This is a genomic window from Dyadobacter sp. CECT 9275 (genome assembly GCF_907164905.1).
GTDB lineage: Bacteria > Bacteroidota > Bacteroidia > Cytophagales > Spirosomataceae > Dyadobacter > Dyadobacter helix.
Window position 1 is genome coordinate 3,966,030 of record NZ_CAJRAF010000002.1, and the last position, 115,343, is coordinate 4,081,372.

The 115,343-nt window shown below is 44.7% G+C and carries 104 protein-coding genes and 2 tRNA genes (2 of these 106 cut by a window edge); 46 read left to right on the forward strand and 60 right to left on the reverse strand.

Going from position 1 to position 115,343, the window contains the following annotated elements:
* The 4 genes from KOE27_RS24305 to KOE27_RS24320 all read right to left on the reverse strand — a co-directional run.
* Positions 1-497 carry the start of a S41 family peptidase gene (locus KOE27_RS24305; protein WP_215241305.1) on the reverse strand. The gene continues 2,803 nt to the left of window position 1, outside the view, so 497 of the gene's 3,300 nt are visible here — the first part of the coding sequence; its start codon is at positions 495-497; its stop codon lies beyond the left edge, outside the window.
* A 167-nt stretch (positions 498-664) separates the two neighbouring features.
* Positions 665-1,651, reverse strand: coding sequence for a porphobilinogen synthase (gene hemB / locus KOE27_RS24310; protein WP_215241306.1), 987 nt, complete (start codon positions 1,649-1,651; stop codon positions 665-667).
* A 112-nt stretch (positions 1,652-1,763) separates the two neighbouring features.
* The gene (locus tag KOE27_RS24315; protein ID WP_229252923.1) at positions 1,764-2,279 is read right to left on the reverse strand and encodes a DUF1905 domain-containing protein; all 516 of its coding nucleotides are present in this window, start codon (positions 2,277-2,279) and stop codon (positions 1,764-1,766) included.
* A gap of 38 nt (positions 2,280-2,317) precedes the next feature.
* Complete coding sequence (locus KOE27_RS24320) at positions 2,318-3,004, reverse strand: response regulator transcription factor (protein WP_215241307.1); 687 nt, start codon at positions 3,002-3,004, stop codon at positions 2,318-2,320.
* A gap of 254 nt (positions 3,005-3,258) precedes the next feature.
* Between KOE27_RS24320 and KOE27_RS24325 the strand changes: the two genes are divergently transcribed.
* The 3 genes from KOE27_RS24325 (at position 3,259) to KOE27_RS24335 (ending at position 6,164) form a co-directional block, all read left to right on the forward strand.
* Positions 3,259-4,278 (forward strand): alpha/beta hydrolase, encoded by a 1,020-nt coding sequence (locus tag KOE27_RS24325; RefSeq protein ID WP_215241308.1) that lies wholly within the window; start codon positions 3,259-3,261, stop codon positions 4,276-4,278.
* Between the two features lie 111 nt (positions 4,279-4,389).
* Entirely contained in the window at positions 4,390-5,211 is an 822-nt protein-coding gene (locus KOE27_RS24330) for an enoyl-ACP reductase FabI (protein WP_215241309.1), read from the forward strand.
* A 170-nt stretch (positions 5,212-5,381) separates the two neighbouring features.
* Positions 5,382-6,164 carry a hypothetical protein gene (locus KOE27_RS24335; protein WP_215241310.1) on the forward strand — a complete coding sequence of 261 codons (783 nt, stop codon included), beginning with the start codon at positions 5,382-5,384 and terminating at the stop codon, positions 6,162-6,164.
* A 6-nt stretch (positions 6,165-6,170) separates the two neighbouring features.
* Here the strand turns inward: KOE27_RS24335 and KOE27_RS24340 are convergent, their stop codons facing one another.
* Together KOE27_RS24340 and KOE27_RS24345 are read right to left on the reverse strand one after the other, a co-directional pair.
* Positions 6,171-6,818: a Uma2 family endonuclease gene (locus tag KOE27_RS24340; RefSeq protein ID WP_215241311.1), complete on the reverse strand. Its 648-nt coding sequence runs from the start codon at positions 6,816-6,818 to the stop codon at positions 6,171-6,173.
* 69 nt (positions 6,819-6,887) lie between these two features.
* Positions 6,888-8,429: a YifB family Mg chelatase-like AAA ATPase gene (locus tag KOE27_RS24345; RefSeq protein WP_215241312.1), complete on the reverse strand. Its 1,542-nt coding sequence runs from the start codon at positions 8,427-8,429 to the stop codon at positions 6,888-6,890.
* Positions 8,430-8,625: 196 nt separating this feature from the next.
* Here KOE27_RS24345 and KOE27_RS24350 point away from each other — a divergent pair, with 196 nt between their 5' ends.
* The 3 genes from KOE27_RS24350 (at position 8,626) to KOE27_RS24360 (ending at position 12,765) form a co-directional block, all read left to right on the forward strand.
* Entirely contained in the window at positions 8,626-9,606 is a 981-nt protein-coding gene (locus KOE27_RS24350) for an N-acetylmuramoyl-L-alanine amidase (RefSeq protein ID WP_215241313.1), read from the forward strand.
* 139 nt (positions 9,607-9,745) lie between these two features.
* Positions 9,746-10,084, forward strand: coding sequence for a PadR family transcriptional regulator (locus KOE27_RS24355; RefSeq protein ID WP_215241314.1), 339 nt, complete (start codon positions 9,746-9,748; stop codon positions 10,082-10,084).
* Positions 10,081-12,765 carry an ABC transporter permease gene (locus KOE27_RS24360; RefSeq protein ID WP_229252924.1) on the forward strand — a complete coding sequence of 895 codons (2,685 nt, stop codon included), beginning with the start codon at positions 10,081-10,083 and terminating at the stop codon, positions 12,763-12,765. Before KOE27_RS24355 ends, KOE27_RS24360 begins: the two co-directional genes overlap by 4 nt.
* Before the next feature lie 107 nt (positions 12,766-12,872).
* Here the strand turns inward: KOE27_RS24360 and KOE27_RS24365 are convergent, their stop codons facing one another.
* From KOE27_RS24365 to KOE27_RS24375, 3 genes are read right to left on the reverse strand one after another with little or no spacing between them, the layout of a single operon-like run.
* Complete coding sequence (locus KOE27_RS24365) at positions 12,873-13,634, reverse strand: 3-keto-disaccharide hydrolase (RefSeq protein ID WP_215241315.1); 762 nt, start codon at positions 13,632-13,634, stop codon at positions 12,873-12,875.
* 57 nt (positions 13,635-13,691) lie between these two features.
* Entirely contained in the window at positions 13,692-14,540 is an 849-nt protein-coding gene (locus KOE27_RS24370) for a TIGR01459 family HAD-type hydrolase (RefSeq protein ID WP_215241316.1), read from the reverse strand.
* Positions 14,541-14,579: 39 nt separating this feature from the next.
* Complete coding sequence (locus KOE27_RS24375) at positions 14,580-15,620, reverse strand: hypothetical protein (RefSeq protein WP_215241317.1); 1,041 nt, start codon at positions 15,618-15,620, stop codon at positions 14,580-14,582.
* 266 nt (positions 15,621-15,886) lie between these two features.
* Here KOE27_RS24375 and KOE27_RS24380 point away from each other — a divergent pair, with 266 nt between their 5' ends.
* Complete coding sequence (locus KOE27_RS24380; protein WP_215241318.1) at positions 15,887-16,867, forward strand: 1-acyl-sn-glycerol-3-phosphate acyltransferase; 981 nt, start codon at positions 15,887-15,889, stop codon at positions 16,865-16,867.
* An 83-nt stretch (positions 16,868-16,950) separates the two neighbouring features.
* Here KOE27_RS24380 and KOE27_RS24385 read toward each other — a convergent pair whose 3' ends face one another.
* Positions 16,951-18,006, reverse strand: coding sequence for a VOC family protein (locus KOE27_RS24385; RefSeq protein WP_215241319.1), 1,056 nt, complete (start codon positions 18,004-18,006; stop codon positions 16,951-16,953).
* 577 nt (positions 18,007-18,583) lie between these two features.
* Between KOE27_RS24385 and aroB the strand changes: the two genes are divergently transcribed.
* A complete protein-coding gene (gene aroB, locus KOE27_RS24390; RefSeq protein ID WP_215241320.1) occupies positions 18,584-19,618 on the forward strand; it encodes a 3-dehydroquinate synthase in 1,035 nt (344 codons plus the stop codon).
* Positions 19,619-19,706: 88 nt separating this feature from the next.
* Entirely contained in the window at positions 19,707-20,276 is a 570-nt protein-coding gene (locus tag KOE27_RS24395; RefSeq protein ID WP_215241321.1) for a DUF4136 domain-containing protein, read from the forward strand.
* Positions 20,277-20,443: 167 nt separating this feature from the next.
* Here KOE27_RS24395 and mraY read toward each other — a convergent pair whose 3' ends face one another.
* The 9 genes from mraY to rsmH form a co-directional block, all read right to left on the reverse strand.
* Positions 20,444-21,658: a phospho-N-acetylmuramoyl-pentapeptide-transferase gene (mraY, locus tag KOE27_RS24400; RefSeq protein ID WP_215241322.1), complete on the reverse strand. Its 1,215-nt coding sequence runs from the start codon at positions 21,656-21,658 to the stop codon at positions 20,444-20,446.
* Between the two features lie 185 nt (positions 21,659-21,843).
* Complete coding sequence (locus KOE27_RS24405) at positions 21,844-23,439, reverse strand: RagB/SusD family nutrient uptake outer membrane protein (RefSeq protein ID WP_215241323.1); 1,596 nt, start codon at positions 23,437-23,439, stop codon at positions 21,844-21,846.
* A 33-nt stretch (positions 23,440-23,472) separates the two neighbouring features.
* Positions 23,473-26,949 carry a SusC/RagA family TonB-linked outer membrane protein gene (locus tag KOE27_RS24410; RefSeq protein ID WP_215241324.1) on the reverse strand — a complete coding sequence of 1,159 codons (3,477 nt, stop codon included), beginning with the start codon at positions 26,947-26,949 and terminating at the stop codon, positions 23,473-23,475.
* 138 nt (positions 26,950-27,087) lie between these two features.
* The gene (locus tag KOE27_RS24415) at positions 27,088-28,176 is read right to left on the reverse strand and encodes a FecR family protein (protein WP_215241325.1); all 1,089 of its coding nucleotides are present in this window, start codon (positions 28,174-28,176) and stop codon (positions 27,088-27,090) included.
* A 74-nt stretch (positions 28,177-28,250) separates the two neighbouring features.
* The gene (locus tag KOE27_RS24420; protein ID WP_215241326.1) at positions 28,251-28,811 is read right to left on the reverse strand and encodes an RNA polymerase sigma factor; all 561 of its coding nucleotides are present in this window, start codon (positions 28,809-28,811) and stop codon (positions 28,251-28,253) included.
* A gap of 110 nt (positions 28,812-28,921) precedes the next feature.
* Positions 28,922-30,391 (reverse strand): UDP-N-acetylmuramoyl-L-alanyl-D-glutamate--2,6-diaminopimelate ligase, encoded by a 1,470-nt coding sequence (locus tag KOE27_RS24425; RefSeq protein WP_215241327.1) that lies wholly within the window; start codon positions 30,389-30,391, stop codon positions 28,922-28,924.
* A gap of 9 nt (positions 30,392-30,400) precedes the next feature.
* Entirely contained in the window at positions 30,401-32,545 is a 2,145-nt protein-coding gene (locus KOE27_RS24430; RefSeq protein WP_215241328.1) for a penicillin-binding protein, read from the reverse strand.
* Positions 32,546-32,625: 80 nt separating this feature from the next.
* A complete protein-coding gene (locus tag KOE27_RS24435) occupies positions 32,626-33,039 on the reverse strand; it encodes an FtsL-like putative cell division protein (protein WP_215241329.1) in 414 nt (137 codons plus the stop codon).
* A gap of 88 nt (positions 33,040-33,127) precedes the next feature.
* The gene (gene rsmH / locus KOE27_RS24440) at positions 33,128-34,042 is read right to left on the reverse strand and encodes a 16S rRNA (cytosine(1402)-N(4))-methyltransferase RsmH (RefSeq protein WP_215241330.1); all 915 of its coding nucleotides are present in this window, start codon (positions 34,040-34,042) and stop codon (positions 33,128-33,130) included.
* Positions 34,043-34,182: 140 nt separating this feature from the next.
* On the opposite strand from rsmH, the gene KOE27_RS24445 reads away from it, so the two are divergent.
* The 3 genes from KOE27_RS24445 to KOE27_RS24455 all read left to right on the forward strand — a co-directional run bounded on the left by KOE27_RS24445 (position 34,183) and on the right by KOE27_RS24455 (position 38,466).
* Positions 34,183-35,427, forward strand: a complete 1,245-nt coding sequence (locus KOE27_RS24445) for a TlpA disulfide reductase family protein (protein ID WP_215241331.1) — start codon at positions 34,183-34,185, stop codon at positions 35,425-35,427.
* Between the two features lie 132 nt (positions 35,428-35,559).
* The gene (locus KOE27_RS24450; protein WP_215241750.1) at positions 35,560-36,024 is read left to right on the forward strand and encodes a MarR family winged helix-turn-helix transcriptional regulator; all 465 of its coding nucleotides are present in this window, start codon (positions 35,560-35,562) and stop codon (positions 36,022-36,024) included.
* 36 nt (positions 36,025-36,060) lie between these two features.
* The gene (locus KOE27_RS24455; protein WP_215241332.1) at positions 36,061-38,466 is read left to right on the forward strand and encodes a 3-hydroxyacyl-CoA dehydrogenase/enoyl-CoA hydratase family protein; all 2,406 of its coding nucleotides are present in this window, start codon (positions 36,061-36,063) and stop codon (positions 38,464-38,466) included.
* A gap of 26 nt (positions 38,467-38,492) precedes the next feature.
* Here KOE27_RS24455 and KOE27_RS24460 read toward each other — a convergent pair whose 3' ends face one another.
* Complete coding sequence (locus KOE27_RS24460) at positions 38,493-39,173, reverse strand: hypothetical protein (protein WP_215241333.1); 681 nt, start codon at positions 39,171-39,173, stop codon at positions 38,493-38,495.
* Between the two features lie 202 nt (positions 39,174-39,375).
* On the opposite strand from KOE27_RS24460, the gene KOE27_RS24465 reads away from it, so the two are divergent.
* Positions 39,376-39,819: an RrF2 family transcriptional regulator gene (locus KOE27_RS24465; RefSeq protein WP_215241334.1), complete on the forward strand. Its 444-nt coding sequence runs from the start codon at positions 39,376-39,378 to the stop codon at positions 39,817-39,819.
* Here KOE27_RS24465 and KOE27_RS24470 read toward each other — a convergent pair.
* From KOE27_RS24470 to prfB, 12 genes are all read right to left on the reverse strand, one after another.
* Positions 39,811-41,418 carry a hypothetical protein gene (locus tag KOE27_RS24470; protein WP_215241335.1) on the reverse strand — a complete coding sequence of 536 codons (1,608 nt, stop codon included), beginning with the start codon at positions 41,416-41,418 and terminating at the stop codon, positions 39,811-39,813. The two genes, KOE27_RS24465 and KOE27_RS24470, sit on opposite strands and share 9 nt — an antisense overlap.
* A complete protein-coding gene (locus KOE27_RS24475; protein ID WP_215241336.1) occupies positions 41,415-42,371 on the reverse strand; it encodes a glycosyltransferase in 957 nt (318 codons plus the stop codon). Before KOE27_RS24475 ends, KOE27_RS24470 begins: the two co-directional genes overlap by 4 nt.
* A gap of 66 nt (positions 42,372-42,437) precedes the next feature.
* Positions 42,438-43,514, reverse strand: a complete 1,077-nt coding sequence (locus KOE27_RS24480; RefSeq protein WP_215241337.1) for an NAD-dependent epimerase/dehydratase family protein — start codon at positions 43,512-43,514, stop codon at positions 42,438-42,440.
* A 271-nt stretch (positions 43,515-43,785) separates the two neighbouring features.
* Complete coding sequence (locus KOE27_RS24485; RefSeq protein WP_215241338.1) at positions 43,786-45,072, reverse strand: MFS transporter; 1,287 nt, start codon at positions 45,070-45,072, stop codon at positions 43,786-43,788.
* Positions 45,073-45,219: 147 nt separating this feature from the next.
* Positions 45,220-46,665, reverse strand: a complete 1,446-nt coding sequence (locus tag KOE27_RS24490) for a RagB/SusD family nutrient uptake outer membrane protein (protein WP_215241339.1) — start codon at positions 46,663-46,665, stop codon at positions 45,220-45,222.
* Positions 46,666-46,717: 52 nt separating this feature from the next.
* Positions 46,718-50,197: a TonB-dependent receptor gene (locus tag KOE27_RS24495; RefSeq protein ID WP_229252925.1), complete on the reverse strand. Its 3,480-nt coding sequence runs from the start codon at positions 50,195-50,197 to the stop codon at positions 46,718-46,720.
* A 169-nt stretch (positions 50,198-50,366) separates the two neighbouring features.
* Positions 50,367-51,395, reverse strand: a complete 1,029-nt coding sequence (locus KOE27_RS24500) for a FecR family protein (RefSeq protein WP_215241340.1) — start codon at positions 51,393-51,395, stop codon at positions 50,367-50,369.
* A gap of 20 nt (positions 51,396-51,415) precedes the next feature.
* Positions 51,416-51,970 carry an RNA polymerase sigma factor gene (locus KOE27_RS24505; RefSeq protein WP_215241341.1) on the reverse strand — a complete coding sequence of 185 codons (555 nt, stop codon included), beginning with the start codon at positions 51,968-51,970 and terminating at the stop codon, positions 51,416-51,418.
* Positions 51,971-52,103: 133 nt separating this feature from the next.
* Positions 52,104-52,904 (reverse strand): alpha/beta fold hydrolase, encoded by an 801-nt coding sequence (locus tag KOE27_RS24510; protein WP_229252926.1) that lies wholly within the window; start codon positions 52,902-52,904, stop codon positions 52,104-52,106.
* Positions 52,905-52,914: 10 nt separating this feature from the next.
* Entirely contained in the window at positions 52,915-53,178 is a 264-nt protein-coding gene (locus tag KOE27_RS24515; RefSeq protein WP_215241343.1) for a type II toxin-antitoxin system RelE family toxin, read from the reverse strand.
* Positions 53,162-53,362, reverse strand: coding sequence for a hypothetical protein (locus KOE27_RS24520; protein WP_215241344.1), 201 nt, complete (start codon positions 53,360-53,362; stop codon positions 53,162-53,164). Before KOE27_RS24520 ends, KOE27_RS24515 begins: the two co-directional genes overlap by 17 nt.
* Positions 53,363-53,444: 82 nt before the next feature.
* Positions 53,445-54,519 (reverse strand): peptide chain release factor 2 gene (gene prfB, locus KOE27_RS24525; RefSeq protein ID WP_215241345.1). Its coding sequence is split into 2 segments (ribosomal slippage): positions 53,445-54,458 and positions 54,460-54,519, totalling 1,074 coding nucleotides; the frame shifts between segments, so codons are not numbered across the junction.
* 303 nt (positions 54,520-54,822) lie between these two features.
* On the opposite strand from prfB, the gene lpdA reads away from it, so the two are divergent.
* The 6 genes from lpdA to KOE27_RS24555 all read left to right on the forward strand — a co-directional run bounded on the left by lpdA (position 54,823) and on the right by KOE27_RS24555 (position 63,331).
* Positions 54,823-56,220, forward strand: coding sequence for a dihydrolipoyl dehydrogenase (gene lpdA / locus KOE27_RS24530; RefSeq protein ID WP_215241346.1), 1,398 nt, complete (start codon positions 54,823-54,825; stop codon positions 56,218-56,220).
* A 137-nt stretch (positions 56,221-56,357) separates the two neighbouring features.
* Positions 56,358-58,145 (forward strand): response regulator, encoded by a 1,788-nt coding sequence (locus tag KOE27_RS24535; RefSeq protein ID WP_215241347.1) that lies wholly within the window; start codon positions 56,358-56,360, stop codon positions 58,143-58,145.
* 109 nt (positions 58,146-58,254) lie between these two features.
* The gene (locus KOE27_RS24540) at positions 58,255-59,391 is read left to right on the forward strand and encodes a GNAT family N-acetyltransferase (protein WP_215241348.1); all 1,137 of its coding nucleotides are present in this window, start codon (positions 58,255-58,257) and stop codon (positions 59,389-59,391) included.
* Positions 59,392-59,606: 215 nt separating this feature from the next.
* Complete coding sequence (locus KOE27_RS24545; RefSeq protein ID WP_215241349.1) at positions 59,607-60,752, forward strand: GNAT family N-acetyltransferase; 1,146 nt, start codon at positions 59,607-59,609, stop codon at positions 60,750-60,752.
* A gap of 33 nt (positions 60,753-60,785) precedes the next feature.
* Positions 60,786-62,144, forward strand: coding sequence for an ATP-binding protein (locus KOE27_RS24550; protein ID WP_215241350.1), 1,359 nt, complete (start codon positions 60,786-60,788; stop codon positions 62,142-62,144).
* Between the two features lie 203 nt (positions 62,145-62,347).
* Complete coding sequence (locus tag KOE27_RS24555; RefSeq protein WP_215241351.1) at positions 62,348-63,331, forward strand: hypothetical protein; 984 nt, start codon at positions 62,348-62,350, stop codon at positions 63,329-63,331.
* 4 nt (positions 63,332-63,335) lie between these two features.
* Here KOE27_RS24555 and KOE27_RS24560 read toward each other — a convergent pair whose 3' ends face one another.
* The 3 genes from KOE27_RS24560 to KOE27_RS24570 all read right to left on the reverse strand — a co-directional run bounded on the left by KOE27_RS24560 (position 63,336) and on the right by KOE27_RS24570 (position 66,064).
* Complete coding sequence (locus tag KOE27_RS24560) at positions 63,336-64,319, reverse strand: bifunctional heptose 7-phosphate kinase/heptose 1-phosphate adenyltransferase (protein WP_215241352.1); 984 nt, start codon at positions 64,317-64,319, stop codon at positions 63,336-63,338.
* A 69-nt stretch (positions 64,320-64,388) separates the two neighbouring features.
* Positions 64,389-64,817 (reverse strand): GNAT family N-acetyltransferase, encoded by a 429-nt coding sequence (locus KOE27_RS24565; protein ID WP_215241353.1) that lies wholly within the window; start codon positions 64,815-64,817, stop codon positions 64,389-64,391.
* A complete protein-coding gene (locus KOE27_RS24570; RefSeq protein ID WP_215241354.1) occupies positions 64,814-66,064 on the reverse strand; it encodes a bifunctional 3,4-dihydroxy-2-butanone-4-phosphate synthase/GTP cyclohydrolase II in 1,251 nt (416 codons plus the stop codon). Before KOE27_RS24570 ends, KOE27_RS24565 begins: the two co-directional genes overlap by 4 nt.
* 180 nt (positions 66,065-66,244) lie before the next feature.
* Here KOE27_RS24570 and KOE27_RS24575 point away from each other — a divergent pair, with 180 nt between their 5' ends.
* The 4 genes from KOE27_RS24575 (at position 66,245) to KOE27_RS24590 (ending at position 71,626) form a co-directional block, all read left to right on the forward strand.
* The gene (locus KOE27_RS24575) at positions 66,245-68,191 is read left to right on the forward strand and encodes a T9SS type B sorting domain-containing protein (protein ID WP_229252927.1); all 1,947 of its coding nucleotides are present in this window, start codon (positions 66,245-66,247) and stop codon (positions 68,189-68,191) included.
* Positions 68,192-68,315: 124 nt separating this feature from the next.
* Positions 68,316-70,202: a T9SS type B sorting domain-containing protein gene (locus tag KOE27_RS24580; RefSeq protein WP_215241355.1), complete on the forward strand. Its 1,887-nt coding sequence runs from the start codon at positions 68,316-68,318 to the stop codon at positions 70,200-70,202.
* A 37-nt stretch (positions 70,203-70,239) separates the two neighbouring features.
* Positions 70,240-70,587, forward strand: coding sequence for a YbaB/EbfC family nucleoid-associated protein (locus tag KOE27_RS24585; protein WP_215241356.1), 348 nt, complete (start codon positions 70,240-70,242; stop codon positions 70,585-70,587).
* A 10-nt stretch (positions 70,588-70,597) separates the two neighbouring features.
* Entirely contained in the window at positions 70,598-71,626 is a 1,029-nt protein-coding gene (locus KOE27_RS24590; protein ID WP_215241357.1) for a glycosyltransferase family 2 protein, read from the forward strand.
* Here the strand turns inward: KOE27_RS24590 and KOE27_RS24595 are convergent.
* Positions 71,607-71,828 carry a PspC domain-containing protein gene (locus KOE27_RS24595; RefSeq protein ID WP_215241358.1) on the reverse strand — a complete coding sequence of 74 codons (222 nt, stop codon included), beginning with the start codon at positions 71,826-71,828 and terminating at the stop codon, positions 71,607-71,609. The genes KOE27_RS24590 and KOE27_RS24595 overlap by 20 nt on opposite strands.
* 349 nt (positions 71,829-72,177) lie before the next feature.
* Here KOE27_RS24595 and KOE27_RS24600 point away from each other — a divergent pair, with 349 nt between their 5' ends.
* Positions 72,178-72,372: a cold-shock protein gene (locus KOE27_RS24600; protein ID WP_215241359.1), complete on the forward strand. Its 195-nt coding sequence runs from the start codon at positions 72,178-72,180 to the stop codon at positions 72,370-72,372.
* A gap of 77 nt (positions 72,373-72,449) precedes the next feature.
* Here the strand turns inward: KOE27_RS24600 and lysS are convergent, their stop codons facing one another.
* Complete coding sequence (lysS, locus tag KOE27_RS24605; RefSeq protein WP_215241360.1) at positions 72,450-74,165, reverse strand: lysine--tRNA ligase; 1,716 nt, start codon at positions 74,163-74,165, stop codon at positions 72,450-72,452.
* Between the two features lie 380 nt (positions 74,166-74,545).
* On the opposite strand from lysS, the gene KOE27_RS24610 reads away from it, so the two are divergent.
* Positions 74,546-77,014: an AsmA-like C-terminal region-containing protein gene (locus tag KOE27_RS24610; protein WP_215241361.1), complete on the forward strand. Its 2,469-nt coding sequence runs from the start codon at positions 74,546-74,548 to the stop codon at positions 77,012-77,014.
* On the opposite strand, the gene KOE27_RS24615 is transcribed toward KOE27_RS24610, so the two are convergent.
* Together KOE27_RS24615 and KOE27_RS24620 are read right to left on the reverse strand one after the other, a co-directional pair.
* Positions 77,015-77,731, reverse strand: a complete 717-nt coding sequence (locus tag KOE27_RS24615; RefSeq protein ID WP_215241362.1) for a response regulator transcription factor — start codon at positions 77,729-77,731, stop codon at positions 77,015-77,017. It abuts the gene before it with no gap.
* 86 nt (positions 77,732-77,817) lie between these two features.
* Positions 77,818-78,645 carry a hypothetical protein gene (locus KOE27_RS24620; protein ID WP_229252928.1) on the reverse strand — a complete coding sequence of 276 codons (828 nt, stop codon included), beginning with the start codon at positions 78,643-78,645 and terminating at the stop codon, positions 77,818-77,820.
* Positions 78,646-78,673: 28 nt separating this feature from the next.
* Here KOE27_RS24620 and KOE27_RS24625 point away from each other — a divergent pair, with 28 nt between their 5' ends.
* Complete coding sequence (locus tag KOE27_RS24625; protein WP_215241364.1) at positions 78,674-79,894, forward strand: AI-2E family transporter; 1,221 nt, start codon at positions 78,674-78,676, stop codon at positions 79,892-79,894.
* On the opposite strand, the gene KOE27_RS24630 is transcribed toward KOE27_RS24625, so the two are convergent.
* The 4 genes from KOE27_RS24630 to KOE27_RS24645 form a co-directional block, all read right to left on the reverse strand.
* On the reverse strand, positions 79,895-80,377 hold the full coding sequence (locus KOE27_RS24630; protein WP_215241365.1) for a gliding motility lipoprotein GldH: 483 nt from the start codon (positions 80,375-80,377) through the stop codon (positions 79,895-79,897).
* A gap of 54 nt (positions 80,378-80,431) precedes the next feature.
* A complete protein-coding gene (locus tag KOE27_RS24635) occupies positions 80,432-80,932 on the reverse strand; it encodes a hypothetical protein (RefSeq protein WP_215241366.1) in 501 nt (166 codons plus the stop codon).
* Positions 80,933-81,005: 73 nt separating this feature from the next.
* Positions 81,006-81,803, reverse strand: coding sequence for a (Fe-S)-binding protein (locus tag KOE27_RS24640; protein WP_215241367.1), 798 nt, complete (start codon positions 81,801-81,803; stop codon positions 81,006-81,008).
* Positions 81,804-81,834: 31 nt separating this feature from the next.
* Positions 81,835-83,160: a (Fe-S)-binding protein gene (locus KOE27_RS24645; protein WP_215241368.1), complete on the reverse strand. Its 1,326-nt coding sequence runs from the start codon at positions 83,158-83,160 to the stop codon at positions 81,835-81,837.
* A 250-nt stretch (positions 83,161-83,410) separates the two neighbouring features.
* Here KOE27_RS24645 and KOE27_RS24650 point away from each other — a divergent pair.
* The 5 genes from KOE27_RS24650 to KOE27_RS24670 all read left to right on the forward strand — a co-directional run bounded on the left by KOE27_RS24650 (position 83,411) and on the right by KOE27_RS24670 (position 86,475).
* Positions 83,411-83,483: transfer RNA gene (locus tag KOE27_RS24650), tRNA-Phe, on the forward strand.
* 158 nt (positions 83,484-83,641) lie between these two features.
* Complete coding sequence (locus tag KOE27_RS24655; RefSeq protein ID WP_215237885.1) at positions 83,642-84,004, forward strand: ISAon1 family transposase N-terminal region protein; 363 nt, start codon at positions 83,642-83,644, stop codon at positions 84,002-84,004.
* Between the two features lie 10 nt (positions 84,005-84,014).
* Complete coding sequence (locus KOE27_RS24660; RefSeq protein ID WP_215241697.1) at positions 84,015-84,968, forward strand: ISAon1 family transposase; 954 nt, start codon at positions 84,015-84,017, stop codon at positions 84,966-84,968.
* Between the two features lie 353 nt (positions 84,969-85,321).
* Complete coding sequence (locus KOE27_RS24665) at positions 85,322-85,600, forward strand: hypothetical protein (RefSeq protein ID WP_215241369.1); 279 nt, start codon at positions 85,322-85,324, stop codon at positions 85,598-85,600.
* On the forward strand, positions 85,579-86,475 hold the full coding sequence (locus tag KOE27_RS24670; protein WP_215241370.1) for an RNA polymerase sigma factor: 897 nt from the start codon (positions 85,579-85,581) through the stop codon (positions 86,473-86,475). Before KOE27_RS24665 ends, KOE27_RS24670 begins: the two co-directional genes overlap by 22 nt.
* A gap of 323 nt (positions 86,476-86,798) precedes the next feature.
* Here the strand turns inward: KOE27_RS24670 and KOE27_RS24675 are convergent, their stop codons facing one another.
* On the reverse strand, positions 86,799-88,010 hold the full coding sequence (locus KOE27_RS24675; RefSeq protein WP_215237083.1) for an IS256 family transposase: 1,212 nt from the start codon (positions 88,008-88,010) through the stop codon (positions 86,799-86,801).
* Between the two features lie 34 nt (positions 88,011-88,044).
* On the reverse strand, positions 88,045-88,485 hold the full coding sequence (locus tag KOE27_RS24680; protein WP_215241371.1) for a hypothetical protein: 441 nt from the start codon (positions 88,483-88,485) through the stop codon (positions 88,045-88,047).
* A 106-nt stretch (positions 88,486-88,591) separates the two neighbouring features.
* Here KOE27_RS24680 and KOE27_RS24685 point away from each other — a divergent pair, with 106 nt between their 5' ends.
* From KOE27_RS24685 to KOE27_RS24695, 3 genes are all read left to right on the forward strand, one after another.
* Positions 88,592-89,533 (forward strand): ABC transporter permease, encoded by a 942-nt coding sequence (locus KOE27_RS24685; RefSeq protein ID WP_229252936.1) that lies wholly within the window; start codon positions 88,592-88,594, stop codon positions 89,531-89,533.
* A 310-nt stretch (positions 89,534-89,843) separates the two neighbouring features.
* Entirely contained in the window at positions 89,844-90,113 is a 270-nt protein-coding gene (locus tag KOE27_RS24690) for a helix-turn-helix domain-containing protein (protein WP_215241372.1), read from the forward strand.
* 2 nt (positions 90,114-90,115) lie between these two features.
* Positions 90,116-90,388 carry a hypothetical protein gene (locus KOE27_RS24695; RefSeq protein ID WP_215241373.1) on the forward strand — a complete coding sequence of 91 codons (273 nt, stop codon included), beginning with the start codon at positions 90,116-90,118 and terminating at the stop codon, positions 90,386-90,388.
* Positions 90,389-90,396: 8 nt separating this feature from the next.
* Here KOE27_RS24695 and KOE27_RS24700 read toward each other — a convergent pair whose 3' ends face one another.
* Positions 90,397-90,924, reverse strand: a complete 528-nt coding sequence (locus KOE27_RS24700; RefSeq protein ID WP_215241374.1) for a hypothetical protein — start codon at positions 90,922-90,924, stop codon at positions 90,397-90,399.
* A 76-nt stretch (positions 90,925-91,000) separates the two neighbouring features.
* Here KOE27_RS24700 and KOE27_RS24705 point away from each other — a divergent pair, with 76 nt between their 5' ends.
* Positions 91,001-91,639, forward strand: a complete 639-nt coding sequence (locus tag KOE27_RS24705; protein WP_215241375.1) for a hypothetical protein — start codon at positions 91,001-91,003, stop codon at positions 91,637-91,639.
* A 10-nt stretch (positions 91,640-91,649) separates the two neighbouring features.
* Here KOE27_RS24705 and KOE27_RS24710 read toward each other — a convergent pair whose 3' ends face one another.
* Both KOE27_RS24710 and KOE27_RS24715 read right to left on the reverse strand, forming a co-directional pair.
* On the reverse strand, positions 91,650-92,420 hold the full coding sequence (locus KOE27_RS24710; protein ID WP_215241376.1) for a response regulator: 771 nt from the start codon (positions 92,418-92,420) through the stop codon (positions 91,650-91,652).
* A 41-nt stretch (positions 92,421-92,461) separates the two neighbouring features.
* Entirely contained in the window at positions 92,462-93,937 is a 1,476-nt protein-coding gene (locus KOE27_RS24715) for a sensor histidine kinase (protein WP_215241377.1), read from the reverse strand.
* Between KOE27_RS24715 and istA the strand changes: the two genes are divergently transcribed.
* Both istA and istB read left to right on the forward strand, forming a co-directional pair.
* Positions 93,915-95,465, forward strand: a complete 1,551-nt coding sequence (gene istA, locus KOE27_RS24720) for an IS21 family transposase (RefSeq protein ID WP_215236846.1) — start codon at positions 93,915-93,917, stop codon at positions 95,463-95,465. The genes KOE27_RS24715 and istA overlap by 23 nt on opposite strands.
* Before the next feature lie 21 nt (positions 95,466-95,486).
* Entirely contained in the window at positions 95,487-96,236 is a 750-nt protein-coding gene (istB, locus tag KOE27_RS24725; protein WP_215236847.1) for an IS21-like element helper ATPase IstB, read from the forward strand.
* Here the strand turns inward: istB and KOE27_RS24730 are convergent.
* The 7 genes from KOE27_RS24730 to ubiE form a co-directional block, all read right to left on the reverse strand.
* A complete protein-coding gene (locus tag KOE27_RS24730) occupies positions 96,227-97,783 on the reverse strand; it encodes an ATP-binding protein (RefSeq protein ID WP_215241378.1) in 1,557 nt (518 codons plus the stop codon). The two genes, istB and KOE27_RS24730, sit on opposite strands and share 10 nt — an antisense overlap.
* Before the next feature lie 74 nt (positions 97,784-97,857).
* On the reverse strand, positions 97,858-98,913 hold the full coding sequence (locus KOE27_RS24735) for a DNA cytosine methyltransferase (protein ID WP_215241379.1): 1,056 nt from the start codon (positions 98,911-98,913) through the stop codon (positions 97,858-97,860).
* Between the two features lie 82 nt (positions 98,914-98,995).
* Positions 98,996-99,985, reverse strand: a complete 990-nt coding sequence (locus KOE27_RS24740; RefSeq protein WP_456305215.1) for an ISAon1 family transposase — start codon at positions 99,983-99,985, stop codon at positions 98,996-98,998.
* Positions 99,960-100,322: an ISAon1 family transposase N-terminal region protein gene (locus KOE27_RS24745; protein WP_215237885.1), complete on the reverse strand. Its 363-nt coding sequence runs from the start codon at positions 100,320-100,322 to the stop codon at positions 99,960-99,962. The genes KOE27_RS24740 and KOE27_RS24745 overlap by 26 nt, the downstream gene beginning before the upstream one ends.
* Positions 100,323-100,537: 215 nt before the next feature.
* Positions 100,538-100,612: transfer RNA gene (locus tag KOE27_RS24750), tRNA-Val, on the reverse strand.
* A gap of 120 nt (positions 100,613-100,732) precedes the next feature.
* On the reverse strand, positions 100,733-101,473 hold the full coding sequence (gene porT, locus KOE27_RS24755) for a type IX secretion/gliding motility protein PorT/SprT (RefSeq protein WP_215241380.1): 741 nt from the start codon (positions 101,471-101,473) through the stop codon (positions 100,733-100,735).
* The gene (gene ubiE / locus KOE27_RS24760; RefSeq protein WP_215241381.1) at positions 101,422-102,144 is read right to left on the reverse strand and encodes a bifunctional demethylmenaquinone methyltransferase/2-methoxy-6-polyprenyl-1,4-benzoquinol methylase UbiE; all 723 of its coding nucleotides are present in this window, start codon (positions 102,142-102,144) and stop codon (positions 101,422-101,424) included. Before ubiE ends, porT begins: the two co-directional genes overlap by 52 nt.
* 244 nt (positions 102,145-102,388) lie before the next feature.
* On the opposite strand from ubiE, the gene KOE27_RS24765 reads away from it, so the two are divergent.
* Genes KOE27_RS24765 through KOE27_RS29985 form a run of 3 tightly spaced genes read left to right on the forward strand, consistent with a single transcriptional unit; the run spans position 102,389 to position 104,642 of the window.
* Positions 102,389-104,041: an OmpA family protein gene (locus KOE27_RS24765; protein WP_215241382.1), complete on the forward strand. Its 1,653-nt coding sequence runs from the start codon at positions 102,389-102,391 to the stop codon at positions 104,039-104,041.
* 22 nt (positions 104,042-104,063) lie between these two features.
* On the forward strand, positions 104,064-104,279 hold the full coding sequence (locus KOE27_RS29980; protein ID WP_310590072.1) for a hypothetical protein: 216 nt from the start codon (positions 104,064-104,066) through the stop codon (positions 104,277-104,279).
* Positions 104,280-104,297: 18 nt separating this feature from the next.
* Positions 104,298-104,642: a hypothetical protein gene (locus KOE27_RS29985; protein WP_310590073.1), complete on the forward strand. Its 345-nt coding sequence runs from the start codon at positions 104,298-104,300 to the stop codon at positions 104,640-104,642.
* Here KOE27_RS29985 and KOE27_RS24775 read toward each other — a convergent pair whose 3' ends face one another.
* Together KOE27_RS24775 and KOE27_RS24780 are read right to left on the reverse strand one after the other, a co-directional pair.
* A complete protein-coding gene (locus KOE27_RS24775) occupies positions 104,643-105,164 on the reverse strand; it encodes a DUF6265 family protein (RefSeq protein WP_229252937.1) in 522 nt (173 codons plus the stop codon).
* A gap of 144 nt (positions 105,165-105,308) precedes the next feature.
* Positions 105,309-107,201, reverse strand: a complete 1,893-nt coding sequence (locus KOE27_RS24780; RefSeq protein ID WP_215241383.1) for an amidophosphoribosyltransferase — start codon at positions 107,199-107,201, stop codon at positions 105,309-105,311.
* Positions 107,202-107,524: 323 nt separating this feature from the next.
* Here KOE27_RS24780 and recO point away from each other — a divergent pair, with 323 nt between their 5' ends.
* Together recO and KOE27_RS24790 are read left to right on the forward strand one after the other, a co-directional pair.
* A complete protein-coding gene (recO, locus tag KOE27_RS24785) occupies positions 107,525-108,220 on the forward strand; it encodes a DNA repair protein RecO (RefSeq protein WP_215241384.1) in 696 nt (231 codons plus the stop codon).
* A gap of 68 nt (positions 108,221-108,288) precedes the next feature.
* Complete coding sequence (locus KOE27_RS24790) at positions 108,289-108,990, forward strand: hypothetical protein (protein WP_215241385.1); 702 nt, start codon at positions 108,289-108,291, stop codon at positions 108,988-108,990.
* Between the two features lie 339 nt (positions 108,991-109,329).
* Here the strand turns inward: KOE27_RS24790 and lptB are convergent, their stop codons facing one another.
* Positions 109,330-110,061: an LPS export ABC transporter ATP-binding protein gene (lptB, locus tag KOE27_RS24795; protein ID WP_215241386.1), complete on the reverse strand. Its 732-nt coding sequence runs from the start codon at positions 110,059-110,061 to the stop codon at positions 109,330-109,332.
* A gap of 1 nt (position 110,062) precedes the next feature.
* Complete coding sequence (gene recJ / locus KOE27_RS24800) at positions 110,063-111,808, reverse strand: single-stranded-DNA-specific exonuclease RecJ (protein WP_215241387.1); 1,746 nt, start codon at positions 111,806-111,808, stop codon at positions 110,063-110,065.
* A 215-nt stretch (positions 111,809-112,023) separates the two neighbouring features.
* Between recJ and ruvX the strand changes: the two genes are divergently transcribed.
* From ruvX to KOE27_RS24815, 3 genes are read left to right on the forward strand one after another with little or no spacing between them, the layout of a single operon-like run.
* Positions 112,024-112,437 (forward strand): Holliday junction resolvase RuvX, encoded by a 414-nt coding sequence (gene ruvX / locus KOE27_RS24805; protein WP_215241388.1) that lies wholly within the window; start codon positions 112,024-112,026, stop codon positions 112,435-112,437.
* Positions 112,438-112,468: 31 nt separating this feature from the next.
* A complete protein-coding gene (gene def / locus KOE27_RS24810; protein ID WP_215241389.1) occupies positions 112,469-113,053 on the forward strand; it encodes a peptide deformylase in 585 nt (194 codons plus the stop codon).
* 7 nt (positions 113,054-113,060) lie between these two features.
* Positions 113,061-113,852 carry an amidohydrolase gene (locus tag KOE27_RS24815; protein ID WP_229252938.1) on the forward strand — a complete coding sequence of 264 codons (792 nt, stop codon included), beginning with the start codon at positions 113,061-113,063 and terminating at the stop codon, positions 113,850-113,852.
* A gap of 12 nt (positions 113,853-113,864) precedes the next feature.
* On the opposite strand, the gene gatC is transcribed toward KOE27_RS24815, so the two are convergent.
* Positions 113,865-114,152, reverse strand: coding sequence for an Asp-tRNA(Asn)/Glu-tRNA(Gln) amidotransferase subunit GatC (gatC, locus tag KOE27_RS24820; protein ID WP_215241390.1), 288 nt, complete (start codon positions 114,150-114,152; stop codon positions 113,865-113,867).
* A 612-nt stretch (positions 114,153-114,764) separates the two neighbouring features.
* Here gatC and KOE27_RS24825 point away from each other — a divergent pair.
* On the forward strand, positions 114,765-115,343 hold the 5' portion of the coding sequence (locus KOE27_RS24825; RefSeq protein WP_215241391.1) for a MotA/TolQ/ExbB proton channel family protein. It continues 261 nt past the right edge of the window; only the first 579 of its 840 coding nucleotides appear in the window; it begins with the start codon at positions 114,765-114,767; its stop codon lies beyond the right edge, outside the window.

Here is a 115,343-nt window from a genome sequence, read left to right on the forward strand (position 1 = left end):
GCAACTGTAAACGGAAGCTCTTCGCTCAGATCACCGGACAAGGGCGCTTTGTAGATCTTTCCCTTAAAAGGATTGAAAGAAGTTCCGCGGTTACGGTATAAAACGTGCTGATCATCCGGTGTCCAGCCCATCACTACGTTGTTGGGCCCCATGCGGTCGGCTATGTCGTCTCGTCCCAGGGTAGCAGTGTAGGTAATCCGCCGGGGTTCGCCGCCGGTGGAAGGGATTACAAAAACTTCGGTATTACCGTCGTATTGCCCTGTAAATGCAATTTGCTTCCCATCGTGGCTGAACCTGGGAAACATTTCATAACCGGGGTGACTGGTTATCCTGCGCGCCGTGCCACCTTCACGGGCAACGGTATAAAGGTCTCCGGCGTAAGAAAATACCACCTGATTCCTGTACACGGCAGGAAAACGAAGCAAACGGGTTTCCTGGGCCAGAAGGCCGATATGGAGTAGGTTAGACAGACAAAAAAAGAAGAATAGTTTTTTCATTTTGAGATGGTTATGGCTAATACTAAAACTACTTCGTGTTTGGATATCAGGTTTAAATTAACAGTACCAGTTCAAAGTTTCACTCACGGGCATGCTTTCAGGAATTTAAATAAAGCCAATGTGCCAAGCTGGATTTAGCTTAATACTGTAAGGCAGCATATCAAACGTTAATTTTTCCCGTTAAGGATAACAGCTGCCTCCTTGGCAAAATAGGTAAGGATACATTTTGCTCCGGCACGGCGGATACTCATCAGAATTTCCATCATGGCCCGCTGGCCGTCCAGCCAGCCATTTTGAGCAGCGGCTTTCACCATGGCATACTCTCCCGAAACATTATAAGCAGCAATGGGTATATCAAAGTTTTCATTCAACAGCCGGATAATGTCCAGATAGGAGAGTGCGGGTTTCACCATTAGCATATCGGCTCCTTCTTCAAAATCCAGCTGAGCTTCCAGCAAGGCCTCACGGGAGTTGGCGGGGTTCATCTGGTAACTTTTTTTATCTCCAAATTTCGGAGCAGACTCAAGGGCGTCGCGGAAAGGCCCGTAAAAAGCACTTGCGTATTTGGCTGAATAAGACATAATGCTAACGTCTGTGTATCCTTCGCTGTCCAGCAGGCTGCGCATATACCCTACACGGCCGTCCATCATATCACTAGGCCCGAGTATGTCGGCCCCAGCTTTGGATTGTGCCAGAGCCATTTTTCCCAGAATGTCCAGTGTGGCATCGTTGAGAATCCTGCCATCTTCAACAAGGCCGTCGTGGCCGTCGGAGCTGTAAGGGTCCATGGCGATGTCGGTCATAATGGCCAGGTCCGGAAATTGATCTTTGATCGCAGTGATGGCTTTCAGGTAAAAGGTATCCTCCTTGTAACTTTCTGACGCGATCCTGTCTTTTTTGCTTTCTGGATAATTCGGGAAAAGATCAATAGCCCTGATACCCAGGTCAGTCACTTCTTTTAATTCCTCCAGCAGATTATCCAGTGAAAAGCGGTAAATACCAGGCATGGATTTCACCTCCACTTTCTGGCTTATTCCTTCCTGGATAAACATGGGGAATATGAAATCAGAAACCTGAAGATTCGTTTCTTGTACCAGGTCGCGTATTGCGGAAGATTTTCGGTTACGCCGTGGGCGGCGGGATATGTTAATCATTTGTAGTTAAAGCTATTGGCCTTTATTTTTGACTTTGGCCTGTATGACTGTTTTTTTGTTGCTGTTTTTAACACCGGGAAGGCGGGAGCGGTTTCGTAAAATCAGATAACTGTTATTTCACTTTCATGAAATCAGCGAATTTCTCTTTGCCTTCGGTAAGTCTTTTAATGTTTTCGATAATTCTTACGGCGCGCTCAATCCTGAGCTGTCCGCTTTTGATATCGCTGATGTAAGTCATGATATAACGCTGCTTACCTGCTGCCATTTTGTGAAATCTGCGGTTGCCTTCATCGTCCTGATCCAGTACTTCCTGTAATTCTACTGGCATTTTGGCGCCATAGTCACTATGGTCATGCTGAAGTGAAACATGGACGGTATCACCTTCTTTTACCTTTAGCTTTTTCATTTTGGGAGAAGCAAAAGTAATGTACGCGCTTCCATTGCCCAGCGCCGCCAGGCCGCATTGCCAGCTGAGACTCTGATTGGCCGTGCAGATGAGCCGGTTGTTCAAACCGCCTAATTTCTGGACAATGTCGGACGGGATCTCCAGGTAAAAGCCTGCCAGATGTTCCAGTTTATGAATACGTGTTTCAAAATCAACAGCCATAGCCAGGGATATTTCTGTCAAATTTAAAAAGTTCCCGGCAGATTGTATGCGTTCCGGCCTTATCCGACCATCAGTTTGAAGCCTTCGCCGTGCAGGTTCATGATCTGGATGGCTGGATCTTCCTTAAGGTACTTCCTGAGCTTGGTGATATATACATCCATGCTACGGGCATTGAAATAGGAATCATCACCCCAGATGGTTTTTAGGGCAAAACTTCTGCTGATGGGCTGGTTGATGTTCTGGCAAAAAAGGCGCAGCAGTTCCGATTCCTTGCTGGTAAGACGGGAGGTTTTTCCTTCACTGCTGAGTTGCTGATGAGCATAATCAAAGGTCAGAGTACCTATTGTATAAATTTTATTTTCCTCCTTTTGGTCCGGCTGTTTGCGGTAGCGGCGAAGTATGGCCTCGATACGAAGCAAAAGTTCCTCTCTGTCGAATGGCTTGGTAACGTAGTCATCCGCGCCCACTCTGAAGCCCTGCATGGTATCCTCCTTCATGGACTTGGCCGTGAGGAAAATGATGGGGACGTCACGTCCGCTCATGCGAACTTCCTTGGCGAGCGAAAAGCCATCTTTTTTGGGCATCATTACGTCAAATATGCAAAGGTCATATTGTTTATCCACGAAACACTGCCATCCTTTCTGCCCGTCCGTAGCCAGATCGGTGGGATAACCTTTGTCTATAAGGTACTCCTGCAGCAAGGCCCCCAGATTAATATCGTCTTCAACAAGTAATAGATTGGCCATCTGGTATTTTGATATATGTACTGAATCTTTTCATGAATTTCCAAAGGTAAAGCTCAGCATTTACTTCATATTTTTTAAATTTAGTACCTCAGGAACATCGCGGGAATTTCTGTACAGCTTTCATTTCATTACGCCACTGAACGTCATTTCTACTCAAAAAAATACCGGTTGTTAAATACCTTTGGACAGATGAGGATTAAATCCCTAAAACTAGCGAACTTTCGATGCATTGAAACCTTCATTACTCTTAATATATGTTAAAAATCGTGTTGTGGCTTTTCGTTTTCTTTGCCGTTCTGATCGTGGTATATCTGACAGGCCCCAGAGTTCCTGAGGCTAAATTTGATCCGGCCCTGCCTTCCGTAACGCAGAATCTGGCACAACTGGAAGAAGAAATTAATGCTTCGGAAGAAGCGGTGAAGGGCCTGAAGCCCGATAACCAGGCCAGGATTATCTGGGCAGACAGTACCAAAAAAAGTAAGACACCCTACAGCATTGTGTACATTCACGGATTTGGGGCGAGCTGGGCTGAGGGTGATCCTATTCACCGCGACCTGGCCAAAAGGTATGGCGCTAATTTATACCTGGCCCGCCTGTATGACAGCGGTATCAATGACCCCAATGCTTTTGACGATCTTACACCCGAACTGTTTATGGAGGGTGCTAAAAGAGCGCTGGCGATCGGTAAGGTACTGGGAGATAGTGTGATCCTGATGGGTACTTCGGCCGGCGGTTTGCTCTCGGTATACCTTGCAGCGGAACATCCGGAGATGAAAGGACTTGTTCTGTATTCCCCCTGTATGCAGGTTGCCACACCGGCTCTGAAGCTTATAACCGGACCCTGGGGGAAAGAAATACTACACGGCATACTGGGGGAGCATCGGCTTACGGTAGACAGTATTCCCGAACTGGCCAATTACTGGCTTCAGAGTTACAATAGCAACGGACTGATTACGCTGCAGCAAACAATGGATGCTGTATCAAGGCCGGAGGTTTATAAAAAAATTACCATGCCGGTGTTTATGGGGTATTATTACAAAAATGAAAAGGAGCAGGACCAGACGGTATCCGTAGCCGAAATGAAAAAAATGTTCCCTTTGCTGGGCACTCCCGGCGACATGAAAGTGGAAAAAGCATTTCCTGAATCAGCAGATCATGTGATAGCATCACGCCTCAGATCAAAGGATATCCAGGGAGTGTATGAAGCGACGGATCGGTTTTTCAGGGAAAAACTTCATCTTCAACCAGTAGAAACTACTGCTGCACAACCTTGAATTACAGAATCTGAGGGTTATCAGCTGGCGAAATGATAGATTAAGCGGTCAAAATTGCTTTACTTTGCCGCCTTAAAAAGACAATATCCAAACAACCAATAATAGGGAACCATGGCTTACGGTTTATTAAAAGGAAAAAGGGGAATCATATCAGGGGCATTGGATGAAAACTCCATTGCCTGGAAAATAGCTTTAAAGGCAAAAGAAGAAGGGGCAACTTTTACGCTCACCAACGCGCCTATCGCGATGAGAATGGGGGCAATTAATGATCTTGCCAAAGCGTGTGACGCACAGATTATACCTGCAGATGCTACTTCGGTAGAGGATATTGAAAAACTTTTTTCACAGTCGACGGAGATATTGGGAGGAAAAATAGATTTTGTACTGCACTCAATAGGGATGTCTCTGAATGTGCGCAAAAGCAAGGCATATGGAGACCTTAACTATGAATGGATGCAAAAGGGCCTCGATATCTCTGCCATTTCCCTGCATAAATTTTTACAGGTTGCCGAAAAGCAGGATGCACTAAGCGAATGGGCGTCGGTGGTTGCACTTTCCTATATTGCAGCACAACGTACCTATTCCTTTTATGGAGACATGGCGGAAGCAAAGGCTATGCTGGAAAGCATCGCAAGGAGTTATGGTTACCGTTATGGAAAAGCCAAAAACGTGAGGGTCAACACCATTTCCCAGTCACCCACAAAAACAAAAGCGGGGTCAGGAATTGACGGGTTTGATGCGTTTTATGATTTTGCGGAGAAAATGAGCCCGTTGGGAAATGCTACTGCGGAAGATTGCGCAAATTATGCAATCACTTTATTCTCAGACCTTACAAGATATGTTACAATGCAAAATCTGTATCATGACGGAGGATATTCTTCAACTGGTATTTCGGAAGAATTGGTACAGATGATCCAGCAACAACAGCAGTAGCCAAGCAGCTATTCTTTATAAAGATCCCTTCAGGTCGTTGTGATTTGGAGGGATTTTTGTTTGAAGATAAAATATTTGCCCGAATTGCGCGTTCGGCGTGGTATGGTATTTATGAACTCAGTAGCTTAGTGCTTCATTTACATCGGTACCCTAACATAAAATCTGTTTCCATGAAATCACTGATCATTCAGAGACATACTCTTTTCATACTTCTTGCAACATTATTATTCGCGTGCGGGAGCGAAAAGGAAAAACCTCAGGCGGTCCCTGATGCGCCGGTTTACACCCTGGTTTTTTTAGATAAAACGCAGAGCGTCAATGTCAACAAAGTTTATGTAGGACAAAAATACCGGCAGGTGCTGACAGATATTGTGGAGAACAATATGAAGAACAAAGGGGACAAACTCGAAGTTTATTTCATTCATGAGAACACCTCCAAAGCGCGCGCCCTATCCCTCACCGTCAGAAGCGAAATGGATAACCTGGAGGGGGCCAACGCAACCGACAAGGAGGGAATAGAAACGGCTTTTCAGCTATCACTGCAAAAAGAAAAAAGTATATTCCTTCGCCAGGCAATGATCAAACTCAATCAGCAAAATACCGGAGCATCTAATCAGTCGACTGACATCTGGGCCAGTTTGCCGGTGATAGCCAAAGCAAATGAAAGCGGAGCGCAGGTGAAGGTTTATTATTTCAGTGATATGATTGAGAGCGTAAAGGGAGCCGACCGGCGGGATTTTCACATCAGTGCGCCGTCAAATGATGAGCAGGCGGAACAGGAAGCAAAGGCAGATTCTAAAAAGCTGGAACAATACGTCATTGGTTCACCTGAGGTTACCATCGTTTCCCCGTTCGAACCAACGGCATCTTCAAAGGAAAACAATCCACATGTAACCCATTACTGGCAGACCCTGTTTCAGGAATTGGGCGGGGTGAGTGTGGAAGAGTTGTAGTTTGGATTACAGTGTAAGTACAGTTTTCAAATTTTCCGTTTCGTCAAAAATGGCAGTTATAGGAATCTGGAAACCATCCACAACAAAACTTTTCACCATACCCTGGGCCGACTTTAAGAGGAGACTGTAAGTATCTCCTTTTAAATGATATTGTTCCAGTGTTTGGTTTTCGGGATCGATGATCCAGTATTCTTCAATTTTATGAGCCTGGTAATCTTTGAACTTAACGCCTCTGTCGCGTTCTTCGGTGGAATCCGATATGATTTCAATGACTAAATCCGGTGCCGGGAAAAGGATTTGATCTTCGGAAAACAATACAGATTTTTCTTTGCGAAAAAAACAGATATCCGGCTCATAATCATTCCTGGTGAGTGTAATCATTATTTTTTCAATACCAACATAACCCAGGTTGTATTTAGCAGAATAAATATTTAACATCTGAGCGAGTAGCAATGAGGCCTGGTTGTGCCTTTTCCTTACCGGGGAGTGAATAACGATCTCCCCGTTTATGAATTCCACTTTTTCCTGCTCGGTTATCTGATTGTAAAATTCCTGTCGTCTTTGTCTTTCTCTGTTAAGCATCGTATGGGCCTCCTGTAGCAGAAAGTATGCGTCGGGTTCGCTAAGTATCTCAGAAATAATGCGGTTGCTCATGGGAGTATAGTATGTTGTGTATTCAAAAATAATAAAAATTGACCAGTTAATCAGTATCAACCTGAATTATCATCCTGCCCAATTTTCCCGGTCCAGGCTCCTGTACTGGATGGCTTCTGCCAGATGTTCCACTTTAATATCTTCACTATCGGCAAGGTCGGCAATGGTGCGTGAAACTTTTAATATGCGGTCATAGGCCCGGGCCGAAAGTCCAAGCCTGTCCATTGCTGTACGGAGCAGCGCTTTGCCCGGATCCCCGATTACACATATTTCCTTCACGAGCTCCGGGGGCATCATGGCATTGGAATATATTTCCTTCTGATCCTTAAAACGGTCGGTCTGCCTGTCGCGGGCTTTAATGACACGCTCACGTATCTGCTCGCTGCTTTCCGATTTACGGGTCGAGGCGATCTGGTCAAAAGAAACCGGAGTTACCTCCACATGCAGATCAATACGGTCGAGCAGCGGGCCGCTTATTTTGTTAAGATATTTTTGAACAACACCCGGGCCACATACGCATTCCTTATCAGGGTGGTTGTAATAACCGCATGGGCAAGGGTTCATACTGGCAATGAGCATGAAATTGGCCGGAAATTCAACAGCCATCCTGGCCCTGGAAATACTTACCTTCCGTTCCTCTAAAGGCTGGCGCATCACTTCCAGAACCGATCTCTTGAATTCCGGGAGTTCATCCAGAAACAATACCCCGTTGTGAGCCAGCGAGATTTCTCCCGGTTGAGGAAAACTTCCGCCGCCTACCAGCGCGGCATCGCTGATGGAATGATGTGGTGAGCGAAACGGTCTTCGGGAAACCAGCGTGGCACGTTTTCCGAGCTTGCCTGCGACGGAATGGATCTTGGTAGTTTCCAAGGCTTCCGGTAAACTCAAAGGAGGCAGTATCCCCGGAATTCGTTTGGCAAGCATGGTTTTCCCCGAACCCGGAGGCCCGATCATGATGGCGTTGTGTCCACCCGCAGCAGCTATTTCCAGCGCCCGTTTAATATTCTCCTGTCCCTGGACGTGCTTGAAATCTGCGGCGTAGTCATTTTGTGAAGTAAAAAATAGATCCCGGGTATCAACCACAAGGGGTTCTATAGTGCTTTTACCCCGAAAAAAGGCAATGGCGTCTTCCAGCGTTTCGACAGGAATAATGTCTATGTTATTGACGATGGCGGCTTCGTGAGCATTTTCTGCAGGAAGTATAAATCCTTTGAAGCCTTGTTTGCGCGCCTGTATTGCAATGGGGAGTACCCCTTTGATAGGCCTGAGGATACCATCGAGAGACAATTCTCCCATGATTACATAATCTTTCAGGTCTTTTTCGGCCTCCAGTTGCTCAGAAGAATCCAGTATACACAATGCAATGGGTAAGTCGTAGGCGGAGCCCTCCTTACGAATGTCGGCAGGGGCCAGATTTACCACTACTTTCTGCCGGGGCATTTTGTAGTTGAAATATTTCAGAGAAGCCTCTACACGCTGCTGGCTTTCCTTTACGGCACTGTCGGCGAGGCCAACCATAAAAAAGCCAAGTCCCTGGCCTACCGTTACTTCGATGGTAATCATGGTGGCGTCTACACCATATACAGCACTTCCAAAAGTTTTGGCTAACATGTTGATGAATGAAGAATTATTAAATAAGTGTATGTAGGTAATCCTGTGATTCTCTTATTCCATGAATTTTTGTCAAAAATAACAGGAAATTTAGAAAAGGGTATTAGATGCACGTTATTACATCTTTTACCTGATGACGCCAGGTTATCTTTAATGAGAGTGCTAATCTGGCTATATCCCTTAATATCCGTTACATATGCGCCTGTTACTCGTTCTTATTTCGGTCATAGGTTTCCAGGCAGGGTACTGCCAGAGGGAAACCAATTCATTATCTGGCAAAATTATATGTGTAGATCCGGGCCATGGCGGAACCGCCGCTACGGATAGTTACCGGGTAGGCCCCTCCGGTGAAAGGGAAGAATGGGTTAACCTGCGAGTGGGTTTGCTTTTGCAAAAAATGCTGGAAGCAAAGGGGGTCAAGGTTGTGATGACCAGGACGGAGGACAAATTTATTCCCCTGCCCGACCGCGCCCGCCTGGCGCTCGAAAACAAAGCAGACCTGTTCGTTTCCATTCACCATAACGCTACTGCAGATTCTTCAGTTAATTTCCCTATCATTTACTTCCACGGAAATGCCTCTGAAAATGTGGCCAGCGTGGATTTCGGGAAACAACTCGCTTCAACCCTGTTGAAATATCTGCATAAGAGCAAAACACCCGTCAGTCTGGTATCAGATTTTACAGTTTTTGCTGAATCTGGGGCTTCTGTTTTAAGAAATACTTACGGAACACCTGCTGTGCTGGCGGAAGCGTCTTTTTTTACAAATCCTTCCGAAGAACAAAAACTGAAACAAGCAGTTCATAACGAGCAGGAAGCAAAAGCTTACACCGAAGCCATATCGGCTTTTTTGGGTAAGCCGGTTGCGGGAATTGCCCCTAAAAATTCAAAAGTTCCGGTTATCCCACCTTTTAAAGTTTTCCAGGAAGCTGAGCGTATGAATCCTGTTGCACGACGCTGGCGTCAGGATTTTGAAGAAGGCCGCGCGCTGATGGCAAAGAAAGATTCGGTATCCCTCAGCCAGGCATATATGCTATTTACGCGGTCGGCGATGTCATTTCCGGATTCGTATGTTGCAAGCCAATGCCACCGGAACAGGGCGGAAATTCTGGACAAACAAGGGAAAACAACAGAAGCGAAACAGGAGTTACAGCGGTTTAGGGAATATTATATGAATTGATAATAGTCTTGTAATGAATGGTTTTAGCTCCTGCGGGAGCTTTTTTTATTTATTTTTGTGAATATATAAGTAATTAATCTATGAAAGAATCTTTACTTTTAATTATTAAATTTACAAAAGTGAATTATATTGCTTTTATATGGGAAGATCTTATCTGGGAGAGTTTGAAGAGCTGGTATTATTAACGGTAGCTATTTTGGGGCAGCATGCCTATGGGGTTTCGGTATGTGAAGAATTGTTCAGCCAAACCGGACGTTCCGTAAATATCAGTGCTGCACATGCGGCGTTACATCGGCTGGAAGAAAAAGGGATGCTGTTTTCCAGGCTGGGAGATGCTACTGCCGAGCGTGGTGGAAAACGTAAAAGACTGTTCTTTGTAACGGCCCTTGGAAGTAAGATACTACACGATATCCGGGAAACAAGGAGCAAACTTTGGAATGCGATATCAGACGGAACTTTACCCGCTTTTAGTTTATGAAACAATCCGAACAACCGCCGCTATGGGCCATGTCCTTATTAAAATGGCTTTGCAGACCGCATTTGATGGAAGAAATTCAGGGAGATCTTCTGGAAACTTATCAGAACGATTTGTCAAGAAATGGAAAGAAGGCAGCCGACAGGCAATATGTCATTAATGTGATAACATTTGTGCGTTTGCGCTTTGGCTTCAAACGGGCGGGAGTGTCACTATTGGTTGTGAATAGTTTACAGAATAATTCTAAATCCCAGTTTATGGATATGTTTCGTAATTACTTCAAAATTTCGTTGAGAAACCTTTGGCGTAACCGCACGACCAGTATTGTCAGTGTATTTGGCTTGGCGGTTGGTATTGCCAGTGGATTGATCATTTTCCTGTTGGTCAGTTATCTTTTCAGTTTTAACAGTGATTATGCAAATGCGGACAGAACCTATATGATCGTGACGGATATCATGCAGGAAAATATTCAGCATACCGATGTGACGCCGCGTCCTCTTGGAGAGGTGCTCAGGCAAGAATATCCTTTTGTTGAAACGGCAGTCAGGCTCAATAACTTGTTCGGAAGTGTGGTTGGCGTACCGGATGGGAAAGGAGGTATGGTCAAGAAATTTGAGGAATCAAGAAATATCTGCTTTACAGAGCCCCAGTTTTTTGAAGTATTTGATACAAAATGGGCTTATGGAGATATGAAAACGGCGCTGGTAAACCCCAATACCGTTGTTCTTTCCAGAGAATATGCCAAAAAATATTTTGGAACAGAAAATGTCTTGGGAAAAACGCTCCGTTTTGAAAACAAGCTAGATCTTGCTGTAACAGGGGTAACGGAAAATCCGCCTTCTAATACGCAGCTACGCTATGATATCCTGATATCCTATGCTTCCATACCGGCATTTTACGGAGATCCGGGTATGATGAATGCGTGGAGAGAGCCGGCAACGATGTGTTGGGTAACACTAAAAAAGGGTACGGGAAGGACTGAGCTGGCGAACAGTCTGCGCGGGATTGGGAAAAAATATTACAGCGTCCGGGAAGCTAAGCAATATTCTTTTCAGGTTATTCCTCTGACAGAAATGTATCATCATCCCTATTACGGCGCCGCGCCTAGGCCGATTTTATATGCGCTGATCGCAGTGGGATTGTTTCTGGTAATTGCTTCCTGTGTCAATTTTATTAACCTCTCCACGGCTCAGGCTATTAAACGCTCCAGAGAAGTTGGGGTGAGGAAAACGATGGGGAGTACCAGGCGGCAGCTGATTGGCCAGTTTATGCTGGAAACTGCTGTGATGTGTATTGTGGCATTTGTAATTGCTATAGGGCTGGCTCAGCTCAATTTACCACTTTTGAACAGGGCACTGTGGATGTTAAGGGCGAACATATCTGTTCTGGATATTTTCAGTTCAAGGGGGTTGGTGTGGTTTGGAGCATTTATTGCTGGCGTTATCCTGCTGGCAGGATTATACCCATCCGTGATTTTGGCGAGGTTCAATCCTGTAACAGCTCTGAAAGGAAAACTTACCACCCAGAAACTGGGAAATCTGTCGGTCCGGAAAGGATTGGTGGTCTTTCAGTTTTTCATTACCCAAGTGTTCATCATTGGTGTTTTGGTAATGTCTGTGCAGGTACGTTATATGAAGAATTCAGATTTGGGATTTCAGAAGGAAAACCGGATATCGGTTATGCTGCCTTATGCAGATACCGGGAAACAAGAGATTTTCAAACAGCAACTGATGAGATTAAAACAGGTTGAACAAGTTACAATCTGCGATCTGCCACCAGCTTCCCAGAATAAAAATTTTTCGGAATTTACGTATGATAGGCGTTCTGAACCAGAAAAATTTGTGACCAATATTCGTGAAGGAGACCGGAACTATTTATCTGTTTTTGGATTGACATTACTGGCAGGGGAAAATTTCACAGAAGCAAACGGATATGCCGGAAACGATAGCGTGAGCTCTGGCTACGAAGTTATGGTCAATGAAAAGATGGTAAGGCAGCTTGGAATTGGTTCTTTGAATGAGGTGCTGGGAAGGCAACTGACGATCCTGGGCAAAAAGAAAACCATTGTTGGCGTTGTGAAGAACTTTGCCCTGGGTAGCATGAGAGATGATATTCAGCCAGTTACTATTCTTAACAATACCGGTGGAAATTACAGGAGTATCATAAAAATTACGCCGGGCAATGTATCAGGGACTGTCAAAGAAATTGATAAAATCTGGAATGAACTGTACCCTGATGGGATATTTAAAGCACAATTTGTGGATCAGTTGGTCGCCGAATTTTATACCACCGAAAATATTCTTCTTGGTTTAATTCAGGCCTTTTCCGTTATCGCGGTTCTCATTGGTTGTCTGGGATTGTACGGTCTCGTAACTTTTATTGCAGAATCCCGAAACAAGGAAATAGGAGTACGTAAAATATTGGGTGCCAGCGCGAAACAGGTACTCTGGATTTTTGGTCGGGAATTTGGTATGTTAATCGTATTGGGTTTCACATTTGCAGCTCCGGCAGGCTGGTTTCTGATGAATGGATGGCTGCAGGGATATGCACAGCGGATAACGCTGGATTGGTGGATTTTTGCATCGACTGGCGGGCTTGTTATTACAATCACCTTATTGACCATCTCATTTCAGTCCCTTAAAGCAGCTGCCATGAATCCGGTAACGAGCCTGAAAAACGAATGAGTACTAGGTATCAGATGAAATTACCTGAATATCTGCTTCAGATCCAACTCAATCTGAGTAAGGGGAGTTTCAATTTCAGTAATTTCAACAGCTTGTAAGTCCTAAAATCACTCAAGCTCCTTAATACGGATGTTACGAAACCATATTTTTTCTCGTGGATGATGGTTTTGCAATGCAATTTTCCCCCTGGCATGCGGGACAGCATAGGGCCAGTCGGCATACTTGCTTTTTTTTACCAATGTTTTCCAGTTGTCATCACCATATTGATAATCGACCACTTTTTTGCCGTTTATATAATGCTCAATATGATTTTTATTTACCACGATCCGGCCCTTATTCCATTCTCCGGGAGCTTTAACAGCTGTTAAGTCAGAAGGAGGATTCATATCATAATTAGCGCCGGTCAGCTGAACATCATGTAATTGTAAGGTTTCTCCGTTTGCATCCACTTTTATTTGCTCTCCTTTGCCATTCCGGAAAACATATCCCTTGTCATCAATGATCTGATATTCTGGAGCAGAAAAGACGGTACGTTTGATTTCCGGTTTTTCGATAACCTTATAAAGCACTCCGCTGTTACTGCCGGGCGGAATTTTAAAATCAAACTCCAGTTCAAAATCTCCGTACTCTTTATCGGTCACCAGGTCGCCTCCGGTACCGTCTGGTGTTAAGGTTCCATTTTCTATCAGCCACCCGGCAACGCCCTCCTTATTGTAATTATGCCAGCCTTTTATTGCTTTCCCGTCAAACAAGGTAACCCACTTGGGTTTTTTGGAAATGGTTTCGTCGCCTGCCAGTGAGACCGTTGCCGCATGGGCGCTAAAGAACAAGGCCGTAGCCAGGTATGCACAGGATTTAGGATATTTCATAGCTGAACAATCGGTGGAAATATATTTCTTATTTTAAAATTACACTTTTAAAGCCACTTATTCCACTACTGCGGAAACAGAGATATAAGTTGGAATGATACCAGCGCTTCTGATCCGAACCTCGGCGTCTTCGGCCTGGGTATTTCCTGTCAGTACCAGCGCCGTGTCGAGCCCGAATTTATTCCCTCCCAGGATGTCGGTGTGCAGGGTATCTCCTACCATCAGGATATCTCTCTTGCTAACATCCGGATAATTTTTGATATGCTGGTATGCGAAGATAAACATCTGAGGATCCGGTTTTCCGAAGCGGATAAACTGGCGGCCGATGGTATCTTCTATCATTTTGGCTAAAGCTCCCACCGCAATGGATAACCGGCTTTTGGAAGCAGGATATGTTTTGTCCGTGTTGGCCACGATCACAGGAATATTCCTTTTCCTCAGCAGGTTCAGTGTTTTTGTTAAATCGGTGTTCCAGTCAAAACCTTCGTCATCCAAGAAAACCAATGCATTCACGCCGGATACATCGTCCAGGTTGAGCGCTTTTATGGACAGGGTCTGTATGTCAGGTGTTTCAATGTATTTTGCAGAGTTTTCCGTTCCTACATAGGCTACAATTCCCTTTCTTACTTTCAGATCAAGGTATTCTCTTGCCAGCATACCCGAAGAAATGATGCGGTCGGGTGTGACGTCATTGATACCCAGCCTGACGTAGGATTCTGCCAGCTGTTCGGGTCCTCGTGAGGCATCGTTGGTGACCACATAAAAATCCTTGCCTGTTTCCCGCAGGTAGGCAAAGGTCTTATCAATCCCGGGAATGAGGCCGTTGTATGTTTTTAATACTCCGAACGCATCGAAGAAAATAACATCATATTTAGATAGAACGGATTTGAAATTGTCAAGTATCATAGTTGGTGTCTAAGGAGTGGGGCTGGCTGACGAGGTGTATTACAGATTGAGCGCTTTTAAAATTTTATCCGCATCAAAGCCGTCTATGGCCGGAAAATAGAGTTCATATGCTTCTTTTTGCAATTTCGTGCAATAGGATCTGTGAAAGAAGTATTTTCCATATTTGATTACATAATTCAGAATAAAAAAGCGGTATGCTTCCTTCATGAAGTATACCTCTTTCACAGTGAGAGGATAAACCTTGTGGTATTCCTGAAGAAATATCATGAAACGGTCTTCCATCAAAGGGCCCATGAGGTAGCTGAAAACGGTGCGGTCGCCAACATTGGAAACAACCCGGCTGAAAAAATAAAAGTCCATGATCCTGGACGATACCCTGAACCAGTCGTAGTCCCAGCGTGAAAAGAGCTTCAGGTCGTCGGTCACCGAAAAATTGCCAATATTCCAATCCACAAACACCGGCATCAGATCAAACGAACTTACATTAAGGCGCTGGATATTTTTCATGAAAATGTCACATTGCCTTTTCAAGATATGGATATGCCCGCGATGTTCAAACTTTCCGGTATCGGTTTCAAGGATATCCAGTAAATGCTGAATATCGGTCCTGAGATTTTTGGAGGATTTCGGAATAGACTTCCCGACCCTGAAGCAGGCTTGGTGAAATTTGGCCATTTCATAACCCAGTTTTCGGATATGCTGCTCATCGAGCCGGCGCGGCATGCGGTTCATAGCCCTGATCGGATTATAAAAAACAACCCAGGTATCAATAAAATCCTCCTGGTAACGGTAGGTATAAACCTGATTATTTTTTACGAGGGATTTGGCCAGAACGTTTTCAAAGGGATATAACAGATTGTTGGAAACCGCATGGATGATGCGGTGGTCTTCCTTAAAGTGCTCATATTTACCGAAATACGAAAGTTTGGCCACGACTTCATCGTCATTATCAAGCGTAACCCGGAAAACGTGATTGGTGGAAACGCGGGCACTGATATCCTCAACGGATTTTATTTTTATAGAATCGTCAAAACCTTGCCAGGCTTTACGAATAATGGCGGGATAATCTTTTAGACGCATTATTAATTTTCCAATGACTTCAATAAAGGGTCATTTCCGGCCAGTACCGGGTTAATTTTGGACAAAGGTAAGTAGTTTCGCTCAAGCGTTAATATCCTGTTAACTTCTGAAGCAGTTATTTGTTGTATTTTGTTGAATTGTTAGGACTATTTTCTTCATTTCTCAACCATGTTTCCCGGATCACAGGTTATTAAACTAATAATGCCGGGGCAATTTGAGAATGCTGTTTGAAGTTTTAATTTTGCCCCAAATTAAATGCGATTATTTTGTTTTATTATTTCTCCCGTTTTCTGGTCAGGCTGGCGCTTCCTATTTATCTCAAAAGGCTGTGTGTCATCAATTTGAAAGGATTGCCGCAGGGCACGCCTCTGTTACTGGCCTCCAACCATCCCGATTCATTTTTTGATGCGGTGGTAATTGGTTCCGTATTAGAACAACCGATCCATACTCTGACCCGTGGCGACGTTTTCAAAAAGCCGTCCATTGCGTTCTGGCTCAGGCAGATAAATCTCATTCCGGTTTTTAGAGGTTCGGAAGGAAGGCAATATCTTAAAAATCATGATATTACTGCACAAGAAAGCCACGACGCACTTAAGAAGGGAGATGCAGTGGTAGTGTTTTCGGAAGGGATATGCGTAAACGAATGGAGGCTGAGGCCCTTGGGCAAAGGGACTGCCAGGATGGCCTATCAGGTATGGTTTGGAGATGGCGCCCTGGCCGATATGCTGGTGATACCCACGGGAGTAAATTATGAACATTTTCGTGGCCCCGGGAAACGGGTTGCCCTGAGATTTGGCGCGGGGATTCATCATACTGAGATGAAAACAAGCCCACAGGATTATGAGAAATGGCTCCGGGAATTTAATGAGATACTGGACGAGCGCATGAACCGAGAAATCCTTACGTTGGAACCAGTGCTTACAAAGCAGGAGCATCAGGCTAAAATGAATAATTTCTTCGGAGATTGTACCCTGCCGAAAGGGGGTAACGTTTTGCAGAAGGCCGCCGGAGCAGCCGGGAGGCTGATCCACAAATCGCTGTACACATTTTTTGAAAAAAAAGCAGCGAAATTAACGGCCCGGTCAGTCTTTTACGATTCTGTTCTTTTCGGGTTGCTGCTGTATCTGTATCCGCTTATTGTACTGCTTTTGTCTGGTATCGTAGCTTTGATTTTCGGAGGACTTGCCGGACTCGCGGTATTTGCGGCCCTGCCACTTTTAGCCTGGGCGGGAGCACGTTATCGGTAACACGCGAAGCCGGTAAAACAGAAAGGGTGTAAATTTGATCCTCAGCATCAGATTTACACCCTCATTTATCTTAATCGACTGCGTTAATCTTTCACACGGTTTAAGCCCATCGTTTTAAGCATCCAGTCGGGCAACGGATTCTGATGTTTGCGCTTACGGATATCCAGGAACCAGCCTATCTTTTTCAGAATGGGTAACTTATGCGTTTCAACTAATTCTATAAGTGTACCGTCGGGATCTTCCAGATAGGCAAAGCGCCCGGCCGCAGATTCCATCCCAAATGAAGATTCACTGTCTATAGTAAAAGGGTATCCTTCGGACTGGAGCCGGGCTTTCAGTGTATCCATGTCCAGTGTATCAAAACACAGGTGGATATAACCGCAATCACCCCAGTAACGGTTTTCAAACAATTTTTTTGGCGTCCGGTCAAGCGCCTGGAGAAGTTCGATCTGTGTATTTCCCAATAATCTGGAAAAAGCGCCATAGGCCGTAAAATTCTTTCTGAGCAACACCCTGCGATACCGCTGGCCAGGTATTGCTGTTGGTAAATCTTCAAAAACGCCGGTTTTATCGTAAACCACTTCCAGCTTCCCTAAAAGGTTCTGATAAAAGCCTATAGATTTATCCATATCCGCAACCCCGACAAACACCCCGGCAACACCGCCGACTGGTTTTGCTGTTTTCTGAAACCAGGACGTATCACTCGTAATCTGAAATATATTGCCGTAAGGATCATTTCCCCAGAACCCTTCACCTTCGGGAAGCTGCACCACAGGACCTACCGCTTCTTTCGACGCCGCCTTTACCCATGCATGTGCCTGTCTGATGTCCCGCGCTTTGAAACGGATGGCATTAATTCCTAAATCACCCATTTCCAGTTTAAAGTTCAGGGGCTGAGACAGTCGGCTAGTGAACGACCAGATTTCCAGCCCGCCACCTCCCGCCATATTCAATACCAGTGCTGCCTGGCGCGAATGAACTTTGCCGCCGGTATAAGGCGTCATGAGGGGCGCCTCCGCTTTCTCATCAAAGACCGGCACATCAAAACCAAGTACGCGACGGTACCATGCCCATGCCTCGGGGACATTCTGAACACCAATACCAACTTGCTGTATACCGGAAATTAGTGGGTTACTCATTTATAAAAGGGTTTGTAGAAGATTATAAGTATTTACCATGAAGCGGCAATGTTACAAAAATAATGAGGAAAGTTGGTTAATGAGGAATGAGAATTGGCCCGGCATGTTATTATTCCGCCGGGCGATGGGGTAGTCTGCGGGAAGGGGTATTTCTTTTGCGCAGCAACCATAGCCCGGGTGACCGTCTCTGGAACGCCACTATTTCCTGGTAACAGGTACCTGATTGAGATTTAATTTTTACTGATACTTCGGCAGGGTTGGATATGATTGAAATGAAAGTGGAAAATTGGTTTTGATGGATTAAATTTGGGATACAGTTACTTGGATTGGCATAGACCTGCAACCCACATGATTACATTTGCGACGAGGTTTTATCGTGCAAAAAGTAAAAGTTCGGATCGTTAGTAAAAAAGAGGTTTATCTCGGTAATAATTTTACACAACAATACATCGGGTTGGGCCTAATAATTGTTATCTTTAAACTGGAATTTCAGAATAATATTTTAATTTTTTTTGGGACGCATCCAATTTGATGTTTTGCCCGTATATCTAGTGAGCCTGGTCTCAAATTTTATAGGATGAATCAAACAGTAGAAATTGCCCCCATTGCCGAGAGTATAAAAGCTTTTTTTAGTACCAGAAGTTATTCCAATGCCATCGTGATAGCCGATAACAATACCAAAAAGCATTGTTATCCATTGATTAAAGAAAGTTTACCAAAGCATAATCTGGTTGTAGTCAAGAGTGGTGAAGAACATAAAACATTGATTTCCTGTGAATTGATATGGGGAGAGATGACAAAAGCGGAACTGGACAGGCACGCAGTTGTTATCAACATAGGAGGTGGGGTAATTGGAGATATGGGTGGTTTTTGTGCCTCGGTGTATAAAAGGGGTATTGATTTTATACAAATTCCCACAACTCTCCTGTCTCAGGTAGACGCAAGCGTAGGAGGGAAGTTAGGTATTGATTTTCAGGGTTTTAAGAATCATCTGGGGGTATTTAAGTTACCTGAAAGTGTTTTGATAGATCCGGTGTTTTTAAAGTCATTGTCGGAACGGGAGCTGAGGTCGGGTTTTGCGGAAATTATCAAGCATTGCCTGATAGCAGACGGGGACAAGTGGGAGCAGCTGAGAACGATTGATTTTGAGAGGCAAAACTGGGCGGACCTGATCGCTCATTCTGTTAAAATTAAAAAATGGGTGGTTGACCAGGACCCGACCGAAAAAGGACTACGGAAGATCTTGAATTTCGGCCATACGCTCGGACATGCTGTTGAAACTCATTTTCTGAGCAAACCCGCAGGACAGAAACTGCTTCACGGCGAAGCCATTGCGGTGGGTATGATTATGGAAGGGTATATTTCCAGGAGCAGGAAAATGATTGATAATGAGTTGCTTGATCAAATGGAGGAATTTATTTTTGCAACTTACGGAAAAGTAAATATCAAACCAGACGATGTGGAGGCAATAATCCAGCATACGCGTCAGGACAAGAAGAATAAGGGTAAAGAAATTCGTTTTTCGTTGCTTAAAGGAGCAGGAGAATGTGCTTTTGATGTAGTGGTAACAGCGGCAGAAATGCGGAAAGCAATAGCGTATTACATGGCGTAGAAATTAGTTGTGAGGTGCGCTATTGAAGTTTTTTGGGAGTTTTCGGCTTTAATCTAACTATTTAATCTCACCTCATAATTCGTTTGATATGCGTAGATTTATTTTACCTTTTGCAGCTTTACTCGTAGTTATTGTCGTAGCAGGATGTTCAAGTGGACGTAAAGTTTTTGTAGAACACGACTATAGCTATGAAACCAATTTTAAAGATTATTCTTCATACACCTTTCTGGAATGTGAGCGGGATACCAATAATCTTTGTACAGAAATATATGAGGCCATCCGCCGGCAGATGCAGGTAAGAGGCTACAAACTTACCGCCGAAAAACCAACCCTGCTTGTTAATTATGGTATCTTTTACGACAATCTGAGATACCAGGGGTATATGCAGCCGGTAATCAAAAACTGGGTGGATACAGAAAACGATGGCTTCAGATACGAACCGATAAAATATGCGCTTGACAAAGGCACGTTGATTGTCTCTCTGATCGACGCAGAAAGTGATCAGGTGGTATGGAGAGGTTATGCCTCAGGAATTTTCAAAGGAAGTGAAAATTCCAATAACCACTACCGAAGTGTCGTCCGGAGGATTTTTGACCAGTACCCGCTCTTCGCCAAAGGCTACGACCCCCGCAGGTATAGCGAACAAGTAGGACGCTGAGGAAGTATGCAGTTTTGAGTAGGCAGTCGTCGGTACGTTTCCCATGGCTGCATACTGCCTACTGTGAACCGCCTACTAATTTAAGTAAGCAGTCTGCGGTACGTTTCACATAGATGGATGCGTACTGCCTACTTTGAACTGCAAACTCAAAACCTCCTACTCAAAAACTACCTGAGCTTAAGTGTAACCAGTGTGACAATTGCCAGTATAATGCCTACGATCCAGAAACGGGTGACGATTTTTGCTTCGTGAATGCCTTTCTTCTGGTAGTGGTGATGCAGGGGAGCCATTAACAGGATACGACGTCCTTCGCCATATTTCCTTTTAGTATATTTAAAATAACTGACCTGCATAATTACGGAGATGTTTTCCGCGATGAAGATACCGCACATACACGGTATGAGCCATTCTTTACGGATAGCCAACGCAACAACGGCAATTACGCCGCCGAGCATGAGGCTCCCTGTATCACCCATAAATACTTGAGCCGGATACGAATTGTACCACAAAAATCCGACGCATGCCCCAATAAAGGCAGCGCAGAAAATAACCAGTTCTCCTGAGTTGGGGATGTACATGATGTTAAGGTACTGCGAGAATTTTGTATTTCCGGACAGATACGCAAGTACTCCCAGCGTAAGCGCAATAATCCCCGAAACACCGGCAGCAAGCCCGTCGATACCGTCTGTAATATTGGCCCCGTTGGATATGGCTGTGATGATGATAATAGCTACAAGGGTGTAAATTACCCAGGTATACTCATCAGGAAGCCAGCCAAAAAGCAGCCATTTATAGTCAAATTCGTTATTCTTAAAAAATGGAAAGGTAGTGACCGTCGGGTGAATGATGTCCTTGTAGCGCTGTACTTCTCCCAGATTTGAACTGATCAACGGTTTTTCATACATCCGAATGCGCACATGGTCATTGAAAGAAAGGGTTAACCCCACAATTAATCCAAGACCAACCTGCCCTACAATTTTGAATCGGCCGTGCAGCCCGTCCTTGTTGTTCCTGAATTTTTTGAGGTAATCGTCCACAAAACCAATCATGCCGGTCCATATTGCCGTAATGATCAGCAGCACAATATACACGTTGCTTAGCTTGGCAAAGAGTAAAACAGGAATAAGTAATGAAGCAAGTATGATGAAACCACCCATAGTAGGAGTTCCTGCTTTTTCCATCTGCCCTGCCAGTCCCAGATCACGTATGGATTCTCCCATCTGCTTTCTTCGCAGGAGGTTTATAATCGATTTCCCGTAGGTTGCAGCAATTGCCAGAGACAATACCGTTGCGCCCAAAGCACGAAAGGATATGTACTGGAAAACCCCTGCTCCGGGAACGTTAAACTGTTTGTCCAGATAATCGAATAGATAATATAGCATGCAACAAGGTACAATTGGGATGACAATTGCAAAGTTGCTTCTTTTCACAGACTGTGCAAAAGGGAAAGGCTTATTTTGAAAACAAAAGCGGATAAATCAAGAGTTACCTGTTAATCTATCCGCTTTTGATGTACTTAAAACTGTTAATGCCGGTTATGGTATATCCGTGTAGGTCAGGTTCATCATCAGTTCCAGCTGTTGGCTATGTCTTTCGCTACATTAGGATTGTAATTTTTTTCCACATCGGGAATAGGGAACAGTACGTTTTTGTCCTGGAATGGCTGTCTGCCATCACCCGGCTCTGCTGCCCTTTGTGCATTGATGGTTTCCTTAGCGATTCCCCAACGGATAAGGTCAAAGTATCTGAGCTGCTCGCCGGTAAGTTCCAGCTGTCTTTCCCGTTTGAGCAGGCTCATAGCTTCGGCCTGAGAACCCAGAGTGGTGTAGGTAAAGGCCCCCGAACGCTGCCTTACCTTATTGATCAGATTCAGCGGTTCTGTTCCAGTATTTCCCTGCTGAATGTAGGCCTCCGCAAGCATCAGCAGCACATCGGCATACCGGATCACCTGGCCGTTAATTGAGCTTTGCGGTCCGCCATAGGACGCTACATCCTCGTAATACTGGTATTTTCTCCATACATAGTATCCCTGCGGATCACTCGTATTGAAGGGAAAGGAAATTTTGCCTTCTGCACATTTGTCACAGTAGGTAGTATCACCTCCGCTAGGCTTATTGCCATAAAATGTAAACTTGGCCCTTGGATCTACATAAGTAGTACCCGTTTGCGGATTGGAGTACTGGAAGGCTTTTACAACGGTGGTGGGGATATAAACGTTAAACCAGTCCTTAAAACCATATTCCTGTGCGCGGTCTGAGTGGGTGGCCTTACCACCCCAGGTTTCCTGTCCGCCGAAAACATAGTACTGATTACCTATACCCCAGTCGGTCCATTTGGCATTCATGATCTGGAATATGTTTTCAGGACTGCTTTGATTTTCAGAACTGAACAAATTGTCATATACCGGGTCAAGCGCATAGGTATAGGGCGCGGTGGTCAATTGGGCCAGGGTGCTTTGTGCAAGCGCCCATTTCTTTTGGTACAGATAGGACTTACCTAGTAGCGCAATGGCTGCTCCCTTAGTTGCCCTGCCAAGGCCTGTGGCGGCATCGTAGGTTACAGGAAGATCAGCGGCTGCCAGGGCAAGGTCACTTTCAATGAAAGACCATATTGCCTGTACTGATGAACGGCTTGCATAATTGTTAGCGACGGTACTGTCATAGGCGGTGATGAGCGGTGCTCTTCCCCAAAGGTTCACAATATTAAAATAGGCGTAGGACCGCAAGAACCGGGCTTCGGCTATATATTGTTTGGCCTTGGCTTCGTCTGCTGCGGTGGTAGGTTGCCATACATTGGCCCTGTCTATTACCACATTGGCCCGTAGAACCAGGCGATAGAGGCTGTTCCACAATTGGGCTATCTGTGCCTGGCTGGTACCAAATGAGTAGTCGGCAAGCTGCGCCATGTCACCTTGCAGGTTGGTCGTTTTCTTGGCTTCGTAGCCCAGCAGGTCAAAAATGAAGTAATATTCTCTGGACCATAAGCCGTTATGCAGCAAAGTGGCATAGGTGGCTACAACCGCCTGGTTAAGTCCGTCGGCGGAAGTAAAATAGGTTGAGAAATCGTAACTGCTCTGGCTGGTAAGGTCCAGTTTTGATTTGTCGCAGCCTGCAATATTTACAGCAGACATCAATAGCAGACAATAGAAAATAATTCTTTTCATATCAATATTTTTAATTAGTATCTAGCCTAAATATTAGAATCCAAGTTGTAAGCCGCATAGGAAAGTACGGGGCTGAGGAAGTTGCAGCCTGTCGTCGATACCGCGGGAGAAGATGTAACTGCCTCCGTTTTGAGTACTTACTTCAGGATCGTATCCTTTGTACTTGGTAACGGTTAACAAATTCTGCGCGGCCACATAAATCCTTATCTTGTTGAATATCTTACCGTTGCCAATGCCGCTGATTACCTGTTGAGGTAAAGTATAACCGAGCGTGACATTCCTCAGGCGCAGGTAATTACCGCTTTCGAGCCACCAGTCAGAGGGGCGCAGGTTACCATCTCCGGTTGCACTTTGTCCTGCTCTGGGCAGAGAGGCAACATCACCGGGTTTCTGCCATCTGTCCAGAATAGCCGTTGAGGCGTTGTGACCGGTCGATTCATTTTCTGTAACAAATTTGAATGCATTTAATAACTTAAGGCCTGCCACCCCGGATACGACCAGGTTGAGATCAAAACTCATGAAATTAACGCCTGCATTGAACCCGTATACATATTTAGGGATTGGATTCCCCAGTATCTTCTGGTCTGTTGAAGTTACCTTGCCGTCGCCGTCGATGTCCTTAAAAATGAAATCACCGGGCAACAAACCAGCCTGATAGACGGTAGCGGCATCACCGCTTTTTTCAGCAGCCATTTTATTGAGGGCATCAATTTCCGCCTGGTCTTTGGCAACATGGTCCACATTGTATCCATAAAATGAACCGATTGGAGATCCTGCCGCAGTGTAGGTAAATGTTGGTAAATTACTGAATGCCCCTGCCTGAATCGGTGCTGCAAATTCACTTCCCAGGGAATTAACAACATTTTTATTATAGGCCAGGTTGGCACTGACGTTGTAGGTAAGCCCTTTTTCGTTTCCGCCACGGTACCCAACAGTGAATTCAATGCCTTTGTTTTGAGCACTTGCCGCGTTGGCGTATTTACTGGGCTGGCCGCCGCTGTTTGAGGCTCCGGTACTTCCTGCAACGGGTACGCTTACGAGCAAGCCGCTACTTTTCCGGTTGTACCAGTCGATGGTTACGCTTAATTTATTGTTCAAAAAAGCAAGGTCAAGTCCTACGTCGGTTTGGTCTGTGGATTCCCACTTGATATTGGGGTTAGACAAAGTATTGATGGTGGTTCCCGGATAAAAACCTTCATTGGTTCCCAGGGAATAAACCAGGTTACCATTCGGACTGCCACTGAAGGTAAGTACCGAAGTAACGCCTGTTGTCGGGATTGTGTTGTTACCTGTGCGACCAAGTCCGACCCTCAGCTTACCATCACTAAGAAAGTTCAGACTGCTTTTCAGGAAATCTTCATCAATGAACCGCCATGCAACACCCAGTCCATAAAAATTACCAAACCGGTTGTTTGCACCGAAGTTGGAAGCACCGTCACGTCTGTAACTTCCTGATAATATGTATTTATCCTGGAAGGAGTAAACAGCACGGCCAAAATAGGAGATAATAGACGAGCGGGCATAACCATAGGATGTTCCGGTGACCGCCTGCGACTGGGCAACGCTGATATTCTGAATACTGTTGTTCGGGATGCTGGTACCTGTTGCGTTCAGTCCTGAGGAATGGCCGGGATCAAGGTAGCTGTTACCGATGGTTGCCGAAATATTGTGGTTACCAAAGGTGCGGTTGTAAGAGAAATAGTTCTCAATGGTATAAAAGGAATAGCTGTTGTAGCCAAGTGTTGCCTGTTGAGGCTGAGTAAGGTTGTTACCTCCTGCATAGGCATACTGGTAGCTATTGGTTTTTCCTCCGCCAATCTCGGCTGAAAGCTGGGTCCTAAACCGCAATCCGGCGAAAAGGTCTACCTCTGCGAACACCTGCGGAAAAAATACGAATCCGCTGGTCACCGGTTTGTTCAGGTTGATGGCCGCCAGTGGGTTGTTACCATTGCTGAAATCGTCTACGTTGGTCGTATTGGAATAACCTCCCAAAACGGAAGAATCAAAAATTGGCTTATAGGGCGCATAATAAACAGCGTCGGAAATGCTGGCCAGCTGACCTACATCTTTTACGTATCTGATATTCAAAGCTTGACCCAGATGGAAACGGCCCAGCGTTTCGTCCAGGCTGAACCGGGCATTTACCCGTTTGTCAGTATAGTTTTTTACAATAGCCTGTTGGTTTATATAACTCAGTGAAAAATTGTAGTTAACCTTTTCGCTGCCTCCGCTAATGTTGATGTCATTTTGAGATACCAACGCGGAACGGAAAATCTCGTTTTGCCAGTCGGCTCTGTCCTGCAATACTTCGGAGGTATTGAATTTCGCAGGTAAAACAGAATTGGTTGTAGCGGCGAAATCTTTTAACAAGTCCACATACTGGGATGCGTTAAGCAGATCCAGTTTTTTCCATGCCTTTGCAACGCCCCACTGAGAATTGAAATTGATCTTGGGCGTACCCGAGCGTCCTTTTCTGGTGGTGATAATGACAACGCCATTGGCTGCTGCCGAACCATATATCGCGGTGGAAGAGGCGTCTTTCAGGATGGTAATATTCTCGATATCCTGTGTTCCGAGGGTATTGAACATGGTTTTGCTTCCCTGGATACCATCAATTACATACAGCGGATCCACTCCGGTAAATGAGCCGGTTCCCCGGATGAGTATCTGGGCGTCGGAGCCTGGGGTACCATTGGATTGCAGCACTTGCACGCCGGCAGACTTTCCGATCAGAAGCTGGGAAGGGTTGGTAGCCGTTGTTGATCCGGCATCTTTTGCGTTCACCATATCCACGGAACCAACCAGTTCTTTTTTCCGGGAAGTACCGTAACCGATCACCACCACTTCGCTCAGTGCCTGATCACTAGGCTCCAGGCTCAGATTGAAGACGACCCGATCACCTACCGGAAGTTCCTGGGATTTGTAACCTAAAAAACTGAAGACAAGAATAGTGGCTTTGTCGGTCACCTCAAGTTCAAAATTGCCGTTTACATCTGTGATGGTACCTTGCTGAGTACCCTTTATGAGCACGCTAACTCCTGGTAAATCTTCACCTCTTTCATCTTTCACTTTCCCTTTGACGGTAAGCAGGTTAGGGTCGCGGTTTTCCGGTTGTTCCGTTTTTGGAAAAAGCCTGCTGGAGTTGAGAGGGTTTTTGTCGCTCAAAAGGATGTATTTGCCGGACACTTCATACTTGATATGCAACGGCGTAAGCAATTTGTCAAGAAGCGCTCCCAACCGCTCGTTCTCGTAATTAGCAGTTACTTTTTGGCCTGATTTGATTACCTGAGGGCTGAAAACGAATTTAATGCTCGACTGTTTTTCCAGCTTTTGAAGAGCGGCTGTTACTTCCTGGTTATCCACCCGCAGGCTGACCAGCTTGTCCAATACCTGGGCTTTGGTAGAGACGGCGTAGGTAATTCCTGTAAACATCACCATTACTATCGCCTGAATGATAGAGATTCGCATAACTTTTAGCCACAAGGCATTGTTTTGCAACGGTTTTCGCATAGTTTTACTTTGGTTTTAATAGTTAAAATTAAACTGGCAAGAGCCCCCGCTCTTGCGTCCTGATGTCCTCCCTTTTTGGGGAGATATTAGAAGATGGGGTAATGTTTGCAGCATTACCCCTCTTTTTGTTTTGGGTTCTTAGCTGCAGCCTTTGCTGGTTATGATGATCTGCGCATCAATAATTTCGTAAGAAGCACGTATGACCTTACAGATCAGATCGAGCTTTTCATAGAGGGATTCGTCTTCCAGAGGTGCCGTGATGTGGCATTTCCCAAGCAAATCACCGTCATAAACGATCGTCACCCCGTAACTTTTTTCCAGCAGATTGAATGCTTCTTCTACCGGAGTATTGTTGAAATTAAAGTTTGCGGGAACAGGAATGTTTTCCTGAAGTATGACCGGATTTTCTACCAGGGTTTTGGTAAGCCGTTCGAGTGGCCGGGTGTAAATTCCCATTTGGTTAGGTAAAAGTATGACAGCCTCGGGCTGCTCCTCTCCCAGTTCGCGGGTTTCCTTGTTTTTGGAGGTGACCGTTACCTTTCCGGTTAATACCTTTACAATCACGTTTTTATCGTTTTCGTAGGCCTTCACCGTGAAGCTCGTACCCAGTACCTTGGTTATAATTTCATTGGCATAAACGAAGAAGGGCTGGTGGGGTATCTTGGTTATTTCAAAAAAGCCTTCTCCGGATAAATACACTTCCCGCTTATCTGTTTTGAAAGACTGTGGATAACTGAGCTTGCTTTTCGGCTGAAGGGTTATCACGGACCCATCGAGCAGGCTTACTTTAATCGGGTGATTGGTATCATTTACCTTTTCGGTAAAGGGTGCGGTACGCGCCTCTGCCAGCATAGTTTCGTATACTGAAACTTTTTTATCCTCTTTTCTGAGCAGGTACCAGCCCAGGCTGAACAAAACAATGGCGGCAAAGGATGCTGCAATTTTTAATGAATAGCTCCATAAAGAAGGTGCCGGAGCATCGTCTGCATCGGTAAGCGCAAAAATGGACTGGGTTTTTTGGTATACATGTTGGTCACTTATGACAGCGTGCTTCATTTCAAGAGCACTGATCACGAACTTTGCCTGGCTGATGATTTCGGCTTTGTCGGGATGATCAGCTAGCCAGTTTTCCCAAAACGTGTCTTCCGGGGGGAGCTGCTGATTTACCCATTTTCGGAAATAGCCGTCCAGTACAAGATCTTCGGCGGTAAATTTGGTATAATCCATGATTAAATTGTCTTCTAATAGTAATAGAGACAATTCGAAACTTTGTACTGAAAGAATTTGGGAAAAAATTTAAATTAATTGATAAACCAGGCAGCCTTGATTTCCTTGATAGTAGTATGCACCAGATTACGGACCGATTGATAGTTGATCGACATGAGCTTGGCGATCTGTTCATAATCAATTTCCTGATAGAATTTCAGGTAGATAACTTCACGCTGGCGTCGGCTTAAACTGTTGAGAATGAGATGTAGTTTTTTGTGCTCTTCTTCATTCGTCTCTATTTCAATCATCTTTGTTTCGATCGAAAATTCGCCTATGAAGTCCAGGTCTTCGTTGCCGTCCAGCGATTCCTGCTGCCATTTGTCTCTGGTTTGGGTTTCAATATAAATTTTTCGCCTTAATGACTTGAGCAGGTAAAATTTGACGTTACCGGTATCACCCAGAAATTCTTTACGCCGCCACATATCCAGAAAAAGCTCCTGAATGCAATCATCTACCAAAGCGTGGTCTCTGGTCAGTTTCGTTCCATAATTGTGAAGTGTTTTATAATAAATAACCGTCAGGTTATTGAAGGCATCTTTGTCTCCCTTTTTAAAGGCAAGCCAAAGTTCTGCAACTTCTGTCTCGTTTGGCATATTATCTGCTTAACATTGCAATTACTTCATAAAGACCAGCATGGCATTTAATACCGGAATGGAGAGAATAAATTTAAGGGGATTTAGTAAACGAATAAAAGTAGTAGGGTTTAATGTTCCAGGGCTTCCCGCAAAACTTCTTTATCATCAAAATGATGTTTTATACCTTTAATTTCCTGGTAGTTTTCATGTCCTTTGCCGGCTATGAGAATGATATCCTCCGGTTTTGCTTCGGAGCAGGCTTTAAAGATAGCTTCACGGCGGTCGGGGATTACGGTGGTTTTCTTGTAATCAATAGGAGGAATACCCTTTTGCATCTGCTGAAGAATATCCAGCGGATCTTCGTAACGCGGATTGTCTGAGGTGAGAATCACCCGGTTGCTGTATTTACATGCAATTGCGGCCATTTTTGGCCGTTTCTCAGCATCTCTGTTTCCGCCGCAGCCTACTACCGTGATGACGGTTTCATTGCCATGCCGCAGGTGTGTGATGGTTTCCAGTACGTTTTCCAGCGCGTCGGGTGTGTGGGCATAGTCCACGATGGCAACGATATTTTCGGGGGAATGAAATTGCTCAAAACGCCCGGGAGGACTTTTAAGATTGGATAATTCCGTGAGAACAGCTTCCGGGTTTTCGCCCATTAGAACAGCCGCCCCATACACCGACAGCAGGTTATAGGCATTAAACTTCCCGATGACCCTGAACCAGACTTCCTGATTATTCACCTCCATGTGCATGCCAGCCAGTGTATCGGAGATGATTTTTCCTTTAAAGCTTGCCAGTGTCTGCAGGGAATAGGTTTCGATAGCTGCCCGGGTATTCTGCACCATAACAGCCCCCCGGCGGTCGTCGATGTTGACCAGTGCAAAAGCTGATTTGGGGAGCATATCAAAGAAACCTTTCTTTGCCTTAATATAATTGTCGAACGTTTTGTGAAAGTCAAGGTGATCATGCGTAATGTTGGTGAATATCCCGCCCGAGAAATGCAGGCCGGATATCCTGTGCTGCACAACGGCATGTGAGCTCACCTCCATAAAAGCATGTGAGCAACCTCTTTCAGCCATTTTAGCCAGAAGTGCGTTCAGCGCTATTGCATCCGGGGTGGTATGGGTTGCAGGGATGACCTCATCTTCGATCTGGTTCTGAACCGTGGACAGTAAGCCGCAGCGATATCCCAATGCTCTGAAAAGCTGAAAAAGAAATGTTGCGACGGAGGTCTTCCCATTTGTCCCGGTAATGCCTATCAGGCTCAGTTTTTGTGATGGGTGATCATAAAATGCGGACGCGATGTAACCCATCGCTTCGGCGGTGTCAGGTACCTGAATGTATACAACGGTTTCCTTTAGTTCCGCCGGAAGTTCCTCGCAAAGAATGGCAGAAGCGCCCAGTTCCGAGGCAAGGCCTATATACTGGTGGCCGTCTGTCTGAGTTCCTCTTAAAGCTACAAACAGACTGCCGGAGGTAACTCTTCTCGAGTCCATTGTGATGTTAAGGATATGAATATCTCCTGAACCCGTTATCGTCGGACTGGAAACGCCACTGAGCAAAGTGCTCAGCAATTTCCCCTGATTATTTTCCATAAATAAGTTTTACTGCAAAGTGAGAAGGATACTTTTGAGTCCCGTTTTATTGGCTCCCGGCGGCAGCGATTGCTCCACTACTTTGCCCGAACCTTTAAATGTTACCCGATATCCTTTATTTTCCAAAATAAACAATGCATCCCGCATGGTTAAGCCAGCCAGATCGGGAACCTCCCGGGAATCAATATTTCTGGATCGCCAGGTAGCTTTACCTTTCTTGATGATTGAGCCAGCGACATACTCGTTTTCTGAGGTAACAGGGGCCAGGTTGAGCTCATCACTCAATAGTTTCAGGTCGGCGGTACGTCCTGCAAGTCTCACATTTTTTGTTTCTTCGGGAACAGAGTCCTTCACGGGTTTCTGGATACTTACGTCATAGGCATAAATCCGATCAGCCACTTCCTTGAATACCGGTGCGGCTACGCTTCCTGCATACAGCATGTAATTGGCTTTGGCTCCCTTCGGAGTATCGATGATCACAATGCAGCTGTATTTGGGCTTGTCAGCTGGGAAATAACCGGCAAAAGAAGTGTAATACTTGCCGGGGGTATAAACTCCGTTTACGAGTTTTTGGGCCGTCCCAGTTTTTCCGGCAATTCTGTAAAGGCCTGACTTAATGTTTTTTGCTGTTCCGTTTTCAACCACACCCTCCATCATGGATTTCACTTTCCGGATGGTTTCGGGGGAGCAAATCGGTTTGTCTTCCACGTAAGGTTCTATTTTGTCCTCTAATTTTTCGGCACTCCTTATTTCACGTACCAGCATGGGGCGTACCCAGTACCCGTCGTTGGCCACGGCGTTGTAAAGGGCCAGGGTCTGAAGAGGGGTCATACCCATTTCGTATCCGTGCGACATCCAGAATAAAGAGTAATTACTCCACTGTCTGGATTTCCGGTCCTTGATATGCGGCGGGGTTTCGCCCTTCATGGCAATTCCAGTGGGCTCAGTCAAATGAAATTGTTTCAGGTACTTAAGGTAGGTGTCGGGTTTGGAAAAAAAGTACCGCTGCATGAGCAGCAATATCCCGATGTTGGACGAGTTTTCAAAAACCTGCGTAGCTGTAAGTGTCCCGTAACCGCCTCTTTTTGAGTCGTTAATGGTAGTTCCTCGAAAACGGTACGAACCGTCTCCTGTGTTGACAGTGATATGGTCGGGGTTCATTTTGGTTTCTTCCAGCAAAGCCATCATGGTAGGCAGCTTGAAGGTAGAACCCGGATCATTACTTCCGGCAATGGCATAATTAAAGACTTCCTGGTATTTGCCGTCCTCCCTTTTGGTAAGGTTGGCCATTGCCCGTATCTCCCCTGTTGCCACTTCCATTACAATTACGCAGCCATAGTCGGCATCGGTTTCAGTAAGTTTCCGGCGCAGCGCAGTTTCTGCCCGGTCCTGAAAATTCATATCCAGGGTTGTATAGATATCTTTGCCTGTTTCGGGCTGGACATTGAGTGCGTCTCCGACGGGAATTTTCAAGCCGCCTTCAACCATTTCTACCCAGGCAATGCCTGCTTTTCCTTCAAGCTTTTTTTCAAAACTGGCTTCAATACCTATATATCCGCGGCCGGTTTTGGGATCTGTGCCGCCAATGGTTCTGTCTGCCATGGGGCTGTATGGTTTGTAACGTTTGTAAATAGTCTCAAACTTCCCTCCGCCGCCTTTTTTATCCTTTGCAAAAAAGGGCCATTTTTTAATTTTTTCCCGTTCCAGGTGGCTTATTTCTTTTACTTTCAAGCGGAGATAGCGTTTTGTTTTACTGATGCGGTAACGCATGATCTTATTCCGGTATCCTTCCACAGTATTTTCTCCGAAATTTCGGGCCAGCAGATTGGCCAGGAGTTCAACATTGTTAGCAAAATAGGTGGAATCGGCCACTTTGGTATCAAGCCCTACATAATAATAAGGTAGTGAAGTGGCCAGCAGGCTGTTGTCACTGGAATAAATGTTACCGCGCCGGGCCGGGATGGTATCCAGTTTAAGATCGTTTTTGACGGAATATTCTGCCCAGGTCTTTCCCTTAAAGGTATCATAGTACTGTACTCTGATAAGTTTACCGAATACCAGTATGGCCAGCCCGAACAGAAGCCAGCCTACAAACCTGGCCCTGTTGATCAGGGCTTTCTTATTGTTGGGTCCGCTCTCGATGTCGCTTTTCATTCAGGTTAGAGAGGTTTTTTTTAAGATCAGACATTAAGTTTTAGCTTTTTCCAAAGCAAGTTAGCAGATCAGGACCGTTGTCAAAAATCTCCTTTTTTGACAACGATCTTCTGCGGTGGGGTCAGGTTTTCTTCCAGGCCGGTTCCTTTCACCCTTTCTAGCACCACAGACTGCTTCCCGCTTTTTTCATAGTCGGCATGTATGGAAGTATATTCTGCACGCAGGTCATCCACTTCTTTTTTTAACTTGATGCTGTTGCGTACGTATTGTTCAGACTGAAAACCTATCCACTCATATGCCACTAAAAGCGAAACTACCCAGGCCACGTAATAGAAGTACTTTACGGGAACGCGTTCCTCTTTGCCAGGCAGTTTTTCTCCAAAAATCTTGTCAAGGGGTAAAAAGCGGTTGAGCCAGTTAAACAGGCTGTACTCCCTCTTGGGTTTTGCGGGCCTGGCAGCTATTGGCTTTGATTTCCTTCTGTTTTCTGCCATGATCTTCTCTTTTATTGATCCGAAGTGTACATACTTTCTATTATATCCCATTCAGCGACGGAATATTTCATGCAACCGTAAATAAATTTTATTTTTCAGCAATACGCAATTTCGCGCTCCGCGCCCTTGGATTACGGGCAACTTCTTCTGCGCTGGCTTCGATGGGTTTACGAGTGATTGCTTTCAGGGGCTTAATTTCGTTTCCGTAAAAATCCTTTTCTACTTCGCCACTGAACTTACCCTTCTGGATAAAATTTTTGACCAGGCGGTCTTCCAGAGAATGATAAGACATCACCACCAGCCGTCCGCCCGGCTTAAGTACTTCGGGCACCTGTTCCAGAAATTCTTCCAGTACTTTCAGCTCATCATTCACTTCAATGCGTAATGCCTGAAATACCTGAGCAAAATACTTGTTTTCCCGATGCCGGGGCGCATAGCGCTGCAGCAATTGTTTCAGGTCGTTAATCGTCTCAATGGGATTATTATGCCGGGTTGAATAAATGGCTTCGGCTATGGTTTTGGCATTTTGTACTTCTCCATACATGCCGAAAATTTTTTGCAGGCTGGCAGCCGAATAATGATTGAGTACCTCCCCGGCCGTTTTTTCCGTACCCGGGTTCATTCGCATGTCCAGGTCGGCGTCAAAGCGGGTTGAAAAGCCCCGTGCAGGCGTGTTGATCTGATGGGATGATACCCCGAGGTCTGCCAGAATGCCGTCCACTTTATCAGCCTTGTAGAGCTTGAGGTACCTTTTCAGGTGGCGGAAATTGGACGCAATAAAAATCAGTTTTCCGCTTTCTTTCAATGCTTCCGCATTCTTAGCAGCATCCGGATCCTGGTCAAACGCAAACAGCTTGCCAGTGTCAAGCTTGTCCAGAATTGCCCTCGAATGGCCGCCACCGCCAAAGGTAACGTCCACATACATGCCATCAGGACGAATATTCAATCCTTCCAGGCACTCTGATAACATGACCGGTTCGTGGTAACTATTTTGCAAATCCATTCACTAAAAGCAATATATGGCGGAACTAATTTTTGCCGGAAGGCAGTTACAAACTTAGCAATTTTCAATGGTAGGATTTGGCCATTGTTCCCTATTTAATTTTCGCTAATCCTTCGCCATTTCAGCTTAATCTGTAACTTATGAGATACATAGTTTTGTTTTTCATTTTGCTTTTTCCGAAGCACGGGTCCCTGGCTAAACCAGTTATACCAGATGTTGTGAAGGAAGGCGTATGGAGGGCAACCTTGCTCCGTGATGGTCAGGCGTTGCCATTTATTCTGGAGATCAGGAAAAATACGGATGGAAAAACGTTTTCTGTTTTCGCCGTCAATGGCAGCGAGCGCCTTCGGATGGATACGGCTTTTGTAGCGCAGGATTCTATCCATATTCCCATGCAGCTCTTTGATTCTGAAATTGTTGCCCACATAGAACCCGGGAGTCTGAAAGGGAAGTACAACCGGCTGTCCGGCAAAAATGTGATTGCCTGGCTGCCATTTGAGGCAAAGTTCGGCGACAACTATAAATTTTATAAGCAAGGTGAGGCCAGGTCGCCGGTGAATATAACAGGGAAATGGTCAGCTGTATTCCACAATCCGGCTACGGGGGGTAATACGCCTTCCGTCGCGAATTTTACGCAGAAAGGCAGTGACGTAACCGGATCCTTCCTGACACCGACGGGCGATTATCGTTTTCTTACAGGCAGTATGAATGGAGACAGCCTGTATTTGTCCACATTTGATGGTTCGAATGCGATGTTATTTAAGGCTTCCGTGCAGGCGGATGGTACGTTAAAGGGAGTGCTTTGGACTGGTGTAGCAGGTTATAGAACCTGGACGGCTAAGGCTGATCCAGATGCGAAGCTGCCCGACGCAACAAAACTTACCTTTCTGAAACCAGGGGCAGGAGAAGTGAATTTTTCTTTTACGGACAGCAAAGGCCAAACGGTTTCCCTAAGCGATGCGGCATTCAAGAATAAGGTGGTAATTCTTCAGATCATGGGCTCCTGGTGCCCTAATTGTATGGATGAGACTAATTTTCTGGTACCCTGGTATAAAAAGAATAAGAAAAGGGGCGTAGAGATTATAGGGCTTGCGTTTGAAAAATCGGACAATCCTGATATTTCAAATCCTAAGATCAAAAGAATGATCACGCGGTTTGGTATTGAATATCCGGTTTTGCTGGCGGGCACTAACACAGATGCGGGTACGGCAAAAGCGCTTCCTATGCTGAACAAAGTGATGTCTTACCCTACGACTATATTTATTGACAAAAAGGGAAAGGTCAGAGAAATACATACGGGTTTCAGCGGGCCCGGGACGGGTAAGTACTACGATCAGTTTGTGGAGGAATTCACCCGACTGACAGACAAACTTCTGAGTGAGTAGCAGGCACCGGCGCATTGGAAAAGTAATATCCAATGCGTTTTTTATTTAACCTAAATTAGTATGCTTGCATAATATTGGTGGGTTTTGCTACATTTGTAAAAAGTGAAACTGACCCACAACCGTCGTGAAACAATGCGTAAGGAAAAGACAATTGATTTTCAGATAAAGTGGGCATGGCATTCCATTTCAAGAATGTACAACGCTTATGCTGCCAATTTTGGGATTACAATGGCTGCGGGCCACGTGCTGCTCAATATTGACATTGAGCAGGGTACCCCCGCAACGAAAATTGCTCCGTTGCTGGGCATGGAGCCCAGAAGCCTGGTGAGAATGTTGAAAAACCTGGAAGAACGCGGGCTGATTACACGCGAGGTGGATGATACCGATAAGCGGTTCGTCCGTATTGTGCTGACAGACCTTGGAAAAGAAAAAAGGGAACTGTCCAGGGAGGGGGTTATTCTTTTCAACAATATGGTCCGGGAGAAAATACCGCTTGAGAAGCTGGCCACTTTTTTTGAGGTGATCAATGATATCAATAAAATCGTAGAAGAAGAAAATCAGAAACTCAGAGCCGGAGAATCAGATGACGAGCTTTGAACATATAGTTTATCCTAAAAACCAAAACCTATCATAATGAATCGTTCAATTCGTAAAGTTGCCGTACTGGGATCTGGTATCATGGGCTCCCGTATTGCGTGCCATTTTGCCAATATTGGAGTAGAAGTTTTACTGCTTGATATCGTTCCTAAGGAGCCCAATGAAGCAGAAAAAGCGAAGGGACTGACCACAGAACACCCAGCGGTCAGAAACCGGATTGTTACGGAATCTTTTCAACAGACACTTAAGGCAACTCCTGCATCTCTGTATAGCCCTTCTTTTGCATCCAGGGTAAAGCTCGGCAACTTTGATGATAACCTGGCCGACATTAAAAATTATGACTGGGTGATCGAAGTGGTGGTGGAGCGCCTGGATATCAAGAAAAGTCTCTATGAGAAAGTCGATGTACTCAGGAAGCCCGGCACACTGATTACGTCCAATACCTCGGGTATCCCGATCCACCTGATGGCGGAGGGTCGAAGTGAAGATTTTAAAAAGCATTTTTGCGGAACACACTTTTTCAACCCGCCCAGATACCTCCGGTTACTTGAAATCATTCCTACCAAAGAAACGGATCCCGGAATCATTGATTTCCTGATGCACTATGGCGACTTGTTCCTGGGAAAAACCACAGTTCTATGTAAAGATACCCCAGGTTTTATAGCCAACAGGCTGGGAATATATGCGCTGATCCAGACAATCAGGGTGGCTGCGGAAATGAACCTGAGCGTGGATCAGGTGGATAAGCTTACGGGGCCTGTGGTGGGTAGGCCTAAATCCGGGACTTTCCGGTTATCGGATGTAGTGGGGCTTGACACCACCGTTCATGTTGCCAATAATCTGTATGCCTCGGGAGAGGGTAACGATGAGTCGCGGGATGCCTTTGTTTTGCCGGCTATCATGCAAAAACTTTATGATAACAAATGGCTGGGAGATAAAACAGGGCAAGGTTTTTATAAGAAAATGAAGGATGAAAAGGGCAAGTCGGTGATTCTGGCACTTGACTTTGACACCCTGGATTATAAACCTTCGGAAAAGGTAAAGTTTGATACTCTGGAAACCACAAAGGCCATAGGTGACGTAACCAAGCGTTTCGGTGTGCTGCTGGCAGGGAAAGACAAAGCGGGAGAGTTTTACAGAAGGACTTTTGCAGATATTTTCAAGTATGCGACCTACCGAGTCCCTGGCATTTCGGACGAAATCTTCCGGATTGATCAGGCCATAAGTGCTGGTTTTGGCTGGCAATTGGGGTTATTTGAAACCTGGGATGCTATTGGCCTGAAAAATATGCTCACGATCATGGAGAGCCTTGATCAAAAACCGGCGGCCTGGGTTTATGAAATGCTCGAAGCCGGTAACGAATCGTTTTACAGGATAGAGGCAGGAAAAAAACTGTACTATGACATTCCGTCTAGATCGTACAAGAAAATTCCGGGCCAGGATGCGTTCGTCATTTTGAGTAACCTGTCTGAAGGGATTGTCTGGAAAAATGCGGGTGCTAACCTTTACGATCTCGGTGACGGGATACTCAATCTGGAGTTCAGGTCAAAAATGAATACCATGGGCTCAGAGGTGATCGAAGGCATTCAGAAAGGCATCAGCCTTGCGGAGCGCGATTTCCGGGGAATAGTAATAGGGAATGAATCCAGCGAGGCATTTTCTGCTGGGGCCAACCTGGCAATGCTTTTCATGTTTGCTATTGAGCAGGAGTTTGACGAGATCAACATGGTGATCGCACAGTTTCAGCAAACAATGATGCGGGCCAGGTATTCGTCCATACCCGTTGTTACGGCGCCGCACACGCTGGCGCTTGGAGGAGGTTGTGAACTCAATCTGCACGCAGATAAAGTGGTGGCGCACGCGGAAACCTATATGGGCTTGGTCGAGTTCGGCGTTGGGATTATCCCGGCTGGTGGTGGAACCAAAGAAATGGCGCTTCGTTGCTCGGACATGTATCAGGCGGGCGACCCTGAGCTGAACATCCTGCAGACCGCGTTCATGAATATTGCGCAAGCCAAGGTATCTACATCTGCAAGAGATGCTTACGAAATGAATTATCTGCAGGATAAGGATCAGATTGTACTGAACCGGAGCAGGCTGATCGCCGAAGCGAAACAGGCAGCCATTGAACTCGCTGAAAACGGATACACCCAGCCTAAGCAGCGAAGTGATATCAAAGTGCAGGGGAAGGCCGGAATGGCATTGTTTATGGCTGGAATTGCACAGATGCAGATGGCAAATTACATTACCGAACACGATGCAAAGATTGCCAATAAGCTCGCTTACGTCATCAACGGAGGAGACCTGAGTTATCCGCAGCAGGTTACCGAGCAATATCTGCTGGATCTGGAAAGAGAAGCTTTTTTGTCGTTATGCGGGGAACGAAAAACGCTCGAAAGAATGCAGGGGCTGCTAAACGGTGGAAAACCACCTAGAAACTAGTTTTCGGTTTACAGGAGGCGGTTGCATCAGCTTAGGGAAGGGTAGGGTTTTCCGGTCCGGTCAAAAATATTGTTGGATAAATAGCCAATAAGCTGGGTTTCGGGAGAGAAGGGATCAATACCAGCCAGAATCTCTCTGACTTCTTCTTCCCTTACCTTTCGGTAAACAGGCTTCATGGTGCCTCCGTATTCCCCTGCTTTGGCCAGCGGGTTCCATTGATACTCCGGGTCAACCAGGCTGCCCCGGGCGGCCATGATAGGCGGAGGCGTGTATGTGCCACGGAAATCCGGATTGGCGGGATGGTCCAGCCCAAGGCAGTGTCCGAACTCGTGAGCTGCCGTGGTGGAAACACCCAGCTGATCGGAGGTGAGCCAATGACCGGCGTTATCTCCAAGCCCAAAACCCATGAAGGACCGTGTAATGGTGTTTTCATTTTCGATGCGAATGAAATTGCTGGAATGATCCCTGTTAGAGGAGGCCAGTGTGAAAGCCTCTTCCGTTGATATAATTGCATAACGGATGTTAAACCGGACTTCCAGGGACATTCCCATACGGTGAACCTTTGCGCGGGGTTCGTTATACATTTGATTTATTTCTTTGATAATCAGTTCCCCGATCTCAGTTGCAGCCTCAGAACCATAGAGGAACAAAGTGGCCGAAATTTCGATTGTAGTATTGTTGTCACGAAGGTTTGCGACCGCGGCCATTTTTGCTGATGTTAAAGGTTAGTATGGATTAAGCAAATTAGTGTTCAGGAATGAAGAGGAAATACAATCAAATGGCTATATTTATATTCTCTGTACTAATTCTTTTCTAAAATTAGCACATTTCCGATACCCACCAAGTCGAACATTTCAAGGGTTGGCCCAATAGGTATACACCATGGATTTTAGATAATACGTTTTTAAAATGATATCAAAAAAAGCGAAATATGCATTGAAGGCCCTGAAAGTGTTGGCCGAACAGTACGGAAAAGGTCCGGTACTGATCTCATATATTGCTGAAAAGGAAAAAATACCGAAGAAGTTTCTGGAGGCGATCTTGCTTGATCTTAGAAACAACGGCGTGCTGCAAAGCCAGAAAGGAAAAGGAGGAGGATATCTGTTGCGGATTTCACCGGGAGAGGTAAGTTTCTCTAAGATCCTGAGAATTATAGACGGACCCATCGCGCCGGCTCTCTGCGTTTCGTTGCTTTTTTACGGTAAATGCGAAGATTGTCGTGACGAGGAGACTTGCAGCCTCCGGGTGGTGCTTGAAAGGTGGCGCGATGCTAACCTGGCCGTTCTGGATAAAACTACCCTCAATGACCTGCTATTTGCAGACAATAAACTGAATGCGGAGATCTTATCTTGATAACCTGTCTTTGCGGACGTAAAGCTTTGTGCCATCAAAAGTTCCCATATCTGCATATCCGTTTTTTACAAATTGCGCGAGTTCCGGATAACTCTCGATATTTTGCGTTTTCACATCCTGTACCCAAAAACTGTTTTTACCCACTGCATCCAGAATGATCGCGGGGCGGTTGCGATGTAGGTCTTTCATGTACCTCTGCCGGTAGGTATCCCGCATTTTATGGGCATAAATACAGCGTTCCGAATGATTTTCGGCTGTTCCCTGCGGCAGTTGGGCTTCCACATAGTAGGCGCACTGCCATCCCCAAACCGTCATATAGTCTCCCGGGCGGGTAAATTTTTTCAGTTCTTTCACCACAGGGCTCTGGTATAAAGTCCTTGCTCCAACGGAAACATATTTATTCGGCTGCTTTCCCTGCACAAATTCGAGGGCATCTGTCGCCAGGAACCAGCAAAGAAGTAGCAAAGGCAATATAACAACCTTATTTCCAAACGTATGGATACCATTAGTTGCAAATAATATCCATGGTATAATGCAGAAATTGAGGTAGTGCACGAAAGCATTCCCCGATTTTGTTGCGGCATAAATACTGATCAGTACCAGGGAAACTGTAAGCAGCGGAACAAATAATGCCTTGTCTTTTTTAATGACATGCTTCACGAGCAGGAAAAAGGAAGCAATCAAAGGTATGCCTAACAGGAGGGTATATGCCCTGAAATCATTACTCAGGTTGAGTATTTTAAGAAATTGCATGATGATGGAAACCTCGTTTCCCCCGGCATAAATGGCGTTCCCAAGAATATAGAAGTTGATGAAATCTGTAAAAACGTTGTTCCACGAAGCCCATATCAGTACCAGTGCAGGAAATGAAACGGTACCTGATACGAGTAAAAGGAATGGTGCAAGCTGCCGGGTTTTTATAAAATGGGTGACACAGCACCACATAGCGGCCAAACCCACAACGGCGGCGAGCGGTACTGCCTGTAATTTAGCAAAGGGAACAAGGCCAAGTATCAGCCCCAGAAAGAACAAGGTACGGAGGTTAGGCCTGTTTTCCTTGGTCAGGGAAAGTAGCCAGATGGCAGCGGACAGCAGCAGCACAGGGACCTGCTCGCTGGAATAATGTACAAAATCCGCTTCCTGCGAAAAGCTCAGGAATAGGACGGGCATCAGCCACATGCTACGTGTGAACTGCCCCGGGAACCAGTTGCGTAACGAAAAGAAAAGCAATAGCAGGGCCATAATGCTGGAAATTAATCCCATGGCACGGCCCGAGGTATAGTCGATCTGAAATCCAAAGAAACGGGGTATCACCAGAAAATAATTGTCCAGCGGTCCAATGGTTGTTCCATCTACGGAACGCCAGTAGACAGGATCCTGGCTCAGGGTGATGGCATGGCTCAGCATCTGGCTCTCATCGGGATTGAGCTCACGATTGAGCACAATAACCGGGAGCCTCATATAAACAAGCAGCAAAATAGCTAATGCAACAAAGGCGGAAGGGGGGACTTTTTTTAAAAATGCTGCCAGAATAACAATCCCCGCCAGAACGTATCCGATCAGCCAATATATGGAGGGAAAATTGTCAAAAGTGATCATGCCATCAGCTGAAAGGTTTCTACCTTTTCCACAAAGTCACGATAGTGTACCGCAGGAATAAAATGCTGCTGTGACCGGTACTGGAGTACCATAAAAACCAGAAACAGCGAGATCAGAAAAGATTGAAGCATCAGGATCATCAGCGTACTGCCCAAGGTGGAGGCCCAGCCAGGGGTAGCATTTCCGATTAGTTTCAGAAAAATGATGAACACGATAAAAGCCACAGCCAGGCCGGACATAAAAATGGAAAATATCAGTATGCGTACCGCCGTGGTGTCAACCATGACAGATATGGCACTCAGACCGTGTAAAATGAGTGATACGAAGTTCATCTTACTGTTTCCTGCAAGCCTGGTTGCTCTGTCGGTGAGTACCGAACTATACGGAATTCTGGAACGGATCACACCTCCCGGATAATTATTCCATATTTCCGAAACGCGCACCAGGTTTTTAAGACGGTTTTTGGGGACCAGGCTAAAATTTCCAAAGGTGATCACCTTTCCGGTCAATAATTTGAAAGCCAGCTTGTAGATAATATAGAAAAAGCGGAATAAAAATCCTTCCGTCCGCTTATTACGTTCTGCAAAAATGATTTTGTCCGGCTCTTCCAAAGATTTGGTAACCAGCTTATTAATATCCGAAGGAGCGTCTTCGCCATCCGCATCCATCACGATCACCTGATCACAATCCATGTTTTCTGCAACATAGGACAAGCCTATTGCAATTGCTTTCTGATGCCCCAAATTCCGGTATAACGTCAGAAGCTTAATATCCTTTCCGATGAACCGGGTAAAAGGTTGGGTACGGTCTTTTGAGGAGCAATCATCAACGATCAGCAGGGATGTATTTTCGATGATTTCGGGCCTCAAATCCTCATTAATCTTCTGTATTAAAAGATTCAGCGCCTCCCAGTCGTTGAATTGAGGAATAATAATTACTAGATTTTGAGGCATAGGGAAGGTATATCAGAATCTCCCGACGTCAATACTGCGTGCGTCGGAAGATTCCCATTGGTAGTATCAAACGGTTTTAAGTCCCAGACGTGAGGCAATGCCATCATGGATTTGCGTGAGTGTTTCCACCAAGCCAAACTCCCAGTTCCAGCCAGGGTAATGTTGCTTGAACTTGGAAAGATCACTTACATACCAGATGTGATCCCCGATACGGTTGGTATCCGAATACGAGAAAGACAATTTGTTTCCTGTTATTTTTTCGCAAAGTTCAATGGCTTCCAGCATGGAGCAGTTGGCAAATCTTCCTCCTCCTGCATTGTAAACTTCTCCCGGACGTGGATTCTGGTAAAAATGCCAGAACATGTTTACAAGGTCATGGCTGTGAATATTGTCACGTACCTGCTTTCCTTTATACCCGAAAATGGTATAATGGTTACCGGTGATCGCGCACTTCATCAGATACGCCAGGAAACCATGAAGTTGTGCACCGGAATGATTCGGACCTGTGAGACATCCTCCCCGGAATACCGCGGTTTTCATGCCGAAATACTTACCGTATTCCTGTACCATAATATCTGCTGCAACTTTTGAAGCGCCGAAGATAGAGTGTTTGGTATGGTCGATGCTGTGGTTTTCATCTATTCCATTGGTAAAATAGGGATGGCTTTCGTCGATTTCCCAACGGGTTTCAAGCTCCACCAATGGAAGATAGTTGGGGTTATCACCATACACTTTATTGGTTGACGTAAAAATAAATACCGCCTCAGGTGCATGAAGACGTGTCATTTCAAGCATATTGAGTGTGCCCACTGCATTTACACCAAAATCCGTGAAAGGTTCTCGGGCGGCCCAGTCGTGGCTTGGCTGTGCTGCTGCATGGATGATAAGCTTGATGTCAGCCCCATACTCTTTAAAAATGGGTTCTAGCTGGTTTACTTCCCGGATATCAGCAGAATAATGCCTGTAATTGGTATATGCTTCCTGAATCCGGTTTTTATTCCATTCGGTATTACCGTCAGCTCCAAAGAAATACTCTCTTAAATTATTATCAACCCCAATTACCAGATCAAATTTATCAGCCATAAAGGCAACAGATTCACTCCCAATTAATCCGGCAGAACCTGTAACGAGTGCAATATTCATTTAGTATTAGTTGAATAGTTATGAATGTAATTCTGAGACAAATTACCTGTGTGGTGCTGTAAAGTAAAATAAAAAAGGTCAATTATACCAGATGAACTTATTTTATGGATGGTGCGCCGGTTACTGTTATATAAAAACTCTGAATTATTCAGTTTTAGGCCTTACGTCCAGCCTTTTGTGCAAGACCTGGGCTAGCATTGCAAATTTAACGCTTGAACCCGGCGATTTAGTTTCTGGCAGGTCAGGTCATTTCATATCGGAGACGAGATTGTCAGATAAGAGAGGTTTTTTGGGTATCCTTCATTCGAAGGTATACAATCAGTGAAAGAAAAATACAAAAGGTGACATACCAGTAATAATAGCTTTCGTGGCCGATGTTTTTTGCCCAAAGCGCAAGGTATTCGGCAGTACCGCCAAAAATAGCGACGGTCAGTGAATAAGGAAGTCCCACGCCCAGTGCTCTTACTTCAACCGGAAATAGTTCGGCTTTTACGACGGCATTAATGGAGGTGTACCCGCTAACAATAAGAAGTGCGGTCATCAGCAGGGCAAAAGCACCCCACATGCTGGTGGTGTGGCTAAGGGTGGTTAGCAGCGGATAAGTACCCAGCGTTCCAAGAATGCCAAAGGAAATAAGCAGCGGCTTCCGGCCCACTCTGTCGCTGATGGCTCCGAAAAGCGGCTGGATGGAGGCAAAGATCAATAAGGAGAAAAACGTCAGGATGGTGGACTGGTCTTTGGTCAGGCCAACGGTATTCACCAGAAATTTCTGCATGTAAGTGGTGTATGTATAAAAGGCCAGTGTCCCTCCCAGGGTAAGCCCGAACACAACAGAAATGGCACGCGGGTGCTTGACCAACTCTCTTAAGGAACCTTCTTTTTTGACTTGGCCATCCCGGTTTTTAAATGCTTCGGTTTCATGGAGGGTACTTCGAAGGTAAAGAGCTACCAGGGACAACAAGGCGCCGATCGCAAAGGGGATACGCCAGCCCCATGCATGCATTTCGTCATTGGTAAGAAAAACTTTTTGCAGAATCAGCTGAAGGCCAAGGGCGATCAGCTGGCCGCCGATCAGCGTTACATACTGAAAGCTGGAATAAAACCCTCTTTTGTCGCGGGTTGCCACCTCACTCAGGTAAGTAGCCGAGGTGCCGTATTCTCCTCCCACGCTCAGTCCCTGCAGCAGCCGGGCCAGAAGCAGCAATACCGGTGCCATGATCCCGATACTTTTATAACCCGGAAGAAAGGCAATGAGCAGGGAACCGAACGACATGAGTAAAACGGACAATGTCATAGCTACCTTCCGCCCTTTTGTATCGGCCAGTTTGCCAAAGACATATCCTCCGATGGGCCGCATCAGGAACCCAACGGCAAAAATTCCGGCGGTATTTAAAAGCTGAACGGTAGGATTGGAGCCTGGGAAAAAACTTCCGGCAAAGTATAGCGAAAAAGCGGAGTAGGCGTACCAGTCATACCATTCCACCAGATTTCCGACGGAACCGCCCATAATCGCTTTCAGGCGCCAGCCGGTATCGTTTTTGTGCGTAATATTTTGCATTCCGGGAAGGTGAACTGAGGTAAGGGTGTACCAATATAATATTTTTTTTGAAATGAAGTAAATTACCAGCAGGATGCAAAATGCTTCAAAATACAAAAGAGGCACAGCGTAGAACGCTGAACCTCTTTTGCTGAAATTTGGTAAACCTTAGTAACCCGGATTCTGTTTTATTTTTTCTTTATTGATATCGATCTGGCTCTGAGGGATTGGGAAAACCATATTATTTGCCGTTAGTTGTGTCACCAGCCGTATCTGATCTTTTTTGCTGTTCAGGATGGTTATGGCGCGGTCTGTACGGACGAGATCAAACCAGCGATGCCCTTCAAATGCCAGCTCCACACGTCGTTCCTGCTCCACTGCCAGACGAAACGCCTGCTGGTCTGGGATATCGGCAGCGGTTTTTTTGGCCAGTCCGGCTCTGGTACGTACCAGGTTAAGATAGTCCAGCGCCTCGGTTTGGTAACTGGTTTCGTTTAAACTTTCGGCATACATAAGCAGTACATCCGCATAACGGATCAGCGGAATATTGTTCCCGTTATCATTTTTGGCAACGGGTACATCATAATATTTTTTAATGAACTTATCCGGAATTACCTGCCCGGCCGCATTGACATACGAAGAGGCAACCGATACATCCTTCCGCAGATCGCCGGGTTCATAAGCATTGATGATATCTGCAGTAGGCTGATTGTTGCCATCACCTCCAAAGGCAATCACCGCATTTCCGGAGTTTTGGGGTGCAAATGAATTGGGCCAGGAGTTCCCTTCTCCTGCTCCACCGGATTTATACTGGACGTCAAACACCGATTCTTTATTGTTTTTATTGCTTACCTTAAACACGTCCGCGTAGGAGGGAAGAAGGGCGTACACATTCAGGGCAATCACTTCTTTTAACTTGGCGGCCGCCGGGGCAAATTTCTTTTGAGTAAGATAAACCTTGCCCAGGTATGCTTTGGCAGCACCTTTGGTGGCCCTTCCCAGATCAGCCCCGGTGTAGGAGACAGGTAAAATAGCTTCGGCTTCGGTAAGGTCTTTTTCAATTTGTGCATAAATCTCAGCCTGAGGATTACGGCCAAATGCATAGCCCTCGTCTGGCGTTGCAACCGGCTTAAGAATCAGGGGAATATCACCAAAGGTCCTCACAAGTGTAAAATAGACAACGGCGCGTAAAAACTTAATCTCACCGATGTATCTGTTTTTTAGCGTTTCATCCATGGTTACACCGCCGATTTTATCCAGAATGGTATTGTAACGGGCAATTACACTATATCCGTCATTCCAGCGGCCAGAGATAAACGGGTTGGTTGTTTTGATGTAAAATCTGTCAAATTCGTCCTGGTCGGTAACCGAGCCGGAGGCAACCGCGATGGTATTGTCCGATGCAATTTCCCCGAAAACATAACTATTCCCTGTGATGCCACCTGTCTGGAGGCCCGCGTATCCACCGTTTACAGCATTTTTGAAATCATCTGCGGTCTGATAAAAATTATCGGTTGTAGCCGTAGAGATCGGTTTCAGGTCAAGAAACTCGCTGCTGCATGAACTAAGCAGAACTGTCGTGAACAGGGCTATATATGGGTTTAAAATTTTCATTTTTTTAATATTTTAGAATTGAGAACTAAGCCATAGGATTTGGGTATGCTGTTTACAGTCCGATGTTGATACCAAGCGTGTAGGTTTTGGCCAACGGAAAAACACCATAATCAACCCCTCCGGCGAGCGGGCCTTCGTAATTACTTACCTCTGGGTTGAAGTTCAGGTACTTGGTGAAAGTGAAAAGATTCTGTGCCGAAGCATAAATCCTTACCTGCTGCAATTTGGCTTTGCTGATCAGTGAGGCCGGTAGCTGGTAACCCAGGCTTACGTTTTGGACCCGCAGATAGGAACCGTCTTCCACCCAGCGGGTAGAAATGGCGTTATTGTTTCCTGTGGTACGCGCATTGGCACGGGGTGTAACGCCATCACCCGGATCGCTTGGTGAGCGCCAGCGGTTTAAAACCGTAGTCAGCTGGTTGGCATTTCCTTCCAGGTTTTCAAAAAACCGGCGGCTCAGGTTCAGGATTTCCCCGCCCTGTGTGCCCTGTATCGCTATGTTCAGGTCAAAACCTTTGTAACTGAAAGTATTGGTAAGTCCGTAAATGAAGTCGGGCTGGTTGTTTCCGATAATGGTACGGTCATTGGCATTAATCACCTTGTCATTATTGATATCTTCGTACTTTACGTCACCGGGCTTAGTCGTAGGATCATGTGGGTGACTGTCCAGATCGGCCTGATCTTTAAAAACGCCCACTTGTTTGTATCCGTAAAAACTACCAATCGGAGAACCTATTTGTGTAATATTGGACTCTCCCACACCACTTGCGCTTCGGATCGGGTCACCTGTTGGCCCCAGGGCAATCACTTTATTTCTGTTGAACGACAGATTGAAACTTGTATTCCAGATCAGGGCTTTGGTGAGGTTTCGGGTATTGAGTCCAAACTCCCAGCCTTTGTTTTCCATTTTTCCTATATTCTTAATCGCAGAGTTAAAGCCGGTTACAGTAGGAACATTCACAGATAGCAGCAGGTCTTTTGTCGTGCGTTGGTAATAGTCCACAATAAGCAGGATACGGTTATTGAAAAGGCCCAGATCAATACCGGCATCTAATTGCTGGCTGCGTTCCCAGCCCAGTTTTGAATTGGCGAGTGAAGCGGGCACGAGACCGTTTACCAGGGCGTTGTTAAAGCTGTAATTGTCTGCTCTGAGCGTGGCAGCGTAAGGATAGTAGTTCAGATTGTCAAATGCATTGTTCCCCGAGAAACCATAACTCACACGTACCTTGGCTTCTGAGAGGGCCTTTACGTTTTTAAGGAAGGCCTCTTCATTGATTCTCCAGCCCAAAGAGGCAGCCGGAAAGGTACCCCAGCGGTTGTCTGGTCCAAAAATGGAGGAGCCGTCGCGGCGCACCGATACATTCAGCAGATATTTTCCTTTATAGTTGTAATTGGCCCTGGCGAAATAAGAAGCGGAGGCATTTTCAATTTTAGTGGAAGAAGCGGTAGTTGTAGTACCACTGGCACTGCCGTTCAAGGTCTCCACTACGTCGTTAGGATAGGAACTGCCTGTTCCCTGGCTGGTCTGAAACTGGTATTTTGTGGATTCCATACCAATCAGGATGTCAATGTTATGATCGTTGTTCAGGGTCTTGCTGAAATTAACAGTCTGGTTAAAAAGCCAGCTTAGTCCTTGGTCCGAGTAAGCTGTTCCTGTTGATACTGACGGCGGCAATATCTGGTTCAGCGGCATTTTTGAGGTCCGGTAAGCATTGCGGCGGTTGCCGGTGAAATTGAAATTTCCGGAAATACGGTAAGTAAAGTTTTTCAGGAATCCAAGTTCTGCATAGGTATTACCGAGCATGTTAGTCGACAGATACTGGCTGTTGTATTCTGTAATGTTGGCAACCGGATTGGTGATTCCCGGGTAGTTGTATGGGGCGGCAATGGCGGCTTGCGAAGTATAGGAGCCGTCGGCCGCGTATATCGGTACCATGGGCATGACTGACAAAGCCGAGTTGATCACGGCATTATCGGCCCAATGGCCTTTGTCATTCACTTCCTGCTGTATTTTATACGATGGGTTAAGGTTAAATCCGATTTTCAGTTTTGGCAGCACGTTAATTTCCACATTGGCGCGGAGGGTATACCGTTGCAGGGCCGACCTGCGGATAATTCCATCCTGCTGCAGATAACCTCCGCTCACACTGTAGCGGGCTTTATCCGTGCCTCCTGATGCGGAAAGCTGGTAGTTATTGATCTTAGCTTTTTTAAAAATCAGGTCCTGATAGTCGGTGTATGGGAGAGCTGCTACCTTGGACGGATCGTCAAAATCGAGCCAGCTGAATGCTTCCCCTCGTGGGTACCGGTACCTCAGATAGTCGGTTGGGCGCACGCTGTTGGGATCCGTGATGTTAGCTCCTTTAATATTGTCCAGGTAGGCATTATTGGAAGCATCTTTGCCAAATTCAGCAAATTGCTGAGAATTAAGCAAGTCTATTTTTTTTGTTACCTCCTGAAAGCCGGTAAAAACATCCAGATTTACGCTGGGTTTGCCACTTTTACCGCGTTTGGTGGTAATCAGAATGACACCGTTTGAGCCTTTCGACCCATAAATAGCAGTGGAGGACGCGTCTTTCAGCACATCCATACTCTCTATATCGTTGGTATTAAGATTACTAAAGATACCGGCACCGACGATATTCCCGTCCACCACAATCAGTGGAGAATTTCCTGCGCTGATGGAACCAAAACCACGTACCTTAATGGCAGGGGTACTGCCGGGGGTCCCGTTGTTCTGCTGGATAACCACACCGGGAATTTTTCCCTGTAGTGCCGTGGCAACATTGGATACCGGCATATCCTTGATCTCGCTCATTGGGACCGAGGTGATCGCCGCAGTAACGTTTGCACGTTTTTGCGTACCATATCCAACCACAACAATTTCCTGCAGCGACTTAGTGTCTGTCACCAGAGAAACGTCCAGGATGGATTCGTTGGAAATTGTTTTTTCTACCGGGACATATCCCACAAAACTAAAGATCAGGACAGAAGAGCCATCTGGAATGTTAAGCTGGTATCGGCCTTCCGCATCGCTGGAAGTACCCTGCTGAGTGCCCTTTAATATGATACTGACGCCAGGCAGGGCTTCACCCTTTTCGTCGGTTACCCTACCCGAGACGGTCCTGTCGAAGGTCGGAGCGGCCAATGTGTTATCGGAAATTACCCTTGTCTTGCGCTGAAGCAATATCCTTGTCCCTTCTATTTCGTAAGAGATATCCAGCGGATTGAGCAGCCGGTCCAGTACTACCGAAAGCTTACTGTTGTTTGCCGAAAAGGAGACCTTTTTGCGTGCCTGGATACTGTTTGTGCTGTATACAAAGCGAACATTTGCCTGTTTCTCGATTTGAGATAATATGCTTTTTACCTCCGTCCATTCGGTTTGGAGGGAGACTTCTTTATTGAGCAGTTCCTGCCCGTTGGCGTGACGGGCAAACGTAATGCCGCAGCATATTGCCGAGAGCATTAACTGCATAATACTTATTCGCATAGCTTTAATCAGAAACCATTTGATGGATACACTTTTTTGCATAGTTTTAAAAGTTTTTGTTGTGTAACAGACATAAAAACAAACAATTTTCGCTCCGGAATGGCAGTTCCGGGCGAATCACCAGGCCGGTAATGTTCGCAGCATTACTGGCTTTTTCTTTAACAGGTTCGGGTTAAACGGAACCTGGAGTAAGATTTTTATATTTCACGGGTCAGTTACGACAGCCTTCGCCGCTCATAAACAGGGTAGTACCGCGTAATTCGTAACTCGCGTTGATTGACTTACAAATCAGTTTAAGCTGTGAGTATAGTGGCAGATCATTTATGTCACCGGTAAAAAAACAGGTTTCCAACGCCGGTGTTTCCAGTACTATTTCTATTCCGTAAACCTCCTGCAGCATGCTGATTACCTGAGGCAGCGGTGTTTCCTCAAAAATGAAAAGAGATTTTTTTTCCGGGGGGTTAACTAAGACCGGTTCTTCAACGAGTTCAGGAACCATGATCTTTACGTCACGGTCAAATCTGATTTTCTGATTGGGATTTAAAATGATACCATTCCGTGTTTGCGGCGTTTTTTTGGAATTTTCATAAACAGATACCCGGCCGGCAACCACCGAAACTTCAATGGATTGGGCAGAGTTAAAGGACTTTACATTAAAACTGGTGCCTAAAACCCGGGTAACGAGCTCGCCGGTGTACACAAAAAATGGTTTGGACGGGTTCTTCGTCACATTAAAAAAGGCTTCTCCGCTAAGGTATACGACCCGGGACTGATCACCGAAGTGCTTGGGATGGCTCAGGCTGCTTTGCGGTTTCAGAAGAACTACCGTTCCGTCTTCAAGTACAATTTTATTGGGAGTGTCCGAAGTGTTTTTTACTTCGATATTTCCTTTTGGCTGGATGGTTTGCGGGCCATTAAAAACGGTTGCAACCTGGTTTGTTTTGTTTAACGGAAAAATGGATGGCCATAAGAATACCGAACCACAGGCGAACAGGAGCAGAACGGACGCGGCTATCGCTAACCGTGTCCAGAAAGTATTCAGTTGGGAAACAGGCCTGCCAATTTTGGAAAGGCGTTTCCAGAGCCTTTTTCGGATCAGCTCCTTTTCTGAGGCACTGATGGATACCTGGCTTGATAAAAGCATGTTTTCGGACCAATCCAGAATCTGCTTTTCCTCCTCCGGCGTACAAGTGCCGGCCAGGTATTTTTGTAACAGCAGGTCGAAGTCGTACTGGTTCATTCGTTTACTGGTTAGCTGTGTTAATTATCAGTGTGATAAACCTTCAGATGTTCCTTAAGAACTTTCAGGGATTGGGTAATGTGATACTCAACTCCCTTCTCAGAGAGATTAAGCTGGCGGGCAATATCCTTTACCGACTGGTTTTCGAACCTGCTCATTTTGAAAACCTCGCTCGTTTTTTCGGGTAGTTTTTTCATGGCCTCTTCCACCGCCGTGGCCAGATCGTCGAAGCGGATAATTTCATCGGTAGAATTGGATTGTTGTATTTCGTGAAAAATGAGATACTCCTGATACTTGCGCTGCGTGATCTGCGATTTTATATAATTGATAGCCAGGTTTTTGACCGATACAACCAGATATGAACTCAGATGACGGATATTGCTGTATTCCCGTTTGTTCCAAAGGCTTTCGAAAGCGTCGTGCACGAGCTCTTCCGCCTCTTCTTTGGTACCCGTCTGATGGTAGGCCACGCCGAATAATTTATACCAGTAACGATTGTAAATTTCTCCAAAGGCTTTTGCATCGCCCTGATGAAGCATATCCACAAGATTCTCGTCGGTTAATAAATTATGCATTGCGTCTGAATTTTAGTGTAGTCAACCTTTGCAAGAAAATCCCTAAACTATTTTAAAAATTCTTTCAATAACACAATTATTTGAGGTAAAATATAATAATTCGAAGTTTAAATGCTGTGTAGCTTGTAGGGATTTATTTAGCCAGGTCGTTGGCAATGAAGACTGCTATCTTGTCTACCAGCCCTGAGTGGCCACTTTGAATAATTTTGTACTGCTGAGAGGGGAGAAGATCGGATAACCGTTTGACAGCGGAGGGAGGTAACAGTTTGTCGTATTTGCCAACAAATAAGAAGATTTTAACACCGTGATTTTCGGCCATCTGGTTCAGAGCTGGGATATCAAAGCGAAGTGCTCTGAAGGCTGTCCAGGAACTGTAAATCACCTGCCGTTTCCCGGGAGTATTTAATACGTTCAATGCGAACCTGTGAAGGCTTTGATTTAAAAAGCCCGCCTTTTGGATCAGGGAAGCGGTCAGGAGTAAAGATCCGGGATGCTGCATACACCAGCGGAACAAGCGCCGGGCCGGAGAAAACCCGGTAGCAAGTTTATAGAGAGGGTGTTCGGTAATTCCATCCGGGGCAATTAAAAAAACGCGGTCCACCTGAGTTGCAAACGCTTCCAGCGTGGCCATGGCGAACCGTCCTCCCATGCTGAAACCAACTACATCGAAACGGGAGATGTTTTGGTTCGTAAGAAAATTTTCGAGGATACCTTTCCAGCTTTCCCTGGTTATTACATCCGGCTCGGGGAATAACTCTCCGGGGCTGATGGTCACATTTTTACCATGAAAGAAAAGGTCGAAAGCATAAATGGTGTAATAATCTCCCAGGTATTTTTCAAATGATCCGAAGCAGGTAGCACCATCCTGGCCGATACCATGAAAAGCGAGGAGCACTTTCTGTCCATGGCCTGATCTGTGGTAGTGAAGAGTCATAGCTCTGGATTTACTCATATGCTTCACTACGATGCCTGATGCCAGAAACTTCTACCACCCTTATAAAGTCATCGATATGATAGAGAACCCGGTAATTCCCAATACGTATACGGTATGAATTTTTTGTAGCAACCAATTTTTTACAGCCATGCGGGCGTGGATTACTCGCAAGCATTTTAATGGCTGGAATTATTCGTTCAGCTTCAATTTTTGAGAGTTTTCTAAGCTCCTTCTGTGCCGAAGCAGTGATGAGAAGCTTATAAATTTCTTTCATCAATTTTGCCTTCTAATATCAATTGATCCACAAATTCATCAAAAGGAATTGAATCTTCAGACTTTCGTTCTTCAATTAATAGTGCATCCAGCAAATCTTCCACGATTTGTCCATGGTCCTTTAAACTGATTATCAAATCAGTTTTTTCACCTTTTTCATCGGTTATATAGCGAATGCCCGTCATGTTTTTTTACTAAAATAATAATATAAAACCTCCAAGCAAATTTATTGATGTAATAAAAATACCTGGAGGTTATTCTTATTTCCTACGATTCCATCAGATAAGCCTTGATAAAATCATTGATCTCGCCATTCAGGACGGCTTCGGTGTTGGAAGTCTGGTGGTCTGTCCGGTGATCCTTCACCCGGCGGTCATCCAGGACATAACTCCGTATCTGTGAGCCCCATTCGATTTTCCGTTTGGACGCCTCCACTTCCGCGCGTGCCGAATTGCGTTTTTCGAGCTCGATCTGATAGAGCCTTGATTTCAGCAAGCGAATGGCTACTTCCTTGTTCATTAACTGAGACCTTTCCTGCTGGCAGGCAATGATGATACCCGAAGGTTTATGATGCAGACGTACTGCCGTTTCCACCTTGTTCACGTTCTGGCCTCCCGCGCCACCGGAACGGTAGGTATCCCAGGTGATATCGGCCAGGTTGACATCAATCTCAATGTTGTCATCGGCAAGCGGGTAAACGTAAACCGACGTAAACGAGGTATGCCGCCTTGCGTTGGAATCAAAAGGGGAAATGCGGACGAGCCGATGCACGCCGTTTTCAGATTTCAGGTTTCCATAAGCGTATTCACCGTCAATTTCCAGTGTAACCGACTTTATCCCGGCTACATCTCCATCCTGCAAATCCACTTCGCGGACTTTGTATCCATTTTTTTCAGCCCACATGATGTACATGCGCATGAGCATGGATGCCCAGTCCTGAGATTCCGTTCCGCCTGCACCAGAGTTGATCTCAATGACGGCCGGGAGTTCGTCGCCTTCCTCACCCATCATTTTCCGGAATTCTATCTCATCCAGTTTGTCGGCGAGTTTTTTTCCTTCCTCGTCAACTTCTTCTTCGGTTGCTTCGCTGGCTTCATAAAATTCCCAGATCGTATCCAGGTCGTCGCGCAACCTTGAAAGTTCTTCATATCCGTTTGTCCAGAACTTAAGTCCGCGGATTTCACGCATTGTTTTTTCTGCACGGGTGGAATCATTCCAGAATTCCGGTTGTACAGTTTGTTGTTCGAGGTCTTCTAGCTGTCTTTTTCGGTTATCGTAGTCAAAGATACCTCCCCAAAGCCTCTACACGGGCCTTCAAGTCTTTCAATTGCTCTGCTGTCATTTGAAGTTTTGAATTTTTATGTGAAAAATTACCGCCGGGACTCATCCGAGGCGAGCGGAGAGGTACTGCCCGCTTCCTGAATAAGGAAGCTAAAAGCACCTCAGCTTGCCTGGCCTGGAGAAAACCAAATCCTCTCCACCTTGATCCCGACAGATTTGAAAGTTACAAAGGTATCAACAATTCGTGATTCCCTTCAGGTTCATATAAATACGTTGCTTTGTCGGTGTAGGCATTCTGGCAAATCGTCTTAACTTTGTACAAATTTTTTGTCAACCCATTTCTTTCAAATAAAAATACCAGAAAATGGCTCAAACATATGACGTGATCGTTGTTGGAAGCGGTCCCGGTGGTTATCCCGCAGCAATCCGTGCCTCTCAATTAGGTCTTAAAGTTGCAATTATAGAAAAAGAACTTTTGGGAGGTATCTGCCTTAACTGGGGCTGTATTCCTACAAAAGCCCTTCTAAAAAGTGCGCAGGTTTTTGAATACATCAAACATGCCAAAGACTATGGTATCAACGTGAGCGAATATTCCGCTGATTTCGGGGCGGTGATCAAACGTAGCCGTGGTGTGGCTGATGGCATGAGTAAAGGAGTTGCTTTCCTGATGAAGAAAAATAAAATTGATGTCATCATGGGAACCGGTAAAGTAAAAGGTGTCAAAACCGTTGAAGTTACCGACAAGGATGGTAAAAAAGTTGATTATACTGCAAATAAAGGAGTTGTAATTGCAACAGGTGCAAGAGCAAGAGAACTGCCCAATATTAAGATCGACGGGCAGAAAGTAATTGAATACCGCAAGGCAATGAGCCTGGAGAAACAGCCAAAGTCTCTGCTGGTGGTTGGATCGGGAGCTATCGGGATGGAGTTCGCGTATGTTTACGCAGCAATGGGCACCAAGGTGACCGTTGTTGAATTCCTTCCAAACCTGGTTCCGGTAGAAGATGAGGATATTTCGAAAGAAATAGCAAAACAATATAAAAAGCTGGGTATCGACACGTATGTAAACTCGTCGGTTGAAAAAGTTGATACCAGCGGAGCAGGCTGCAAAGTATCCGTTAAAACACCGGATGGAGAAAAGTCTTTCGAGGTGGACGTAGTGCTTTCTGCCGCAGGTATTGTTTCCAATATCGAAAATATCGGTCTGGAAGAAACAGGTATCAAAACCGATAAAGGTAAAATTTCTGTTAATGAGTGGTATGAAACCAACGTGCCGGGGTTCTATGCAATTGGTGACTGTACGCCCGGCCCGGCCCTGGCGCACGTTGCTACAGCCGAAGGAATTATCTGTGCAGAAAGGATAGCAGGGCATAAAACCGAAGCGCTTGATTACGGGAACATACCTGGCTGTACTTATTGCCAGCCTGAAATTGCTTCTGTTGGTTTTACTGAGAAAAAAGCACGTGAAGCAGGTTATGACATTAAAGTAGGCAAATTTCCATACATGGCTTCGGGCAAGGCATCTGCCGCCGGAGCGAAGGAAGGCTTTGTAAAGGTTATTTTTGACGCGAAATACGGAGAATTCCTCGGCGCTCATATGATCGGAATGAATGTAACCGAAATGATTGCGGAAGTAGTAGTGGCCCGTAAGCTGGAAACAACCTCTCATGAAATCCTTCGTTCGGTTCATCCTCACCCAACCATGTCGGAAGCCTTGAAAGGGGCTGTGGAAGCCGCTTATGGCGAGGCGATAGATTTGTAACCTTCATCAGGTTCGGCTAAAAAGGGCTCCCGCTGGGAGCCCTTTTTCATTTAAAAGTGATGTCAATTATAATGTCTTATTAATTCGAGTTAAATGTAGTATTCGTTCATTAGTTGTATATTTGTTATTCAATAATTATGCGGGATAACATTGTGGACGCGCTAATCACTTCGGATAATATAGATGCGCTCTGGGAGAAAGAAATTGAGGCACGATCACTTTGGGGGCACCGGGTGTTTTGTCTGGCTTTTATTTTGGGGTATCCTGCTGCTACAAGCCTCTATTATTTAAACAATAACCCTTATTTTCTCTGGATCTTTAGTATTTCGCTGCTGGCAAGTTTTTCGCTTTTGATATTGCAAATCTGGCATTGGAGGCATAAAATCAACGGACGGGAGGTTTCTTTTTATTCCCAGCTGGCTATCCTTTTTTTTCATGCTTATATACTGGCAACAGTCCCGCATTTATCTTACGAAAGAGCAAATGTGAACATGACATTTGCCCTTATCTTCCTGGTACTGGTTACAAAATGGCCTGTGAGATACGCAGTGATCAGTTCTGCGGTGGTGCTGATTCTCTTTCCCGTGGCGTTGTACAGCCTTTCTCCGGAAGCGCTTTCACTTTATTACAAAGAGGGAGGACTGTTCTTTTTTCTGGGTTATTTATTATTTCCATTCATAGCCAGGCATCGATATAATGCTGATTATAAAGAGTTTATATACAAAAGCAGTTTGCGCCTGCAAAATGAGGCGCTTGAAAACCAAAACGTGCTTATTCAGCAGGCAACAGAAGCAAAGTCTGGTTTCCTGGCTACGATGAGCCATGAAATCCGTACCCCACTGAACGGAATTGTCGGGATTGTACATCTTCTGCAACATGACCAGGCCGTTGATCAGGAACAGAAAGAGCTTTTTCGGACGCTGAAATTTTCAGCAGATCATCTCATGGCTGTGGTTAACAATGTATTGGATTTTAGTAAAATAAGTTCCAAGCACGTTGAGCTTGATCGGTCAGCTTTTGATCTGCGGCTGTTGCTTGGGAACCTCAAAAAAACCTTTATTCCCAGAATAACCGAGAAACAGATCAGCCTGATCTTTGACGTTGCCGACAATATACCTGCCACTCTTTTGGGTGACGAAATAAGGCTGAGCCAGATCATTACCAATCTGATCCATAATGCGATCAAGTTTACGGATGTGGGTTTTGTGCGGTTAATGGTAAGAGCCGAAAGTAAAAACGCTGAAACGGTCCGGGTTTATTTTGAAGTAAGCGACTCAGGGGTAGGTATATCGCCTGACGAGCAGGAGAAAGTTTTCGAGTTGTTCCGCCAGGCTCATTCCCAGAATAACAAGATTACCGCAGGGGGTACAGGCCTTGGACTTGCCATTACCAAAGAATTGCTTCACCTGCACGGAAGTGAGATTCATCTGATCAGTGAACTTGGTAAAGGATCAATTTTCAGTTTTGAAATAGAGTTCCCGTTTTTAAAAGAGGAAATAATGCGCAGTATTGTCATGAATGAAACCACAAGTATATCAATGGTCGGGAAAAAAGTACTGATCGTGGATGATAACCAGACGAATCTGTTGATTGCCGGAACTTTGCTCAAGCGCCGGAATATTGCATTTGATACGGCAAAGGACGGGCAGGAGGCACTGGAAAAGTTTCAGTCCGCAACATACGAGGTGATTCTGATGGATCTGCGAATGCCGGTAATGGATGGTTTCGAAGCTACATTGCGGATACGAGAAATAGATAAGCATATACCGGTAATTGCCCTTTCGGCGTCGGCATTTGAAGAAGAGAAGGAAATGGCACTATCCGGCGGCTTCTCCGGATACCTGGTGAAGCCTTTTCTTCCCGAGGAACTTTACGATATCATGCAAAGCAGTTTTGAGAGGATGAGCAGCACGCCAGCGAAGTAGAAGTCTTGTCTATTTTGTCAAATTTAATGCTGACCGATTTGGATATAAATAACTCCTTTTTTACTTTTCCACTCTGAGATATTTGTAAACTTCCCTCCGTATTAATCAGTTGACAAAACTTTACAATTTTATTAAAGCCCTGTGGAACATTGCCAGGTTCAGATATACTTATTCGATTATTTCGGATGCTGGCAGCAAAGAAAGTTTTGTCCTGATCGGCAATTCCAGCGGAAGGAATCCTTACTGTCGCACTTATTTAAATCAGAGAGATCGGCCCAATGTTCGTCCTGTGTGGTATATCGGGGGGCTTGGCATTGCTGAAAAGCTGGGGAAAAAGTATGGTCTTGTCGTTATTTCAGAAATTGCTGCCCCTGACAATCTGCTGGATAAGGTGCTGCATGTTCCCAATTTTGTTGCCTTAACTATTGATCTCTCCAGGGGACTGTCCGACTATCTGCGGCGGGTATCATCAACTACAAAACAGAATATCAGGCAATTAGAGCAGCGTGGTTTTTCATTTCAGATATCAACAGACCCGTCATGGGTTCCTTCTTTTTATGAACAGTACCTCCTGCCTACGATGGTCATGAGCCACGGAGATGAAGCTTATATATCTTCCCGGTCAACAATCCTGGACAAGCTTAAAGAGGTGGGATCAGAATTTGTTCAGGTTTATCTGGGAGGAGAATGCGTAGCCGCGGGGCTGCGTCAGCGACGGGGGGATTGTTATCATATGATGAATCTGGGCTGGCGAAACGGAACTGCGGAATTACGTAAAAAGGGAGTAGTGACAGCGGTACTATGGTATTCCGTACGCAGGGCGTACGAACTGGGCTGTACCATGGTCAGCTTCGGAGGTACGCCTCCTTATCTTGAAAACGGAGTAACAAGTTTTAAAATGCCGTGGAACACAGGTATTTGTAAAGAACATACGGTATACGGTTATCGGGATTTATTATTGAATCCTGCGCTGAAGCACTGTTATGATTTTTTGAAAAACAATTCCATTATTGCTTACGGAGTGAATAATTGCTTTATCATCTTAAGCAGTAAACTTCCCGAAGATTTCCATTTGCGCTGCGAGTTTATGAAGGGAATAGAAGCCTGGTACCTGCTGAGGAAAGAGGAGGATAATCGCTGGGATGAATTTTCTCATCGGCATTTACCCCTTCCACTGAGGGGCTGGTACGAATATGTTCCGATGCCGCACAGGCATACAGCTTCTTCTGGAGGAAGGGGGGAGTAGGCTTGATTTTCTTTCACTCTAAAACTACAACTATATTGAGGTTGTCTCCGTAAACCGAGTAAATGTTATCCAGGCGACGACTTTATGTCACTGAAAGTATCTAAAAAGTTTTGATATTGGAGCGAAAAAAAATTGAGAAATGAAGGGGTATTTGTTTGCTAAAATCTCCTGTCCTATTTTTGATTTAAATATTACAAACCCTCTTTTCTATTGTCTTGAGAAAATTTTACAACAGCTGTAAAACCCTTTGGGCGCGCGTCCGGTTCAGATTTAATTACTCGGTTATTTCAGATTCGGAGGGAAAGGGAAATTTTGTTGTCCTTGGAAATGCGAGCGGAAGAAACCCTTACTGCCGGACTTATCTGAGCCAGCGGGATCAACCCCGGGTGCGTCAGGTATGGTATGGAGGAGATATTGAAACGGCAGAAAAACTCAGCCGGAAGTATGGGCTCGTTGTTATTTCGGAAATTGCTGCTCCTGCGAAGTTGCTGGACAAGGTGTTGCATGTTCCGAATTTTGTTTCTCTGATCATCCGGCTTCCCGCGGATTTGCCTGCCTATCTGATGAGCATATCGAGTACGACCAGGTATAATATCAAACAGCTTGAAAAGAAAGGATTTACCTATGAAACCTTGGCGGATCCATCCTGGGCTGGCTGCTTTTATAAGCAGTATTACAAACCTACAATGCTGAAAAGCCATGGTGACGAAGCTTGTATTCTGCCGCCTGATGTGATCAGGGAAAGGTTTGCTAAGCCGAGGGCGGAACTTGTTAAAGTCCATCTGAACGGCGTTTGTGTTGCAGCTGGGATCAACCAGCAAATTGGAGATTCCTATCATTTTCAATCTTTCGGTTGGTACAATGGAGATGCAGAATTGCGTAAAGCGGGAGTAGTAACAGCCATATACTGGTATACAATCCTCAGAGCGCATGATCTTAAATGTACAAATGTGAATTTAGGGGGTACCCCTCCATATCTTGAAAACGGTGTAATGCATTTCAAAACCCGTTGGGCAGCAACTTTGTGCAAAGAACCTAGCAGCCATGGCTATCGGGATTTGTTGTTAAATCCTGCGAATGCTCACTGTCATGATTTCCTCAAACGCAATTCCATAGTAGCCTACGGAGAAGATAATTGCTTTATCGTTTTAAGCAGCAAACTTCCGGAAGCGTGTGATTTGCAGGAGACGTTCCTTAAAGACGTAGAAGCCTGGTATCTTTTAAGGAATGAGAAAGGGAATGATTGGGATAGTGCTTCCCACAGACATCTGCCGGTTCAGTTAAGAGGCTGGTATGACCGCATCAGTCTGTCCTATATAAATAAAGTCCCGGAATATGAAATGATGGATTATCCGGAATAGCAAGTGAATGATTTGAATGTACCCCGTATCTGAATGATTGTTAAAACAAATGCTCCCGTAATTCTGATTGTTTCCTTTCAGAATTACACTGGAATTTCTCATCTTCCCAAAGTCCTTTCGGAAGCCGGGTTTAGTGTTTGTGCTGTCTGTCCGCGAAACGGACATTTGTCACAAACCAAGTTTTTAAAAGAGGTATACCCGCTACCTGAACATACGTTTTACTGGTTGTTCAGAAAAGTGTTTCTTAAATCCGTTAAAGAAGCAAAGCCTGTGCTGCTTATTCCGGGTGACGATGCTGCGCTTGCATTCCTACAGAACCTGATGTTTCAGCTGCCTTCGGGAGAATTTAAGGAGCTCTTGAGCCTTCTAAAACACTCCCTTGGTTTTCCTGAATATTACCGCGCGTGTACGGATAAGGCTGCTTTTGGGAAAATGTGTGAAAGCATCGTATTGAATACTCCGGAACAATACCTGTGTTTGAATACTTCCGAAGTGGTGCATACAGCTGCCCGCTTAGGGTTCCCGCTGGTCTTCAAGAAAACTTTGTCATGTGGTGGAACAGGGGTTCATATCTGCCACAACATGCAGGAACTTAGAGCGCATGCCACCGGATTCTTCGGCACAGGTATTCACAAATTAATGGATTGGCTTAAATGGGAAGTGCACAAGGCGCGGGGATGGGATATCAGGCATTTGATGCAGCCGCAGGAAGAATTAATCCTTCTTCAGAAATACATTGAAGGAAAAGTGATTTCTCACACCTTTGTGACCTGGAAAGGAGAATATCTTGCCGGGTTTACTTACGAAAACCAAAATAAAGGAGAGCGCAGCAAGGACCCAAGCCGCAATATCCGGATCGTAGATCATGTGCCTGAAAGCGAGGAGATTGCCCGGAAGCTGGCTTGCCATCTGGGATTTACCGGATTTGCATGTATTGATTTAATAAAGGATAAGAAAGGAGAGATTTTTCTGCTGGAGTGCAATGCGCGACCCACGCATACAGTGGTGTATGGCCGGGAAATTGGGCTGGACCTAGGTCGGATGCTGTTTGAAACCAGGACATTGGATCAGGTACCCCATGATGGGATCAGGAACTTCGCGCTTTTTCCGGATGCTTACAGAGAAAACCCGGACAATTTTGATGCCAATACATCGCGTATTCCGTGGGACGACCCGAAACTTTTCTGCTCCCTTTTGCAAGAATGCCCCGGACAAACCATCTCGATAAAATGGCTTGTGTCAATGGTGTATTACTGGACAATAGATAAGCTGGCCGCCTACCGGAACAGGAAATTAATGTTCAGCTATCCGGTAATACCGGATTTTGCAGCTAATCCGGGCAAACAGCGGAGCAGAGAGGAGTGGATGGTAGTACCGGAAGTCTCCATCTGAGGATAATATTAAACCCAGGATATTTTTGTGTTAATACCCGATCGGTTATATTTTAATGGCGCGATAGGACCATTCTGAAATGGTTTCAAATAGCAGGGATAAATACGGGGAAGGGAATTGAAAATATCCGGCCCCGCATTTCAATACAATAGACCTTTCGTTTTCGCGTTATCTCGCAAAAATTACCACCCCCAACCTTACCTATGATTTTCCAGCGTTGTATCTTCACTGCCGTTTTGATCCTGGCAGGATATTTTGTACAGGCACAGCATTTTGCATTAAGCCGCCTTTTTTATCCAAATGTCACACTTAAAGCAGATTATAATGTTCCTGCGGGGATGGGCGCAGCAGGTGATTATGGACTGACGCGTTCGGGGTTCTTTGGGATCATACCTGTGCAAAGTGAAGTGCAGCTAGGGTACAGCCTGCGAAAAAAACTGGATCTGAGGGCTATCCACACGGTTATGCTGGCTCAGTACACACAGATACAGCCGACAGTCGGGGGGATGGATTCACCAGAAAACGGATACAAAACGTTGTCGTTGGGTGTAATACGCCTTCAGGCTAGTATCAAAGACAAACTGTGGGTGTATGGTGGAGGATTGGGATTGACGGAAACCAATGAGACACTTTTTACGCCACAGCCTTTCTTCTGGGGCGGGGCGGCCCGTATGCATATTCTGGGGCTAAGAACGCAGATCATGTACGGGTCAGTACTGGCCTATAATCAAAAAATAAAATTTGTACCTGTTTTTGGTCTCAACAAGGGGCTGGGAAAACACTGGCGGGCTTCGGCTTTGCTGCCCTTTATGGCGAATGTTAATTACAAGGCAACCAAGTGGTTCAATGTGGATATGCTGACAGGCCTGAATGGTTACAGCGGAGGCTTTCAGGTGCAGACTCCTGAGGAGAAAATGCTGAGGAGAGAAAATTTCCGGCAGATTAAAATCGGAATGTCGGCTAATGCACATTTGTTTACTGTGCTGAATGTTTCGCTGGAAGCCGGAGTAACCACATTCCGGCAGATCAAAACATTTAACAGCGCACGGGAGAACCTCGCTACTTACCACCCTGCTACTACGCCCTACATCGGCGCCAGCGTCAGATACATTACCAGCCGCTCAAAATTTTCTTCCCGATTTACGCGGAAAATGGGTTTAGGAGGTGATTCTGGCATTAACTGGTAGGGGATTATGCAAGGCCTAATTTGCTGGCTTCTGCTTTCAGTAAATCTTTATTGATAGGAACAACCCCCACCATTTCACAAACGAGGCCGCCGCCCAGGTTAGAGATACCTGCGATGGCCTCGGGAGGTAAATCCAGGGCAACACAGCAGGCCGCAATACTGATGACAGTATCCCCGGCACCGGAAACGTCTGCAATCTGTCGGATATGGGCAGGCAGCTTATGGCATTCATTATGGTAATCAATATAAACACCCCGCTCCGACAGGGTGATTAAAGCCCCTTTTGCATTCAGTCTGGATTTCAGCTGTTCCACTACTGCTTGCAGCTGTGCCGGATCGTCTACGTCGAAATCTATTTTCAGGCCCTCACGTAATTCTTTAAGATTGGGTTTGAACAGCGTGGTATGCTGGTAGGAAAGGAAATTTCTCTTTTTGGGATCAACCACCGTGGGTACGTTGTGAAGGTTTGCCAGTTCCGTAATGGCGGTTATCGTTCCGGGGGTTAAAACGCCCTTATCATAATCTTCAAAAATGACGACGTCACAGGAAGGGATCAGTTTTTTTGCAGTTTCAATCAGGAGCTGCTGCTCTTCAGTGGAGATCGATACCTCGGTTTCGGTGTCAATACGTACCACCTGCTGAGAACCTGCGATGATCCGTTCTTTAATAGTGGTTACCCTGTCGTTACTCCGGATAAGCCCGTCACAGTTGAGACCTTTTTCCTTGAGGCTGTTTTCCAGGAGATCCCCCGGGCCGTCAGTACCAATCACAGTACAGACTATCGCCTCAGCACCAAGTGCCTGAACGTTCAGGAGAACATTCCCGGCGCCCCCCAGCCTGTATTCCCGGTGGCTCACATGCACCACCGGCACAGGCGCTTCCGGAGATATTCTTTCAACTTTTCCCCATACGTAGGAGTCAAGCATTACGTCGCCAACAACAAGAACTTTTAAATGATTAAATGCTTCAAATATCTGATGGATATCCATGGATCGTCCCAATTATATACTTTATATCGTCCGGAAGATGTCCTTGACCGGGCGGTGTTTTAAATTACCTTAGATACTAACAGAAAAATGCAGACTTGCTACCTGGAAACGCTTGTTGAGGTAGAGCCGATGGGCGTTCGTCCTTGCTTCCGAAACGCCAGAGTCCAGATGTACCTGATCGTATCCTTCTTCTTTGGCAAAATTCAAAATCCAGTCCAGCAAAACGCCGGCATATCCTTTGCCGCGGTATTCAGGTAATGTCGATAGGTCATCAATATAGATGTACTTTCCTCTGAAAAGGTTGTAGCCCGTTTCAAAAACAGCGATGGAAGCCGCAGTTTCGTCTTCTTCAATAAAAATGATCTGGCGGTTGTCGGCTAGTGTTTTCCTGACCATCTCCATGTATCTGTCATCCGTAATGGAAGGGCGTAATTCCTGCACAGCCTTCCGGCATTTGAGGATATCGGCTTCAGATTCAGCCTTGTGAACGGGACTCATCCTTTAGTGGGTGGTATGGTTAAGTTGGACAAATTATGACCCATTTTATCTCGTTTAGTCAGCAGATAGTTCTGATTATGAGGATTAGCGGGGATCTCTATCCCTACAGAATCCACGATCTCAAGACCATATCCGATCAGCCCCGCCCGCTTTTTGGGATTGTTTGTAATGAGTTTGATTTTGGAAACATCCAGATCGCGCAGGATTTGGGCGCCCACACCGTAATCACGCTCGTCAACCGTAAAACCCAGTTCCAGATTTGCTTCAACGGTATCCCGCCCCATTTCCTGGAGCTTATAGGCCCTGAGTTTGTTTAAAAGCCCAATTCCCCGGCCTTCCTGGTTCATGTATACGATAACCCCTTTGCCTGCCTTATCCACCATGTCCATTGCGGCATGAAGCTGCGGGCCGCAGTCGCAGCGGCACGACCCGAAGATATCTCCGGTAACACAGGAAGAGTGTACTCGCACCAAAACCGGTTCATCTTTTTCCCAGGTACCTTTCACCAGCGCCAGATGGAGATCTCCCGTATTGATCTGACGATAGCAGATGAGGTCAAAATGGCCCCAGTTGGTAGGCATGTCCACACCAATTTCCCTTTTGATCAGAGATTCTTCTCTAAGCCTGTATTCAATAAGATCCTTGATACTGACCAGTTTCAGGTTAAGCTTGTCGGCTATCTGGCGTAGCTGGGGCAGGCGTGCCATTGAGCCATCTTCATTCAGAATTTCAACCAATACGCCGGCAGGGGATAAACCGGCCAAACGGGGGAAATCAATGGCTGCTTCGGTATGTCCTGTGCGCCTCAGTACACCTCCCTTTTTTGCCTTTAAGGGAAAAATGTGCCCCGGACGGCCCAAGTCGCTGGGTTTGGTATCCGGGTTAACCAAAGCCTGAATGGTCTTGGACCGGTCGCTGGCCGAAATGCCTGTTGTACAGCCATTTCCAAGTAAATCCACAGATACCGTGAACGCAGTTTCGTGCAGAGCCGTGTTATTGCCAACCATCATTTCCAGTTCCAGCTCGGTACATCGTTCTTCCGTCAGCGGCACACATATCAGTCCGCGCCCTTCCCGCGCCATGAAATTGATGATTTCTGGGGTAACCAGTTCTGCGGCACAAATGAAATCACCTTCATTTTCGCGGTCCTCATCATCTACTACAATAATTATTTCTCCTTTTTTGACAGCAGCAATAGCTTCTTCAATGGAATCTAATTTTATTGAACTATTATTAATATTGTCCATTAATGGGATGGGTGAAAAATAGTTTCACAGTTATGCTCGTTAAAAGTGCAAAGGTAAAGCCTTAATATTTAAAAGTTTTACTTTTGGGCTTCTATTGAATCAACAAAGGAGAAGCCCGAACCGTTTCAATGATGGCCGTTGGAATGGGCGGGTATTAAAATAAGTAATTGTAACTCAACTATGAAGCTAAAATTACTGGCTTTTTTTTGGATGTGGGTCTGGGTATTTATTTCATTTGAAACAAATGGACAAGGTTATTGCGGCACTGCAGGAGGGTTTAGTGTAACACCTGCCCGCGGCTGTACGGACCTTACCGTGAGCGTGAATAATGAAGTGAGCGGTGCCCAGAATGTCAGGTACGTTTACGACTTTCCCCGCTCTCAGACAGATCCGCCCGATGCAAGAAATACCACGGATGAAACTTCTCATACCTACATTGAACCCGGTACTTACACTATTTTACAGGTAGGCAGTTCCAACGGTACGGGATTTAAATATTGTAACGACGTAACGGTGTTTGAGTCCAGGCCACCCAATGTGCAGCTGCTTACCTGTGGAAACGGAAAGGTGCGGCTCACGATTGTGGATGATAAAATTGCCCAGGCCTATGACCGTATCGAAATTGAATGGGGCGGAGGTGCACCTATCAATACCTGGAGAAAGGGAGACAAGCTTTATTTTGATCACATATATCCTGTGGCTGGCCCAGCACCGTCCATTCTGGTAAAGGGAGTATATACCGATGGGCGTTGTGAAGGAAAAACAAGTACAACGGTGGTTTCCGGTCCTTCCGTCATTCCTTCGCTGGATAAAATCAAGATCAAAAGTGTTGAAATGCTGGCGGACGGAAGGGCCAGGATAATTTATGAGGGAATGGATGGGGTGAAAACTGAAGTTCAGGTTGACAAGGGCGGAGGCTTTTTTGAGGACACGGGCCAGAGCGGCACTTCCGGAGGCCCGCAGTCCCTTATTGTCGGAAACCTCGATCCCAGGCAGGTGTATCGTTTCATGCTTGTTTCTACGGATATCTGCAATAACATGATGAACAGCCCGATCGTCAGCAGTATCTCGGTGGCGCGGGGAAGTGTTGCGCTGGACGAGATCATTTCGGTAGAATGGAAGAGCAGGCCTCATACCGAAAACCTGGTTGAATACCAGCTTAAGAGAAACGGGGTGGTGATTTTTACAGGAAAAGAACTGTCCTATCTGGATAAAAGTGTTCAATGTGGCAATACCTATAAATATGAAGTGGTAGCGATCATCGAAAACGATGTGCGCTCCTACTCCACCTTTGTGGAAATAGAGCCTAATAGTTCGAGCCCGGAGAAAATTGAGCGCGCCGTAGTGTCCGTAACAAATGATAATGTGATAGACATGCAGGTGGAGCTTTCGGGAACAGGGCTCACCAGCAGTTATAATTTGATTGTCGAAAGAGCGGACCTTGGCAGCAGGAATTTCGCGCAGATATCTCCTCCCAGCAATCAGAATCTGAAATACACCGACAGCCAGGTGAGCACTTCTGAACAGTCGTACTGTTACAGGTTCAGCTATCAGAACGCCTGCAAACTAAGCTCCCCCATGAGTGACCCCGTTTGTACCATTTTACTTAAAAGTAACACCGTTGACCTCTCCTGGAATGCGGACAGCCCTTTTACCGGTGGCGTGAATGCATACGAGGTAGTGCTCAGGGATCGAAATGGGAATGTACAGGATGAGATACCCAAACAAAACCAGACCAGGCACGAAATAAACCTCAACGACCAGGCTGCAGGTTCTTTTTCTTATCAGGTGAAGGCCACAGGAAATAGTGCGAATATGGTGAGTTATTCTAATGTAGTGAGTTTCAGGAGAGATATTATTTTACAGATACCAGACATTTTCACCCCTAACGGAGATACACATAATGACCGTTTTGAGGTGAAAGTATATTTTGCCGAATCTTACAGGATGTCTATTTTTGATAGATGGGGAAGCGTTGTATTCCAGTCTACCTCTACGGCAGACAGCTGGGATGGGAAAGTCAACGGTAAACCGGCCAATGGGGGTTACTATATCTATAAAGCCCAGGTTACCGATGCCACAGGATATACGACTGTTAAGAACGGCAGTTTTTTATTGGTAAGATAACTTCAGTCAGGAATATTTTCTGACTGGAAATTTGATAAACCACCTGTCTGATTGCCGCTGCGGTGACGGGCAGGGATCACACACACTTATGATAAAAATAATTCTACCTTTAAAACGGGTATGGGTGCTTTTGACCCTATCCGGTAAGCTGGCAGCCCAGGGGCTTTGTTCAAATCCTGGCGGCTCTTTTCACCTGGATGTTAGCGAGGGATGCGCCCCCGTAACCATCACCATTACCAATGACGTGCCCAATGAAATCGATGTTGGTTATCTGATCAACTATGATGGGAGTTCCACGCAAAACCTTTCATTTACAGACAGGCTTAAAAATTATACCTACTATGGTGCAGGAGTATACACGGTGCTTCAGAAAGCTGTAACGGCCAGTGGACAATTTTATGCCTGCCAGAAGGTTACTGTTTACGAAAGCCGGAACGTCAATACCCAGTTTACCTCCTGTGGAGGTGGTAAAATAAAAATTTCACTCACAAATGATGTCATACTGAACGCCTATGACCAGCTGGATATTAACTGGGGCGACGGGGAGACCATGACCTGGAAAAGGGGAGATAATCTGCGCCTGGAGCATATCTATACCCCTACCTCCGTAAGCCCGACGGTTAAGATAAGGGGGATATATACTGGCAACAAGGCCTGCGCAGGTGGTTCAGTTTTATCCATACCCGTTTCGTTTCAGCAAACGCAGCTCAATAGTATTCTGCTTAAGTCATTGGTAATGAAGGGTAAAGGAACACTGGAAGTAAATTATTCCGGGATTAATTCTGTACAGACCAAAATTCAGTATCGTTCGGGTAATGGCAGCTTTGAAACTGCAGGGTCCCGTTCAGGCGGAGGTTCTCAGTTTTACAGGATTGATAACCTGAATACGGCTGCGGTTTATCAACTGAAACTTTCTTCCCAGGATCTTTGCGGTGAAATGCTGGATAGCCCATCTGTAACAAGTATGCGAATTACCGGAAGCAGCGAGAATGAAGAAAATTTACTGGAATGGAATAGATATCCAGAGGCAGGTGATTTTGAGGAATACCAGCTTTACCGTGACGGATTTCTGCTGGGAACGTTTACGGATATCAATGAAAATAATTATGTTGACAAGGCCGTGCAGTGCGGGGACAGCTATGAATACTATGTGGTAACCCGGCTTAAGGGAGCTACCTCGACTTCTGCATTTGTGACGGTTAAAACCAAAACAACACAGGCCAGGCCCATTGAAGAAGCCTATGTTACCACGCAGGGAGAGAAAAGCATACTGATAAAAGCAGTTATACCGGGCGGGCAAAACAACTATGAGCTTACCCTGGAAAAGTCGGAAGCCGGGAGCGACTTTAAAAAGCTGACTACTCTGTTTGCCCAAAATGAATATGAAGACCTGGATGTAAGTACCAGCGCAACAGCTTATTGCTATCGTTTTATATACCAGAATTCATGTGGGCAGAAGCTCCCGGCCACCAGTCCGGTTTGTACCATTTTGTTGACCAATGAATTATCCACTTTTCGCTGGAATAATGAGTCACCTTTTCTAAATGGAGTGAAAGGTTATCAGGTTTTGCAAAGAGGGTCGGTGAGGGGAGAGGAACTCATTAATTTGGAAATGGCTGCACATTATACACCAGGATTTACCTCACAGAGCGACCCTGAATACACATTTCAGATCATGGCCAATGCTACGGACGGTAAGTTTCAGAGTTTTTCAAATATTCTGAGTTATAAAAGAAATCCGGATGTATTCATTCCCAGTGCCTTTAGTCCCGACGGAGACGGATATAACGATGTACTGGAGGCAAAAGTTACTCAGGTTCGGTCGTTCAGCTTATCGGTACTGAACAGATGGGGAACTGTAGTATTTCATTCAGATGACATCGGCACTGGATGGGATGGCAAAGTGAACGGGGCAAATGCACCGGAGGGTTCTTATATCTATAAACTGGTTCTTGTGGATGACATTAACCAAACTATCGAAAAAAGCGGTACTTTTATGCTTCTGAGATAGATAACGATTTATTATATTAAAAGGAAGAATAGTAATTATGTTTGGAAATATGGCAGACATGATGGGCCTGATGGGTAAGATGAAGGACCTGCAGGCTCGTATGAAAGAAGCGCAGGATCAGCTTTCAGGTCTTGTTGAAACGGCGGAGTCGGGTGGAGGGATGGTAAAAGCAACTGTCAACGGACAAAAGAGTCTGATCGGTCTGGAAATAGATCAGGATTTAATCAATCCTGACGATAAGGAAATGCTGCAGGATCTTATTGTAGCTGCTGTTAACAAGGCTTTGGAAACCATTGAACCTAAAATAAAAGAACATCTGCAAAAAGCTACCAACGGTTTGCTGCCGAACATTCCGGGATTAGATCTGAGCGGATTAATGAAATAAACAGTAATTGATGACCTCAGCCACCGCAATAGTAATCCTGAATTATAATGGCAGGCATTATCTTGAAAAATTTCTTCCCAACATTATAGAACATTCAGCAGGTTACGAAATCTGGATAGCGGATAATGCGTCAACAGATGAGTCATTGCAATGGCTGAAAGATTTTTATCCATCGGTGCACACACTGCGGATCCAGGAAAACAAGGGATATGCAGGAGGTTACAATTATGCATTGAAGCATATTTCGGCTCGCTATTACATTTTGTTAAATTCGGATATTGAGGTCACGGATAACTGGATAGAGCCGGTTATCTCGTTCATGGATGCTGACAGGCATATTGCTGCCTGTCAGCCCAAAATCCGTGCCTATGATCTGCCCACTCATTTTGAATATGCCGGTGCCGCCGGTGGGTATATGGATTACCTGGGTTATCCGTTTTGCCGCGGCAGGATCTTTGATACCCGGGAGGAAGATACCGGGCAATATGATGACGTCCAGGACGTTTTTTGGGCCACAGGCGCCTGCCTTTTTGTAAGGGCAGAGGCTTTCCACGAAGCAGGAGGGTTTGACGAGAGTTTCTTCGCTCACATGGAAGAGATAGACCTCTGCTGGCGCCTGCTTAATGCCGGGCATCGGGTTACCTATTGTGGCATGTCTACCGTTTATCATGTGGGCGGCGGTACATTGCATAAATCCAACCCGAAGAAAACCTTCCTCAATTACAGGAACAACCTGATCATGCTTTTCAAAAATTTACCCTTGGGCAGAAGGTGGAAAACTATTTTTTTCAGGCTGATTCTGGATGGCATTTCAAGCGTACGTTTCATGGCTGCCGGAGCCTGGCCTGACGTCCTCGCCATTGTCCGTGCCCATTTTGCTTTTTACCGCATGATTCCTTTCTTAGTAAAAAGTCACAAGCGTACGACCTATCGGGCTCCTCTGTATTACAGGAGTGTTGTGTGGGAATATTTTATTTTAGGCAAGCATAAATTCAGCCAACTGACAGGAATTGAGACGCCTAAAGCTCCCAAATCGTAGGGCTGTGGTGCCTGCGCCAGTGCTGGCGCAGCTGCATCCAGAATGCCAGTATAAGATATAGGATAATAGGAGAACCAAACGTCATAAATGTGGCATATATGAAGTATAGCCTGATACTGCTTGCAGGAAACTTCAGTTTCTCTCCCAGATTGGCGCAAACGCCAAAAATTTGATCCTCTACAAAATAGCGTAGCCTGTTCATACCATTTTTCCTAATAATTGCCTCATAATTAGGGAATTTCGTGATGTTTTCCAATTAAATGGACAATTATTGATTATGCGGCCATGAAATGGCAAAATACCGTTTACTCGTAAATATTCAAATTATTCGGGCAAATAAATTGTTTTCCAAACAATTTTTGTTTCTTTGTGATTTAAGAATTTGTAAACGATTCATTATTATCAGGATGTCCTGACGATAAATGCCAAAAAATCTTCTGTTAATAGCTTGAGCCTCCCTCAATTATTTGGCAAAAGAGTAGAAAGCTTATCAATGAAACGCAGCAGATTCTTAAGTATTTTCACCTTATTTCATTTTTTATTTCACTATTATGCCAACAGGTACTGTAAAATTTTTCAATGAAGCCAAGGGATACGGCTTTATCGTTGAAGACGACACAAACAGGGACATTTTTGTTCATGTGACAGGATTGGGAGGACTTACTATCCGTGAAAACGACCACGTTGAGTTCGAAGTCGTTGAAGGTAAAAAAGGACTGAATGCCGTACAGGTAAAAAAGATATAGATCTATTTTTTTTGCAGTAAGGTATCACGAAAACCGGAGGTTGTTACTTCCGGTTTTCGTGATTTCCGGCCTTTTTATTAAGATACCCAAGCTGTTACTTCGTCGAGAGTCGGCATTTTTACTTCGATTTTCAATTTTTTCCGCATTCCTCCCAGGTCGTTAAATATTTTATTGGGACTGGCGCTTTTCAGTTGCTCAATCGTGTGCAGGTTCATTTTCTGGAGAGCAGGTACCCACACCGCGGGGACTCCGGCCGAAACATAATCAGCCTCTTTGGCAACCTCCACTTTTTTCTCCGGCCGCATTTGCGGAAAGAAAATCACTTCCTGAATACTGACGTTGTTCGTCAGCAGCATGGTGAGCCGGTCAATCCCGATACCTATTCCGGAGGTAGGTGGCATGCCATATTCCAGTGAGCGCAAGAAATCGTCGTCCATTTCCATAGCCTCGTCGTCTCCCCGTTCTTTTAATTTTAGCTGATCTTCAAACCTTTCCCTTTGTTCCGCTGGGTCGTTCAGCTCAGAATAGGCATTCGCTATTTCTTTGCCATTAACAAATAGTTCAAAGCGTTCCACCATGCCTTTTTTGGTACGGTGTTTTTTCGTCAGCGGAGACATTTCTACCGGATGGTCGATAATGAAAGTGGGCTGAATAATATTGGATTCCACTTTTTCACCAAAAATCTCATCAATAAGCTTGCCTTTACCCATACTTTCGTTTACTTCCATGCCCCAGGCACGGCACTGCTCACGGATTGCTACTTCATCAAGCTCGTCAACGTTCAGTCCTGTATACTGAAGAATGGCATCGGTAATACTCAGGCGCGGGTAGGGGCCGGCAAAATCGAGTTCCTGCGTCCCGAACAGCGTTTTGGTGGTACCGTTAACGGCCAGCGCCACTTTTTCAAGTACCTGCTCCGTCATTTCCATCATCCACAGATAGTCTTTATAAGCAACATAAAGCTCTACGGTTGTGAATTCCGGATTATGCGTGCGGTCCATACCCTCGTTACGGAATAACTTGCCGAACTCATATACTCCGTCAAAGCCTCCTACAATGAGCCGTTTGAGGTGAAGTTCTGTTGCAATGCGCAGATATAGGCCAAGGTCCAGTGCATTATGATGCGTAGTGAAAGGCCTGGCAGCAGCTCCACCATGGATGCTCTGCAGAACAGGCGTTTCCACTTCTAGCCAGCCGTTTGAGTCAAAATAGGATCGCATGGTGCTGATGATCCGGGCACGTTTGACAAAAATATCACGTACCTCGGGATTCACGATCAGGTCCACATAGCGCTGTCTGTAACGCAGTTCGGGGTCTGTAAACCCATCATAAATGTTCCCTGCTTCATCCCGTTTTACCACCGGAAGCGGGCGTAAGGATTTATTTAGCAGGGTGAATTGCTGTACATGGACAGAGATCTCTCCTGTTTGCGTAGTAAATACAAAACCTTGGATACCAATGATATCACCTATGTCCAGGAGCTTTTTGAAAACCGTATTATACAACGTTTTGTCTTCACCGGGACAAAGATCATCTCTGCGAAAATACAGCTGAATGCGTCCGGTACTATCCTGCAACTCAGCAAAGGCAGCACTCCCCATGATCCGGAAGCCCATGAGCCTCCCTGCCATTGTAACGTTCTTGTAATCTATTTTGCTGTTTTCGTAATTTTTAAGAATGTCGTCAGCATAAGCATTGATAATGAATTCTTCTGCCGGATACGGCTCAATTCCTAATTTTACCAGCTCATCGCGTTTCTGGCGACGTAATATTTCCTGTTCGCTTAATAACATTTGATCCGATATTTCTGAAATGGGCGGTGTTTTGGACTTCAGAGCAGGTTGTGAGGCTGATCACCAGCTCCGGCCCGAAATCCCGTTTGTTAAATTTTTTAACCCCATTTCCTTATGTTCTAAAATAGTGTGCAAAAGTAGCATTTTTTGACGTGAATACCGAAGTGCAGAAATCATAACATATACAGAATAACGGCCCGGAAAACGCCAGGAACCTGACGCTATTTCTTTTTTCCAGAACACTAAACAAAAAACAGTTACTTTTTTGCGATCTTACGGGATCAATATCCCGGGTGCAAGACCTTCTGGAATGGTTTTTTACCTATATCGTTATCGGTGTATTGAGCCAGGTTTAAACCTTTCTTTTTATTTTGTTTAGAATGTTTCCCAAACTTTTAAAAGCTTTCGGAATTGCAGCGTTGATTGTTGGTGTCCTGCTGGGAGGGATAGAAGTGTGGGTATCGCGGAACCAGGAGAAAATTTTCAGGAAAATTCAGGCTACTGTGAATGAGAATCTCAACGGAAATCTAGCCGTTGGCAGGTTTAAATTCAGGCCATTTATCGGAGGATTCGGCCTTAATTTTACTCTTTCGGATGTCACACTGACCGATACCTTATACAACAGTCATAAAACACCCTTTCTGCAAGCTGGTACTATTCATGTGGCGCTGAATCTGAACGGCATTTTTTCCGGAAATTTCAAGGTGGAGAATTTGGTTCTCAAGGATGGCGGGCTGAGGATTTTTGTGAGAAAGGACGGGTATTCCAACCTTTCAATATTCAGCAACAATAAAAAGAAAAGGGATAATAAAAGTGAAAAGGGGATCGACGAGGATCTTATAGCCAAATTGAAGAAACTTCGTTTTATCAATTATGAAGTTACTTATTCTGACTCTACCACGGCCAAAGAATACGGCGCCATTTTAAGAGATGTTACCAATGAACTGGTCCAGGAAGGCTCTCAGATAAATGGTAATTTTCGGGGTAATGTTTTCTTTAAAGGGTTGATATTCAAGCCTGCTAGGGGTGGGTTTCTTGTTAATCAGGAAACGGATCTCAGCCTGGTGATCGCGTATGATCAGGACTTGAAAGAGCTGAGGATTTTACCTTCAACCCTTCAGAATGCCACACATGATGTGATCGGAATAAAGGGGAACTTTGACCTGGCAGATTCGGTCAAAAAGTTCAGTATGTTTTTTGATGCCAGGAAAATCCAGGTAGCCAATGCTTTGCCGCTGCTTCCGAAAATTGTCAGCGCGCAGATCGACTCCATCGGGATCAAAACCAGGGTGGATACGGAAGTGAAGCTGGTAGGCAAGTTTGGACCTATGCAGCCCAGGCTCGATGTGCATTTTAAGACTGATACCTTCAATTATGACCTCCCAGTCGGTAATTTAAAAAAAATGGTAGCCGATGGGCATTATACCAACCAGGCCGATACCACACAAATCCCGAATGTTTTTAATACCCGGTTAACCGCACCTAGTGTCAGGGGCTTTTTTGAGTCACTGCCTTTTAATTTCAAACTTACAGTTAACAATTTCAGAGATCCAAGAGCCGTCCTGGATGGCTATATCAAAGCTGATTCGATTAGTCTGGATGGTTTACTGGATCCCAAGAGGTATCGTTTCAATCAGGGAAGCGCCGATATAGAATTCCATTTTGACGGAAATCTTAAAAAATTCTATAATCCGGGTAAGGATAAGTTTGACGGACAACTTTGGGGGAAAGCTTCCATCAAGGATGTGGCCATGGACTATTTGCCAAGAAAGGTTCATCTGAAAAAAATTACGGGCGAATTTATGTTCAATGAAAAGGCAATGGTTTTTCCAGACCTCTCTTTTCATGACGGACAGAATATGCTTTATGTAAAAGGGAAGGTAATGGATCTGATCCCCTACCTGTTTGGTTCGCCAAAGCCTTTGCGTGCTTTGGTAGATATCAACATTCCGAGCTGGCAGCTCAACTGGCTTGAACCTTTGCTGGCCAACAGGGGTGCTCCAAAGCAGGCAAGAAAGAAAAAGCTGAAGCTTACGTCCCTGCTGGATGACGTGATCGATAATATGTCGATAGCGGCCCGGCTGCGATCCGGGAATTTGAAATACAAAAGTTTCAAAGCCAGTAACGTAATGGGTGATTTTGAAATTATTGACAATTCAGTCCGCATTAAAAGTTTTTCCATGAATGCTTTTGGCAAAGGGCATTTTGAAGTATCCGGAGAACTTGACAACTCCGGAAAAAATCCTTTGCCCCACGTTGCGTTAAGAGGTAACATCAGAAATGCGAATGTGAATTCTGTTTTCTCTTCTTTTAACGATTTCGGGCAAAAGAGCATTACTGATGCAAACATCCGTGGGCTGCTGAATACCTCATTTAATTTTCAGTCAAGGCTCAATAACAATGTCCGGCTGGTGCCTTCGAGTATGCAGGGAGAAGTACACATGGACCTCAGGAATGCTTATATACTTAATTTTGAGCCTTTTCTTAAGATGAAAAAGCTGATTTTTAAGAATAGAAATTTTGAAAGGGTCCAACTTGCGCCTATTGTCACTGATTTTAAACTAAGCGGAGAGGAGATAGAGATCAGGCCGCTGGAGATAGAATCCAACGTCATGACCTTGTATATTGACGGGGTTTACAGCTTTGGAAGAAAAACCAACATCAATATTCAGATACCGCTCAGTAACCTCAAGAAGCGGGACTCGACCTATGTTCTCAACCCCAACGATCCTAAGACAAAGGAGGGGTCGAATATATACCTCAGAGCTATTGACGAAGGGGGAGAGGTTAATTTTAAGCTTGCCTTCAGGAAAAAGAAAGACAAGCCCAAAGACAAGGAACAGCGTTGATCAGGAGTTCTGGACCTCGTTGGCAAACATATAACCCACTCCTTTGAGCGTTTTGATATAGGTTTCGCCCAGCTTTTCCCTTAATTTCCGGATGTGTACGTCAACGGTTCTTTCGAGCACGTAAATGTCTGCACCCCAAATTTTCTGCAGAAGCTCATCCCGGCTGAATACCTTGTTGGGCGTTTGAGCCAGAAAGAAAAGTAATTCGAACTCCTTTTTCGGAAGCACCACCGACTTCTCGCCGTTTTGAGTAACGGTGTAATTTTTACGGTTAATCGCCAGATCCAGGATGTCGATCTGATCGCCGGATTCTGCTTTTTGCGCTTCTCTGCGGAACAGAGCATTGATGCGGCTCATCAAGGCGCGGGGCTTTATAGGTTTTGTGATATAGTCGTCTGCACCAACTTCGAATGCCGCTACTTCCGAATACTCTTCGGACCGGGCGGTGAGGAACAGGATATATGTATTTTTTATATCCGGATTCTGGCGAAGAATTCTGCCCGTTTCAATGCCGTCCATCTGGGGCATCATGATGTCGAGCAGGATAAGGTCCGGAATAAATGTTTTGGTAATCTCTATTGCTTTTTTTCCGTTGGATGCGGTCACCACTGAATACCCTTCTTTGATGAGATTGTACTCAAGAAGTTCCACTATATCTGAATCATCATCAACAACCAATACCTTAGGCACTGAGTTACTTGCTTTTGCGGTGCTCATTTGTCCTTTCGTTAAAATCGGTTCGAAATTAGTGGATGTGTTTTTCACATTACATACACTTCGGGATTGTTAACACAAATATAATATCATCGGCGGGTAATTCTGAAGAGCTGGCCTTGCTCATTGCTGACCATTAAATCGTGATTATTAATAAAAACGATGGCCTCGGCCTGTTTGTGAACAAACCTGAAACAGCCAACGGGATGCCGGAAATTAACCATATCCTGCTCGATCCGAAATAACAGGATTTTCCCATACGTAAGGAGTGCAAATGTTTTTCCGTCAGGGCTCACATCTGCGGAGGTAACCTGGGTGCCAACGGATATACTGTCAGCAGGGCTCGTGACATACCGGCCTTCCTGGGCGGGTAAGGCGTATAGCTTTACGAAATGATTATTTCGGCTTCGGTTCTTTGAAAACAAATAGAGTTTTTCCCTGAAATAGAAAAATGCTTCGCTATCAAAGTTTAAGCTTTCAGCCGGGGGCGGAAATTGTTTCTGATCCGCGTAGGAAAATTCGATTTTCCCGATCTCTGTTTCATTGTTATTTTTAGGGTCAATGTTGACTTTGTAAATGACCAGATCTTTTCTTTGGTTACTGTTATTGCCAATATCCCCAATAAAGATACTGTTGCCTGGGCCCTGCGACAGATCTTCCCAATCTACGTTGATAGCTCCGGGGATCACTTTTTGAGACAGGTAATTTCCGGTTGAATCTATCTCATATAATTCAGGCAGGCCTCCGCTGTCGTTATGGGTCCAGTAGGATTTCCGGCTGAGATCTCTTGCCAGTCCCGAACTTTCCGTAACTACGTTTGGAAGCTTGCCTATTTTGCTAATTTTGTATTGTGAACGTACCTTATCGAATTTGTTTACCTTATGATCCTGCTGGCAAGTACAAAGTATAGTTTTCAAGGCAACCCAAAAATATATTAACCTACTCATGAACTCTACGTTACGTTCTCTTCCGGACAAAGATAAAGAAACACCTTATTACATTAAACTTGCCAGTATTCTTGTTGCGCTTATCGCCGGAGTGTATATTCTTTTCACCCTGAGTGAAACAATCATACCACTGGCATTTTCGGTATTGCTGGCCATCCTTCTGCACCCCGTATGTGCTTGGCTTGAACTGCGCCGCGTACCGCGTATCGGTGCCATTTTGCTCAGTATACTGGTACTTGTGATTGTGCTGGCGGGGCTGATTTCCATTGTTACTCTTCAGATGGGGAGTTTTGGAGAAGAGCTTCCCCGCATCACCGAAAAAGCGGAATTGCTCCTGGATGAGACCCTCACGATGGGGGAGCGGTACCTGAACATAAGCCGTAATCAACAGGTCAGTGAGGCAAAGAAATATCTGATCAACACGCTGAGTGAAGGGAAAACCTTTTTTCTTAACACGCTGGTAACTACCACCGGAGCTATCTCGACATTTATCCTGTTGCCTTTGTATATCTTCTTTTTCCTTCTCTACCGTGATTTTTTCAGGCGTTTTGTACACAAGGCTTTTAAGAGTGTCCCGGATGCCCATTTAAATATGCTCCTGAAAAAGATATACATGGTGATACAAAGTTACCTGTCCGGGCTCTTTCTCGTTATTCTGATCGTCGGTGTTTTAAATAGCATAGGATTGCTTATTTTAGGAATTCCGCACGCCATATTTTTCGGGTTTCTGGCAGGATTCCTTATCCTGATCCCCTACATCGGAATTCTCATCGGATCTGTTCTGCCGGCTTTGTTAAGCATTGTTACCATGGATTCGCCCTGGTATGCGGTCGGGGTGATAGGAATCATGAGCTTTGTGCAGTTTCTTGAGGGGAATTTTATTACTCCCAACATTGTGGGATCCAAGGTAAGCGTCAATCCGCTTGCGGCCATCGTGGCTTTGTTTCTGGGCGGTCAGCTTTGGGGTTTGTCCGGGTTAATTCTGGCACTTCCTTTTACGGCAATTTTAAAAGTTATCCTGGATGCTATTCCAAGTATGGAGCCGTTTGGTTTTTTGCTGGGAGAGCCGGTTCATGAGGTAGCAGAGGAAAAAGCAGAAGAGCAGAAGGCACAGCAAAAGGAAAATTCAAAAAAGCCCTACCGCCGATACAGGAATAAACCGCGTAAAAAACCTGGGATTAATCCTGCACCGGGCTCATCCGATACGGCCACTGCCTGATTATTTTACAGGTTGGACTTTTTCCACACTGATGCCAACGCTAAGTACAAATGGAAGGGGATTCTGGCGCATTGATTGCGACAAGGTGAAAGTGTAAATTCCTGGTTTGGGGAAAACGTGATTTTTCAGAACGGGAATTTTATGGTCGAATAAATCACCAAGGCCGTTTCCAAAAGGTTTTCCTGTGATCTCGTTTGAAATAAATACTTCCTGTAGCACGGAAGATAGCTGCTTGCCATCAGGGCCTGTGATTTCTCTGGTCAGGTAAAGATTATAATAAGGATACTGTAAGGAATTCCTCAGCAGATAATAAATATGGTATGCCTGGGTGGTATCCTTGATGTCAACCTTAAACTGCGGTTTGTTTTTGATATACCAGAGCCCGTCAGGAATATCATCGTAGGCTGTATAAACCACATTTTCGTTGCAGCTGAAAAAAAGAAAAGCCAGACAGGCAACAACCAGATAACGCACTGATTTCATCGGAATAATTAAAAGTCTGAAACAAAACTAACCAGCGTTACCTGTCTTTCAAAATCAGGCAGAGATTTGCCCGGAGAAATAGCGTTTCAGCCAGGAATTTGAAGCCGGTACTTTCCATCGGGTCATCCATTGGGCTTTTGTGGATACCTGATTGTCAAATATGGTGGTTTCCGGTAAGATCACCTCACTTGTTACCGCCTGTTTGATTCCCGCAACCGGCACGCTCTGAATGTGGTTATGCTCGTCCAGATAGGTAAGCGAACGGTCAAAAAAATCGATCCCAAGGTTATGACCTATCTCCTGAAGCCAATGGGACGATTTGTCGATGGAGCAACCACTGGGTAGTTCATCCCTTTCATCTACGGCAATGACAACAAAACGGTGCTCAAACAACTTTACCGAAGCCGTCAGCGGTGCCCCGTGTGCTTCCCATAAGTCTACGGCCGACCTTAATGTTTCTGTAATAATGCCAGCCTCCTGTTCGGTGATGTTTCTGTTGGCCTGATAGATCCAGATTCTGGCGTTCAGGTCAATCTCATTAAATGGTATGAACATGGTGATTAATGTCTTCTGAATAAGTATTGCGTTACGTTTCAAACACCCGGATGGTGGCCAAAGTTCTTTTCTTTTAAAGATTACCGGCCTGGGCTAAGAGCTCAGCGAGGTCATAAACTTTAAGGGTATCTTCCTTTTCTTTGTTCTTAACACCGTCCGTCATCATGACCATGCAAAAGGGGCAGGCCACTGCAATGGTAGAAGCGCCTGTTTCGATGGCCTCTTCAATACGTTCGATATTGATATCCTTTGTACCTTTTTCGGGTTCTTTAAACATTTGCCCGCCTCCCGCTCCGCAGCATAGGCCTTTCGTACGGCAACGTTTCATTTCGACTAACTCGGCATCCAGCGCTTCCAATACCTTACGGGGCGCCTCATAGACATTATTAGCGCGTCCGAGATAACAGGAATCATGGAAGGTGATTTTTTTTCCTTTAAAATTTCCGCCGCCTTCCAGCCCCACCCGTCCTTCGTTGATCAGCTGTTGCAGGAATTCGGAATGGTGTAATACTTCATAGTTTCCGCCTAACGCAGGATATTCGTTTTTTAAGGTATTGAAACAGTGAGGACATGCGGTTACAATTTTTTTTATACCATACATATCCAGGACCTGTATGTTAGAAATGGCGAGCATTTGAAACGTGAACTCATTTCCGGCTCTGCGGGCAGGATCTCCGGTACAGCTTTCTTCGGTACCAAGTACGGCAAATTTTACAGCGGCTTTGTTCAGAATTTTAGCGAAAGCCACGGTAACTTTTTTGTACCGGTCGTCGAAGGAACCGGCACAGCCAACCCAGAACAATACCTCCGGGGTTTCGTTAGCCGCCGCCATTTCGGCCATTGTGGGTACCTTATATTCGAGCTCGGCCATATTAAAAGATTATTTGTTTGAGAGGAAGTTGTCAGAGTTTTTCGGCCCAGTTAAATCTATCGGCAGGCGAAAACTTCCAGGGGGCTTGGTTAGTATCCAGATTTTGGAACATCATATTCCAAGAACCTGGAGCTTGTGCTTCATCCATAATTTTATAACGCCTGAGCTGAAGGATAATATCGAGGGGATTGATGAGAACGGGACATTCCTGCACACAGGCATTACACGTAGTGCAGGCGAGAATTTCTTCTTCAAGGATATAGTCGCCCAGTAATGCTTTACCATCGTCCACAAACTTGCCGGTATTTTGCTGCATATTCCTGCCAACCTCTTCGAGGCGATCCCGAGTGTCCATCATGATTTTACGCGGGGATAGTTTTTTGCCTGTCAGATTTGCCGGGCAAACAGAAGTACATCTGCCGCATTCGGTACATGAATAAGCGTCCATCAGGTTTTTCCAGGTCAGATCGGCAACATCTTTTGCCCCGAACCGCTCAGGAACCGCCGTTTCGGATGGTCCCACAGAGTCAACACCTAACATACTTTTAACCTCTGCTGTGATCTCCGGCATATTACGCATTTCCCCTTTTGCCGATAGCTGTGAAAAATAAGTGTTTGGGAAAGCCAGCACGATGTGCAGATGCTTGGAATAAGTGACATATATGGCAAAGGCAAAAATTCCTGTGATATGTAACCACCAGGCAGCACGTTCATAGAGAATGAGACTACCTTCGCTCCAATGGGCAAATAAGGGTTTAAGATAGCGGCTGAAAAAAAAGTCCTGAGTTTGGGTATAATGTGCATTTCCCAGGTCCTGAAGTACCGAATCTGCGGCATTCATGGTCAGGATTGCAATCATCAGCACGATTTCGAGCACTAAAATGATGGTCGCATCCATTTCCGGCCAACCCAGCATTTCTCGGTGCCTGGAAGGCTGCAGGCGTTCGGTCCTGAGGATCCGTCTCCGGATCAGAAAGATGGAGCACGCCAGTAAAACACCTAAGGCAAGAAATTCGAAAAAACCAATAAGGATAGGATAAAGCCCCCCCAAAGCAGAAGCGAAAAGCCGGTGTTTTCCCAGGGCCCCATCCAGTACGATTTCCAAAATCTCGACATTAATGAGTATAAAACCCATATACACTGCAAAGTGAAGGATACCTATTACGGGCCTGTCAAACATTTTCTTCTGCCCCAAGGCCACCCGGGCCATTATTCCCATGCGCCTTCCTGGCTGATCAGTACGTAATTCAGGTTTGCCAAGTTGAATGGTCATCCTGATGACAGCAGCCCTGCGGTACACTAGCCAGCCCGTAAGACCCAGTAAAATGATAAAAAGAAGCTGCTGGAATATGGCCATCTCAGTTTTACATCAATAAAAGCTTACAATGGTATGCTTGCATAACAATTACAAATATGGCAAAAATGCATGTAGCCTCCGAATATGTTATTAAAAAAATGTTTCAAAATAATATAACCTATTGATAATCAAAAATGAATCGGGCATTGTGAGTAAACTCAGATTAATTTTTAAAATTAATTTCTAAAATTATTTGTAAAGCAAAAACAGACTTCTACCTTTGCAGTCCCAAAGGGAACCAATTGAGCCTGGTGATGTAGCTCAGTCGGTAGAGCAAAGGACTGAAAATCCTTGTGTCGGCGGTTCGATTCCGTCCATCACCACCTGAAAATCAAGCCGTTACGATGAAAATTCGTAGCGGCTTTTTTCTTTGGTACAACATAGGTACAACAATCTATACCGTTTCATAGGGATCAAATCAAAAACTTGTGGAGGGGATAGGATTTATCTAGGTTTGTGTTTTTAATCAAACCAGTTCGTTTTGGAGAGTTTCTTACCCATTATTCAGTTTCTATTACCTGAGTTCATCCTCGAAAATTTTGAGTTAACTTCTATCGACCGGCAGGATGGTGTCTTCCACGTGCATATTGATGAGAAAAATGCGGACGAGACTGATCCAGAAAGAAGGAACCTGCTCTCCAAAGGCTTCTTCCCGACGATTACTGTCCAGGATTTCCCGATTCGGGGCCATAAAGTCTTTCTTCACATTAAACGCCGCAGATGGCTTAATAGCAAAACAGGAAAAGTAGTGTACAGAGATTGGGCAGAAGTAGGCAAAGGAACGCGAATGACTAGTGAATTCGCGGCTTTTTTAAAAGATATCAGTAGATATCAACCCGAATAGCGCCTGGGCGATTGGACGGTTCTATGGGGTTAACGGCAAAAGCTTATTACGTCAATACCGCGATTTTCAAAGTGGGTTTAAAAATTGGGACCAACGGGGCCATGCTAAAAAGTGGCTGCTCTTTCCTCAAAATCTAGGATCCCACCTATCAATCGACGAGACCAGTCTTTCTCACGGCGAACTCTACACCATTCTTACAAACAAAGCAGCCAGAGGCGGTAAAGGCAGTATAGTGGCCATTGTGGCTGGCACCAAAGCAGAAGCGGTCATTGAGGTCATCCGCAAAATTCCGGAATCACTTCGCAAGAAAGTGACTGAAATAACCTTAGACATGGCCAGTAGCATGACTATGATCGCCAAGCGTTGTTTCCCGCGGGCAGTGCGCGTCACTGACCGCTTCCATGTACAAAGATTGGCAGTCGAAGCCCTTCAAGAAATCCGCATTAAACACCGATGGGATGCGTTGGACAAGGAAAACGATGCCATTGAGCAGGCAAAGGTTTCTCAGACAGAGTATCAACCAGAAATATTAGGTAACGGTGATACCGTCAAACAACTACTGGCTCGCAGTAGATACGCACTTTACAAAAAGCCCAGTACCTGGACTGATAGCCAACGAGAAAGAGCACAACTTCTCTTCGAACGCTTCCCAGACCTTAAAAAGGCATACGAGCTGGCGCTAGAGCTAAGTAACATCTTCACAAACACATCTGAAAAGATATACGGGTTGACAAGGCTTGCCAAGTGGCACGAAAAGGTCAGGCAATCCGGATTTAAAGCATTCAATACAGTAGCCCGCTCGATTGAAAGCCATTACAAGACCATTGTCAATTATTTTGATAACCGTAGCACCAATGCGTCTGCCGAATCCTTCAACGCAAAAATTAAAGCATTTAGGGCTCAGTTCCGAGGAGTCAGAAACGTCGAATTCTTTCTTTACCGCCTCACTCAGTTATATGCTTAATCCAAGGTGCTCCACAACATTTGGTCTTGATCCTTTCATAGCCGAACTAAATCAGATCCAGATCTTCTAGAAATCAACTGAGGATATTATAAGTTTCAATTCTAAAACTTAGTTTGAATCAACATATTGAGATATCTGCTTTATTCCGATCTAGTTTAAAAGGGCTCGCTAAATTTTCGAGTAACACTTTACTAAGCATTTATGGCTCATAACTGGATACAAATACATCAATGCTTTAAGCCAAGGGCACTTTTTTATTCAAAAAACCGTTCTCACCTAGTAGATGTTTCAAATTAATTTTGTTAATTATGCCCTCACAACCAGAAGGATGATGAAACATAATTACTTACTACATGGATGGTAATGAAGGAAGTGGGTGGCAACCTTATTATCAGTTTGCAGTTCATATAATAGTCGCCTCGCTGATTTTTGTATTGATTGCATTAGCAGCAGTGGGATTGGGTTATTTTGTACACTATTTGGAAGAGAAAAAAACTTCAGCATTTATTATCTATACCCTGACATTTGTTGAGTATTTGATTTTTATTATTGACGTGTTTTTATATCTCCTACAAATAATTGAGCATTCGTTGAAAACTGGCAAAAAGCTTTGGAAACAAATTATTTCATAAAAATAACTAAAAATGCTGCCTTGGAGACAGCATTGGGGTATTTCTATCCATTGATTTTGGTAGGTAGGTGGGTGAGAAGCGTTGTCAAATATCTACAATCATATTTGTTTGACATTCTCCGACCTTTAAAGCGTCAAAAGGAAAAAGAGTTATCAGCCATGATTAAGGAGGTGATACTTAACGTAAATACACCTAAGAGAGTTCTTCCTCAAATGAACCTCGAAGATTTCACAGGTTCCTCTGAGGACCGGAATGATAATTCTCCAAATATACAGGATACCGGTTTTACTCGAAAGAGACTCCAAAGGAACGCAACTAGGGTGACAGAGCGTAGACAAGATGAAATTGTTGAATTGATTAAGCAGTGTCAAAGAGGGATGAAGCCAGCTCAGTACGAAATTTGCATGAAGTATGTGGTTGAATTGATGCCTGTTGCTCAAAGAATCGTAAATAGTAAAACAGATGCAGAGACTGTAGTTCAAAAGGCCTTTGTCAACGCTTTTGCGCATATCGACCGGTTCCAAGGGCAGAGCCCAGTAGATTTCTGGCTTAAACAATTTGTCATAGGTCAATCTATTAAACTTCTACTCCCTAAGGGATTATCAGGTTACAGATGGGAAAAGGTCGAATACTTGTCAGGCAATGCTGTAGAATATGATGAACGAGCGTTCAGCTTAGATTATTTGAGGCGCGACAAAGAAAAAGTAGGTCACGCTCTACAGGCGCTTCCCGAAATGTATAGGGTTATTTTAGTACTCTATGTGTTTGAGGGTTATAGTGACGAAGAAATTGGCCAGTTGCTAAATGATAGTGAAGAACATGTGAGGTATCACCGGCATAATGCCCGAGAGCGTTTGGCAACGCTACTTCGATGAACAGTCCTATTTCCTATAAGGCATATATATACAAAAAATGTCTGATAGAATTTGATTAATTTAATAATAGTTGTATCGATGCTGTTTATTATTTAAGCGCTCCTTCATTAAATTGTTGAAAGTGGGAGTGTAATCTGAACTCTGTCTGGCTATTTAAGTTGATTCAAATTTAATTTTTCTTTTCGATTTCAAATGCTTTTTTGCTTGTTATTGGGTTTGTCAAGGGCGGCGGAGGCACGGATCGGACCGCCGATGCGGCCGTTCATTTACCCTTGATAAATTCAATAACCGGCTATTTTTGCTTTTTATATTGAGAGATAAAATTAAAGGTCCATTCGCATTCTGTCACCAAATTTGATATGTAATTGTTGTGCAGTAAGTGCCCAGTTTTGCAAAGGCGACGTCCACTTCCGACTTATATTTTCGACAGCCAGGTAGATCAATTTAAGTAAAGCCATGTCGTTGGGAAAAGCGCCCTTCGTTTTTGTTATTTTACGAACTTGTCGGTGAAAGCCTTCGACGGCGTTGGTTGTATAAATAAGTCTTCTAATTTGCTCATCATAAGCGAAATAAGTTGACAGTTTATGCCAGTTATTCTGCCAGGATTTAATTACAACCGGATATTTCACGCCCCATTTATCGTTGAGTTTATCAAGCTCTAACTCGGCTTTATCCTTCGTAGGTGCTTGGTAGACCGTTTTCAAGTCTTGCATGAAAATTTTTTGATCCTTGGAAGCTACATATTTCAGTGAGTTCCGAATCTGATGAATGATGCAACTCTGAATCTCGGCGTCAGGGAATGATGCCAAAATTGCTTCCGAAAAACCGGTAAGATTGTCCGTGCAGGCTATCAGAATATCCTTTACGCCTCTGGATTTTAAGTCGGTAAGCACGGATAACCAAAAATTAGCACCCTCACTTTCAGAGACGTACATCCCGATCAAGTCTTTGTAGCCGTGACGATTTATACCAAGAACGTTGTAAACAGCCCGTGTTACGACACGCCCACCGTCTCTGACCTTGTAATGCATGGCATCTAACCAGATAATAGTATAAAGGCTTTCCAGGGGCCTGTTTTGCCATTCCTTAACCTGTGGGATTACGCGCTCGGTAATTTCGGAGAGTGTTGCATGAGATATTTCAACATCATACATCTGCTGGATGTGGTCGGATATATCTCGAAAACTCATTCCTTTGCTGTATAAGCCAATAATTTGAGGAGCAAGGTTGTCAGCCAAGACGGTCTCGCGTTTCTTGACAATTTGCGGTGAAAAAGTAGCCTTTCTATCTTCTGGTGTAGTTAATATAATTTCACCAGACATGGTTTTTAACCGTTTGCTACCTTTGCCATTTCGCTTATTGCCAGATTCTCGCTCTTGATCACTGAGATGGGTATTCATTTCCGACTCAAGAGCACTTTCTAAAAATTGTTGAAGTAAGGGAGCGAAAACTCCATCCTTTCCAGTCAATGATTGTCCTTTCATCAACTGTTCGAGCGCCTTGTCGCGCATCTGTTCGAATTCTGTCTTTTCCATGTTCTGTTTAAAAGTTAAAACTTTTAGACAGAGTTCATTTTACAGTCTCGCGTTCTTTACTGAATATAATCTTGTTACCCGATGTTGTTTTTATTCCTCTGAAGTAAAATGCAATTGTTTTACTATAATAGACCAAATCCAACACACCGTCGTCGTCAAAGTCAGTCACAGATCTGTTATAATTTTCGTAAGCTTGTTGTGCAAATTGACAGACTTGAACTCTTTTTAACATAGTTGCAGATGTACTCTTACTTGTAACGTTAAAGTGAACAAATACAGTCGCATCACCCATAGCTATTATGTCTTTATTACCATCTTTATTAATATCTCCATAAAATAGATCATATTTATCGTAAACTGGTCCCTCCTTGAAACTTTCAAATTCGGAAGACAACGGTATTACGATTTGAGAAAAGGCCAGAGAGGATATAAATGTCAAGCAGACTACAACTAAAATCAGGCATAAATTTTTCATGATAATGAGAGGCTTTGTTTGAAGAAAGGTAATTAATTTTAAGTTATTGCAATACAATTATTTAATAATATTATTAACAGACAATCAAACGTCTAAAATCACTTCATTGAAAAGCGAATTGAACAGGCTTTCAGGTATCGACAATGTCACATTTTTTGATACCCCGCCTGCGTCTGATGCAATCGGCCGCAGCAATGTCCAATTCGATACCCGTCCCGAACACGAGCAATTCATGATTTCCATCAAAGCCGTGGATAATCAATATGTACCTATGTTTAAAATACCCTTGCTAGCTGGCCGCAACCTAAATCCGTCCGACACGATACGCGAGTACCTGCTCAACGAAACAGCTATTAAAGCACTGGGCTTAAAGACAATAGATGACGCCATCGGCAAAGCAGCAACCATCAACGGCCGGCGGGGAACCGTTGTCGGCGTGGTAAAAGACTTCCACTTCCGGTCTCTGCGCACGGCCATCGAACCCCTTGGTATGACCACCCGTGGCGAGGCTTACGGCAGTTGCGGGCTAAAAATCAATCTATCCGACATGTCATCGACCATTGCCCGACTGGAAACCGAGTGGACGAAAATTTACCCGTCATATATTTTCACCTACCGGTTTATGGACGAAGACGTCGAGCGGCTCTACAAACTGGATAACGTGCTACTGCGCCTTATTCAGGCATTTGCTGTGGTGGCCATCTTCGTTGGATGTCTTGGATTATACGGTCTGGTTTCCTTCATGGCTACTCAAAAGACCAAGGAAATAGGTGTTCGCAAAGTGCTGGGCGCGAAAACGTCAGATGTCCTGTGGTTGTTCGGGAAAGAATTTTTACAACTGTTGCTAATCGCATTCCTGCTAGCTGCACCACTCGGATGGTGGTTTACAAATAGCTGGCTCAACGACTTTGCATACCATATCGAGCCCGGGGTGGGGATTTTCGTACTGGCCATCATAATTACTGTGCTCGTGACGTTTTTTACAGTCGGCTTCCGCAGCGTCAAAGCTTCGTTGGCAAACCCGATCAAAACGCTGCGGTCCGAATAGCAGGCATAAGAAGTTTGTGCTCAGTAAGAGAATACCTCGTAGTTTATCCCTTTGGATATTAATTTAAGGAGGGGCGTATTAATCGCTGACAACATTTGAATAAAGAAAAGCACTGTTCATGCATCATTTTCCGAGGTTCGTAAAACAATGAAAATACGACCGCCTGAAAGGGCGTTATTTCGTTCTCTTGTCGGTTACGGCATCCACTTTTCACGAGAGCTCCAAAATGAGTATTTCCAATCTCTAATGGTTCGAACAAGATTAGACAACTTTTCAAACAAAACCCAAGAGACCCAAACCTACCTTTCCTATGCAAGTCATCTGCCTCGAAGACACAGCCTTTTACGAACTGGTCGAACAAGTAGTCGCACGGTTGACAGAAACTAATAAGCAGCATGCAGAAAAATGGGTGGCACAGGATGAAGCGATGTCCCTTCTCAATATTAAATCCAGAACGACCTTACAGAAACTGAGGGATGAAGGTCAGCTACGGTTTTCCCAGCCTCAAAAGAAGATTATTCTTTATGATAGAGAGTCTATTGAGCAATATCTAAACAAACACGCCCGCAATACATTCTAGTTATGGACACAGAAAACGAAAAACCAGACCCTGAGTATATCCGTAAGTTCAACCAAGGTTACATTCTGGCCAAGTATATGCCAGGACTATCTGAACGGATTTCGAAATCAAAAAGTCAGACTCCGAATTTACAGGCTATGCAGGACGGCAGAAAGCAATTCCTTTCGGAGGAAGCAATCAGCAAGGCCCCGTCCTGGCTCAAACCTGATCCGCAAAAGCTGAACAAAAATCTTCTGGGCAAGACAAAAGGCCGTCAAATTGATCCTGAACGATAGTTTTCCAGCTATTCCATTCCTGGCTCTTTTCCTTTTCCGGTTTTAGCAGGTGGTGTGGGTGTACCCTTGCGTTCGTTATCAAGCAGTGTCCGCATAAAATCCTGAGAATGTTGCAGGTCTTTTTCCTTGCCCTTTATCTGGTCTAACTGCTCCTTGGTTTTTCCCTTGAACGGATTGGGGTGCAGTGTCTCCCGGGTCGCATCACGAATTTGAGTGGCTGTATCTTTATCCAGGTCCCAGCTTTTGATACCCTGTTCCATCCTCTTAGTCAGATCTGTCTCTAACTCTGTCTTTAGCCCTTCAAGGCTCCTGCGATCTTCACGGTTGACCCATGCTTCCCTGGCTTTGGCAAATCCTGCCGGATTAAATTCCAGCCGGTGAGAGGTTTGTCTGATATCCTCGGTGGGGATGTTTTTAATGCGCTCATCAATCATCCGGGACTGCCGGGCTGTTTCGTCAGCCATATTCTTGAAATAATCAAAGCCTTCCGGGAAAAGCTGCTCCAAATCTTCTTTGTTTTCGTGATCCTTTGCCATTTGATACAATATTTAGTTGACAACATATTTGAATTATGGTAGTATTCTCAAGTAGTTAACTATCAGGAGACGGACTATGGATTATCATCATCAGCCCGCTGAAAGCACTCGTGATTCACATCCTAATACACAGCCGTATCACACAGTCCCTTGTAAAACCATTTCATGGGAGGACCTGCACAGGTCCGCCACTGTGCTCACCGAATTTTCTCATGAGGCAAAACAGGAAATCGAATATTACCTGGGTTATTTGCCCGATGAAAGCATCACCATTCGTTTTGAGCTTTTTCTGAGAAGCCTGATCCAACAGAAAAATGCCGGGTTTTTGCCGTATGAACAGTACAGCAAACTGGCCGAGCAACATGTCCGCCTGATCCGAAACGAAGATGTCCGCTGTAACCTGGCGGATGATTACGACCTGGAGCTTTACCAGACCTACTTCCGCGAGTATCTGCCTTACGGAGCTTTGGCAAGACAACGTTTGATTGATATGATGGGTTACGCACCTGAGCTTAAACATTCGCTTCTTGCTGAATTGTACCTTCGTAAAATACTCGCCAATGAGCTCATCCGGCTTCCATTGGAAATGACTCCGGTAGATTACAAAGCAATCACCCTGATCAGGTACCGGCAGATCTTGCTTTCGCGTGGTAAAGATGCTGCCGACAACTGGCCGGTGCTGAATTGTGAGCAGGATAGCGAGCTCAGCGAATGATACGGTCCGTTCATTTTCGGGACCTTATCACTGGCAACCGCTCAAGCAGTTCCTTATGTTTCCCTATTGGTAAAAGTACCTCATGCTGCCGGAGAAAAATCCGGTCAGATTCTACCCGATCAACATACTTCAGGTTGATACAAACAGAACGTCCGGCCCGGTAGAAGTTATCACCTAAATACAACAACACATTCCCAAACGGTATAGATAAAAGCATTGCCTGATGAACGCTCCCTGGCATAATACGGGCGAACTCCTCGTCGGTTAAAACCAGCTCACTATATCCACCACTGGCGTTAATAAGCACGATCTGCCCGGTGTTAACCCGGACATATCCGCCTTTACCATCCCAGACAAATACATCTTCCGGCGGTGTTTTGCCGGTCGGGATTTTCTCTTGATAAAAATTATCCATCGCAAGATCGATCTGCCTGGCCAATTCCAGTGGCCGAAAGGGCTTGTGCAGAAAAGCAGTAGGGCGGGTCTTGCGGGCACGTTGATAGGTTTCTATTTCCGTATTAGCCGTCAGATAAATCAAAGGAATCCATCTGATATCCCTTAGCTGTTCAGAAAGTGTAATACCATCGATCTGACCTTTTAGTCTGATGTCAACAAGGGCCAGATCTGGCCGCTCCTGTATCATAACCCTGATCGCTGTTTCATAATCGCCCGCTTTACTGCAGACACCGTATCCGGCTGCTATCAGCGCCTCTTCAATGGCCCATGCCGTCAACTCATCGTCTTCGACAATCAAAATCCGTAATGCATTGCTTGAATTCATGAGAGGGTATTTATTTAAAATGGAAGGTTTCTTTGACAATATTATGGTTCAAATACCAGGGTAAAATGGTTCCCTGTCTTATCGGCAGATAATTCAGCTTTCAGTCGTCCCGCCAAAACAGTGATCAATTGAAGGCCAAAGCCTTTTTTCACGGACTCATAGCTGAACCCCGGCCCGTTATCTTTCATTTCAAAGACAATGCTTTTGCCCTGCTGCACACATGAGATCATTAAACTGGGATCTTGCTGATTTGGGAGCGCATATTTGCAGGCATTGGTCATCATCTCGTTAAGGATAAGACCGAACGATGCCGCTTTATCCGCATGCAGCCATATTTTCTCCACCAGATAGTTTGGACGGAATGACTCCATTCCAAAGATCTTAAATACGCTGGCAGCAAGCCGGGGAATGTACTCCTCCAAATCAACCTGGACGGGCTGGCTGCCATCATAAAGCCGTTGATGGACCAATGATACCGCATGAATACGCAGTAAACTTTCTTCCAGTACCTGCTTACCTACACTGTCCTGCATGCGGTTGGATTGCAATGAGAGCAGGCTGGTAATCTGTTGAAGATTATTTTTTACCCGGTGGTTTTGTTCAGCTACCAATAGCTGGTTCTGATCACTGGTGCGGCGGTACTTGCGGTAGAGCCAGTAAAATACCCCGCCAAAACCTATCGCAGAAAGGCTCAATATCATGGCGAGCCGCGTCAGCCATTTTTGGGATTTCAGGTTTTCTGCCTGAAGTGCAAGTTCCTTCTTTTGGGAAGCAAGCATTGCTGCCTTTTTTTCTGTTTCATATTCGACCGAAAGACGCGATATCGCACCCTCCCGATCCTCATTCAAGGTCTGTATCATTACATTAAGATAGTCCTTGTAATAAGCCAATGCTTGCTTATGATCTGACATTTGCTCATAAAGAACTGCCGTGGCCTTCAGTAAACGGGTCCTCGGCTCAAAATCATTGAACCGAGAAGTATCCACGACGTATTGAGCCTGCTCTAACCATTTTTTTGCAAGTATTGGCTTGCTTGCATCAAGGTACGCCTCTGCTAGTCTGATACGGGTAATGATAACTACGAACGTCATTCTCTCTTTAGAAAAGATTTCATCCGCTTTTTTTAGATTGGAAATAAACCTGATGCGGTCTGCCTCAGTCACAAGAGGTCCATATATAGAATAAACATTGGCGATATCGACTGGATTTCCCAGAGCTAACGCCAATTCCAACGCCTGATCATAATAGTAAAAAGCACTATCGGCATCCCACTTGTTTTTCCCTTTCGTCTCATATTGAAGTGCAAAGGTGGAAAATTCGGTGAAACTGACCACCCCAATTCGGTTTAAACTGACCACCTGTTCCGGGCGAAATTGACCACCCCATTTCGGATCAAACTGACCACCTGATTCCGGAGTAAACTGACCACCTGAGAGATTAGAAAATGCTGTAGAATCAACCATATTTTTGGCACGAACCAATCGTGTAAAAGGTATGGCCAATTCGACAATCAGCATGAGCAAAATAAGACAGATTTTACGGATGTACAGCCAGGGCCGCAGCAAGCTCTGGATAGCGGAACAGACAGGTGTTTCCCGCAATACCGCTAAGAAGTACATGACCACTTTTGATGCGAGCGGACTTACCTTTGAACAGATCAACAGCCTGAATGATAAAGAGCTGGATGACTTTTTCGGAACGGTTAAACAGCAGCCACCGCAAGACAGATTGTTGAATCTGCAACGTTGTTTTCCGCAAATAGACAAAGAATTAAAACGGACAGGTGTTACCCGTCATATGCTTTGGGAAGCCTATAAAAAGGAATTTCCGGAAGGATTTGCTTATACCCAGTTTTGCTTTCATCTGACCAAATGGAAGGCCCGCGTTAACCCTGTGATGCATCAGGACCATAAGGCCGGCGATAAGCTGTACATCGATTTTGCAGGTGTTAAATTAAGTATTGTAGATAAAGAGACTGGTGAATTAACTGAGGTTGAAGTGTTTGTGGCTATCCTGGGAGCGAGTCAACTCACTTACGTGGAAGCAGTCAGTAGCCAGCAAAAAGAAGATCTGATCGCAGCTTGCGAGAATGCACTTCATTATATCGGTGGTGTGCCGGCAGCAATTGTTCCGGATAACCTTAAAGCTGCTGTTATAAAAAGCAATAAATACGAACCTACGCTGAACGAGGCCTTTGCCGATTTTGCTGATCATTATGGGACTACGATATTACCTGCACGCGCTTACCGGCCAAGAGATAAGGCGTTGGTGGAAGGTGCTGTCAAAATCGTTTACAGCCGTATTTATGCGCCTTTAAGAAAGCAGGTTTACAACTCACTGACAGAGTTAAACGCAGCTATATTGATTGCTCTCGAGGCTCATAATAACCAACTGCTTCGGGGCCGTAATTACAGTCGCAGACTCCAGTTTGAAGAAATTGAGCGCAGTGCTCTGGCCCCGCTTCCGATCCTGCATTATGAGTTCAAAAAACAGCTACATGCCACTGTAATGAAGAACGGACATGTCTGCCTGAGCGTTGACAAGCACTATTATAGTGTCCCATACCGGTTTATCGGCAAGAAAGTCAAGTTGTTGTATTCCAATTCTGTGGTTGAAGCATATTATCATTACGAACGTATCGCCCTTCATAAAAGGCTTAAAAGTCCCTATAATTATTCTACCGATAAAGAACATCTGGCCAGTACACACCGCTTCGTAACAGACTGGACACCAGATCGATTCTTGGAGTGGGCTTCCTCGATCCATGAAGATGTCAGGTTGTATATTCTTAAAATCCTGGATCGCAAACAGCATCCCGAACAGGCCTACCGCTCCTGTATTGGTATCCTCTCTTTTGCGAAGAAAGCTGGTGAACAACGCCTGATCAGCGCGTGCCAAAGGGCTTTAAGCTATGGTATCTACAACTATAAAACAATCCAGACTATACTGGAAAAAAATATGGATCAATATGAAGACAGCCTGTTTGCAGACGAATTACCCATGCCCAAACACGATAATATCAGAGGCGAAGACTATTATCAATAATCCTTTAAACAATTAATAAAAATGAACACAAACACTTTGGAAAAGTTACGCAAGCTAAAATTTTACGGCATGTTCCATGCCTTTAAAAGTAGCCTGGAAAGTGGAAAGACTAATGATTACACGGCGGATGAGCTTTTAGCTCATCTAGTTGACGCTGAATGGGATGACAGAAATAACCGTCGGGTCGAACGCCAGATCTTGTACGCACGGTTCCGCTATAAGGCCATGGTCGAAAATATCCACTATCATGCTGATAGAAGTATTGACCGTAATCAGATCATGCGCCTAGCAGAATGCTCCTTTATTGGCCGAAATGAAAACCTACTGATCACAGGCAGTACCGGAATCGGTAAAAGCTATGTAGCATCTGCGATTGGTCATCAGGCATGTATACTTGGCTACCGCGTAATGTATGCCAGTACTCCCAAATTGTTTGCCAAACTCAAAATGGCCAAGGCGGATGGATCCTATATCAAAGAAATTACAAAAATAGAACGGCAACAACTTCTTATCCTGGACGACTTTGGTATCCAGCCGTTCGATGCCCAGAGCCGGGCAGCACTGATGGAAATCATAGAAGACAGGCACGGAAAAACATCCCTGATAATTACTTCTCAGTTGCCTGTTAGCAAATGGCATGAAGTAATAGGAGAAAAAACCATTGCTGATGCCATTTTAGATCGTATAGTACATGATGCACACCGGGTTGAATTAAAGGGGGAATCAATGAGAAGAAAACGAAAAACGGAGCTCGAAACCAGCTACGAATAATTATAACTTTTATTTACTAATTTTGAATCGCTTCTACTAGCATTTTCTACTACCGGCCGCCAGTTAATTAGGTGGTCAATTTGCCACGGAATCAGGTGGTCAACTTCTCCGAAATACCCACTGTATACTCCGTCTTCAACAAAAAAATCAGCGGCAAATCGAACGAGCATATTCTTTAAAATGTCACGAAATTCTCTATAAGCTTTATTTTCTCTAAAGCCCTCTCTTCCGGCTTTTTCAGATAACTCAGAATTTTTAATTAAGTCAATTTCGACCGCACCAAACATTTGTCTATGTGAAAAGTAATATCGGTTAGCTTTAAAGGTTCTTCTCTTTTCTATTTCCAGCCAGTCATAATCAGTGTCCCCATAAGGTAAAATTCTTATTCCACTTTTATAAATATATAATCCACCAAGTCTATTTGTCTTGTTCGAAAGGAGATTATACTCTTCGGTAGGAATTGTCGAAGTTTGTGATTTTCCCTGGATGTAGGCAATATTTATTTTGAAGGGACCGCATTGAGTTTTTTTTCCCTTGCTGCCAGCCCACGGGATTTTGTATTCTCTTGCGCCTTCTTGATAAACTGAAACCTCACCATCAAATTGACCATATTCATTAAATTGGCCACTAAAATGATGATCAGCATTTCTGAACTCAGTAGGAGAAAAGAAACCTCTTTCATCAATGATATCTATCACATCATCTATCCTTTTGTGATCTCTAAAAGCTGTCTGAATAACTGGCTTTTCATGATCGGGAGTCATTACATTGGAAAACCCTAGTAATGCCTTTTCGAGAGAAGACGCTCTGGTAAATGTGCTCGAATCAATATCTGATTCTAAGATTTCATTGGCAGGCCGAATTAAGAAATGCGTTCCGTGTCCATCGCCTCCCAAGCTCATATCTGGCACGTATGAGTCTATTTCGTCCGCGCTGAGCCGCATTTGATCGAACTCTAGTTTAAACCGAGTAATTTCTTCATCGTCGAGGTATCTTAATTTGTCGATATTCTTAGCAAAGGAGTCAACCATCTCAGAAATATCGCTGTAAGAAGGTAAATGACCATCCTTGAAGGTTCTGATAGGAATTTCTATTTCATTTAAATCGATCCCAGGTAACTCAAATAGGCGCCAATGTATGTATGCTACGACTAAATCCGAGAGGGCTTCTCCTCGCTTTGCCCGAGTGAGAATCAAAACCTGAGATCCAATAGCTGCAATAGCCAGTCGACCGATGCCTTTTTCACCTAAGATTGGCCTAATAGCCTTGTCAGCTGCGTGAGGTGGCGCGCTAATCCCCCGCCGATTGACCATTTTACTTTCTGTTCCAATTGTCAACCAGCGATTTTCGAAGTCATGATAGGTCATGCCCAAGCCGTCATCTCTAAGCACAAAAAGTCCATCGGACCTATAATAATCCACCTCAACCTTGTCTGCATAAGCATCATGTGCATTTTTGAACAATTCGCTGATGGCTGATGGAATCCCAGCAATTTGCTGTCGTCCAAGCATATCAATTGCTCTAGCACGTGCTTTGAAATTAGCCATTTGACTTTTTAAATTAATTTGATCGCCTAATTCATCTTGGCGATATTAGCCTTGATAGCCGTCAATCCAGGCAATTATTCTGCGGATTCCAGTACACTTCTTATTTGTAATGCTTGGACACGGATAAACTCAGGAGGTAAAGCATTTCCTATCATTAGCGCGACTCCAGTCTTGCCTCGATCCAATGAAAATTTATAATCAATTGGGAATGATTGTAGCAGGCCCGCTTCTCGTAACGTTATTGCCCTGTCTTCCTCGGGATGAATAAATCGTCCCTTAGATGGATTATTGCAGCCACTAGTCATTGTTGGCGATACGTCGTCCCATTTCATTCTGCCATAGACATCCCGAAACATTGCTCGGTGGCTCCCATCTTTAACATGGCAGGCGCATTGTTGTTCAATTGGTAAATCAAATCGGCTTCCTCCATCCTTTGGAACAGACTTAATCCTTGCAATCATAGATGCCGTCCTGTGGTCTATAAGATCGTGTAATGAATCTCCTGATTCTCCAGGCTTAGGTAGATTGGCCTCCTCAAAGGTTTGACGCACCGTTTTCTTATAGTTAGTGGGCTTGGCAAAATTCACCTTCCCAATCCTTGTCGTCATCAGTATCATCCTCCGTCTTCTTTGCGGAACGCCGAAGTCGGCAACATTCAGTATTTTAACTACATCTTCTCGATTATTATGATATCCAAGTTCACCTAATTCAGCGAGAATTTTCGTAAGTCTTTTGTCTTTAAAGAGGCCAGGGACATTTTCTAGCATTACGGCTCTAGGTTGTAATTCCCTAACGAGGCGCATGAATTCAAAAACAAGATCATTTTTTTGTTGCCTTTCCTCGTCGGCAATACGAGACCCATTCAATGTTGTTAGGGTTGAAAATCCTTGACATGGAGGGCACCCTGCTAACAAATCGAGTTCCCCAATCTCCAAATCTAGTGCCTTGCGAATTTCGTTTCCAGAAACATCGCCTATATCCATCGCCCAAACCTTTACATTAGGATGATTTTCTAAATAGGTCTTCACGGCAACTGGCTCAATTTCAACTGCACCAATTACTTGATAACCAGCATTCTTTAATCCAAGAGTTAGTCCGCCACAGCCACTAAATAAGTCTATAGCTTTCATAAGAGGGCAATGAAACGTTAATCAAAAACAACGCAAAGTCGAAAAGATGGGATCAAGACCAAATGTTGTGGAGCACCTTGGATTAAGCATATAACTGAGTGAGGCGGTAAAGAAAGAATTCGACGTTTCTGACTCCTCGGAACTGAGCCCTAAATGCTTTAATTTTTGCGTTGAAGGATTCGGCAGACGCATTGGTGCTACGGTTATCAAAATAATTGACAATGGTCTTGTAATGGCTTTCAATCGAGCGGGCTACTGTATTGAATGCTTTAAATCCGGATTGCCTGACCTTTTCGTGCCACTTGGCAAGCCTTGTCAACCCGTATATCTTTTCAGATGTGTTTGTGAAGATGTTACTTAGCTCTAGCGCCAGCTCGTATGCCTTTTTAAGGTCTGGGAAGCGTTCGAAGAGAAGTTGTGCTCTTTCTCGTTGGCTATCAGTCCAGGTACTGGGCTTTTTGTAAAGTGCGTATCTACTGCGAGCCAGTAGTTGTTTGACGGTATCACCGTTACCTAATATTTCTGGTTGATACTCTGTCTGAGAAACCTTTGCCTGCTCAATGGCATCGTTTTCCTTGTCCAACGCATCCCATCGGTGTTTAATGCGGATTTCTTGAAGGGCTTCGACTGCCAATCTTTGTACATGGAAGCGGTCAGTGACGCGCACTGCCCGCGGGAAACAACGCTTGGCGATCATAGTCATGCTACTGGCCATGTCTAAGGTTATTTCAGTCACTTTCTTGCGAAGTGATTCCGGAATTTTGCGGATGACCTCAATGACCGCTTCTGCTTTGGTGCCAGCCACAATGGCCACTATACTGCCTTTACCGCCTCTGGCTGCTTTGTTTGTAAGAATGGTGTAGAGTTCGCCGTGAGAAAGACTGGTCTCGTCGATTGATAGGTGGGATCCTAGATTTTGAGGAAAGAGCAGCCACTTTTTAGCATGGCCCCGTTGGTCCCAATTTTTAAACCCACTTTGAAAATCGCGGTATTGACGTAATAAGCTTTTGCCGTTAACCCCATAGAACCGTCCAATCGCCCAGGCGCTATTCGGGTTGATATCTACTGATATCTTTTAAAAAAGCCGCGAATTCACTAGTCATTCGCGTTCCTTTGCCTACTTCTGCCCAATCTCTGTACACTACTTTTCCTGTTTTGCTATTAAGCCATCTGCGGCGTTTAATGTGAAGAAAGACTTTATGGCCCCGAATCGGGAAATCCTGGACAGTAATCGTCGGGAAGAAGCCTTTGGAGAGCAGGTTCCTTCTTTCTGGATCAGTCTCGTCCGCATTTTTCTCATCAATATGCACGTGGAAGACACCATCCTGCCGGTCGATAGAAGTTAACTCAAAATTTTCGAGGATGAACTCAGGTAATAGAAACTGAATAATGGGTAAGAAACTCTCCAAAACGAACTGGTTTGATTAAAAACACAAACCTAGATAAATCCTATCCCCTCCACAAGTTTTTGATTTGATCCAAAAGATGTCAAATTAAAAAATTAAAAAACGATATCCAAAAGATTTCGGATTCGGTCAATCATTCGCCCCCAAAGTCTTGTGCAAATCTTGTGCAAATAAAAAAGCACCTACAAGTTTTATCTCGTAAGTGCTTGATTTTGAAGTGGGAGTTGAGGGATTCGAACCCCCGACCCTCTGCTTGTAAGGCAGATGCTCTGAACCAACTGAGCTAAACTCCCTTTTTTTGTGTCCCCATTCGCGTCGTTTGGGAGTGCAAATATTGAGGAGTATTTTCTTAAATCCAACTTTTTTGTTGAAAAAAATCACTTTTTTTTCAACCGATTGATAATCAGAAACATTTATTCGAAATTTAAATATAAGGTAACGGTATGGGTTGTCAACCGCTTGATTCCGGAAGTAGTGGAGTTGGCAGATGGCTGAAGTACGTTGGAAAGTCCATGAGAAAATCTTAATTCCGGCGCAAATTTGAAAAACTCAAAGAATTGTTCGTATCCGATACCATAGTCTACCGTAAAGTCAGAGGTTTTCGTATCCAGCGTGCCGGAGCCCGCACCGCGGTTACGCTTTACATTGGTTTCAATGGACATGGTAATGCCGGCTATCATGTACATTCGGGAATTAACACGGCGGTTGGATTTGTATTTCAGCAAAAGGGGAATTTCGACCCAGGTCGATTCCCTTTTTTGGATTTTTTCGGTACCCCCAGGGTAACTGAATTTCATCTGCCTCTCGTAAAGTGAAACAGAAGGAGTCGTTCTTAGGTCAAAATGATCAGTCAGATAGGCGTTAATGGTGAAACCCATCCGGAAAGCTGTTGTGGTAGGAGACTCAATTAAATAGGATGTATCCCTTGTCAGGAAATCATCGCTGTGGCTGAAATTATACCGGGTGAAAGGGATTGCGAATAATATACCATAATGTAGTGGCTTGTCGTCGTAATATTCAAGATGCTTGCGCCGATAGCCCAGGCCTTGGCTGGTTGCAGTGTACGAGGAGGCCAAAAGTAGAATCAGAAAGCCTGTTATGACTACTTTTGACCAATGTAAATGGAACAGACCCCGAAGGTTAATGATATGCATTTGGTATTTTTGAATCCTGCTTTTTTATAAATTCCAAGAAAAGCTTCGCCATCAGGGAAGGCCTGAACTGATTCAGGCAGATATGTGTAAGCGGAGCTGTCCTTTGAGACGGTATTTCCTATAATTGGTAATATAAATTTGAAATAAAAATTGTATAACTGTTTAAAGGGGAAGCTTTTGGGTTTTGAGAACTCTACAACAATACATGTTCCTCCAGGCTTCATCACCCGGTTCATTTCTGAAAGCCCGGAAAGCAGATTCTGAAAGTTTCTTACTCCAAACGAAACGATAACCGCGTCAAAATAATTGTCCGTAAAATTCAAACTTTCGGAATCGCCGCTTTGTAAGCTGATGATGTTCTCCTTTTTTAAGCGGGCAATTTTTTCGCGACCAACCGCCAGCATACCTTCCGAGATGTCCACCCCGATAATTTTTTCAGGATTCAATGACAAGGCTTCTATAGCGAAGTCACCGGTTCCGGTGGCAATGTCCAGGATTACTTTTGGTTGTTGTTTTTTCAGCAGTCTGATTGCCCTCTTTCGCCAGTAGATATCCACTCCACCACTCAAAACATGGTTTAACAGGTCGTATTTAGGCGAAATATTGTCAAACATTTCTGCCACCTGCTCTCTTTTACTGCCATCTTTATCTTTATATGGAATCACACTCATACGTCAAAATCAATATAGAATAGGATGCAAAGCTAATGGTTATTTGGCTTGTGTTTAATGTCACAACAGTGAAAATATACCTTGCTGATCTATTTTCACACCAAAATTGTTTGCATTCGTGCTGAGATTTTTATATTTGTTATGAAATCCGAATCTGCAAAAGAAAATTCCATTCGTTAAGAGGCCAAAGTTCTTTATATCTAGCATTGAAGAGAAGGGATACCATCACAACCGTTAGCAGAAAATGATTAAGCATCTATACCATATCATCTTTGGCGTTTTATCACTTTATGCTTTCGTAGCACAAGGGCAGGGGCGGATAGGTACCCAGCGCTCCAGTACCAATACCGGGCTTGGTCCCAACAGGGAGTTGTCGCCTTATTCTGTTTCTGTAAGGGGCGGGCTCACCCAGTTTTTTGGTGAGATGAGTAATCAGGATATGAAAGGCATGATTGGCGTCAGCCTTGGACGCGCCTATACCAAACGGTTCTCCATGAATCTGGATTATACTGCCGGGAAGCTTGGGGGGCAGAAGGTGGATTTCTTCAACTCGTATTTTGTAAGTGAGTACAATACACTGGAACTTCTGGCCAAATGGAATCTGACGGAACAATTCAGCAGATACGAGCCGGGTAAATTTAATATCAGTGTCTACGGTGGTTTGGGGATGATGTTTTTTAGTTCCAATGCCTATGACCTCACCACGGATAAGCTTGTAAGGTTTTCAAACAGTGAAGTGAGTGGTAGAAATCCCCTTTTTCTTCGGTGGGGTAACCCAAGAGGGAAGTTGGGAGTTAAAAAGACTCAGGAAAGGGTGATCCCGCTTGGAACTTCGCTTGATTACAGGCTTAGTCCACAATGGAAAGTAGGCTTGGATTATCGTTTTTATCTGGTGAGAAGTGATAAATTAGATGCCACATCAGGAAGAAGGCTTGTAAATCCTGAGGAGGGTAACTCATACAGCGATACGCCCAATGATAAATTCAGCTTTTTAAGTATTTCCCTTACCTACAGGTTCACCAGGGCTACAAGAGATACGGATAAGGACGGCATACCTGACGACCGTGACCGATGTCCTGATGTTGCCGGTATTGCCAGGTATTTTGGATGTCCAGATACGGATGGCGATGGTATTCCTGACTATGTGGATCGCTGCCCTAACGAGGCAGGTTCGGCAAAAACACGAGGCTGCCCTGATAGTGACGGGGATGGTTTTGTGGATCGGCTGGATAATTGTCCAAACATTGCAGGAACCATTCAGGGGTGTCCTGATTCTGACGGCGACGGTGTATTGGACGAACTCGATGCCTGTCCGGATGTGAAAGGTGAAGCCAGGTTCGCGGGTTGTCCTGATTCTGACGGCGACGGTATTTCTGACAAGCTGGATCGCTGCCCGGACCAGCCGGGAACTTATGCCAACAAGGGTTGTCCTGATCGTGATGGTGACGGAGTGAATGATGCAGAAGACCGATGTATAGACGTGCCGGGAGATCAGTCCAATTTTGGATGCCCGCTTGTAAGCCCCGTTCAGCGCCAGGATCTACAGGCTCAGATTGATCAGCTGCTTGCAAGTCCTGTAAGATTTGCAACCGGTACTGATGTAATAGAGGAAGGTTCTTATCAGAAATTGACAGATATAGCCATGCTTCTGATAAGAAATCCGAATACCGACATATCCATTGAAGGACATACGGATGATATCGGAGATGAAAAAGCTAATCAGATACTCTCTGAAAGGCGCGCGGAAGCTGTGAAGACCTATCTGAGAGAAAGGGGTATATCTTCGGCCAGGATGCTTACAGTGGGTTATGGTGAAAGCAGGCCTGTGGACGCGAGCAAGACGGCTGCCGCCAGATTTAGAAACCGGAGAGTAATGATCCGGGTGGAAGAACAATAGGTGTTTAATTGTAAAACCGGCTTTGAATCAGATTAAATACAGGTTATATCCGACGCTGTTAAATTATTTCGATAGATTTGAGAAAGGATATCTGAATGAAACCCTTTTGCTGGACAGGATCAACCGGGTGGTCATACCTTCAACTGAGGCGCAGCAAAAGGGAGCTAATTTTGAAGAAGCCGTTATTAAGGGTGTGAATGAAGATGCTTTTGATGGAGATATTCTCCGGAAAGTATGAGCGCTCCTGCCCAGGCCAATGTTGAAAACACAGGTATACTGTGAATATCAGCTGGATAATGTACTGCTATACGGATACGTAGATGTTATAGGAAAAACGCTTGCGGTTGATATCAAAACAACCAGCCGCTATGAAGCAGATTCTTTTGCCCACAGCCATCAGAATTTTTATCTAGCTGCCTTGCGGGCTAGGGGAATCAGAACCTTAAGATATGTGATTACCGATTTTTCGGATGTATATGCAGAAAGTTATGATTATCCGTTGGACTATTCGGTCCAGGGCAGACAGATCATAACTTTTTGTGATTTTCTGGAAGACAACCGTGCCCGGATTACCGATACTCGGATTTTCGGGATCAGTTGATTAAGGAATCTTTTTGAAAACAAAGAGATCTACAAAGACCCATTTGCCATTCTCAGATTTTCCACGCTGAATTACGAGCTGGTTTTTGGAACGGAGTTCATAAATGATCCGTACTGAAGCGTCGTCTTTCTCAAATAATGCCGTATTCTTACCGGCTTCGATAAAGTTATAAGTATCAGAAACCTCTTTTTCTTCCAGCGATATAAGTCCTGGTTTAAAATGCTTCACATGTGCAACCGGCCCTTTTTCGGTTTGTTCGAAAGCGAATATTTCGTACAAAGTCACTTTCTCCTCTTTCATCATGCGCAGGTAACCCACAATATTGTCCCCTGCGGGCGCGGTCCAGCCTCCATCAATTGGTCCGCCATTAAATTCTCCACGCCAGCGGCCGTCTAGAAAAGCGATGTCTTTCAGTGAGCCTTTACTGGCAGACTGAGCATATAAGGTGCTGTTCAGGCCGAGGAAGCAGATAAGGACAAGTGTAAAGGTCCGGATGGATGTTCCGGTAGGATTTTGAGCCATGGGATTTGGAATAATAGTGAAATGTTAAATTGAGTTGGGATGCAATTTAGTTAAAATCAAGAATCCTCTTTAATCCAGGTCTGTTAATCACTAAAAAAGGCCGCCCCATGTTGGAACGGCCTGTGATGCTCTACAAAATATATCTCAATAAGCTCTTACAAGCTTACCTTCATGATGATTGGCATAGGCTTTATTTACTACCTTATTGCCTCCCTGAGTGGGGTAATTTCCGGTAAAGTACCAGTCCCCCAAATGTTCAGGGCAAGCTTTGTGCAGATTTTCCACAGTTTGGAAAATGACGGATAGTTCAGCATTCAAATCCTGGGGACGGATAATTTCTGCTATTTTGTTGGAAACCTGCTCATCTGTGAAGGGCTCATACAGCGCTTTCACATAATTGGTATGGTAAGGATTTTTGGTAGCGATAGAAGTTACACATTGGGTGTATACATCTTCACGCAGATAATCCAGTTCTTTCTCTTCAAGCAAGGCCAGAACGGCACGGAAAGCCACAAAATCCTTCATTTTGGACATATCAATACCGTAACAGTCCGGGAAACGGATTTGCGGTGCCGATGATACGACAACAATCTTTTTGGGACTCAGGCGGTCAAGCATGGTTAAGATACTTTTCTCAAGTGTTGTACCGCGTACGATAGAGTCGTCAATAATTACAACGGTATCTACATTTTTACGAACAACCTCAAAAGTAGTATCATAAACACTCGATACCATATCGTCCCGCAGTTCGTCTGCCGTAATAAACGTTCTTGATTTTACGTCTTTCGTTACGAGCTTCTCAATTCGGGGACGGAAAGAAAGGACCCGTTCCAAATCTGACTCGAACAGGATACCTTCCATAATCGCCTGCTTGCGTTTTTTGGCAAGGTATTCCTCCAGGCCTTCAATCATTCCAAGGAAGGCGGTTTCTGCGGTATTCGGAATGTATGAGAATATTGTATTTTCGAGATCATAATTGATCTCTTTCAGAATTTGCGGGATTAGCAATTTTCCCAGCTGCTTGCGTTCGTAATAAATATCGGGATCAGTACCGCGTGAAAAATAAATCCGTTCAAAGCTGCACGAACGTTTCTCAAGACGGGGCAAAATAGGAAATTCATTGTACTCCCCATTTTTGTTGATTATCAGTGCAGCTCCTGGAGTTACCTCTTTGATCTGGCTGTAATCCACATTAAAAGCAGCCTTAATGGCCTGTTTCTCAGAAGCAACCACAACTACTTCATCATCGGCATAATAAAACGCAGGACGAATACCTGCCGGATCACGAATCACAAAGGAAGCGCCATAACCAGTGAGCCCGCACATAGCGTACCCACCATCAAAATCTCGACAGGAGCGGTAAAGCAATCTTTGTAAATCTATATTCTCCTCGATGACGTCTGACAGAATAGGATTTTCGTAAATCCCCTTGAAACGTTCAAATACTCTCTGGTTTTCTTCATCAAGGAAATGTCCTATTTTTTCCATGACGGTCACCGTATCTACTTTTTCTTTCGGATGCTGTCCAAGTGATACCAGTTTGCCGAACAACTCATCGACATTCGTCATGTTGAAGTTACCAGCCATGACGAGGTTGCGGCTTCTCCAGTTACTCTGCCGGAGCATGGGGTGGCAGTTCTCTACTTCATTGCTTCCGTGGGTTCCGTAACGAAGATGTCCAAGCCATACTTCCCCTGTAAAAGCCAGATTTTCCTGAAGCCATCTGGCGTCGGAAACTTTGTCACGGTTATTCTTAAGTCCTTTGCGGAATTTTTTGTGAATTTTGGAAAAAATGTCTGTAAGAGGCTGAGGCTCTACGGATCTGTATCTGCTGATGTAGCGTTTACCAGGAGGAACTTCAATTTTAATGTTGGCAACTCCTGCGCCATCTTGTCCTCGATTGACCTGTTTCTCCATCATCACAGACAACTTATGAACCGCATATAACGGTGTTTCGTACTTGTCTATGTAATATTGATAAGGCTTTCTAAGACGAATAAGTGCTATGCCACACTCATGCTTTATTGCGTCGCTCATAAGAAGAGTAATGCGTTAGAAAATATTATTTTGCTGTTTGCAAAATGTATTCCTTATTTAATAATTTGTTAACGAACAAAACTTGATCTTAGTTCGGGAACCGATACAAAGGTACGAATCCTTTAACTTAAAAAACTTCTAAATTGCAGTCATTTTTTATGTGAAATGCCGCACTGTTTTAAAAAATGCCAGCAGGCCTTTATAACGGGGTTTCTTCCGAAAAAAATCTGTCCTGTCGAAAAGATTTTTATTTTCTAACTTACATGAAAAAATTATACCCGAAAGGGTGAATCCGGAGTCCGGGTTATTAGCTGATCGTTCTGATGCTTCACAAAACAAAGGGAATAGCACTGAATTACCTCCGTTTCCGTGAGTCGTCCATTATTGCGAAGATTTACACGGAATCGTTCGGTATTCAGAGTTATATTGTCAATGGGGTCAGGAGCAGCAAAGCAAAGGGGAACCGCATTGCGCTTTTTCAGCCGCTTACACTGCTGGACATGGTGGTCTATCACAAGGGCAAACAGGATACCGTCCACCGGATTGCTGAAATGAAGTGTTACGAGCCCTTTAAATCTCTACCATATCATGTAACCAAGTCGGGCATTTCCCTCTTCGTGACCGAAATACTAGGGAAGACCCTGAAGGAGGAAGAGCAGAACGAGCCGCTCTTTCATTTTATAGAACAATCGATACTATATCTGGATGAAGCCGAAACAGGTTTTGAGAATTTTCATATACAGTTTCTTTTGCATCTTGCATCATATCTGGGGTTTGGGATTGATGAGGCCGAGGATCTGGAAACGGAGTTGAAAAATAACTACTATCCACGTCTGACGGATGATATGGATATGGGGGTAATCGGTACCTTATTAACGGGGCAATACGGGGTACCCATAAAGATGGACAGGATCCGTCGAGCCGTATTACTGGAAAAGCTGATTTTTTTTTACAAGATACACATGGAATCCCTTGGGGAAATAAAGTCGCTGGATGTGTTGAGAGAAGTGCTTAGATAAAGCCTCTTTGATAAAAATGACTGGCATAGTTTTATAACATAATGAGAGAAAACAGTAAAACTCCCGTAATGATGAAGCAGATTACCTTACTATTAATCCTGATAGCGCAGCTGTCTATGGCCCAGGTACCTAAGGGCGCCTGGAAATCTCAGGAACCTACCGGCAGCACTTCCATCCTGATCGTAGGCGACAACTATCTTACGATCGCGTCATATAGCCTTCTGAATAAATATTTTGAAAGATCGGAAGGCGGTCCGTTTACCATGCAAGGGAATAAGATGACTTATACCCCTGAGTTTAACTCTTCTGATACCGCAAAAATCGGTATTCCTGTTGTATTTACGATTACACGGAAGGATGGAGTGCTTACGCTCAGGTATGAAGAAGCTATGGTTTGGATGCTGGTTGACGATGCCTCAACTTCGCCTATGGCAGGTACCTGGCGTATTACCGAGCGGGCAAACGGACAGGGCGCACTGGAGAAAATACATCAGACCGGAACGCGAAAAACTTTAAAATTACTTTCGGGCAGCCGGTTTCAGTGGATCGCCTTTGATCTTGCGGTGAAAGGCTTTTATGCTACCGGTGGAGGAACATATACGATTAAGGACGGTAAATATACAGAGCAGATACAGTTCTTTTCAAAGGATAATAACCGCGTAGGGTCTAGTCTGGTGTTTAACTGGAAACTGGAAGACGGGCGTTGGGACCATAGCGGGAAAAGCACTACCGGCAGCCCCGTTCATGAGATTTGGGAGAAAATCAAATAATTGCAGCATCGGTATTTAGAATTGTTAAAAATAATGTCCTTATTTTTTGGAATGATTCTAAATAGTTACTAGTTTTGTCAACGTTAAATCAATAGAGCCGGATGAGCGAATGGATTTTAAGTGAACAGATAGCCAGTCCGGAACAGGATGATTTCTGGTCGAAAACAACTATCGGACAGCACGAATGTGTTTTTAAAAAGTGCTGTGAAAAATATAAAAAGAAAGGGAAGTACTGTAAAAAGTGTCCCAAAAGATAGGACTCTAGTAAATACAGTTCATGGTGAATAATTGTAAGAGGGGGAGTGCCGCGAGCATTCCCTTTTCTATGCCTAAGTCTGATTATATCTTTCGCTTCAGCTCAAAATGCTGACCAAGATATACCCTTCTCACCACTTCATCTTCTGCCAGTTCTTCGGCAGTTCCTTGCTTAAGTATCTTTCCTTCAAACAGTAAATATGCCCTGTCCGTGATCGACAACGTTTCGTTTACATTGTGGTCCGTAATCAAGATACCTATATTCTTATGCTTAAGCTTGGCGACAATGCTCTGGATGTCTTCCACGGCAATAGGGTCCACACCGGCAAAAGGCTCGTCCAGCAAAATAAATTTAGGATCTACGGCAAGGGCGCGGGCGATTTCGGTTCTTCTTCTTTCTCCCCCAGACAATACCATCCCTTTACTTTTTCTGACATGCTGCAGATGGAACTCGTCCAGCAGCTCCTCTACCTTATTTCTTTGCTCGGTTTTTGACAAATCGGTCATTTCCAGAACCGCCCTGATATTTTCTTCCACCGTAAGTGTCCTGAAAACCGATGCCTCCTGTGCAAGGTACCCGAGCCCGAGCCGTGCCCGTTTGTACATCGGTAGGCTGGTTATATCTTTATCGTCCAGGTATACCTTTCCGCTGTTGGGTTTCACCAAACCTACAGCCATATAAAAGGAAGTAGTTTTTCCGGCTCCGTTAGGACCCAGTAACCCTACGATTTCACCTTGCTCAACCTGGTAGCTAACATTATTATTGACAAGGCGTGCACCGTATTTTTTAACCAGATTTTCGGTTCTTAATATCATTTTATTGGTTTGCTAATTCATGTATCCCATTCTCTGCATTGAATTTTATGTCTTTCAAAGAGAGCTGCAGGGTTTTTTTGTCCCGGAAGGTATTTTCTTCCAGGTGATAACATATTGAAAAAGGTATTCCACTCAGCAGGTCAGGATAAAAATGTGACATACCAAAGCCAATTACCGTAAACGGCCCTGCATTTTTTTGCTTTACTTCAAACTTGATATGCTTTTCCTTCATTAATACAGGCTTGCCGGCAAGGGTAACGTTATTGCTCACAAAAACCGGTGGCATGTTCCCGGGGCCGAAAGGCCCCATTTGTTTTAATATCTGATAAAACTTTGGAGTGATGGAAGCCAGATCAAGGTCAAGATCAATGCTGACCCTGGGAATCAGTTGCTCCGGAAGAATTTTGTTGCGAACGATGTCGTCGAACCGCTGCCTGAAGGCCTCAATATTATCAAGCGGCAAAGTCAAGCCAGCGGCAAAAGTATGTCCTCCGAATTGCTCCAGCAAGTCGGCGCATTCTTCAATGGCTTCGTAAACGTCAAAACCAGGGACCGACCGGGCTGATCCGGCAGCCTTTCCGTGCGACTGGGTCAGGATGATCGTAGGGCGGTGGTAACGTTCAATGCAGCGGCTCGCCACAATTCCGATTACACCTTTATGCCAGTCTTCCTTAAACAACACGGTACTTGTTGCTGAGTCGAACCAGGAATCATTCTGGATCATCGCAAGGGCCTCTTCGGTAATGCTTGTATCGAATGTCCGACGGTCCGTGTTATGTTTGTTGATTTCCATGGCAAAGTCATCGGCTTCGGTTTCGTCTTCAGAGAGAAGAAGACGTACTGCCTCTTTTGCATGTTTAATTCTTCCGGCAGCATTAATCCTGGGCCCAAGCCCGAACACCACGTTGGTGATATCAAGTTCTCCACTGATACCTGCAATTTTGATCAGTGCTTTTATTCCCGTCCGTGGAGCTGTGTTAAGCTGGCGCAGGCCATAGAATGCCAGGATACGGTTCTCGCCGGTGATGGGAACGATGTCCGCCGCAATACTCACAACCAGAAGATCCAGGTATTCGAATAATATCGCCGGATCAATTTTCTGGTCTATACAATAAGCATGTAATAACTTAAAGCCCACTCCACAGCCTGTAAGTTCCTTGTAGGGATAAAGGCAATCCTCGCGTTTCGGGTCGAGGACCGCAATGGCCGGAGGGATTTCTGAACCGGGCCGGTGGTGATCGCATATTATGAAATCGATCCCACGTTTTTTTGCCTCGGTAACTTTGTCAATTGATTTTATTCCACAGTCAAGCGTAACAATCAGGGTATAGCCATTGTCCCGTGCCCAGTCAATACTTTGCCAGGAAACGCCATACCCCTCCAGGTATCTGTCGGGAATGTAGTAGTCAAGGTTACGATATAATTTACTGAGAAAACCGTAGAACATCGTAACGGACGTGGTGCCATCCACATCGTAATCGCCGTATACAAGTATTTTTTCACCGGCATGAATCGCTGTTTTCAGTCTCTCAACTGCCACATCCATATCCTTCATCAAAAAAGGATCATGTAATTTGGAAAGATCGGAGCGGAAAAAATTCTTTGCGCTCTCATATCCTGTTATTCCCCTCTGAACGAGTAGTTTGGCAAGATGAGGATTTACATTGATATCCCGGGCCAGTTGGGCGGCAAGGTCTTGTTGTTCTAGTGTAAATTCGGGAGGATGTATCCAGCGCTTTTCAATCATTTGGCAAAGATAATGCTTATATATATTGTGTGTATCAAAATCCGGATAGGCGAATTGTTAACTAAAAGCTGATAGAAACGTTTTATCTTTGCAGTTCAATTGTAATGTTATCGGGTTAACTGAAACGCAATTAACGTATTTCATATTGAACAGCCTGTGTGTTTTTATCATTACAAATGAATTTTAACATTCTTTATGGTTTCTAAATAATAACAATGGCCCGACTTCTGGCGATAGATTATGGCTCCAAGCGGACGGGGATTGCAGTAACGGATCCTCTGCAGATCATTGCCACGGCACTGGATACGGTGAGGACACACGATTTACTGGGTTTTTTGAAAGAATATAACCTAAAGGAAGAACTGGAGGCCATAATAATAGGAATGCCCAAGAAGCTGGACAATACAGACAGTGAAAATGCGGGCAGGGTACAGGCTTTTATAAAAATATTAAGGAAAAATTTCCCAGATATTCCTGTTTATCCGCATGACGAACGTTTTACATCTTCCATGGCGCTCCAGTCTATGATTGCCGGAGGGTCTAAAAAAAGTGACCGCCGGGATAAGGGGAATATTGATAAAATCAGTGCTACCATCATACTGCAGTCTTTTATGGAAAGCAGAAGATAAGTTTACTATTAATTCTAAAAGTTGCATACCAATGATTTACCCGATTGTCGCCTACGGTGATCCCATACTTCGAAAAGTTACACGTTTTATTGAAAAAGATGAGATAGATCTGACAAAGCTCTCGGCTGATATGTTTGAAACCATGTACGCGGCGAACGGTGTTGGTCTGGCGGCGCCGCAAATCGGCCTTAATATCAGAGTTTTTGTTGTAGACGGAACCCCGTTTAGCGAAAAGGATGACGACGAAGACGGTGAGCCGGATTTGTCGCTCGTGGATTTCAAGAAGATTTTTATCAATCCCGAAATCCTGTCGGAAGAAGGAGAGGAATGGAGCTTTGAAGAAGGATGTCTTAGCATTCCGGGAATCAGGGGTGAGGTATACCGTCCCGAAAAATTAAGGATCAGATACCGGGATGCAGACTGGAACGAGCATGTAGAAGACTACGAAGGCATGGCCGCAAGGATTATCCAGCATGAGTATGATCATTTGCTCGGGAAATTGTTTGTAGATTATTTACCCACTTTGAAGAAGCAGTTCATTAAAAAGAAACTGACGGATATATCCAAAGGTAACGTCGATGCAGACTACCGGATGAGGTTTCCTGCGAAAAAATAAAACCGGTATGATGGTTCCTGAGGTTTTTTTGAATGTAGCGGTGGTCCAGACAGATATTTACTGGGAAAATGTTACGGCTAATCTTTCGTCACTGGAAGAAAAAATTACCGCAGTTGACCAGCCCTTTGATGTCCTCCTGCTACCGGAGATGTTCAGCACCGGTTTTACAATGAATAAGGATGCCGCTGAACCCATGAATCTGACAACCACACGCTGGATGAAACAGATGGCGGCGCAAACCGGAGCCTTGTTAACAGGCAGTATGGCCATCAGGGAGAGTGGTAATTGTTACAACCGGCTGTTCTGTGTTTATCCTGACGGCAGAACCCTGACGGCCGATAAACGCCATCTGTTCAGGATGGGTAGGGAGAATGAGGTATACACGCGGGGAGAAAACCGCTTAATTGTTGAGTGGAAGGGCTGGAAAATTTGTCCGCTGATCTGCTACGATCTTCGTTTCCCCGTCTGGAGCCGTAATACAGCCTCTGATCCCTTTGATCTTTTAATATATGTGGCCAACTGGCCTGCACGCCGTTCCTATGCCTGGAACACGTTACTGAGGGCAAGGGCCATTGAAAATCAATGTTATGTGGCAGGTGTAAACCGGGTTGGAGCCGATGCGACAGGAACGGAACACCAGGGCGATTCTGTAGTATTGGATTATCTTGGAGAGCCGCAGTTACTTCTCGGAAATAAAGAAAGTATAAAGGTTGTCCGGATATCAAAATACGACCTGCAGGAATACCGCAAAATATTTCCGGCCTGGTCCGACGCGGATGACTTCCGTGTTCTCCCCTAAATATTTGAAAGGCTACTCAATTACCTTAGGTACCTTAATATAGGCCTCGGTTCTTGCCGGAGCATTGGTGAGAGCCTCTGCCCGGGTCAGTGTATTTTGCCCTATATCTTCCCGCCAGTTATTCTGCTCATCCAGAATATGTGTCAGAGGCGCAATTCCTTCGGTGTCGACTTCGTTAAGTTGTTCCATCCATGATAAAACACTTTCCAGGCTGTTGAGCAGCGCTTCTTTTTCCTGGGGTTTAACCTCGAGCCTTGCCAGATTTGCAATTTTATTCAGGGTTGCCTCGTCAATTTTCATTATTAAGAATTTGTTATGATATGGGGATCGCGGTTTTAAAATTCAAAATTACCACAATTTTTGCGAAATGAAGCGGTTTTCCACGTGTTTGGTGCTCTGTCCGTGAGTGGGTATGCACGGATGCAACAAACCGGGGCGTACTGCAAAAGCTTGCCGTCGGAAACGCGCGTGCCCGCAGAGGTGAAAAAGTGGAAGACTCCGGTTAGTAGTTAAAGAATATTATTTGCTTTTATCACTGTAAAGAGAAATTACATGAATCTGATTATGTATGTTGTAAAAACAAAATTAAATAATTTATGAAAGATAGTGCAATTTTAATTTTTGCTTATTAAGTGGCTATAGCCTTCTTTTTCAGCACTTGAACAAGAATATTTTATATATTATTGGATTTGTATTATCTTGAAATTATACAATAAGTTATCTGGTGTATCAAATCAGTGTCAAAAATTCTCGCGAAAAGCTTGCTTTTTTTTAAAAGGAAAAATCATACTTTTGTAAGAGTCGACATTGCGTAAAGACAACCAAAATTTTATTTTACAAAAGCCTGTTTTAACCAAAACTTTTATTTAATTCACAACCAAAATCTCAATTTAACCTTTAAAAGTAAGTCTGATGGAAAAGAAAGCTACAAGTCCGGCACCAGCTCCAAAGCCTGCTGCGGCAGCAACAAAAGGCAAAGGCGGTTTGAACCCGGCATTGGTAATCCCTCTACTGTTTGCAATTGCATTATGTGTTTACATTTTCGTTCTGGGAGCTCCCGAACACTTTAAGGGTGGTGATCATGAAAAGGGTCCTATTGACGGGGACTACTACGGAATCGTCTACAAAGGAGGTCCTATCGTACCTATTTTGATGACTTGTTTCCTTATTGTATTAACCTTCACTATTGAGCGTCTGATCACTTTGACAAAAGCAAGCGGAACAGGAAGCATTGATTCTTTCGTTCGTAAGGTAAGAAGCCTGCTTGACAAGAACCAGATCGAAGAGGCTATCAAAGAATGTGATAAGCAAAAAGGATCAGTTGGTAACGTTATTAAAGCAGGTTTGCTGAAATACAAGCAACTTACCACTGAAACTGCTCTTGATAAAGAACAAAAACTAGCGGCTCTTCAGAAAGAAATCGAAGAAGCCACTACACTGGAACTTCCAATGCTTCAGAAAAACCTTACCATTATCGCGACACTTGCGGGT

What these genes read in the sequence shown, in the direction of transcription:
- hemB (WP_215241306.1), bottom strand. Translation starts at nt 1,651, where the DNA reads ATGATTAACATATCCCGCCGCCCACGGCGTAACCGAAAATCTTCCGCA.
- KOE27_RS24320 (WP_215241307.1), bottom strand. Translation starts at nt 3,004, where the DNA reads ATGGCCAATCTATTACTTGTTGAAGACGATATTAATCTGGGGGCCTTG.
- KOE27_RS24325 (WP_215241308.1), top strand. Translation starts at nt 3,259, where the DNA reads ATGTTAAAAATCGTGTTGTGGCTTTTCGTTTTCTTTGCCGTTCTGATC.
- KOE27_RS24330 (WP_215241309.1), top strand. Translation starts at nt 4,390, where the DNA reads ATGGCTTACGGTTTATTAAAAGGAAAAAGGGGAATCATATCAGGGGCA.
- KOE27_RS24335 (WP_215241310.1), top strand. Translation starts at nt 5,382, where the DNA reads ATGAAATCACTGATCATTCAGAGACATACTCTTTTCATACTTCTTGCA.
- KOE27_RS24340 (WP_215241311.1), bottom strand. Translation starts at nt 6,818, where the DNA reads ATGAGCAACCGCATTATTTCTGAGATACTTAGCGAACCCGACGCATAC.
- KOE27_RS24345 (WP_215241312.1), bottom strand. Translation starts at nt 8,429, where the DNA reads ATGTTAGCCAAAACTTTTGGAAGTGCTGTATATGGTGTAGACGCCACC.
- KOE27_RS24350 (WP_215241313.1), top strand. Translation starts at nt 8,626, where the DNA reads ATGCGCCTGTTACTCGTTCTTATTTCGGTCATAGGTTTCCAGGCAGGG.
- KOE27_RS24355 (WP_215241314.1), top strand. Translation starts at nt 9,746, where the DNA reads ATGGGAAGATCTTATCTGGGAGAGTTTGAAGAGCTGGTATTATTAACG.
- KOE27_RS24360 (WP_229252924.1), top strand. Translation starts at nt 10,081, where the DNA reads ATGAAACAATCCGAACAACCGCCGCTATGGGCCATGTCCTTATTAAAA.
- KOE27_RS24365 (WP_215241315.1), bottom strand. Translation starts at nt 13,634, where the DNA reads ATGAAATATCCTAAATCCTGTGCATACCTGGCTACGGCCTTGTTCTTT.
- KOE27_RS24370 (WP_215241316.1), bottom strand. Translation starts at nt 14,540, where the DNA reads ATGATACTTGACAATTTCAAATCCGTTCTATCTAAATATGATGTTATT.
- KOE27_RS24375 (WP_215241317.1), bottom strand. Translation starts at nt 15,620, where the DNA reads ATGCGTCTAAAAGATTATCCCGCCATTATTCGTAAAGCCTGGCAAGGT.
- KOE27_RS24385 (WP_215241319.1), bottom strand. Translation starts at nt 18,006, where the DNA reads ATGAGTAACCCACTAATTTCCGGTATACAGCAAGTTGGTATTGGTGTT.
- aroB (WP_215241320.1), top strand. Translation starts at nt 18,584, where the DNA reads ATGAATCAAACAGTAGAAATTGCCCCCATTGCCGAGAGTATAAAAGCT.
- KOE27_RS24395 (WP_215241321.1), top strand. Translation starts at nt 19,707, where the DNA reads ATGCGTAGATTTATTTTACCTTTTGCAGCTTTACTCGTAGTTATTGTC.
- mraY (WP_215241322.1), bottom strand. Translation starts at nt 21,658, where the DNA reads ATGCTATATTATCTATTCGATTATCTGGACAAACAGTTTAACGTTCCC.
- KOE27_RS24405 (WP_215241323.1), bottom strand. Translation starts at nt 23,439, where the DNA reads ATGAAAAGAATTATTTTCTATTGTCTGCTATTGATGTCTGCTGTAAAT.
- KOE27_RS24410 (WP_215241324.1), bottom strand. Translation starts at nt 26,949, where the DNA reads ATGCGAAAACCGTTGCAAAACAATGCCTTGTGGCTAAAAGTTATGCGA.
- KOE27_RS24415 (WP_215241325.1), bottom strand. Translation starts at nt 28,176, where the DNA reads ATGGATTATACCAAATTTACCGCCGAAGATCTTGTACTGGACGGCTAT.
- KOE27_RS24420 (WP_215241326.1), bottom strand. Translation starts at nt 28,811, where the DNA reads ATGCCAAACGAGACAGAAGTTGCAGAACTTTGGCTTGCCTTTAAAAAG.
- KOE27_RS24425 (WP_215241327.1), bottom strand. Translation starts at nt 30,391, where the DNA reads ATGGAAAATAATCAGGGGAAATTGCTGAGCACTTTGCTCAGTGGCGTT.
- KOE27_RS24430 (WP_215241328.1), bottom strand. Translation starts at nt 32,545, where the DNA reads ATGAAAAGCGACATCGAGAGCGGACCCAACAATAAGAAAGCCCTGATC.
- KOE27_RS24435 (WP_215241329.1), bottom strand. Translation starts at nt 33,039, where the DNA reads ATGGCAGAAAACAGAAGGAAATCAAAGCCAATAGCTGCCAGGCCCGCA.
- rsmH (WP_215241330.1), bottom strand. Translation starts at nt 34,042, where the DNA reads ATGGATTTGCAAAATAGTTACCACGAACCGGTCATGTTATCAGAGTGC.
- KOE27_RS24445 (WP_215241331.1), top strand. Translation starts at nt 34,183, where the DNA reads ATGAGATACATAGTTTTGTTTTTCATTTTGCTTTTTCCGAAGCACGGG.
- KOE27_RS24450 (WP_215241750.1), top strand. Translation starts at nt 35,560, where the DNA reads ATGCGTAAGGAAAAGACAATTGATTTTCAGATAAAGTGGGCATGGCAT.
- KOE27_RS24455 (WP_215241332.1), top strand. Translation starts at nt 36,061, where the DNA reads ATGAATCGTTCAATTCGTAAAGTTGCCGTACTGGGATCTGGTATCATG.
- KOE27_RS24460 (WP_215241333.1), bottom strand. Translation starts at nt 39,173, where the DNA reads ATGGCCGCGGTCGCAAACCTTCGTGACAACAATACTACAATCGAAATT.
- KOE27_RS24465 (WP_215241334.1), top strand. Translation starts at nt 39,376, where the DNA reads ATGATATCAAAAAAAGCGAAATATGCATTGAAGGCCCTGAAAGTGTTG.
- KOE27_RS24470 (WP_215241335.1), bottom strand. Translation starts at nt 41,418, where the DNA reads ATGATCACTTTTGACAATTTTCCCTCCATATATTGGCTGATCGGATAC.
- KOE27_RS24475 (WP_215241336.1), bottom strand. Translation starts at nt 42,371, where the DNA reads ATGCCTCAAAATCTAGTAATTATTATTCCTCAATTCAACGACTGGGAG.
- KOE27_RS24480 (WP_215241337.1), bottom strand. Translation starts at nt 43,514, where the DNA reads ATGAATATTGCACTCGTTACAGGTTCTGCCGGATTAATTGGGAGTGAA.
- KOE27_RS24485 (WP_215241338.1), bottom strand. Translation starts at nt 45,072, where the DNA reads ATGCAAAATATTACGCACAAAAACGATACCGGCTGGCGCCTGAAAGCG.
- KOE27_RS24490 (WP_215241339.1), bottom strand. Translation starts at nt 46,665, where the DNA reads ATGAAAATTTTAAACCCATATATAGCCCTGTTCACGACAGTTCTGCTT.
- KOE27_RS24495 (WP_229252925.1), bottom strand. Translation starts at nt 50,197, where the DNA reads ATGCAAAAAAGTGTATCCATCAAATGGTTTCTGATTAAAGCTATGCGA.
- KOE27_RS24500 (WP_215241340.1), bottom strand. Translation starts at nt 51,395, where the DNA reads ATGAACCAGTACGACTTCGACCTGCTGTTACAAAAATACCTGGCCGGC.
- KOE27_RS24505 (WP_215241341.1), bottom strand. Translation starts at nt 51,970, where the DNA reads ATGCATAATTTATTAACCGACGAGAATCTTGTGGATATGCTTCATCAG.
- KOE27_RS24510 (WP_229252926.1), bottom strand. Translation starts at nt 52,904, where the DNA reads ATGACTCTTCACTACCACAGATCAGGCCATGGACAGAAAGTGCTCCTC.
- KOE27_RS24515 (WP_215241343.1), bottom strand. Translation starts at nt 53,178, where the DNA reads ATGAAAGAAATTTATAAGCTTCTCATCACTGCTTCGGCACAGAAGGAG.
- KOE27_RS24520 (WP_215241344.1), bottom strand. Translation starts at nt 53,362, where the DNA reads ATGACGGGCATTCGCTATATAACCGATGAAAAAGGTGAAAAAACTGAT.
- lpdA (WP_215241346.1), top strand. Translation starts at nt 54,823, where the DNA reads ATGGCTCAAACATATGACGTGATCGTTGTTGGAAGCGGTCCCGGTGGT.
- KOE27_RS24535 (WP_215241347.1), top strand. Translation starts at nt 56,358, where the DNA reads ATGCGGGATAACATTGTGGACGCGCTAATCACTTCGGATAATATAGAT.
- KOE27_RS24550 (WP_215241350.1), top strand. Translation starts at nt 60,786, where the DNA reads ATGATTGTTAAAACAAATGCTCCCGTAATTCTGATTGTTTCCTTTCAG.
- KOE27_RS24555 (WP_215241351.1), top strand. Translation starts at nt 62,348, where the DNA reads ATGATTTTCCAGCGTTGTATCTTCACTGCCGTTTTGATCCTGGCAGGA.
- KOE27_RS24560 (WP_215241352.1), bottom strand. Translation starts at nt 64,319, where the DNA reads ATGGATATCCATCAGATATTTGAAGCATTTAATCATTTAAAAGTTCTT.
- KOE27_RS24565 (WP_215241353.1), bottom strand. Translation starts at nt 64,817, where the DNA reads ATGAGTCCCGTTCACAAGGCTGAATCTGAAGCCGATATCCTCAAATGC.
- KOE27_RS24570 (WP_215241354.1), bottom strand. Translation starts at nt 66,064, where the DNA reads ATGGACAATATTAATAATAGTTCAATAAAATTAGATTCCATTGAAGAA.
- KOE27_RS24575 (WP_229252927.1), top strand. Translation starts at nt 66,245, where the DNA reads ATGAAGCTAAAATTACTGGCTTTTTTTTGGATGTGGGTCTGGGTATTT.
- KOE27_RS24585 (WP_215241356.1), top strand. Translation starts at nt 70,240, where the DNA reads ATGTTTGGAAATATGGCAGACATGATGGGCCTGATGGGTAAGATGAAG.
- KOE27_RS24590 (WP_215241357.1), top strand. Translation starts at nt 70,598, where the DNA reads ATGACCTCAGCCACCGCAATAGTAATCCTGAATTATAATGGCAGGCAT.
- KOE27_RS24595 (WP_215241358.1), bottom strand. Translation starts at nt 71,828, where the DNA reads ATGAACAGGCTACGCTATTTTGTAGAGGATCAAATTTTTGGCGTTTGC.
- KOE27_RS24600 (WP_215241359.1), top strand. Translation starts at nt 72,178, where the DNA reads ATGCCAACAGGTACTGTAAAATTTTTCAATGAAGCCAAGGGATACGGC.
- lysS (WP_215241360.1), bottom strand. Translation starts at nt 74,165, where the DNA reads ATGTTATTAAGCGAACAGGAAATATTACGTCGCCAGAAACGCGATGAG.
- KOE27_RS24610 (WP_215241361.1), top strand. Translation starts at nt 74,546, where the DNA reads ATGTTTCCCAAACTTTTAAAAGCTTTCGGAATTGCAGCGTTGATTGTT.
- KOE27_RS24615 (WP_215241362.1), bottom strand. Translation starts at nt 77,731, where the DNA reads ATGAGCACCGCAAAAGCAAGTAACTCAGTGCCTAAGGTATTGGTTGTT.
- KOE27_RS24625 (WP_215241364.1), top strand. Translation starts at nt 78,674, where the DNA reads ATGAACTCTACGTTACGTTCTCTTCCGGACAAAGATAAAGAAACACCT.
- KOE27_RS24630 (WP_215241365.1), bottom strand. Translation starts at nt 80,377, where the DNA reads ATGAAATCAGTGCGTTATCTGGTTGTTGCCTGTCTGGCTTTTCTTTTT.
- KOE27_RS24635 (WP_215241366.1), bottom strand. Translation starts at nt 80,932, where the DNA reads ATGTTCATACCATTTAATGAGATTGACCTGAACGCCAGAATCTGGATC.
- KOE27_RS24640 (WP_215241367.1), bottom strand. Translation starts at nt 81,803, where the DNA reads ATGGCCGAGCTCGAATATAAGGTACCCACAATGGCCGAAATGGCGGCG.
- KOE27_RS24645 (WP_215241368.1), bottom strand. Translation starts at nt 83,160, where the DNA reads ATGGCCATATTCCAGCAGCTTCTTTTTATCATTTTACTGGGTCTTACG.
- KOE27_RS24665 (WP_215241369.1), top strand. Translation starts at nt 85,322, where the DNA reads ATGGATGGTAATGAAGGAAGTGGGTGGCAACCTTATTATCAGTTTGCA.
- KOE27_RS24675 (WP_215237083.1), bottom strand. Translation starts at nt 88,010, where the DNA reads ATGGAAAAGACAGAATTCGAACAGATGCGCGACAAGGCGCTCGAACAG.
- KOE27_RS24680 (WP_215241371.1), bottom strand. Translation starts at nt 88,485, where the DNA reads ATGAAAAATTTATGCCTGATTTTAGTTGTAGTCTGCTTGACATTTATA.
- KOE27_RS24690 (WP_215241372.1), top strand. Translation starts at nt 89,844, where the DNA reads ATGCAAGTCATCTGCCTCGAAGACACAGCCTTTTACGAACTGGTCGAA.
- KOE27_RS24695 (WP_215241373.1), top strand. Translation starts at nt 90,116, where the DNA reads ATGGACACAGAAAACGAAAAACCAGACCCTGAGTATATCCGTAAGTTC.
- KOE27_RS24700 (WP_215241374.1), bottom strand. Translation starts at nt 90,924, where the DNA reads ATGGCAAAGGATCACGAAAACAAAGAAGATTTGGAGCAGCTTTTCCCG.
- KOE27_RS24705 (WP_215241375.1), top strand. Translation starts at nt 91,001, where the DNA reads ATGGATTATCATCATCAGCCCGCTGAAAGCACTCGTGATTCACATCCT.
- KOE27_RS24710 (WP_215241376.1), bottom strand. Translation starts at nt 92,420, where the DNA reads ATGAATTCAAGCAATGCATTACGGATTTTGATTGTCGAAGACGATGAG.
- istA (WP_215236846.1), top strand. Translation starts at nt 93,915, where the DNA reads ATGGCCAATTCGACAATCAGCATGAGCAAAATAAGACAGATTTTACGG.
- KOE27_RS24715 (WP_215241377.1), bottom strand. Translation starts at nt 93,937, where the DNA reads ATGCTGATTGTCGAATTGGCCATACCTTTTACACGATTGGTTCGTGCC.
- istB (WP_215236847.1), top strand. Translation starts at nt 95,487, where the DNA reads ATGAACACAAACACTTTGGAAAAGTTACGCAAGCTAAAATTTTACGGC.
- KOE27_RS24730 (WP_215241378.1), bottom strand. Translation starts at nt 97,783, where the DNA reads ATGGCTAATTTCAAAGCACGTGCTAGAGCAATTGATATGCTTGGACGA.
- KOE27_RS24735 (WP_215241379.1), bottom strand. Translation starts at nt 98,913, where the DNA reads ATGAAAGCTATAGACTTATTTAGTGGCTGTGGCGGACTAACTCTTGGA.
- porT (WP_215241380.1), bottom strand. Translation starts at nt 101,473, where the DNA reads ATGCATATCATTAACCTTCGGGGTCTGTTCCATTTACATTGGTCAAAA.
- ubiE (WP_215241381.1), bottom strand. Translation starts at nt 102,144, where the DNA reads ATGAGTGTGATTCCATATAAAGATAAAGATGGCAGTAAAAGAGAGCAG.
- KOE27_RS24765 (WP_215241382.1), top strand. Translation starts at nt 102,389, where the DNA reads ATGATTAAGCATCTATACCATATCATCTTTGGCGTTTTATCACTTTAT.
- KOE27_RS29985 (WP_310590073.1), top strand. Translation starts at nt 104,298, where the DNA reads ATGTTGAAAACACAGGTATACTGTGAATATCAGCTGGATAATGTACTG.
- KOE27_RS24775 (WP_229252937.1), bottom strand. Translation starts at nt 105,164, where the DNA reads ATGGCTCAAAATCCTACCGGAACATCCATCCGGACCTTTACACTTGTC.
- KOE27_RS24780 (WP_215241383.1), bottom strand. Translation starts at nt 107,201, where the DNA reads ATGAGCGACGCAATAAAGCATGAGTGTGGCATAGCACTTATTCGTCTT.
- recO (WP_215241384.1), top strand. Translation starts at nt 107,525, where the DNA reads ATGCTTCACAAAACAAAGGGAATAGCACTGAATTACCTCCGTTTCCGT.
- KOE27_RS24790 (WP_215241385.1), top strand. Translation starts at nt 108,289, where the DNA reads ATGATGAAGCAGATTACCTTACTATTAATCCTGATAGCGCAGCTGTCT.
- lptB (WP_215241386.1), bottom strand. Translation starts at nt 110,061, where the DNA reads ATGATATTAAGAACCGAAAATCTGGTTAAAAAATACGGTGCACGCCTT.
- recJ (WP_215241387.1), bottom strand. Translation starts at nt 111,808, where the DNA reads ATGATTGAAAAGCGCTGGATACATCCTCCCGAATTTACACTAGAACAA.
- ruvX (WP_215241388.1), top strand. Translation starts at nt 112,024, where the DNA reads ATGGCCCGACTTCTGGCGATAGATTATGGCTCCAAGCGGACGGGGATT.
- def (WP_215241389.1), top strand. Translation starts at nt 112,469, where the DNA reads ATGATTTACCCGATTGTCGCCTACGGTGATCCCATACTTCGAAAAGTT.
- KOE27_RS24815 (WP_229252938.1), top strand. Translation starts at nt 113,061, where the DNA reads ATGATGGTTCCTGAGGTTTTTTTGAATGTAGCGGTGGTCCAGACAGAT.
- gatC (WP_215241390.1), bottom strand. Translation starts at nt 114,152, where the DNA reads ATGAAAATTGACGAGGCAACCCTGAATAAAATTGCAAATCTGGCAAGG.